The following is a 94714-nucleotide window of genomic DNA, read 5'->3' as shown; positions in this document are numbered from 1 at the left end:
CAAAGTGGCAAAGTGGCAAAGGAGCAAAGTGGCAAAGAAAATATATACTTTTTTCTCTGCTCCTTTGTCCCTTTGCTCCTGTGTTCCTTTTTCTTTTTTCTCTGTTCCTTTTTCTTTTTTCTCTGCTCCTTTGTCCCTCTGCACCTTTGTCCCTCTGCACCTTTGTCCCTCTGCACCTTTGTCCCTCTGCACCTTTGTCCCTCTGCTCCTTTGTCCCTTTTTCTCTACTTCTTTGAGATATAAAAATAGTTTTTGGGTAGGAATAACCGAATTTTCGACTAACTTGTATAAAAATTAATCAGGCATTTTAAATTATAAACTTATGCTTAGTAGAGTCGCAAATTCTATTTATTGGATGAATCGGTACATTGAACGTGCCGATAATTATGCCCGTTTTATCTCGGTAAACTTCAATCTTGCTTTAGATTTACCCCCCAATGTTCCAGAACAATGGAAGCCGCTGATTATCGCAACTGCCGATAACTATATCTTTGAACAGTATTATGATGCCCCCACTCGTGAAAATGTTTTGTACTTCATGGCTTTTGACGTTCGGAATCCGAACTCAATTTTGTCTTGTTTATTAGAGGCTCGTGAAAATGCAAGAACCATTCGTGAAAGTATTTCTCGTGAAATGTGGGAATACGTCAATCAGATTTATTGGACTGTCAAAGATGCAGCAGCAGAAAGTAAATCGTGGGAATTGGCTCGTTATCAAGGATTTTTAGAGAATATCAAAACGGGAAGTCAGTTGTTCTACGGAATTGTTGATTCTACCATTACACGTGGAGAAGGCTGGCATTTTGGTCGTTTGGGAAGACTTTTAGAACGTGCTGATAAAACAACTCGTTTTTTAGATGTAAAATATTTTACGCTTCTTCCCGAAATTGATGCCGTAGGTTCACCACTTGATTTATTATTGTGGTCGGCGGTATTGAAATCGGTAAGTGCTTATAATATGTTCCGTCAGCAATATCAAATCGTCAATCCAACTGCCATTACAGATTTTTTATTGTTAGATAAAAAATTTCCTCGCTCAGTGATGCACTGTATTCGTCAGGCGGAACTTTCATTGTACGAAATTTCGGGAACAGCCATTACCAATTCTTATTCAAATCCTGCTGAAAAAGCCCTTAGTAAGTTACGTTCAGAAGTAGAATTTACCGAAGTAAAAGACATATTTAAAATAGGATTACACCAATATTTAGATGAGTTTCAACAAAAAAATAATGGCGTTGGGGCTGCTATTTTCAAAACTTATTTCGATTTAAAACCAGTTATTGAAGAAGAATCTATGAATCTTGTGGTGAATCAATAAGGAGTTTTTTACTTTTGTAAACTCATAGGTAATAAGTGAAAGGTATTGGAATTAAAATTAACTCATTATTTTTCTAATACTTAACACTTAATACCCAATCCAAAAACCACAAAATGACATATTGTTTAGGAATCAAAGTTAAAGGCGGTCTTGTTGCCATTGCTGATAACAGAATAACAGCGGGAACAGAAGTTTACTCAAACAAAAAAGTTTCAACTCATCAAATCGGGAATCATTCGTTGTTTATTATGACGGCAGGTTTACGGTCAATTAGAGATAAATCTATTATCTACTTCAATCAATTAACGAAAGAAAAAGGCTTTACATTTGACTATATGTTTGAAGCAGTAAACGCTTTTGCTGAGATGATTCGTAAGGTTGCCGAAGAAGATAAAGCAAGCCTAAAAGAAGAAGGTTACAAATTTAATTTGCACTCTATTATAGGTGGGCAAATGGAGAAAGACGATGAACACAAACTGTTTTTGGTGTTTCCAGAAGGTAACTGGATTGAAATTAATGAAGGTTTAAAGTTTCAAATCATTGGAAATTCTAATTATGGAAAACCTTTACTGAACCGAGCATTATCTTATGAAACTTCAATTGAAGAAGCTTTGAAATTGGGTTTCCTTTCTTTTGATGCTACGCAAGTAAGTGCCAGTGATGTTGATTATCCGATTGACGTAATTGTTTACCATAAAAACTCTTTTCATCTTATCGAACATCGCTTAGAAAAAGAACAAATGGAAGCAGTTACCAAACAATGGAATGCACTAATGAAGACTTCTGTTGACACTTTACAAACTGAATGGATAAACGATGTACTTGGTAATAAGTAAGCGATTTTGATAATACTTCAAATACAAAAGAATATACTTAATTGATTGAGGTTTGCAAAAAAAACTGCGTAAGTTGTTGACTTTTAGTGACTTACTTGTTTGATTTCTCGCAAATTGCTTTTCGCTTAAAATAATACGACAACTTTATGGCTAAACATAAGGTTGTCGTATTGATTTGTTGACTACCCAAACACTAAATATCAAAAACTGAATTATGCTTCTAAAAATCGAACACGAACTTGACTATCAATACTCAAATGCGGTTTTTTTAGAACCGCATTATCTTTATTTACATCCCAAACGAAGTTCTTTATTATCGCTACAATCATTTGATATTCAGATTAGTCCAGAACCTACTACCATTGCCAAAAATCTCGATACTTCTGATAATACACAGTACATTCTCTTTTTCAAGGATACTACTTCTGCTCTCAATATAAAAGTAACTTCCATCGTCGATACGACAGTTTTCAATCCACTTTCATTTATTTATCATCCTTTTGAAAATAGCTCTTTGCCCATTCAATATTCTGAGGAGGTTGCCCAAGCATTGAGCCCGTATTTGGTGAAAGATGGCATTACGACATTGATTGACCAAACTGCAAGACAAATTGCTGGAAGTGTAGATTGGAATACGACTTCCTTTTTAACAAGCCTAAATGCCTATATTCATGATTTCAGATACGAAGTAAGAGATGAAGGCGAACCACATTCTCCAGAAATAACGCTTTTGAGTCGATACGGTTCTTGTCGTGATTATTCGGTTTTATTTATGGCAATGTGCCGAGTGATGGGAATTGCGGCTCGTTTTGTGAGTGGCTATTATTCAGCCGTAGAACCCGAAGACCCATCGCAACCACAATATCTTCATGCTTGGGTGGAAGTATATTTACCGGGTGGAGGTTGGCGTGGTTTTGACCCTACCCAGAATTGCTTGGTATCGGGCAATCATATTCCTGTGGGAGCATCTGCCATTCCGCATTTAGTTACACCCATTAGAGGAACTTTCAGAGGCAGTGCATCGGGAACTTTTGAGGCAAAAGTGAAAATTGCAAAACTTGATGAATTACATTAATTTCTTCAAAGTTTCAAGGTTGATTTTTTCATCAAAAACGGATTGAATTGGGATTTGAAAACCTGTCATTACCAAACTTTTAATATTTCCTTCTGAAGATTTTAATAGTAATTCGTATTGCCCTTCTTCGTAATGATATTGTTCAATCGTTTGATGGTCTGGGTCAATAATCCAATATTCTTCAATTTGATGTGCTTGATAATCTTTGAATTTGACTCCTCGGCCACGGTCTTTTGTGCCTTTTGATAATATCTCAATTACAAAATCAGGAGTAGGGAATAAGGTTTGTTTTTCGGTAAAAGATTCAGATTTTTCTTTTCGGAAGAAACAAATATCTGGCTCGTAGTCATTGCGAGTAAGTGTAATCATGATTTTTTCGATACCAACAAAACCTAATTGATGTTTAATGTTATAAACATTCATCAATTGAGCCAATAAAAGCGATGCCGTATTATGGCGTTTCATCACAGGTGAATGCACAATGATTTCACCATTAATGAATTCTACCTTTTCTTGTTCGGTAATATCGTTGTAAAAAGCGATTCTACGTGCTTTTTCATCTTCGAGAATATTTTCTATTTCTTGGATTATCAAATAAGCATCAGGTTCTTTGAGGAGTTCGGAAATTAGTGGATTACTCATTTGTTTAAGATTTATAGTCAAATATACAAAAAGCCCTCATACGATGCGAGGGCTTTTATAAAAATCTATTTCATGAATTCAATCTTCAATTCTGTTGTTATCAATTTTGTCGGTATTGTTTCTTTTTTAGCCTCACGCATCCCCCAGATTTTACGAATATCATACCTCTTTTTATTGGCGATTATATAAGGTAATTCGAGAGATATTTGCTTGTTGGTGGTACTGTCCAAAAGAATTCTATTATTTTGAGAGTTTTCCTTATAATTAACTGAATACAGATATACAGGGAACTCATTTGTATCATTAATGTAATCTCTCAATGTTGCTTTCATATCTGGATCAACATAGTTATCAAGTTCTGTTTTATTAGAACAATCTAAAAAGAAAAAGCCCAAAATTAATAACGATATTGTTTTCATAATTGCTTATTAATATTACTTTGTTTGAGTGATAAATTGAAAATCTCCTAAGTTAATAGGTGCTCTTGCAAATCCAACATCTTGACCGTAATTCAAAACATAAATTCCCAATTGGTCTGAAGTATTTGTTGATGTAACAGTAAGAGTTCTTGAATTGGTACTACTTCCAGTAAAGCCTATATTCCAAACATCTTTTATACCAATACCAAAACTTGAACCCAATGCTGTGCTTGAAGCATAAGTATCTGTTTTTACAGCACCGTCATCCTTCTCATAAAAAACATATTGCATCTGCTCACCGTATAAAAAGGGAGACCATGTTACACCTTCTCCAAACCAATTAATCCAAATGCCCGCAACATTTTTATAAATGTCTGCTCCATTAGTTGTAAATTCAGTTAAATAACCTTGATTTATACCTGCATTTTTTGCTTGCTCTTGAGTATAATAAATATTAGGACCCACCAAATGAGCATTTGCAAAGTAAAGTGGAACAGATTTTGAAATTACAAATTGATTAAAGTCTTCGCCTGGTCGTACTCTTAACATTGCCACTACACATACTATTTCTAAATTTCCATCCGTCCAATTTTCGGATATATTTGAAAGTGATGCTGAATTTGTAAATCTACAATACATCATCCTTTCTTTAACATTTTGGTTTAAATCACCATTTTTATTGTAATAAATACTTTTTCGATGACTTCCTTTATTCATGGCTTGAACCCAAGGGATGTTATTATTTTGGTCTGAAGATACAGACCCACTTAATATGCCTTCTGGACATAGCTTCCAAATGTGAGCGATTAATACGGATCCAAAACTTCCATCATTGGGCGAATCAGTATAATCCCAAAAATTTATCCCATAGTATGGTAAAGAACCATTCATTCCAGTATCAGCTTTTCTTTGGTTACTTCTCTTAGTATTCTCATTTAAGAACCCTTCTCCTGCAATAAAAAATTCTGTATCTCCTTCCTTATAATAAGGTATCCATTCTTTTCCTATGGCAGAACGACCATTTTTTACTACATTTAACGTTTCAATACGCTCATTATTCTTAACAACTATTATAACTTTATTTGGGAATTTATGAGCATCAAGTTTCGTTTCATTCGCTTTTGAATCGTAAACTCTTACAAAATCAACTTTTTTGTATTCCAGTTCAGAATTAGAAACAGCAACCAATGGAATGTCTGTTTCTGTGTCCCAAGTTTTGGCAGATTGTACGAAAAAATCAGGAATTAAGATATTGAGTTTGGGCAGAATATTAACAATTTTATCCAGTTCTCCTTCTTTCAAATTATTGCTTTTAGCCAAAACCGAACTAAATGACTCTGTACCATTTACCAACTTATTTTTATTGGCATGATAAAGTACATCGTAGTCATTATCAAACATCTTCAGAGACTCGCTTTTAACGAACTCTCTAACTTCTTTATTTTCTAATGCCTTTGCCAAAATTTTAGCAAATTGTATTCTTGCCGCATCTTGCTGTTCAATGGGAACATTTTCAAGAGATGATGAACCTCTATTCAGAGGATTATCTAAATTACTAAGTTCATCTTTACAAGAGAAAATTGACAGGCTTAAACAAGCTGTTAAAATAGCAAGAGATTTCTTGCTGGTAAGAAGATTTTTCATACCTTTACATTGGTTTTAGTTAGACAATTGAGACCTCGCCCTGTCGTCGAACGCCAATTTGAGACAGGGCATTTTGTTTTTATGTGTTATTAACACTTAAAAACACTTCAAAGGTAACAAGCTAAACTAAACATTGTCAAGGGAAAGAATCGGTAAAAATAGAACATTTAATAACCATAAAATTTTTCTTTGATGTGTTTATAGGTTGCAGGACTGATTAACGATTTCCCATCTAAAATGATGTTATTTTTTTTAAACCAAACTCTTAGGGTTTTAGGTGTAATCCCAAATTCTGTAGCAATTTCTTGACGGGTTCTTATTTTTTCCATGAGTGTAAATTATTAAAAGGTTTATGAATTTAAACGAAAATTACTCAAAAAAAAAGCATTTTACTAATTCATCAGAGGAAATTGAGGGATAAAAAAAGAAATTTAAAGATAGTGTTTGTAGCTAAGTTGATGCTATACATATAAGCTATTTACTAATTATAAAAATCATGATTTATTTAAACGGAGAAATTCTCCCTTCTGAAAAAGCCCAAATTCATGTTTCTGACCTCGGATTATTGAGAGGTTACGGTATTTTTGATTTCTTCCGTGCCATTGACGGACAACCGATTTTTATTGAAGACCACCTCGACCGTTTTGAGAATTCTGCTCGTTTAATGAGACTTCCCATTCCTGAATCTCGTGAGCGTTTGCGTGAAATTATTTTGGAAATTATTCGTCTAAATCCACATCCTTTATTGGGAGTAAAAATGGTTATGACGGGTGGTTATTCTGAAGATGGTTATACGCCGTCGGAGCAGTCAAATTTGATTGTGATGGGCAAACCTTTTGAGTTTAAACCTGCGGATATTGGCATGAAATTGATGTCGATGGAATACCGCAGAGAAATTCCCGAAATTAAAACGCTTAATTATATCGTACCCATCAGAGCAATCCAACAAATGAAAGCCCAAGGTGCTGACGATTTGTTGTATTATCGAGACGGAAAGATTTCGGAATCATCGAGAAGTAATATTTTTATCATCAAAAATGAGAAAATCATCACGCCCGTTGATGGGGCATTATTTGGTGTTACGAGAAAACATATCCTAAATTTTGCAAAAAAACATTTTATTGTGGAAGAAAGAGATGTAACCGTTCAAGAGTTTTGGGAAGCCGATGAAGTTTTTACAACAGGAAGTACAAAACGCATTGTTGCAATTACCAAGACTGATAATCAAGTGTTTAGTGACGGAAAAGTTGGGCGTATTACAAAAAAACTTCAAGAATTATTTTTAGAAGAAGAAAAAGCTAACGAAAAAATTACGCTCTAAATTTTGAGGGAATCTTTAAAAAATCTACATTTGAGTAGATGTTTAGAGAATAATAGGTGACGGAAAAACAATTTATGCGTTTTAACCCTATAAGCTATTATTTTGCTATTATTTCTAATTTTAAACTTTAAACAATAAACTGTCTAACAATTATGGGCTTAATGTCATTTTTTAAAGGTGTCGGAGAAAAGGTTTTCGGTGGACACAAAGAAGTTGAACCTGCTAAAGCAGCAGAGGTAGAACCATTAAGAGCGAGTGCTTTATTAGCTCATATCAAAACATTGGGTTTACCATACAATTCTTTGACAGTTAAAACTGCTGGTGATACCGTAGTTTTAGAAGGAGAAGTTGCTAAACAAGAAGATGCAGAGAAAATTGCATTGGCAGTTGGTAACGTAGAAGGCGTAAAAGTGGTTGATAATCAATTGGACGTTGCAGAACCTGCTGAAGAAGCAAAATATCACGAGGTTGTTTCTGGTGATACTTTGTCTAAAATTGCTAAAGAATACTATGGCGATATGATGAAATACCCAGTGATTTTTGAAGCTAACAAGCCGATGTTATCACACCCTGATAAAATTTATCCAGGTCAAGTATTACGTATTCCACCATTGGCGTAATCTTTACGGAGAAATAGAATAAAAGAAAGAAGGGAGGATGAAAAATAGGAGAGGGACAAACAAGTCTAACTTCCATTTTTCTTCCTCCCTTTCTCTTATTCCTCTTTTCTCTTTTTCTCTCTCTTTGCTTCCACTTCTTTCTGTTTCTTTTCTCGGCTTGCTAAGGCTTTTAATTTCTTTTCCATCTCTATCGGATAACCCAATAAATCCCTCAGAACCACCGATGCACAACCGCCACCAAAAGCCGCTGGCATATATGAAATTGTGCCATAAGCTGATTTCTTAAAATTAGAACCATCAGTAAGCATCAGCGATTCTTCAATCATTTTTTCAATTGAATAAACGGCTTTAATTCCCGATGAAATACCCAATTTACGCAAACGCTTACGCATGAGTGATGCCAAATAACATTCACGAGTATCAAATAAATCTGCTGTTCTGATTTTGGTAGGGTCAACTTTTCCACCTGCTCCCATCGACGAGACAATACGTAAACCTTTTTTGTGAGCAGTCGTTAAAAGTGTCAATTTTGGTGTAATTGAATCAATGCAATCCATAACGTAATCAAATTTTTGACTACTTAATATTTCTTCGGCGGCTTCGGGTGAAAGAAATTCACGAATAGAAGTCAGTTTTAAATCAGGATTGATTGCCAATAACCTTTCAGCCATTAAATCAGCTTTAGGTTGTCCGTGCGTAGTAGCCAGTGCAGGTAACTGACGATTGCGGTTTGATGGGTCAACAACGTCACCATCAACGATAGTCATTGTTCCCACGCCTGAGCGAGCAATGAATTCGGCTGCAAAAGAGCCAACGCCACCCAGTCCCACGACTAAAACATGGGCATTCTGTAATTTTTGGAGTCCATCATCTCCAACTAATAATTTGGTTCTTCCAAGCCAAGCTAAATCACTCATTTAATTAGGTGTTAGGATTTAGGTGTTAGGGCTTAGGAGTACATTTATAATCCCTCAAACCCAACTTTCAACAGAAACGTCTGCCTTCCCTACTCACTAACTTTATAATCTTTAAAAATATCTGCAACACTTATTTCAAAATCCTCTAAAACGGGTTTAGCGGAACAAATATCGTCGTCAAAACAGATTTTGACATCTTTCCGAGAAGTGTAAACATAAACGACTTCTTGCTCAGGAATGATATGCCAAACTACTTTTACATCGGCTTTGAAATACTCAATTAATTTTGCTTCAACATCAATCAGATGGTCATTTGGCGAAATCACTTCGATAGCGAAGGTAGGAATAACATCAATTCCTTCTCGACCTTGATAAATTTGTTCTCTGCTAAAATAAGCAATATCGGGTCTTCTCATTTGGAATTGAGTAAGCATCACGTCAGGTTCAGTCATCAATGTTCCTTTTCTGTGATACCCTTTCTCAATAAATAATATATTAAGAATATCAAAGATGTAGTATTGTTTCTTTTTCATACCTTCAAATTGAACTAATTCATCGTTATACCATTCATACTTCACGCCATCGTTGGGTTGTTGCCAATCCAAAAATGCTTCCAACGTTTTGGGAAATTGTATGATGCTATCTTGTATCTTGACCATTGGAATATTATTTTATTAAGAAAATTAAGTGCTTCAACAAGATTAGTTTCGCTTATTTTATCTTAAAGTGTTTAACGTGTTGAAAGTTAATGTCTTATGCAAACCAATTAACCAATAACTAATTTCCAGTAACTACTTACCCTACCGTTTCTCGAATTTGATAATCGGTAGTTTTATCTGAGTTTCGAGTCATGAGTTCTCCGATAAATCCTGCAACAAATAGCTGAACGCCAATAATAATGGCAACTAATGCCAAAAAGAACAGCGGATTATCAGTTACATTTCTGAATTTCATTTGATTGGCAATGGCATAGATTTTATCACCAATTAAATACAAGGTAATCATGCTACCAATCAAAAATGATAAGATTCCCAACCCTCCGAAAAGGTGCATTGGTCGTTTGCCAAATTTTTGGACAAAAGTAATAGACAATAAGTCTAAAAATCCGTATAAAAAGCGTTCAATACCAAATTTGGTTGTACCATATTTACGAGCTTGATGTTGGACTACTTTCTCACCAATTTTATCAAAACCATTCCATTTTGCCATTACGGGAATATATCGGTGCATTTCTCCGTATAGCGTTATTGTTTTGATGACTTCATGTTTGTATGCTTTTAATCCGCAATTGAAATCATGTAAGTAAACGCCTGACATTGAGCGTGTTGCTGCATTGTATAGTTTGGTAGGAATGGTCTTGGTGATTGGGTCAAAACGTTTTTGTTTCCAGCCAGAAACTAAATCGAAATTATCTTCCGTAATCATTCTATACAATTCTGGAATTTCGTCTGGACTGTCTTGCAAATCGGCATCCATTGTAATAACTACTTTACCTTTTGCATCCTTAAAACCTACATGAAGTGCAGCAGATTTACCATAATTTCTACTGAATGAAATACCTTTAATATTTGTATTTTTCTCTGAAAGATTTTTGACAACATTCCAAGAATTATCACGACTACCATCATTGACAAAAATGATTTCGTAGCTAAATTTATTTTCATTCATCACACGTTCTATCCAAGCGGCAAGTTCGGGTAATGATTCATCTTCGTTATAAAGTGGTACTATGACTGAAATGTCTAACATATTTATATCTGTAAGGTTTTACTTTTTGCTGCCACGAAGGCACAAAGTTTCAAATAATATTCGGAACAATAAAGGGTTTGTCACAAGACAAACGATAGACCACAGATAGAACGGATTATACTGATTTTCGCTGATTTTTCTTTATTTTATCTGTAAAATCAGTTCAATCTGTGGTCTAAATTTATCTGCGACAAATAGTTTATTCTGTTAATATTTTGTGGCTTAGTGTCTTTGTGGCTAAAATCAAAATATCAAATAATATTCTTTCAAAAGGTTTTGAAAATCATGAGTATAATTTTCGTTTGCATCTTTGATGAATAGTTCTTGGTTTTCAAATGCTTGATTTGCTTGTCCAAAGGTCGTAATAATTCTTAATATTTTTGTGCCTTCACGATGTCTAATCGTAAGTTTTTTGTGAGGATAAAGCCCTTTTGAAATAGCCAAACTTTCTAAAACTGAACTTTCATACGCTGGTAATAAGACAACAAATGTGCCAGCGGAGGCAATTAGATGTAAAACCGATTGTATCAAATCTTCAAAAGAAAGTGTGTCGGTATGGATAGAATTATTACGAGCAGTTTCTTCTGCTTTTAAATGATTTTGAAAAAAAGGAGGATTACTAACAATTAAATCATATTTATTTTGATACACTGAAATCTCGGAAAAATCTTGGATAGAAGTATTAAAAACACTAATCTGCTCTTTGAAAACACTTTCTTGAATATTATTTTGTGCCTGATTATAGGCATTTGTATCAATTTCTACGGCATCAATTTCTGCTTCTGTTCGTTGAGCGAGCATCATCGCCACTAAGCCCGTTCCTGTACCAATATCCAAGATTTTGTTAGTCTTAGCTACGTTTGTGTAAGCCCCCAATATGCAGGCATCGGTGGTTACTTTCATCGCCGTTTGGTCTTGATGAATCGTGAATTTCTTGAACGAAAAATGAGTATTCGCAGGCATGGTTTTTATAAAATGCAAAATTACGGGCTTTCGTTTATAAAGCTTTATTTATTCGTTGATTATCTGTTTTTTCTTCACACGCCTTTTTGCGTGATTTTTATCTTTAATTATTTTACTTTCCCTTATTTCCTGATTTTGTCCTTTTATTAAGTAATATTTTACAAAACATTCATAACTTTTATGATTTAATAATAAATATTTAAAAAACATTTTAATTTTTTTATAAAAGTTTTCTATATTTGGCATATCATTACTATTTAAGTAAGTGGGATATTGAAAATTATAGAATTTGTAAGAGATAGAATTAGTAATTTGGTTTGATATTTAGCAGACTTGCTACTTACTGCTTTCAGTATATTTAACCAATACTCACATGATCACTAAAAAACTATCAAATAAGAACCGAATCATTAAGCAGTTATATTTTTCTGGTTCAATGTCGTGTGCAGACTTTAGTATGCAACTTAATAAGAGCCTTCCTTTTATTACCAAATTGGTTAATGATTTGGTTGAAGAAGAGGTAATTGTTGAGACAGGTTTTGCTCCTTCAACGGGTGGACGACGACCATTGATGTATTCTCTCAAACCTGAGACTTTGTACATCGTGGCAGTATCAATGGACCAATTCATTACAAGAATTGCTTTGATGGATACCAATAATGAAGTTGTGGGAGATGTTGCAAGAATTGTATTGACATTGAGTAATAATGATGATGCTTTAATGACACTTTATGGAGAGTTGGATAAGTTTGTTCAAAACCTGAAAGTGGATAAAAAGAAAATTATTGGTGTTGGTATTGGAATGCCAGGTTTTATTGATATTAAGCAAGGCATTAACCATAGTTTTTTACAAACTCCCTCAACGTATGGTAAGGAGAGTATAACGCAATTTATCTCTGAGAAACTGGACATTCCTGTATTCATTGATAATGATTCAAGTGTAATTGCTTTGGCAGAATTGCGTTTTGGAGCGGGTATCAACCGTAAAAATGTAATGGTTATTAATGTAAGTTGGGGTGTAGGTTTGGGCATGATATTAAGTGGAAATTTATATAGAGGTGCTAATGGCTTTGCTGGCGAATTTAGCCATATTCCGCTTTTTACTAATAATAAATTATGTAGTTGTGGCAAAAGTGGCTGTTTAGAAACGGAAACTTCTTTATCTGTTTTAATAGAGAAGTTCAAAGAAGCCCTTGCACAAGGCAGAGTTTCCAAATTGAGTGCAGTTCCAGACGGAAATATTGAAGAAGCAAGTGCATTAATTGTAAAATGTGCCATTGAAGGAGACAGACTTGCGGTAGAATTGCTCTCTGAAATTGGGTATAAAATTGGGCGTGGAGTAGCCATCCTCATTCACCTCCTCAATCCAGAATTAATCATTTTGAGTGGACGTGGTACGCAAGCAGGGCAGATTTGGCAAGCTCCTATTCAACAAGCACTTAACGAACATTGCATTCCAAAATTATCACAAAATACACTCATTAAAGTTTCAAAATTAGGCTTCGATGCTTCACTGATAGGTGCGGCAGCTTTAGTAATGGAAAATTATGACCATATTTATTCTTCTTAAATATCAGGATAATCAGTAGTGATTTTACGTATAAAATTACCGAAGATTAGAAACATGATTTCAAATATAAATTGGGATAAATGGTTGAATATCTCTACACCTGTTACATTTATTTTAAAAGGCATTGAAATATACTTCATCATAATTTATCAAACCTATTTACCATAAAAAAGCCGTTAAAAGTAAAGTGATTTACGATTAACGGCTTTAATTTTGAGAATATACTACGCTTCTTCTTTCGTTCTAACTTTAATATTGAGAACCTCAACCAATAAAGAGAAAGCAATGGCAAAATATAAATATCCCTTCGGTACAGCTCCCACGTGCGACCCCAAAATAGAAACATTAGCATCATGGGCAGCCTCAGCAATGAGCATAAAACCAATCATAATCAAGAAAGCCATACCCAACATTTGAATAGAAGGATGACGATTTACAAACTCGCCAACTGGCCCTGAAAAACCCATCATAATCAAAATAGAAATCACAACGGCAGCAATCATAATTGGTAAAACTTGCGTCAAACCAATAGCCGTAAGGATGGAATCAATCGAGAAAACAATATTAATTAAAGCAATCTGAATCACAACCGCAGTCAATTTATCCGAAGCAGAAGTTTTAGGTTTATCTTCATGATGTCCACCTTTTTCTAATTTCTCATGAATTTCAGAGGTTGCTTTGTATAAAAGAAACAAGCCACCAATAAATAAAATAAGGCTTTGTCCTGATATTCCTGCATGAAACCAACCCCAATTAATGTGCGTAAAAGGTTCTTGCAAAGAAATAATAAATGACAGACCAAATAATAAAATGATTCTGAAAACCATCGCCAAAAGCATACCGATATTTCGAGCTTTAGGTTGGTCTCTTTTTGCTAATTTGTTAGCTGCAATCGAGATAAATATAATATTATCGATTCCTAAAACAATTTCGAGGAAAGTCAGGGTGATTAAACTAACAATACTGTCTGCTGAAAGTAATTCTTGAAAATTCATTTATGTTTTGGTTTATTTAGTTTAAAAGGTGACGAGTTGTTGAGTTTTAGCACTAAACCCCGAAATCTTAATTATGAGAACCAATCTAAGAATAACCAATTCCCAATAACTACTTCCAACTCTTTCTACAAAAATATTGAGATTAGCGGATAATCAAAACTCATTTCGGTACAAATGGTCATATTCCGATATTTTTTCTTGTAAAAACTTTATGAACAGTTTTATAAAAAAACGATAGCTTCTAAACCCAATATGAGTAAAAGTCATGGTTAATTTGTAGTTTTGCATCAGATTTTATAATTTCAATGTTATAATAAAACTTATTAATTATCATTTAACGCCAATTCTTCTGCCTAAATGGTATAGATTTTGGAATTCTTAGTTATTTTTAAAATTATTCCCCTGACATTTTCCTAAAAATATATTTCAAATAATGAAATTCGTCGTATCTTCTTCAGTCTTACTAAAACAGCTCTCGGCAGTTAATGGCGTTATTGCCAACAACCCAATTGTTCCAATTTTGGAGAACTTTTTGTTCCAAATAGACCAATCTCAACTTACCGTAACAGCCTCTGATTTACAGACTGTTATGATTACGACTTTAGCCATAGAATCTACGGATTCTGGTGCAATTGCCGTTCCTGCTCGTTTATTGTTGGATACCCTTCGTGGTTTACCCGACCAACCAATTACGTTCAAAATTGATAGTGAAACCTTCGGAACAGAGATTATTACAGAAAATGGTCGCTATAAATTATCGGGCGAAAATCCAATTGATTTCCCGAAAGTACCACAAGTAACCAAAAGTCTTTCGGTTCAAATTCCTGCTGATGTATTAGGAGCAGCCATCGCCAATACCATTTTTGCGGTTTCAAATGATGATTTGCGTCCAGCCATGACAGGTGTTTACGTACAATTATCACCAGAATATACCAATTTCGTAGCCACTGACGGTCACCGTTTAATTCGTTACAGAAGAGCCGACGTAAAGTCAGAATATGATTCAACGATGATTATTCCACGTAAGGCATTAAACTTGTTGAAATCAACTTTACCGTCTGACGATACAACGGTTACGGCAGATTTCAGTTCAGCCAATGCGTTTTTCAGTTTCAATAATATCAGAATGATTTGTCGTTTAATCGACGAGCGTTTCCCTGATTATGAAAATGCAATTCCACAGAACAATCCAAACGTGATGATGATTAATCGTGCGGAGTTCTTGGGTTCGTTGAAACGTATTTCAATTTATTCAAACAAAACAACGCATCAAATTCGTTTGAAATTAGCGAAAAACGATTTAGTTATTTCGGCGGAAGATTTAGATTACTCAAACGAAGCCAACGAAAAATTGATGTGCGATTATGACGGAGAAGAAATGGAAATTGGATTCAATGCAAAATTCATGGTAGAAATGTTGGGTAACATTAGCTCAAACATGATTTCTTTGGAAATGTCACAACCAAATCGTGCAGGTTTAATCATTCCTTCTGATAAAAAAGAAAACGAAGATATTTTATTATTGGTAATGCCAGTAATGTTGAATACTTATGCGTAATTCAGTAAACAGTTATCAGTTAAAAATGAAAAATAACTCTCTTGAAGACCAATTAACTCCTTCACAGAAGAAGACTTGGGCAATAATTAAACGAGGTTTTGAAGAGTTGAAATTGATTGAGGTGGGGAAGATGAAAACAACTCCTGCAAAAGATTTCTTACTTGAATTAAAAAGAGAAGGATATTTATAAAAACAGGCTTGCGAATATGTTTCGCAAGCCTATTTTTTTTGTACAAATGATTATAGATTATCCATAAAGATAATTGGCAAGATTCTTGAAAGTGTGGTGATAGAAATAATATCTATCAAGTCTTTTCGTTAATCCATTAAGACACAGACACATGAAAAAAATAAAAGTATTCGTTTTTGCAACATTCGTTTCTTTAACGTGGCTTTCGGGCTGTAAAACGGCTCAGCAAGCACCCATAATTACCAAAACTGAAGAGGAAGTTATTGCAGAAATACCTCAAGAACAAGGAGTTACTTTTTTTGAAGGAACATTACAAGCAGGTTTAGAAAAAGCAAAAAACGAAAATAAACTCATTTTTGTAGATTGCTATACTACATGGTGTGGTCCTTGCAAAGTGCTGAAACAATATACTTTTAAAGATGCAAATTTAGGTGATTTCATGAAGCAGAATTATATCTGTTTAGCCATTGACATGGAAAAACCAGAAGGAATGACCATTGCAAAAAGATACGGAATTGAAGCTTATCCAACGCTTTTGTTTTTGGATAAATACGGAAGAGTTGTCAATCATCAAGTTGGAGGAATAGGAGCGGAGGCATTATTGGCAAAAGCAGAACAAACCGTCAGAAAATCAATGTAGTCTTAGTAAATAGTTGAATAATACGAAGCCTTCGCAATTTGTGAAGGCTTTTTTTGTGGAATAAATTTACATTCAATAATCAGGTTCGTATCAAAAGACGTAAATTTGTAGCACTGATAATTTAAAATATATGTCGAATCTCCTAAAAGCGTTAAAATTAATAATTGATAATCCAATAATACAGGTTAAGAACTATTATACAGGTCGAAATAGAGCAAATTCTGTTGGTGAAGCGTTAGAAAATTATGTAAAAGATATTTTTGCAAACTCTTTTGACTTGTCAGAAATAGAAAGAATAGAAAAGCTCAACAAAATATTTTCATACTTGGGAAACCAAAATAATCCGCCTGATATAATTCTTCGCAATGGCGATGCAATAGAAACTAAAAAAGTTCAAAGTGGGAATTCTGATTTAGCTTTAAATAGTTCTTTCCCAAAAGCACAACTGTTTGCTGACGACTTATTGCTAAAAGATGAAGCAAGAAATGGTGAAAAATGGAACGTAAAAGATATTATTTATATTATTGGTCATACCTCTGATACGGATATAAAACATCTCTGGTTTGTTTATGGAGATTGTTTTGCCGCTAAAAAAGAAGTTTATGAAAGAATCAAAACAACAATTGCTGATGGAATCAAAAGTATTCCTGATGTTGAATTTGCCAAAACCAATGAATTAGGAAGGGTTAATAGAGTTGACCCATTAGGCATAACAAATTTAAGAATTAGAGGTATGTGGACTTTACAAAATCCAAGTAAAGTGTTTTCATATCTTGATTGTATTGATGTAAATTCAAGATTTCAGGTCAATTGTATTTTGAAAAACCGAGAAGTTTGATTCTTTTCCAAAGGAAGATAGAGATAATTTAATTGATATGAAAAAAGAAAATTATTCCTTGAAAGATATAAAAATTAAAAATCCAAATAATCCTGCTCAACTGTTGGATTGCAAATTAATAACATTCAAAGTCAATTAATATGAAGTTAGCTACATTTTTTGCTGGTGCAGGCGGTTTAGATTTGGGTTTTTCTCAAGCTGGATTTGATGTTATTTGGGCAAATGAATATGATAAATCCATCTGGGAAACCTATGAAAAGAATCATGAAGGTGTTTATTTAGACAAACGAAGCATTACAGAGATTCCTACTAATGAAGTTCCTGATTGTGATGGAATTATTGGTGGACCTCCGTGTCAAAGTTGGTCGGAAGCAGGGGCTAAACGGGGAATTGGAGATAAAAGAGGGCAACTTTTTTATGATTTTATTAGAATTTTGGCTGACAAACAACCTAAGTTTTTCCTTGCTGAAAATGTTTCTGGAATGCTTTTAGCATCTCATGGAAGTGCTTTAGAAAATATTAAAAGTATGTTTCGTGAGTGTGGTTATAATCTGTCCTTTAAAATGTTAAATGTATCTGATTATGGAGTACCACAAGATAGGAAGCGTGTCTTTTTTGTTGGTTATCGTACTGATTTAGGGATTGAATTCAAATTTCCTACACCAACAACGTTAGAAAATAAAATTCCTTTAAGCAAAGCCATAGGTGATTTAAAAGATAATGTTCTTTCTGCCCAAAAAGGTAATATTACAAATGGGGAAGGCTGTTTAATTTCTAATCATGAATATATGACAGGTGGTTTTTCTACAATTTATATGTCAAGAAATCGTGTTCGTTCTTGGGATGAGGTATCATTTACTATTCAAGCTGGAGGCCGTCATGCCCCTTGTCATCCACAAGCTCCAAAATTTGAATTTGTCGAACAAAATGTAAGAGTTTTTGTACCTGGAAAAGAAGATTTATATCGTAGATTAAGTGTTAGGGAATGTGCAAGGGTTCAAACTTTTCCCGATAACTTTAAATTCTATTACAAAAATATCGCTGACGGTTATAAAATGATTGGCAATGCTGTTCCTGTGCGTATGGCTAATGTCTTGGCAAAAAAAATATTAGATGATTTGAAAAACTTAAATCATAGTGAGCAAATAAAAACTCAAAAATGGCATCTTGTTTCTAATATGATTGAATCAACATCCGTTATTGCAGTTTAAAAAATAACGATTCATTATCAGGCTTTTTCGGCCTAAAAAATAAATACATTAGATGAAAATATCTCTTAATTGGCTTAAACAATTTGTAGAAATAAATGAAAATGCTCAAGAATTAGATGAGCTTTTGACAGGTACAGGTTTAGAAGTAGAATCTATCGAACGCCACGAGGCTATCTTGGGAGGTTTACAGGGTTTTGTAGTGGGCGAAGTGCTTACTTGCGAACGCTTTGAAGTAAAAGATAAAAAATTAAGTTTAACTACGGTTGATATTGGTACAGGCACGCCTTCGCAGGTGGTATGTGGTGCGGCTAACGTAGATGCGGGTCAAAAAGTGATTGTGGCAACTGTTGGCACTACGCTATATGACCATGCCGCAGGTAAGCCAATTTTCCAGATTACAAGTAAAAAAACTTACGGACATCTTTCGGAAGGAATGATTTGTGCCGAAGACGAATTGGGCTTAGGAACATCGCACGATGGTATTTTGATACTTGATACTGACTTGCCAAACGGAACGCCAGCCGCTCAATATTTCAACTTAGAAGCAGATTTATTAATCGAAATTGGTTTGACACCAAACCGTGCTGATGCGGCTTCACATTGGGGCGTAGCTCGTGACGTAAAAGCAAAAACGGGTCGTGCCATTACTTTGCCTTCGGTTGAAAACTTTAAAGTTGCCAATAATAATTTCCCGATTGAATTAGTCGTAGAAAAACCAGAAGATTGTCCACGTTTTTGCGGAGTAACGATTGATGGCGTAAAAGTGCAAGATTCACCAGAATGGTTGCGTAAATATTTAGAAACCATTGGTTTACGTCCAATCAATAACATTGTTGACATTACCAATTATATCTGCCACGGACTTGGTCAGCCAATGCACGCTTACGATTGGCACGCTATCAAAGGGCAGAAAATTGTTGTAAAAACATTGGAAGCAGGTACAAAATTTACAACGTTAGATGAAGTTGAACGTACTTTGGGTGAAACCGACTTAATGATTTGTGATGCCGAAGAAGCGGTGGGAATTGCAGGCGTTTTTGGAGGAATGAAATCTGGAATTAAGCCAGAAACTACTCGTGTTTATTTAGAAGTTGCGTATTTTGACCCTGCATCAGTGCGTAAAACGGCTCAGCGTCATGGTTTGAAAACAGATGCTTCATTCCGTTTTGAACGTGGAACAGACCCAAATGCAAAATTATTTGCTTTAAAACACGCTGCTTTATTAATTCAAGAATTGGCGGGTGGTGAAATTGCATCAGAAGTTACAGATTTTTATCCAACGTCAATTGCCGATTTCAACATCAAGGTTTTATACAAAAATATTGACCGTTTGATTGGGAAAAAATTAGAAAGATCACTGATTAAAGATATTCTGACAGCTTTGGATATTCAAATTCAAGATGAAAATGAAGATGGATTTAATGCAATTGTACCGCCATTCCGAGTAGATGTTACTCGTGAAGCAGACGTAATTGAAGAAATTTTACGTATTTATGGTTTCAATAATATTGAACTTTCGGAGAATTTAGGAACGGATTATCTTTCAAGTTTCCCTGCAAAAGACCGTGATAATTTACAGTTGAAATTATCACAAATTTTAGCGGCGAACGGTTTTAACGAAATCATTACAAATTCTTTGACAAAACCTGCTTATGCAGAATTAATTAAGGCTGATTTACCTAACGAAAACGTTGAGATTTTAAATAAGCTTTCTGAAGACTTGGGCGTGATGCGTCAGACGATGTTATTCTCAGGTTTGGAAGTATTAGCTTATAATATTAACCGTCGTCAGAAGGATTTACGAGTATTTGATTTTGGAAAAACATATCATAAAATCAATGATAAATACGTTGAAAAACGCCATTTAGCCATTTTTATTACGGGTAATACTGAAAATGAAACTTGGCAAATGAAATCTCAAAAAGTAGCATTTCATACGCTTGCAAGTGCGGTAAATAAAGTTTTGGGAAGTCTTGGCGTGAAAAGTTTTGACAGTAAACCGATTGAAAATTCTGCGACATTTGAGTACGGTTTGAGCTATTTGGTAAACAAGAAAGAAGTTGTGAAATTGGGATTAGTAAAACCAAACGTAGCCAAAAAAGCAGAGGTGAAACAACACGTTTTCTTTGCGGATATTGATTGGGATTATTTATTCAAGCAATATAATGACAAGGCTGTTTTTGCTGAATTATCTAAATTCCCAGAAGTTCGTCGTGACCTTTCATTGGTAATTGACAAAACGGTAAGCTTCGACCAAATCCAGAAATTAGCTCGTAATTATGAGAAAAATTTGTTGAAGCAAATCAATGTTTTTGACGTATATCAAGGCGATAATTTAGGTGAAGGTAAGAAATCATATTCTGTAAGTTTCACATTACAAGACAATGAACAAACCTTAACGGATAAAGTTATCGACAAAACGATGGAGAAATTGATGGGAGCGTTTGAGAAAGAGATTGGGGCGGTGATTAGAAAATAAAATTTCAGAATAAGGGTTTGTAGATAAGTTTACAAACCCTTATTTTTAGTGTATGAATTAAGTTTTACCTACTTTAAAATAAAATAACAAACAGCTATGTCAATCATTAAGCAACCTTTACTTTTTGCAGGTTCATTAGGCGAAAAACATCTTTACACCCTTTATGATTCTGGGGCAAATCTTTCATGTATAAACCCTGAGTATTTAGAAAACTTAGAAAATCCAACGCAATTAGGGCGTATTCGTATGATGGGTACAGCTGCTGAGGGGCATTATATTGAAGTAACACAAAGAGTAAGCCTCGACTTTTATATGGACGATGTACTTTTATCAGATGAGTTTTTAGTGATTCCAGGATTGAGCGAAGAAGCTATTATTGGAGCAGCAACAATGCAGAAATGGAGAATTAAATTAGATTTTGAGCATGATACAGCTATTGTTGACCCAAAGGTTGCAAAAATGCAATTGGTGTAGCATAATATTTGTGTAAATTATTCGTATATAATTCAAATTTAAAAAAATAACAAAATGTTAAAATCAAATTTCTTAACCGCTTTACTTATCGTATTGTCAATCAGCGTGTTTGCTGGTAATACTCCTGCTAAAAAAGACGGAACAACAGGTATTCAATTCTTTAACGGAACGTTTAAAGAAGCCTTAGCTAAAGCTAAAAAAGAAAACAAAATGGTCATGATGGACTGTTATACTACTTGGTGTGGACCTTGCAAAGTGCTAAAAAAACAAGTATTTGTGGATAAGGCTTTAGGTGATTACATGAATGCAAAATACGTTTGCGTAGCAATGGATTACGAGAATGGTGAAGGTCCAGCAGTAGCTCAACAATATCCAGTGGATGGCTATCCAACACTTTATTTCTTAGATGCTTCTGGAAAAGTGAAAAAGACAATGAGTGGTGTTCCCCAGCCAACTTCTGGAGCAGCAGGTGCAATTTTGACTTTAGCTAAAAAATACGGAAAGTAGATTTAAGTTAAAATGAAATAGGGGAGATTTTAGATATTTTTAATCTAAAATCTCCCCTATTTTTGTTATTTGCCAAACTTAGTTTCTTCCTCCAAATTTACCCTTCATACGGTCTTTAGCTTCATCTTTAATATCCTCATATTTGGTGTACTGTTCAGCCGAAAGGATAGTTTTCATTTTTGCATCTTGTGCCGTTACTAAATCTCTCATTTCTCTCATTGCTGCACGTTTATCTGGAGCATCACGCATTGCATCTCTTTTCTGATTTAACTCCAATAACAAAGGTTTAATTTGATTAACTTGGTCAGAAGATAAGCTCAAAGCCTTTGTCCATCTTTGAATTTGATTATCTACTCTTTGAGCTGGAGTCAAATTTTGTTGTGGGCGTTCGCCTCTACCATCTTGAGCTTTCACAGATTCTGTACTTAGTGCAAATGTTGCTGCGAAAATGCTTAATGCCAATACTAATTTCTTTTTCATGCTTAATGTGGATTAATATTTATTAAAATTTCTGGTTAGATAACAGATAATATTAAAGGTTTAACGTAAAAATTAAAAACATATTTTGTAGAAGTGGTTTTAAAACCTTAATTTTGCACCACAAAGAAATCAAACGCTTTGTAGGGCCTATAGCTCATTCGGTTAGAGCAACTGACTCATAATCAGTAGGTGCTTGGTTCGATTCCAAGTGGGCCCACTTAAAGGACTTATAATCAATTGATTATAAGTCCTTTTTTATTATATCGATAAACCATGCTTCGTTTTATGACTGATTACTATAAAATATCGTTAGAAGTTTTATCCCAAATCCTTAAAGTTGAAGGTTACGACCATTGGGAAAAATGGATGCAGGAAGATATAAAATTGTGGGAAACTACAAAAAGTGTCGAACATCATTTACATGCTTATGGCGGAATGGGGTCATTTAATGATGTTGTGATTGGTTATAATGATACAGAAGGTCTTTGGAAAGGTAGAGTTTTCGGGGGCTTTCAATCAATTGCTTATGGACTTGCTTCGGGAGATTCTTTAGCAATTATTCTCGACCGAATGCAAAACAATTCTTGCATAATAAGCGGATGGAGATGTTTAGCGTGTGGGAATGCAAAAATTACTACAAAAGATGTTGAGGTTTTTATCGCTTCAAATCTTATTCCGAAGCTTTTTGTGGAGTATATCAATAAAAATCAATTGCCAGATTTGGGGGCTATTGATAAAATATTAGCATCTGAGATAATTATTAATCAGCGAAATACGCTAAAAGTCTTAATTAGCAATGCAGGAATTGATTTAAGTGAAGATACCAATTGGCAGTGGAATTGTCCAAAATGTGGAAGTGCTGATACGTGTTCGTATCGTTGGGAGGTCAAAGAAAGTGAAACTAAAATCGTTGACGCAAAGGATAATTTACCTTTTATAAAATAATACGGAAGTATGTTCTTCCAAAATAATAAGACAGTTATAAACCAAGAAAGCACCTCATTTGAGGTGCTTTCTTGGTTATGATTTATTCAAATCTTAATAAAACTTAGCTCTGTTATCAACAACTTTTGCATTTTCTTTGATTGCTTCGTTGATATAGAATGATGTTCTTTGTGCTGCCATCATTTTGGCTGAATTTTTATAGATTGTCAAATCTGCAATAGCTGGAGCTGGAGTAGATTTTGTTGTTTCCATTACAAATACACCTGCTTCTCCTTTGAAAGGCTTAGATTTTTGTCCTACTTTCAAACCGAATGCTTTTCCTAATGCAGTTGGGTCAGCACCTGCACTTGTCAATACTCCTTGTGCAAGCGTTAAATCGTTCACTGTTTCAACTAATGCACCTGCACCATACTTCTGTGCCATTTGCTCTAAAGTACCCGAAATACCGCCTAATTTCTTAGTGATTTGTTCTGCTTTTAAATCACCTCTAACACGAGCAGTCAATTCATCACGGAAGTCATCAACTTTCACAACGTCTTTGCTTGTTGCTCCAGTTTCAAGAGCAACAATATATTGATTGTCATTCTGGAAAACTTCTGAAACTGCACCTATTTTAGTATCGTTATTAAATGCCCAACGAACAATATCACGAGCATTTTGTAAGTTATTTACACCTGTTGCACCTTCTTGAATTCTGTCAGCACGTAACATCAACAATGATTTGTCTTTTTTCAAAGCTGCTTCAAATTTATCTTTTGTATCATTTGCTGAAGCGAAAGCATCTGCTTTACGTAAAACATCATCCATCGTAGATTGACTTGGAGCGATTGTACGGTTCACTGCTGCTAATTTATAACGAGTATTTGTTTTAGCTTCTGTAACTTTTACTACGTGATAACCGAAATCTGTTTCAACAAGACCTGGTAATAAACCTGTTCCTGAATAACCAAATACTGCATTTTCAAATGGCTTAACCATTCCTCCGTTATTTTTGAAATAACCTAAATCTCCACCTTGTTGAGCTGTACCATCTGAACCAAATTGTTGTGCCATTGCTTCAAAAGAAGCTCCGCCTTTAATTTGTGCTAAGATTCCTTCTGCACGTTTACGAGCTGCTGCTTTTACTGAATCTGGAGCATTTTTGTCTGCATTGATTAAGATATGGCTTGCACGAACTGTATATAAAGAATCCTTTTGAACACCACCATATTTATAGATAGAATATGATAAACCATTTTTGAATGGACCATAAATACCACCAACAACCATTGAGCTTAATTGACCTTTTACTGCTTCTGGAATTTCAGCTAAAGTTGCATAGTATGGCGTTTTTACGTCTGAATTCATCATCGCAAAAGCTGAATCGTTCTTTGTAACAGCTAATTCTTTTGCTAAACGCTTGATGTCGTTGTAGAAAGATGCTGTATCTGCTTTTGAAGGAATTACAGGGAAAGTAACATACTGTAAAGAACGAGTGTTTTGTCCTTTGAAAAGGTCTTTATGACTGTTCAAATATTCTTCTAATTGAGAATCCGAAACTTTAATAGTTGAATCTGCAACTGAATAGAATGGAACGTATAGGTAACGAACGTCAACTTTAGCAGTTTGAGCTGTATATTCTTTTTGAGCTTCTGCGTTAGTGGTATAAGTTGACATTCTTAATAAGTTCTCATACTTGCTTCTCAAACGGTCTTGGCTTAATGATTTTTCAAAATTAGCCCAAGCTTGTTGTTGTGCAACTGGCATTGTTTTGAAGTTTTTCAAGAACTGAATAACGTAGTTTTTGTCAAACTGACCTGTTTGTGGATTTGTAAATTGCTGACGAACTGAAGGGTGAATGTTTTCTCCTTGAACCATATCAACCAATTCTTTTGGAGTTACTGACAATCCCAAAGATTCATACTCTTTTCCATAAGCCAAATCCATAATGTACTGATTCCAAACTTGTTCACGCATTTGAGCTAATTCTTGCTCTCCTGGCCCACGACCAGCTTGTTGGGTGTAGTTTTGAGAAAGCTCTTCAACTTTCTTTTGGAAATCCTGAAATTTGATGTTTTCACCACCAATTTCTCCCACAACATCACTTGAGCCGCCAAAGAAGCTTGAACGACCTTGGAAAATATCTCCGCCGACGAGGAAGAGAATTAAACTGATAGCAATAGCTGCTGCTGCCACTCCCGACTTCTCTCTAATTTTGGTAATTAATGCCATTTTTAAATAGTTATTTATTTGTTATCTGCTGTTTGCCTCTCGTGAAGAAAGACAGATTGTAATACAAATTATTAATGAAAGTTTCTTTTAAATACGTTTAAAATAACGCAAAAGAAACGCAAAATAATCACATTCTGAGTTAATATCAAAATGTATGACGGTGTATTGCTGATACCTCTTTTACAAAACTCTTGCCAAAAATATTCTATACACTTGAAGGAACACTATTTTAATGGTTTGTAAATGCCTCATTGAGTCGATAAGTATTTGATAATCATGTATTTTATGATTTATTATAGATGAAAGTCTTAGAATCTAAACTTTCTACTTGCATCTGTCAGATTCGAGCGTTTTTTAAAGTTTTTTTATTCTATTTCTGTTACCTATTCACTAATTTTCAGTCTTCATTTATATAAACAGTAATTAATTTGTTAAATAAGCCGCCTGTTTTACAGCGTTTTTATTTTAAAAAATTTTAATTAGCCACATGTTGAAAATAGACTACATATTATTGGCAAGGCATTTTCGTGGGGAAACTTCCGAAGAGGAGAACACTATAATTGATTTATGGAGAGAGCAATCTGTGATGAATGGATTAACTTACAAAAGGTTACAAAAGGTTAGTAAGTCTGAAAATTCAGTAGAAGAGAAAGTTATTAGCAAAGAAGAAAGAATTGTATGGAAAAAAATAATTACTAAAATTTTAGCTGAGGAAGATTTATCTGTATAAATTATAGCCAATAAAAAAGCCCACAAATCATTTTGTTGGGCTTTTTTATTATTGAAAGTTTTACGCTTTAACTGTTTGTGCTAAAGCTTCTAAAAATCTATCACATTCTGCTTGTCCTAATGCCAAACTTGGTAAAAGACGAAGGGTATTTTTCCCTGCGTAACCACAGAAAATTTTATGCTCAAACAATAGCGTATCTCTGATGGTATCAACAGGTTTTTCAAATTCAATTCCTATCATTAAGCCACGCCCACGAAGTTCTTTGATGCCTTCTATCTGCTTTAAATTTTCAAATAAATATTCACCTTTTTTAATGGCATTTTCCATTAAATTTTCTTCTTTCATTACATCTAAAACCGCTACTGCTGCTGCACAAGCTAAATGATTTCCTCCGAAAGTTGTACCTAACATTCCGAATTTTGCTTTAAATTTTGGAGAAATCAACACGCCACCAATCGGGAAACCATTGCCCATTCCTTTGGCAGTAGTCATAATGTCTGGACGAATGCCTGAGAAATCATGCGAGAAAAATTTACCTGAACGCCCGTATCCGCACTGAACTGAATCCAAAATTAAAATTGCACCAGTTTTATCACACATTTCACGAGCCGTTTTCAAGAATTCGTCTGAACAAACATTAATTCCTCCAACACCTTGAATTCCTTCTACAATAACGGCACAAACTTCCTCTGTAATGTTTTCTTTTAATGCCTCAACATCATTGAATGGTAAGAAAGTAACGTGTTCGTCGTAATTGATAGGAGCAATAATTGCTTTATTATCTGTTACAGCTACTGCACCTGCTGTTCTTCCATGAAACGCTTTTGAAAAGGCAATTACTTTTTTACGACCATTGAAGAAAGAGGCTAATTTTAGAGCGTTTTCATTGGCTTCTGCTCCCGAATTACAAAGGAATAACTCATAATCGTCATAGCCCGAAAGCTCGCCCAATTTGGTAGCTAATTCTTGCTGAATAGGAATATTTACTGAGTTTGAATAAAACCCTAAATTGCTTAATTGTTCCGTTAATTTCTGAACATAATGTGGATGTGAATGTCCAATTGAAATTACAGCATGACCTCCGTAAAGGTCAAGATATTCTACGCCATTTTTGTCCCATAATTTGCTTCCTTGAGCTTTTACAGGGGTGATGTCGTAGAGTGGATATACATTAAAAAGATTCATTGTATCAGTTATTAGTTATCAGTTATCAGTTATCAGTAAAGCAAAAAAGTAATGTGCTTGTTTACCATTAACTGATAACCAATAACTATTTTATTTATTTCTATGTCTTCCAAATTTGTAACCCAATGCTCCATAGAACTGTCCGAACCAGATGCTTTGTTGTGCATAGTCTAAGTCGTCTCTACCAGTTGTATGAACATTGTTCAAACGAACGAATCCTCCCATTACGTCCGTTTGGAAGAAAAGCCTTCGGGATATATCAAAACGGAGACCAGTTTTGGCAGAAAAACCATAACCTGCAAAATTGAAATGGTTATTTTTCCCAACTTTGAAAAGATAAGAATCTGTACGTGGAATTAATGTTCCTGCCCCTATGCCCACAAGCCAATCAACACCTTGTATATTGTTTTGAGCTTTCCAAAGACGGTCATATCTGTCAAGTTCAAAATGAACATAATTGAAACCGTCGGTATGTTCGTAAGTCAAAAAATCCTTATTTATTTTAAAAGGTTGATTATTAAAATCGCCTACATAAGCAGGATTTATAGCTTGAACATCAATAGCAGGGGAAGAAACTTGTGCCGAAATATGTCCTGTAAGTGTTGACATTTGTTCATTTACCATTACATATTTCATGTGGTCTGAGCCAAATGAAACTGCCCAGTGGTCTTTGAAAAAATATCCTACTCTAAAATTGTATTGTGGAATTGAAAGGCGAGTAATATCCACATATTCATTTACCGAAAATGGAATTGGTAAATCATGTGCTTCTACGTCTTTTAGCGTAAAATCGTAACCTATTCCTTTAAATGTTATATCAGATTTTGCGTATTCAGAACGGTTGTATCCCCAAAAAAAGTAATATTCACCTTTGCGACTATATGGTCTTTTTTCTTGGGCAATACTATTAAAAATTATTGAATTAAGCAGTATGATTAATAATAATAGCTTTTGCATTTTATGGATTTATTAGTAGCACAGACTTTAGTCTGTTTAGTATTTAACAGACTAAAGTCTGTGTTACGATTACATTCCAACAGATTTCAAACCTAAACCAGTTTTTTCATCAAGACCAAACATCAAATTCATATTTTGAACTGCCTGTCCTGATGCTCCTTTTGTGAGGTTATCAATAATGCTGGTTATGAGTAAATTCCCGTCTTGAACTTCTAAAGAAATCAAACATTTATTGGTATTTACTACTTGTTTCACATCTACTGCCACATCACTTACGTGTGTGAATGGGTGCGACTGATAGTAGTTTTTGTAAAGTTCTTTGGCTTCGGCTAAAGTTCCTGAGAATTTAGTATAAACATTTGCCATAATTCCACGAGTAAAAGTACCACGATATGGAATGAAATTAACGGTTGGATTTGCTCCATTAAATGAAGAAATCACCATGCCAATTTCCGTCAAATGCTGATGCGTGAAGGCTTTATAAATGGAGATATTATTGCTTCTCCAAGAAAAATGCCCCGTTGGTGAAAGGCTTTGTCCTGCCCCCGTAGAACCCGTAACTGCCGAGACATGAACATCATCATGGATTAAACCCGCTTGTGCCAAAGGCAACAAAGCCAATTCAATGGAAGTCGCAAAACAACCTGGATTAGCAATATGATTTGCCTGACGGATTTTATCACGTTGCAATTCTGCCAAACCATACACAAAACCTTCCGATTGGTCACGATAATCTGTACTTAAATCAACGATTTTTACTGATTTAAATTCAGGATTTGCCGCTAAAAATTTCTTAGATTCTCCGTGTCCAGAGCAAAGAAAAATAACATCAACGTTGGTATGTAAGTCGTCTGAGAAGCGTAAATCAGTATCGCCTAATAAATCAGTGTGTGTATTATAAACAGGTTTTCCTGCTTGAGATTTTGAGTTTACGTAAACTATTTCTGCTTCGGGGTGATGGATTAAAATTCTGAGTAATTCGCCTCCTGTATATCCTGCACCGCCTATTATTCCTATTTTCATTTTTTTAGTTTATGAGTTCAGTAGTTTATGAGTTTATGAGTGCTAAAGATGACAATTTGTAAGAGATAGATATTTTCTTTTACTTACGTTTTATCTATTTTTACTTCATAAAAATACTTCATAAACTATTTATTCCGAACGGTTTTTATTAATGCAACCAACATAGCCTTAACTTCTCTAAATTGTTCCTCTAAGTTTTTGTACTCCTCTTCAGAGATATAAGCTAAATCTTTACTTAATAAATTGTAATATTCACTTTCATGGAGTGAACCAAGTGCAATCTGAAAGAAATTAGCAATATCATTTGATGAATATTTGCCACATCCTTCTACCAAATTTGCTGAAACAGAAACAGCACTTCGTCTATATTGACTTACCAAACCGTAAACTTCACTTTTAGGAAAGCCATTCGTGAGTTGATAAACTTTTAGAACAATAAGGTGTGATTTCTGCCAAACTTTAAGGTCTTTGTAGTTTTGCATAATATATTGATGTGGTTTGTAGAATTTTTTAATCAATGAAAAGATTGATTAAGTGTTTATGAGCAATGATTCTTAGCACCATAAACTCATAAACACTTAACTCATAAACGTTATTTACTTTCCTGCATAATCCGTAACCTTACGATGAATCATCGTCTGATTTGACACAATTTTCGAGAATCCTCTTACATCATCTCCAGTCCACGAATTATTCATCTCTCCATAAGTTCCAAAAATTGATGACATCAAATCGTATTTTGATTCAATACCAATCAATTGGTAACGATACGGTGCTAAATGAATATCAACCGTTCCTGTTACATTGTCTTGAGTATCAGCCAAGAAAGTCTCAAAGTTACGAACAACAGGCTCTAAGAATTGTCCTTCGTGGAGCATCGTTCCGTAAGTTTCACCCAAAGTCTGTTTCCAGTATAATTGTTGTTTGGTAAGCGTATGTTTTTCTAATAAATGGTGGGCTTTGATGATTAACAAAGGTGCTGCGGCTTCAAAACCAACACGTCCTTTGATACCAATAATGGTGTCGCCCACGTGAATATCACGACCAACGCCGTAAGGTGCTGCAATGTCAGTCAATTTACAAATTGCCTCAACAGGTGACATTGTTTCGCCATTGATTCCCACTAATTGACCTTTTTCAAAGTGTAATTTTACCGTTTCTTCGCCTGTTTTAGTTACTTGTGTAGGCCAAGCTGATTCTGGTAAATATCCATTGGAAGTCAAAGTTTCTTTTCCGCCAACCGACGTTCCCCAAAGTCCTTTGTTGATTGAATAAGTAGATTTTGTCCAGTCACGAACAACGCCTTTTCCTTTCAAATATTCAATTTCTGCTTCACGAGATAATTTTAAATCACGAATTGGCGTAATTACTTCCACATCAGGAACCATAATCTGGAAAACCACATCAAAACGAACTTGGTCGTTTCCTGCTCCTGTACTTCCGTGTGCAATGGCTTTTGCACCTAATTTGTTGGCATATTCCGCAACGGCAGTTGCTTGAAAAACACGCTCTGCTGATACTGAAAGCGGATAAGTATTGTTTTTCAAAACATTACCATACACCATGTAGCGAATACAATCGTTGTAGTATTTTTCAACTACATCCAACGTTACGTGACTGGCAACGCCCAAACCGTAGGCTTTCTGCTCAATGTCTTTCAATTCCTCTTCGCTGAAACCACCTGTATTCACAAGGGCAGAATGTACTTCAAATCCACGGTCTTCGGATAGATATTTTACACAAAAGGAGGTATCAAGCCCTCCCGAAAATGCTAAGATTACTTTTGGTTTACTCATTTTTTGTTGTCAGCACCACGTAAATTGTGATGGCTGGTATTTTGAATTTATTTTAAAGTCGTTGTTATTTGCTTTTTTGTACTATCAAAGTATCAATTCTTATTTTAGATTTATCAGAAATGTATTTCATAACCTCTGATAAATTTTCCGTTCCTCTTATACCAGAACTTCCTGTGTCCCACTCTTCACTATTGTTGAAAATTACTTTATATTCATCCTCAACCAGAATAGCAATATCAGGGTTAGGATTTGGATAGAATTGTATTTTTTTGACTTGATTAAGAGAGTATTTCTTCTTTACAGTTGTTCCGTAATCTCCTAATTCAATAGAGTCTTTGGTAATTTTACCATCAATATTCCAAAAGTAGAAAATTAAAAATACAGTAATACAGCCAAAAAATAACTTCCAATATTTTGCAAAAACTTCTGCTCCATTGGAGGAAAGTCCATACTCTAATTCATATTTGGTATTAAATTTCTCATAATCCTCTTTCGACATCATAGAAAGCATTGATTTTTCCATGATTGATATTGAAAATGTAAATATGACACCTATTGTCACAATCAAAGGCATAGTTTCAAAGCGTAGATAAAAAATAGCATCTTTTGGCTTAGTTTGTAGTAAAATATTTATATTTCTAAGTGAATAATAAAGTACAACTCCTACAAATAATACTATCAAAATCGCAATTGATGGCGACCATTGATATTTTTTGTATGTTTTTTCAATATCTTCTAATTCGTATTTTTTGTAATCTTTTTCTTTTTTATTTGTTGGAAATATTTTTGCCAAAATAAATAGAACAAGTAGTACAAGTAAGTGGTGAGAATGTTGTAAAATATCTTGCAAATTCATGTGTATGACAATGTTTTTTGCCTTTATGGGTGTTTCAAACTTCATCAATCGCTCGCATCTTGCGAGTGATTAGTATTAATAGGCTTCCAGCCTTACTGCCGTTGTCTGTGTCTCCACAGACAACCATTCCAAATTGAATTAATGTAATCGTCTGTGAAGACACAGACATCGGCGAGAACTTCCCGAAAGTTCTAAAACTTTCGGGAAGTTTATAGTGTCCTTACACCGCCTGTCTCTCTGCTCTTTTAGCTTGCATTTTCAAGAACATCTTTTCTTTGATAGATTTCAAACGTTCTAAAACTTTTACGTCTTTCAAGAAATTCCACGGCTCGTGTTCTTCTTGTTGTTTATCTTTATTAGCATTTGCTTCTTGTTCTCTTTTGGCTTTGTTTTTCTCCCACTCTGGGTCAAAAATCATACCTGTGCATAGACAATGCTTGCGGTCGGTGCGAGTCAACACGTCATAATTCACGCACGACTGACAACCTTTCCAGAAAGCATCATTTACGGGCAATTCCGAGAAAGTTGTTGGCTCATAACCCAATTCAGAGTTAATTTTCATTACTGCCAACGACGTAGTTATACCAATGATTTTTGCATCGGGGTATTTAGTGCGTGATAATTCAAAGGCTTTTGCTTTCACCGCCTTTGCAATACCATATTTACGCCATTCGGGTTTTACAATTAAGCCAGAATTTGCCACAAATTTGCCATGTTCCCAAGTTTCTACATAACAGAAACCAATAAATTCGCCTGCATCATTGGTGGCAATGATAGCTTTCCCTTCCTTGATTTTATCTTTTAAATATTCTGGAGAACGTTTAGCAATACCAGTTCCACGAGCTTTGGCAGACTCTTCCATTTCGTGACAAATGGCTTCAGCAAGATGTAAATGTTCAGTTGTAGCAACTTGAACTGTATAATTATTGGTTAAAACCTCAGAAGCTGATTCTTTTTCCACTTTAAGTTTTAGCTAAAATTGTTTTTGATGTTAAAAAAACAAGATGATGAATAACTATGGCTTCAAACAAAGCCTTAGATTGTTAATGATTTACCCGAAAAAATTCGATAAAATATCTGTCACATAGACAGACAGAAAAGCATTAGGGTATCAGACCCTACGGAAGAATGTACACCTAAAAATAGGTGTGGGGAGATAAGAATATGATATGAATTTTACTTCGTATTCCATTTTTATTAAGTAAATTAACCGACCTTGAAATGCTTGAAATCGAATAATCATGCAAAGTTTACCAAAACAAAATGGAAGATGCAATGTTTTTTTGCGTTTTTATTTTTAGAACGCCTTTTACAAGGGTAAAAAACAGGTTTTAAAAGTGATTCAGCCTAATTTTTATTATTCTTTTACGAATATTTATTTTGATTTATCTTGGAAAACAATTGACTTATTTAACCGTTAATAATCAAAATATTAAAAGCTTTGTTCTTTGGTTCTCTTTTTGCTTTATATGGTAGATAGATGTTTTTAAGTTATTGAAAATCAATAAATTATTGAATTTTAGATAGAGTGTTGTTTGGAATTTAAAGATATTTTTCATAAAATTGATAGATGCTTTATAATGAAATTTTGCATTGATAAACCTAAAAATGAAATGTTGTGCCTAATATTAAGATTTAAGTGAAATTAGATTTGAAGTTTGCGAAGTTTACTTAATATCAATTAGTACAAAATACTTAACAATAAAGGATGTCCGTTTCTCCGAAAATAAATACGAATAAACTTACTGCCGACGACCTTATTTATGGCTACATGAATGGGATTTTTCCAATGGCTGATACCGATGGAACGCTTTACTGGTATTCGCCTGACCCAAGGGCAATTATTCCGATTGATACTTATAAACCGCCCAAATCGTTACGTCCTGTTCTTAACAAAAAAACTTTTGAAGTAAGAATTAATACCGATTTTGAAGGCGTGATGAGAAATTGTGCAGCCGCCCGAAAAGGAGATGATGAAACTTGGATTTCGGAAGAAATTATAGAAGCTTATTGTGAATTACATCACATGGGCTTGGCATATTCTGTTGAGACGTATATTGAAAACCGTTTAGTTGGAGGGCTTTATGGAGTATCAATCGGAGCGGCATTTTTTGGCGAGTCGATGTTTTATAAAGTTCCTGATGGCTCAAAGGTTGCGTTTCATTATTTAATGGAAATATTAAAGAATCAAGGTTTTGAATTGCTTGATACTCAATTTATTAACGATAATGTTAGGCGTTTTGGAGCTATTGAAATTCCTCGTGGTGAATATGTAAAAGCGCTCAAAAAATCACTTGAACGAAGATGTTTATTTACAGAGAATGCTTTGGAACATCTCTTTAAAGTTTAGTGAGAAAAAACAGAATTAGTGATTAGTTGAAAACGATTTAATGAGTTAAACGCAATTTGAGAAAAGCGAATTTACAAAGTGTCGATTTTATTGAGGATACCAATACCCTTTCGTAAATCTAAATGTTTTCAGTATAATTCGTATTTTTGCAAGGTTAAAAATTAATCACTCATTCCATTATTCTCCAATCATATATTTAGAAATGTCTAAACCAATTATCGTTATCAAATTTGGAACTGCTTCAATTACGCATAAAACAGGCGAGTTAAATGAAGATATTTTGCAAGAAATAGCTCGTCAGATTTCGATTCTTCATGCTGATTATCAAATTGTTATGGTATCGTCGGGGGCGGTAGGAGCAGGGAGAGGATTTATTCAAAATTATAAAGGAACAATTTCTGAAAGAAAAGCGGCGGCAGCCATTGGTAATCCACTTTTATTAGCAAAATACACACAATATTTCTCTAAATACGGAATTACCGTTGCTCAAAGTCTTTGTGAAAGACATCATTTTGCCAATAGAAATCAATTTTTACAGTTGAAAGAAACTTATCAAGAACTTTGGAAAAATGGGATTATTCCAATTGCCAATGAAAATGACGTGGTGAGTAATTTAGAGTTGAAATTCTCTGATAATGACGAATTAGCAACGTTAATTGCAACGGGTTTCGGAGCAGATACTTTGCTTTTATGTACTTCCGTTGGTGGACTTTTAGATGCTGATAAAAATATTATTCCTTTTATTCCAAAGGTAGATTCTTCGGTTATTGGCTTGGCAAATGATGATAAATCGTCATTGGGTTTGGGCGGTATGATTTCTAAATTAACTTATACTCGTATGGCAACCCGCATGGGTACAAGAGTGGTTATTTTTGGCATGAAACCCGAAGATGGAATGTTGAAAGCGATTGATAATCAGAATGGTACAAGCTTTGCTCCAGAGAAAGTAGCTTTGAATGCACGTCAGAAATGGTTAGCATCGGGTAGTCTCATTGCTGGAAAAGTGCAAGTTGATGCAGGGGCAAGTGTAGCTTTAGAGAACAGAAAAAGTTTGTTGGCAGTAGGTATCAAAAAGGTGATGGGTTCTTTTGAAAAAGGAGAAGTTTTTGAGATTTTAGACGAAAAGAAAAACGTCATTGCTATTGCTCGTGCAAGAGAATCTTCTGAAGTAATCGCTGATAATTTGAAAACTCAAAACTTTGAGGTAGCCAATGCTGATGAAATTGTAGTTTTGTAATTGGCTCGGTCTGAGCGACCCTATCTGAACTATGATTTTTATGCTTATAGGATTTTAGGATAATGGGAAAATCTTAAAATTAAATCATCTTTTAAATCATAGTTCAGACAGAATGCTGAATCTAACTCCTATGATTCTCTAATTTTCCCCAAGTTTCGCCCGAAAGAATATTTTTGACATTTTCCGAAGCTAAAAAATCGTGCGGAAATCCTAAATCAAATTTGCTTACTTCGTCTAATTGTGTAATTTGTTCGGGTGATAATTTGAAGTTTACACAGCCCAAAGAATCTTCAATTTGGGTTAAAGACCTTGCTCCAACAATTGGAATAACTACCTGATTTTTCTGACGACACCAGTTTAATGCTACTTGTGAGGGCGTTACGCCAATTTCGTCAGCTATATTCACAACAACTTGTGTAATCTTCTGAGAACGTTCATTTATTCGTAAACTATTGTCTGGCACACGCCCTTTTTCGCCTCTTAGATATTTTCCAGATAATGCACCGCCTGCCAATGACGCCCACGGAGCTACTGCCAAATCAAGAGCTTTCGCCATCGGTAATAAATCACGTTCTGGGGTACGTTGAATCAATGAATATTCTACTTGTAAACCCACAAAACGACTCCAGCCACGTAAATCAGCCATTGTGTTGGCTTGGGCAACTACCCACGCAGGTGTGTCTGAGATTCCGATATATTGTATTTTCCCAGAGGTGACTAAATCATCCAAAGCTCGCATCATTTCGTCAACGGGCGTTGTACCATCCCAAGCATGAACCCACAAGAGGTCAATAAAATCAGTTTTAAGTCGCTTTAAAGATTCATTAACTGAACGAACCATATTTTTACGATGATTTCCTGCAAAATTTGGGTCACCTTTGCGGTCAAAAAGAGAATATTTTGTAGCTAAAACAAAATGGTCACGGTCTGCATTGATGAACTCTCCAACCATTTTTTCAGAAGTTCCTTCTGTATAACGATTGGCAGTATCAATGAAATTTCCCTCAGCATTGGCATAAGCCTCAAAAACCTTTTTCGAGGTATCATAATCTGCTCCCCAGCCCCATTCTGTTCCGAAAGTCATTGTTCCCAAAGCGATTTCGGAAACTCTTAATCCTGATTTTCCTAAAAGTTTATAGTTCATGAATTCATTAAAATTATGTGGAAGTAAATATCGCAAAAAGAGACTTTTAAAACTAACCTCGAATCATTTATTACTCGAACATCCTTTTGGCTTTCAAAGGTAGTGTAAAATTATGTTGATATTTTCTAATATTTTGTCGTTTTGTCATTCACTTTTTTTTGTTCCTTTGTATCAAAATAAAAAACAATCATCTAATGTTAGATAAAAATCAAATAGCTCAACGAATTGCTCGTGAAGTAAAAGACGGATATTATGTCAATTTAGGAATCGGGATACCAACGCTTGTGGCTAATTATATTCCCGAAAATATAAATGTTGTTTTGCAATCTGAAAATGGATTGCTTGGAATTGGTCCTTTTCCAACGGAAGAAAATGTTGACCCAGATTTGATTAATGCAGGAAAACAAACCGTTACGATGGTAGATGGTTCGTCCTTGTTTAGTTCAGCGGAAAGTTTTGCGATGATTCGTGGGGGACACGTTGATTTGACGATTTTGGGAGCAATGGAAGTTTCTGAAAATGGTGATATTGCCAACTGGAAAATTCCGGGAAAGATGGTAAAAGGAATGGGTGGAGCAATGGATTTGGTAGCTTCTGCCGAAAATATCATTGTGGCAATGCAACACGTTAATAAAGCAGGGGAGTCTAAGTTGTTGAAATCGTGTTCGTTACCGTTGACAGGTTTACGTTGTGTAAAGAAAATTGTTACAGAATTAGCCGTTTTGGAAGTTCTGCCTGAGGGTGGTTTTAAACTTTTAGAAACAGCTCCGGGAGTAACGATTGATGATATTCAAAAAGCAACAGAAGGTAAATTAATTGTGGGTGATGATGTGATAGAAATGAGCTTTGCTTAATATTTAGGTTAAACCAATAGCGTTCAGATTTTGAGAGAAATTCCCTAAAATCTGAACGCTATTGGTTTATTCGTCTTTTAAAACAATGGTACGATTGGTTGTCATGACTTCTTTTCCGTTGACTTTTGTAGTAGTTAAATCTCCAGATTGAAGGCTAATGTGTTTGATGAAAAAATTATTTTCTGTTTTTACAACAAAAGTATAATCTTCGTCTTCCAGAGGAGAAAGCTCAAGAAGCATTGAAGCCTTATTTTCCTTTCCCAATAATTTTTCAAATAAGAAAGTATAGTCATTACGTTTGCGTAAATATACTTTTATAGTTTCTTTTGAAGGGTTGCTAATATTTACCTTTAAGTTTAACGGATTTTTCTCATCTTCTGAAAGGGTGACTTTAAAAGCATTTTCTGCATTTTTTGATACTTTTTTCTTTGGTTCATTTGAAGGACTTTGAGCTTCAATATGGCAAGTAGTCAATAATAAAAATGCTGAAATTACTGCACCTTTCAAAATCATATTGGTCGATTCTGTCATGGTAAGTGTGTTGGTTAGGAATTGTTTTAGATTTATGGGTTAATATTTTAAAAATTATTGGGCGTCTAAAATTTCTACTTTTCTATCTAAAAACATTTGCCCATTTCGTGTTCCCAATTCTTCTGTGGTAATAACAAAATTTTTAGTAAATGATTCATAGTTGGTAGTAATTGAGAGCGTGTAGATTCCATCTTCTAACCTTTCAAGACCAAGAAGCATGGAGTATATAGGTCGGCGATGAAAAATATCATCTTGAAAAAGCTGACCGTTTTGGTTTTTAAGGTTAACATTTAATAATTCTTGTGCAGGATTGTTAACGACAATTCTAAAATTGAGGTTACTGGTTGATTCCTGATTAACGGAGACTTGAAATAAATTTTTTAAATTTTTGTCTATTTTGGGACGCTCTTCACGCATGGATAAATACTGAGCAGAAATGGATACGCTTATAATTGAAAATCCAGTAAGGAAAATAGACTTGATAATGCTGTTTCTCATTTTTAATGCTGTTTGAGGAGTTATAAAAACTCATTGGCGGAAACTCAAAAAACAGTGGTTATAAGTTTGTAATAAAAACGTAAAAGTACCTCTTCTCGTGTGGAGAAAATATTTTTAGACTTTAAAATTAGTAAACGGTAGTTTTCGTAAATGACGAATTTAAGAGAATAGAGGTGAAGAAGGGACTTTTTTTGAAATTTATAGAGAATAAAGTTTAGGGTTTATACTTGGCTAAACTCTATTCTCTATAAATTATTACTCTATTTAATTTATCTTTTCATTAAGTTTTTCATGTTTGGCATTTTCATTTTGCCATCTTGAACATTGTTCATCATACGCATCATTTTACGCATTCCGTCAAATTGTTTCAGAAGATTATTCAATTCTGTTACACTTGTTCCAGAGCCTGTGGCAATACGTTTTTTACGAGACATATCTAAGATTTCTGGTTTCTGACGTTCCTTCGGAGTCATTGACTGAATGATGGCTTCAATAGATTTGAAGGCATCATCTGGTACGTCAACGTCTTTTACTGCTTGTGACATTCCCGGAACCATACCCATCAAATCTTTCAAATTACCCATTTTCTTGATTTGTTGTAATTGAGCATAGAAGTCTTCAAATGTAAACTGATTTTGACGAATTTTCTTGTTGATACGCTCAGATTCTTCTTCGTCAAATGCCATTTGAGCTCTTTCTACCAAACTCAAAACGTCACCCATACCCAAAATACGGCTTGCCATACGGTCTGGATAGAATTGGTCAAGAGCATCCATTTTCTCACCTGTTGAGATAAACTTAATGGGTTTATCTACAATATGACGAATTGAAAGTGCCGCACCACCACGAGCATCACCATCTAATTTTGTTAGAACAACTCCATCAAAATTCAAGCGGTCGTTGAATGTTTTTGCAGTATTTACCGCATCTTGTCCCGTCATTGAATCCACAACAAATAGGATTTCAGAAGGTTTGATAGCGTCTTTTACTGCGGCAATTTCATTCATCATTGCTTCGTCAACTGCTAAACGTCCAGCAGTATCCACAATAATTACACGCTTGCCCATTTTACGCCCATACGCCATAGCGTTTTGTGCGATTTCGATGGCATTTTTGTTTTCTGGCTCAGCATAAACATCCACACCAACTTGTTCTCCAAGAACTTTAAGCTGGTCAATTGCCGCAGGACGGTAAATATCACAAGCTACCAAAAGTACATTACGACCACTTTTTTTAAGATATTGAGCTAATTTTCCAGAAAAAGTTGTCTTTCCTGAACCTTGTAAACCAGCAATTAAAACAACGGCAGGGTCTGGTTTCAAGTTAATAGCTTGTACCGACGAACCCATTAATTTAACGAGTTCTTCGTGAACAATTTTTACCAACATTTGCCCCGGGTCAACGGCAATCAAGATTTGCTGCCCCATGGCTTCATCCTTGATACGGTCGGTGATTTCTTTGGCAACTTTATAGTTTACGTCAGCATCCATCAAAGCCTTACGGATTTCTTTGACAGTACTGGCTACGTTTACATCTGTGATACGTCCCTTACCTTTAAGGGTACGCATTGCGGTGGTAATTTTACTGCTTAAATTTTCAAACATTACGTAATGTATTTATTTCAATAATTCTGTTAAAACCTTATTTGTCAATCGTTTATCAAAAACAGATTTTACTGGTATTTTAAAGTTTTTGATAGCTACACTTTCTATATTTCCGTCTTTACCTTTAAAAAGTAGTTCATATTTTTTATGGCTTAAAACGTATTGTTCAATAGTTTGTTTTGTTGGGTCAATTATCCAATACTCCTTTACACCATGAGCTTCATAATCGTCATATTTTATTGTTCGGTCAATATTGGCAGTTGATTTTGACAGAACCTCAACTATTAAATCTGGAGCAGGAAACTGCATTTGGTCTTCTGTAAAGTCCTTTGCTTTCGATTGTTTCCAAAAACATACATCTGGTTCATAGTCGTTACGAGTTAATGAAACCAATGTTTTTTCGATACCCACCCAACCCAAATCGTGTTCATCTACAAATGTTGAAATTAACCGATATATTCTTCCGTTGGCATCGTTGTGCTTCTGTTTTACGGGCGAATGAAAAATGATTTCGCCATTGATAAATTCCATTTTACGGTTTTCTTCAATAATTTCGTAAAAATGCTTACGCAGTTCTTTTTCCTTCTCCAATGCTTCTTGAAGACGTTGTAATACGACAAAAGCATGAGGCATAGCTAAGATGCCTTTCTGAATTTCGGCAATACTCATGGTTTATGGGAAAATTTTATAAATATCCTTTCGATGGACTACCCGAGCAAATTCAACTGTCTGATTTTCAAAGAAAAAACCAATTCTGTATTTTCCTATTTTAATTCGATAAGCGTTTTTAAAACCAACTAATTTTTTTATATTTTTCAGTTCTGTAATATTTTCAGCGAGTTCAACCGTTTCGATTACATCAGCAATATCTTCTAAAATAGATTTATCAAGAATATTATCTACATCTTTATCAAACTTTGCTAAAAAGTCAACCTTCATGCTTTCTAAGTTTTGCCATAATGCTTTCCCTCGAAACTTTTTCACTACGGTCTGCTTCTTTCATCATCATTGCTAAACCCAAATCTTCTTGAATTTCATCAGAAACTAATTGCGTTTGAATTTGCATTTTTTTGAATAAATCTGATAATAATTTCATCTCAGATTTATTTCGAGGAGTAATTACCATTGATGTCATATTCACGAACAATTTTATGTTTACAACAAAGGTACAAAATAAAGTCTAAATGGAATTGACTAAATGAGCTTGTCTAAACTGGTTTTTGCTTATGGTCTAAATTTGACTTAATTTCAAACATGAAATCACTCAGAACACTTAAAATAGTTAGTATTTTATATTTACTGATTCCGTCAATTTTGTTTCTACTTACTTGGGTTCACCTCTGGATTAGCATTCCTTGTGTGCTTTTTATTAGTTTTTATACTTGGAAAACTGTTTTTCAACAAGGTATTCAAGCTCCAATTAATACTTTAACACTTCAAAATATTGTTTTAAGTATCTTTTTGTCAATCGTGCTTAATTTCGTTTTAGGAATTGGTGAATTTCGACCGCAAACGTATGATTTTCAGGCAAATAATTTTAAATATTATGATTTAATAACCAACGACTTACCCGTTTATTACGCCAAACAACAAACTTATCTTTGTTATTATACAGGTTATTATTTGCCTTCTGCTTTATTGGCAAAGGTTTTTGGCTTGGCAACTTGTAGATACATTTCTTTCATTTGGAGTGTTCTTGGTTTGAGTCTTGTCTTTACTTGGATTACAACCTTTACACCTAAAAACGCATTTTCAATTTTATTGGTAGTAGTCGTATTTTCCAATACTTGGATAGCGGTAAAGCTATTAATGAATGTTGAATTTTTCCAAGAATATTTACAACCTTATTATTTTCAATTAAATCAGTTTAAACTCATTACACAATCATTTGTGAAGAACTACGCATGGGCTACGCAACATACGTTACCTGCCTGTTTGGGGGCGTGTATGATTATTGAAGAATTTAGAAAAAAGCAATCTGAAAGTGATTTGAAATATTTGTTATTGATGTTACTTTCAACCATGTTTTGGAGTCCATTAACAACGATTGGTTTGTTTCCGTTTGTAGCGATTAGTTTTTTGATAAACTTTAAAAATGTCTTTTCTGCTACAAAAAGAAAGGATTTGGGATTAATGTTTTTACTTACTATTTCATTTATTCCGTTGATACTCTATTTTATTAGTACCGAAGGTGTTCATGCGAACAATACTGAATTTATTTGGCAAACGGGTGTTTCTTGGTGGTTATTCTTCTATTTACTTTATGCTTTTTCAAACTTTATTGGTTGGGGAATACTTTTACGATTGTATGAAAATACGCCTAAATTACTTTGGATAATTGCGGTGTTTTTTCCTTGTTTAATTGCCATTTATAGAATTGGAATTTATAACGATTTTAATATCAGAGTTTCTTTTCCATCTTTTTTTATGCTTTCTATTTTAGTTGGAATTTCGGTGATTGAAAGGTTAAATTGGAAGTCGGTATCGGGTGGGATAATTTTATTCGTTCTGTTTTTCAATTCTCTTTCTAATATAAATCAACTTGAAAAAGGGATTTTTCCTGCAAAAATTCTTACAACAATTGAAAAACCATTTATTTTTAAAGCTACCAATATGCTTGAATTTCAGCGAGTTGCTTATGGAGATGAATCGGCGGTCTTGGAATATTCTTTGAAGAAAGATTCTGTTTTTGAGCGGTATTTTTTGAAAAAATGATATTTATGTTTTGCCACGAAGGCTCTAAAGTATTGTTATTTCTGTTTGTATTTGTTTTGCCACGAAGACACGAAGGCTCTAAAGTTTTTCTAATAATAACTTAGAGCCTTTGTGTCTTCGTGGCAATATTTGTATTTGCCACAAAGGCTCAAAGTTTTTCTAATAATAACTTAGAGTCTTCGTGCTTTCGTGGCAATATTTGTATTTGCCACAAAGGCTCAAAGTTTTTCTAATAATAACTTAGAGTCTTCGTGGCAAAATATATAAACCTTACTTCAAAACCTTCTTCAAAAACTCATCAATATACTTAATAGTCGGCTCGAACCACGGATTGAATAGGCAAAATGAATGTGGTGAATCTGGAAAAGAATGTACTTCTGAATAAATATTATTCTGGTCTAAAACCTTTCTAAAATCTTCTCGTCCAGCGTGCATTCTATCAACAGAACTGTTTAGAAATAACATAGGAGGGGTGTTTTTGCCCACGTGAGTGAGCGGAGAGGCTTCTTCCCAAAGTTTTAAATTATCCGCTTTCGAGTAGCCAAACCAATAAGTTGCGGCAGATGTATTTTTTCGGTCATCACCTTCCCCTGATTCTGCGTGAACAAACGAAAGTGTACCATCAATATCCACCACCGCTTGCACTTTACTCGAATGGTTTAAATTAGCATTATTTCCTTCAAAATACGGGTTTTGAGCAGTTACACCCATGAATGCAGAAAGTTGTCCGCCTGCCGAAAATCCTAAAGTTGCAATCCGATTGGTATCAATATTATAAGTTTGAGCATTGGCTTTCATCCAACGCAAAGCCGTTTTTAAATCATAAACTGCGGCAGGATAAAGTGCTTCGGTAGAAAGTCGATATTCGGGCGTAAAACATACATACCCTAAGTCTGCCAAACGCCTTGCCAATTGATGATGTTGCGTTCTATTTCCTGTTCTCCAACCACCTCCGTGAATGATTATAATGGCTGGTAATGCTTTTTTAGCTACTTTTTTAGGAGAAAAAACGTCTAATAACAAAGCTCTTTCTCCAATTTTTCCATAGCTAATTGCTTTTTGTTCGTTAACAGAACTTAACGATTTTTCGGGAACAATTTCGGTAATTGGGTGCGACTTTTTGGTATTGAGATAGGCACTATTGTTTGAATAAGAAGAATCAATTTTACCCGTAATTCCTATGAACGAAGGCTGTGACCAAAAGGTATTTAAGGATGGTTTTAAACTTCCCGCAAATATTTTTTCAGTTGTAAAAGCAGCCGCTTCTTCATCACTTAGTTGGTGCGACCATTTTGCTCTTGCATTCAAATTTGCACCTTCTCCCGAATTTTTGTATTCGGCGTAAAATGTGGTAGTTTCATTGGCTACATTCGACCAATTATCCCAACCTGTGGCTACAATGTGTTTGCCCAATTCACAATTAATGAAAGCCGTTTTTGCAAAACTTCTCCACGGACGACCCAAGAAAACTTTGTCAACACCCGCATCGGCGGTTAATTTACAATTCTTGAAAACGTAGCCATAATTTACCCAATTTGGCGTTGAAGCAGCAGAAACGTAGCCATTTACTTTACTGTGAATCGTACAATTTTCAAACAAAGCAGTTGATGAACCGAAAATAAAATCAACTGTTCCTTCGATGTAACAATTGATAAAATGCTGTCGAGAATTTTCTCCCGAAGCAAAAATCGTATCCTGATTTCCTAAGAATTTACACTTCCGCATTACGCAACGGTCGCCCTCAATGTGTAAGGCAACGGCTTGCCCAACTCTTCCTGCGGTGTTTTCAATAACGAGATTTTCTAATGTAATATCATTTCCCATCACTTTTAGCGTGTAGGAATCGAAGGTTTCCATTTTTCCTTTGCCCGAAAAATCATCGTAGCTAATCACAGTTCCTTCTTCTCCTACAAAAGTTATGTTGGAAAGTGTACTTGGAATAACAATTTTCTCTTTGTAAATCCCTTTTTTGATACGAACAGTAATTCGTTTTGGAAGATAAACTCGGATGGCATCAACGGCGTCTTGGATGTATCTGAAATCCCCAGAACCATCTTTAGCCACCACTAAATCATGCTGAATTTTGAGGGCTTGGGAATTTGAATTCCAAATCGTTATGAACGATAGAAAAATAGATACGTAAATTCTGAATAGAGGAAATTTCGATAGTTTTTTCATGAGATTATTAATCAATTATATAAAACATTAAATGATTAATAATCAATAATCTACTCTAAATTATGAGGCTATTTATTTTGTTGCGGTCAAAAAAAGAGAACTTCCGAAAAAACCTCTTTTCAGAATTTTCTCCTCCGTTTTTACGATTTTATAGAAGAACTCATTTAACCAATGTGGTGGTACACTTACATCTGAAACCAATTTTTGAGTATCTATCAATCCTAATTTCAATTGTAGTTGTTGAGAAAGCCTAATCGCTAAAACCAATGGTGAAAGTAGCCACGTCCAGTAAGAATGATAATGAATTTTTAGAGGAGATTTTGACAGAAAATCTTGAAAATCAGTTAAGGTAAAACGCCATTTTCCTCCAACGGCAATGTCGTGTGTTCCATAGAAGATAGGAAACGCATTATTATTAGACAGAAAAATGCCGTTTGGTTTTATAAGGTTTGCAATATTCTGTAAGGCGTTGGTAATCTGTGTTTTATCTAAGCAATAAAATACATCATTGCAAATAATAACGTCAAATTGTTGATTTTGAAAATGAGTATTCAAATCATCAATACTCATTTTTTGTACATTCAAATTACGAGATTTTGAAAAATGAATCGAATAGTCAGAATAATCAATTCCTTGGATATTAGCGTATTGATTTGTCCGTAAAAAAGTTAATAAACCGCCTGTTCCACAGCCAATATCCAAAATAGTAATGTCTTTATTTTGCCCGAATTTGGATTGAATTTCAGCCGATATTTTTTCGTGAAGAATTCTATACCACCAAAGTTTTTCTTCGGCTTCAAACATCATTCTAAATTCTTCTTCACTACTATTCAGCATTGTTTATACGTTTGATTTTGAGTGTATATTGAGGCGTATTTCCTTGTGTCAAAAAGGTTTTGCCAATATATTCTCCGACGATTCCTATTGAGATTAATTGTATGCCACCAAAAAATAAAACCACTAATCTAATGGGATAATCAATTACAGAGAAAAGCTGCAAGACTGATAAAATAAGTGCTGTAAAGGTAGATAACATTCCTAAAAACAATGATAACCTAACAGGTAAAAGTGAATAGCCAAATATGATATTTAGAAATAGACTGGCTAATTTTTTGGCTGTATAATTAGATTCACCGTGGTGGCGGTCATTATGTATAACCGTAACTTTTCCTACATTATCGGTAATGTTAAAAATTAAACCGTCGAGATAAGGATAAGGCCCTTTGTATTTACAAATTTCTTCTACAACCTCTCTTTTGATAATTTTAAAGCTGGATAAGTATAAGTCTTGAGGTTTTTTGAATAAAGTTGTTGTGACTTGATTGACTAACCAACTACCAAAATTTCTTATAGCATGATGTTTTTTTTCATCATATTGACTGTAAACTACATCGAAATTTCCATTTTGGGCAGTATTCAACAGTTTGATAATTTCAGATGGAGGATTCTGAAAATCATCATCAATAATGACTGTATATTCCCCTTTGGCATAATAAAGACCACACATTACGGCATTAAATTCTCCAAAGTTTTTTCGTAGAGAAAGAAATGAAATATTTTTATATTGTTCAGAAAGATTGATACATACCTGTTCCGAATTGTCTTTACTGCCATCATTTATTAAAATGATTTCAAAGGCATACGCTTTTAACTGCTCTTGTACTGTTTCTACAAGTTTAGTTATAGTGACTGCTCCGTGATAGACAGGAATAACGACAGATAATAACATTCTAAAGTGTTTGGAAAAAGTGGTAAATTATGATTAATACGTATTAATGTAATGAATGATGTAGGATATTTCTTCGTCTGTAAGAGATGTATTGAGGGGTAAACTTACCACTTGCTGATGTATTTTTTCAGTAATTGGAAGCGTTAAATGATTCCATGACTTGTATGCCAATTGTTGATGTGGAGCAAGTGGATAATGCACATCCGTTCCAATACCATTTTCACTGAGCAATTGTCGGAATGAATCTCTATTTTCAACTCTAATAACAAACAAATGCCAAGCATCATTGTTGATAGAGTCTGCAATAGGAAGGGTAATTTTAGGGTTATTTATTTCGGTTAAATATCTGTTCGCAATTTTTTTACGATAATTATTTTCTGTATCGAGATACGGTAATTTTATGTTTAAAATGGCGGCTTGTATTTCACTTAATCTACTATTATATCCTTGATAATCAAATATATATTTTTGAGAAGAACCGTAATTTCTCAGTGCAAAAATGCGTTCTGCAAAAGCGTCATCATTTGTTGTGATTGCCCCAGCATCGCCCATTGCTCCTAAATTTTTGGAAGGGTAAAAACTAAAGCCTGCTCCATCAGATAAGTTTCCTGCTTTTTTATTATTGTAAATAGCACCATGTGCTTGAGCAGCATCTTCAAAAACTTTTAAACCATATTTTGTTGCAATAGCGTTAATTTCATCCATTTTACAACATCTTCCATACAGGTGTGTTACTAAAATGGCTTTTGTTTTGGCTGTAATTGCCTGTTCAATTGCATGAGGATTAATTAAGTAATCGTCTAAGATTGGCTCAACTGGTACGGGTACAAGGTTGGCGTTTGATACCGCTAAAATAGTAGCAATATAAGAATTAGCAGGAACAATAACTTCTGAATCCTTAGGAAATTCAGAGGCTTTAAGCATGATTGTTAGGGCATCTAAGCCGTTGGCTACTCCAATACAATATTTTACGCCACAATAGTTGGCAAAACTGGTTTCAAATTGTTTTAATCTTTCTCCTAAAATATACCACCCAGAACAAACTGCTTTGGAAATTTCTTCTGTGATTTGGGCTTCATAAATCTGATTTGTAGATTTAAGATTGAGAAAAGGTATTTGCATTTAATTCAAAATCAAGTATTAACAATTGGAGCTGCCTGTGTATATGGCTCAAATATATAGTCAGCTTGAGAGTACTGTGTATTTGCTAAGACTAAAAGAATAGATGTATCTGTAAATTCATCCATAACGTGCCAATCCTCAGGTGCTAATAAAAGACATTTGTTAGGAGAATCTAATTGAAAATATTCTTGTGTTTCATTATTATCTACCCAAACTCTGCAATTTCCTGATATACAAATTAATGCTTGCCAAGTATTCACATGGCGGTGTCCACCTCTTTCATGTCCCTCTTTCCCTCTAATGTAAAATACTCTTTTAATATCTCCGGGTAATATTTTTTCAAAAACGGTTAGGTCGCCTGCATCAGATTCAAATGTACTTAATTGTAAAATTTTTGCCATAAACTATTTGGAGTTTGTTAACTAATAGTGTAAAGATACAGATTTTTGTAATTAAAGAGATTACCGTTTTATAATTCTACTCATTTTTGATTCTCTTACACAGAAAAGTCGTCCTAAAATTGGATTTAGGACGACTTTAATAGAAATGTAATAATATTTAAGTTATTAAGCTATTATCACTGCTGTGCCTTTTTCAACATCCTGTTCAACGGTTTTGTACTTGACATTTTCTTTAATTGAACCGTCTCTGTACTGTACCGTTACTCTTTGGTTACGGTCTGCAATTTTAATGGCTTGACGTGGTACAATTTTCTCGGCAGTCTGACCAGCACTTGGGTCGTGATAGTCTTGCTCGTCACCTCTGCCACCTGCCAAACCGCCAATTAATGCTGAAAGTGCATCATCTTTTTGCGTTTGTAATTTGGGTTGAGGAGCTTGCTTTGGCTGTGCTTTTGGAGCTTCTGCTTCTTGGATTTCTGGCATATCCGCTTTCATCAAGAAACTAACGGTATCAATGTTAATTCTGCTCAAGAAACGTTCAAATAATTTAACCGCTTCAAATTTGTAAATTAACAATGGGTCTTTTTGTTCGTAAGAAGCATTCTGAACAGATTGTTTCAAATCGTCCATGTCTCTTAAATGCTCTTTCCACTCTTGGTCAATTAAACTCAATGCAATAGATTTCTCCATTTCTTGAATCAATTTACGACCGTTCGTATCAATCGTTTCCTGAGCATCAGCAAACATTTGTGACATCATGTTTCCACTCACAATTGGTACTTGCATACCTGTATATCCGTGAGAAAGGGCTTCTTTGGCAAAGTTTACAACTTTTTCCATCAAGCCTTTATTTTTAGCATGATAATGTTGTTCGGCTGCTTCGTATAAACGAGTGGTACGTTGTTGAGTATTGAATTTACCAATTTCATCACGTGAGAATGGCGGAACAATTCCTAAAATCTCAATACAACGCAATTCTAATTCGTCAAAATTTGGATTGTTTTGAATAATTTCAGAACAAACATCATACGTATTATTGGCAATATCTAAAGCTAAACGTTCTCCGAAAAGGGCATTCTGACGACGTTTGTAGATGGCATTTCTTTGGTAGTTCATTACGTCATCATATTCTAATAAACGCTTACGAATACCAAAGTTATTTTCTTCTACTTTTTTCTGAGCTCTTTCTACCGACGACGTAATCATTGAGTGCTGAATCACTTCGCCTTCTTCCATACCCATTCTGTCCATCACTTTAGCGATACGGTCTGAACCGAATTTACGCATCAAATCATCTTCTAATGAAAGGAAGAATTGTGAAGAACCAACGTCTCCTTGACGACCCGCACGACCACGTAACTGTCTGTCAACACGGCGAGATTCGTGTCTTTCTGTACCTACAATGGCTAAACCTCCTGATTTTTTTGCATCAGCAGATAATTTAATATCCGTACCACGACCAGCCATGTTGGTTGCGATGGTTACTTTTCCAGAATGACCAGCCTCCGCAACGATGTCTGCTTCACGAGCGTGTTGCTTGGCGTTCAATACATTGTGTTGAATTTTACGGATTGAAAGCATACGGCTCAACAATTCAGAGTTATCAACCGAAGTTGTACCCACTAAAACAGGGCGACCACCATCAACTAATTCTTGAATTTCGTCAGCAACGGCACTATATTTTTCACGAACAGTTTTGTAAACTTTGTCTTCGTGGTCAAATCTTGAAATTTGACGGTTAGTTGGAATCGTTACTACGTCCAATTTGTAAATCGTCCAGAATTCACCTGCTTCTGTTTCAGCTGTACCCGTCATACCACAAAGTTTGTGATACATTCTGAAATAGTTTTGAAGCGTAATCGTGGCATACGTTTGCGTAGCATCTTCGATGTTTACGCTTTCTTTTGCTTCAATGGCTTGGTGCAATCCGTCTGAATAACGGCGACCTTCCATAATACGACCCGTTGATTCATCTACGATTTTTACTTTTCCGTCTGTTTCATCAACGATGTATTCAACGTTTTTCTCGAATAAAGTATAAGCTTTCAATAATTGGCTTACGGTGTGAATACGTTGTGTTTTTGCTGAATAATCACGAATAAGAGCTTCTTTTTCAAGTAATCTTTCTTGTTCAGTAATCTCTGCTTTTTTCTCAATAGTTGTTAAATCAACCGAAAGGTCAGGAATCACAAAGAAATCAGGGTTTTCTACCATGCGAGTCATGAAAGTCAAACCTTTTTCCGTCATTTCCACCTGATTGTTTTTCTCTTCAATCGTAAACATCAACGGAGCATCTGCTTCTGGCATCAATTTCTGATTTTCTGCCAAATAGATATTTTCCGTTTCCTGCATGATTTGCTTAATACCTGTTTCAGAAAGATATTTAATTACAGGACGAGCTTTTGGTAAACCTCTGTAAGCACGGAAAAGAGCCAAACCACCTTCTTTTTTATTACCAGCAGCGATTAATTTCTTGGCTTCTACCAATAAATCTTGAACCAATTTCTTTTGTTGCTCAACCATACGAGCTACCAAAGGATTGAAGGCATCAAATTCTTGTTCGTCGCCACGAGCCATTGGGCCAGAAATAATCAATGGAGTACGAGCGTCATCAATCAAAACTGAATCGACCTCATCGACCATTGCGTAATGGTGTTTGCGTTGAACTTGCTCTTCTGGCGTGCGAGCCATGTTATCACGGAGATAATCGAAACCGAATTCGTTATTTGTTCCGTAAGTAATATCGGCTAAATATGCCTGACGACGTTCGTCTGTATTTGGTTCGTGTTTATCGATACAATCAACCGTCAAACCATGAAATTCAAATAAAGGAGCATTCCATTCAGAGTCACGTTTGGCAAGATAATCATTGACTGTAACCAAGTGAACACCACGACCAGCCAAAGCATTTAAGAAAGCAGGAAGTGTAGAAACCAACGTTTTACCTTCACCCGTAGCCATTTCCGAAATTTTACCTTGATGTAATACAACTCCACCAATCAACTGAACATCGTAGTGAACCATGTTCCACTCAATTTCATTTCCTGCGGCGTTCCATTTGTTGTGCCAAATGGCATTATCGCCAACAATTTCAACGTTTTTCTTCTTGGCTGCAATAAATTTATCATGAACCGTTGCAGGAACTTCTAATTTTTTATGCTCGGTAAAACGCCTTGCGGTTTCTTTCACGATGGCAAAAGCCCGAGGAAGAATGTCCAAAAGAACAACTTCTAATTGTTTATTACGGTCAAGACCAAGCGTATCAATTTGGTTGAAAATAGTTTCTTTAGCATCAACTGACATTTCAGGATTTGCTTCGACCTCCATTTTTAAATCAGAAATATCAGCATCAATCTTAGCAAGATTTTTCTGGATAATTTCTTTTAATTCGGCCGTTTGCTGACGTAATTGTTCGTCAGATAGGTTACGCAGTTTTGAAAATTCGGCATTTGTTTTTTCAACGTAAGGCATTAATTCCTTAATGTCACGTTCAGACTTAGTTCCGAAAAGCTTAGTTACTGCTTTGGTGATGTAATTTATCATTATACTGTTTTTATGTTCTGTGTTTAGTTCTCGTATTCAGATTAATAAGCAACGAAACGCTAAAGTTGCCTGTCTCTAAAATGAAAATACTTACAAATTTAGTTCATTCGACTTGATTTTTTTTAAACCAACGATATTTTAACGTGTTAAAGACGACAGTTGTTATGATAATTGATGATAAACTGGTCATAAACGATTAACACAGGATAAATTAGTAAGTGTTTGATAGTGAATTTGAGGTTTAATGTATTATTTTGTAGAATTATTTTGCCCATACTATAGTATCATGAAATTATATATATACGTTTGTTCTCTCCAAAAGAGGGATTACTCCACTATTGCTTGTCGTAAGTTTTTCGTACTCTTCTTTATCTTTTTTGCCTCTTATTGGAGTTTTGGACAAGGAACTGGAATTCAAGATGAGTTGAAGATTAAAGGAAGTTATGGGAATGGACTTTTTGGTTTAGTGGGTTTAAATTTTGACCAATCGGGAAGAATGTACGCCTACGAAATTAATGGTAAAGTCTGGGCTATTCGTTATGATACTAACCATGTTGAGCAACGTCATTTAATGCTTGATATTTCAAATGAAGTATTAAATACGGGTGACTTGGGGTTGGTATCTATGGTTTTAGACCCCAATTTTGTCACAAATGGACATATATATCTAATGTATTCTGTGAATAGATTATTCTTATTGACAGGTGTTGATGGAGGAGATGATGCAAGTCAATCAGGAACGATTGTTAGGGTGGCACGATACACTGCAGATATTAATACTGATTTTACCACTCTTATTCCCAATAGTCGTCTCGTTTTAATAGGAGATGTGCCATCAGATGGTATTCCAATTTTAGGTCCCAATCATGGTGGAGGATGTATGGTTTTTGGAACAGACGGAACATTATTAATATCAACTGGTGATGGTTCTGTTGTTGGGAATGACACTGGTAATAATGGAAATGTATATGAAGCCATCGAGGCAGGAGTAATTACTGCTGGACAAAATGTAGGAAGTTATCGTTGCCAAATGGATAGTAGTTTGAATGGGAAAGTGTTAAGAATCAATCCGATGACTGGAGAAGGATATGCTTCTAATCCTCATTATGATAGCTTAAAACCACGTGCCGCACAGTCAAGAATGTGGGCTAAAGGATTTAGAAATCCATATAGAATGACTTTGATGCCCAATACGGGTGGACATCACTCTGAGGAGGGAAACCCCGGTATTTTAGTTGTAGGAGATGTTGGAGGCTATCAAAGAGAAGAAATCAATACGGTAACAGCAAGCGACCAAAATTTCGGATGGCCTCATTATGAAGGGATAGATTCAAGCAATGAAGCTTTTGATGATTCTACCTACATACCTAATAATCACAGAAAGCCTATTTTTGAGTATCGAGAACATTCTTTTCATGCTAATGTTTTATTCAATCAAACGACAATTAAGCAATTAGGAATTCAGGAAGGACAGTTTTATTATAATGGTTTAGATGTTTTTAAGGGAAGTACCATTGTCGTAGGAGACTTTTATCAGGGAACGAGTTTTCCAGCTAAATATCATAATGCTTTATTTTTTGCTGATTTTGGAGCAAAATGGATTAGAGCGATGACTTTTGATGCAAATCATGAACCCGCTACTATTGAGGACTTTATGCAGCTACCAGACCAAATTGTTGGCGTAACATTTAATCCTTCGGAAGATGCCATTTATTATGTTAGCGGCAATACTGCTCCTTGCGACGAAGCTCATAAAGTGACATACTCAACCGCTGACTTTCCCCCAATTGCAAAAATAGAGATGGATTCTAATCATGGAATGGCATCGTTACCTATTGCTTTTAGTGCCATTAAATCTTACGACCCAGACAATTCAACACTTACCTACGAATGGTCGGTTGATAATGTTGTTTTTAGTACAGGATTAGCTCCTCACTATCTATTCAAACCTACTGGAAATACACAACAAACATATAAAGTAAAATTGAAAGTTACTGATAATAATGGGACAGGTATGACGGCTTTCGATTCAGTTTATGTTTATGCTAATAATACTCCACCTGCTATTATGAGTACAAGTTTGGATGAGGTTGCTTCAATTCCTCCTAATCAAAACTATAGTGTTAATTTGTCTGCCGTAGTGACAGATAAACAAGCGAATGCTAATGATTTAACCTTGAGTTGGACAATTGCTTTTGCTCATAACGGACATGAACATAAAGATGCCCCTCTGATTGGTAACAATCTTTCAGCAACTTTCCCTGCCTCTGGATGTGAAGCTGGTGATGCTACTTATTGGTATAAGGTTTATCTTCAAGTAACTGACCCCCAAGGATTATCAGAAACCCAAGTGAAAAATATTGAAATAAATTGCGGAGGAACTCCGCAAACATTGTCTTTTAATGCTATTCCTAATCAAGAAATTGATATTAATTCCTTGCATAGTATAACAGCTTCTGCTGTATCGTCTGTCGGGGTATCTCCCTTGTATTATTTTACAATGTCTGGCCCTGCTTATACTGTTGATAACCAAATTAAATTGACGGGAAAGCCGGGGAAAGTGACTATTCGAGCAGTTCAACACGGAAATGCTACTTATAGACCCGCTTTGCCAGTTGACCAAAGCTTTGAAGTTGACCGTGCAATAATACATTATTCAATGAGTTTTGACTCAATTCCCAATAAGTTGCCAACAGATGCTTCTTTTTCTATTAATGCCACTACTTCTCCAACACAAGAGCCATTTTCCTATATGCTGATATCAGGCCCTGCTACAATTTCTGGAAATGTTATTAGCCTCACAGGTGATACAGGAACAGTAAAAGTAAGAGCTTTTTTTGAAGGAGATTATTTTAAGAAAGGAGTATATGTTGATAGATTTTTTAAGGTCTATATACCAACTCCGCCCGTTGCTTTGGTTGCCCAAGATGAAACAATTTATGGAGATGCTTTAAATACTAATTGGCTAAATTTTTCTTCGATTTCTGCTTTGGATATGGCTAATGCGAGTTTACCTTTTATCAATACAAAATCCATTAAAATAACAAATCCAACGAGTGCCGAAACCTTAGATTTTAGAAAATCTTCTTCGCTTAGTGTTGCGGATTTTCCACATGGAATTGAATTTTGGGTTTATAATGATGGAAATACGGCGTATCCACTTCAAATACAAACATTTGAGACGAGTAGTGGCGGAGGTAGCCCTATCTTAAGTGTAATGGCTGACCCTAAAAAATGGGTTCATTATATATTGGAATGGACTTTGTTTGGGAATCCTTCGCAAGTTGGAAAAGTTGTCATAAAACTTAATCAAACACAAACCGAAAGTCTTTATTTTGATGAAGTGAAATTGCTTTATTGTGCTGATATGCAATCTGTTAAAACAGGTAGCTGGGATGATACAAGCGTTTGGTCATGTAAAAGATTACCCATCACTACCGACATCATAACCATCAACGCTGGACACATTGTGACTATACCAACAGGGGTAAGTGCAACCTTAAATATTTTACAACTTTTAGGAACGCTAAACAAAGAATCAGGTAGCACTTTGAATATTAATAATTATTGATTTGCTTTGAGTATAAGGAAAACCAAATACACTCAAAAACAACAAATGAACGCAAATCAAATTTTTAGTCTTGAAGGAAAAGTTGCCCTCATTACAGGAGCATCAAAAGGAATTGGCGAAGCCATCGCACGGTTTTATGCTGCTTGTGGAGCGAAAGTTGTTATCAATTCTCGCAAACAAGAAGAATTAGACAAAGTAGCGGAAGATATTCGCTCGCAAGGTGGAGAATGTACGGGTATTGCCGCCAATGCAGGGGATATTTCGAGCTGTAAATTGTTGATACAACAAACCGTTGATTTATACGGAGGCATTGATATTTTAGTTAATAATGCCGCAACTAATCCTGTTTATGGTCCAGTTTTAAATGCAGAAGAATGGGCTTTTGACAAGATTATGAATATTAATGTAAAAGCCCCATTTGAAATTAGTAAAATGGTTCATCCCATTATGAAACAACGTGGTGGAGGTTCAGTAATAAATATTAGTTCTATTGCAGGCATTACGCCAGACCCAGGTTTAGGGTTATATTCTGTCTCGAAAGCTGCCTTGAATATGCTCACAAAAGTTACTGCCAAAGAATGGGGAGCGGACGGCATTAGAGTCAATTCAATTTGTCCGGGATTAATCAAAACAAAATTTTCAGAAGCCCTTTGGCAGAATGAACAAATATTAAATCGTTTTGTTAAAAACCTACCCATTGCTCGTATGGGAACCGTTGAGGAAATTGCAGGTTTAGCTCTTTTCTTAGCCTCTGATGCTTCGGGTTATTGCACAGGAGGAATTTATACTGCCGACGGCGGAACGACGATTTAGCAGTTATCAGTGAACAGTTATTAGTGAATGGTTAATAGTTATTAGTGAATGGTTAATAGTTATCAGTGAATGGTTAATAGTTATCAGTGAATGGTTAATAGTGAACAGTTATCAGTAAACAGTTAATAGTTAATAGTTATCAGTTAATAGTTAATAGTTATCAGTAAAAATAAACTTAACGCTAAGATAATATGGGTAACTTTGCCATTAATAGCGTTTACTTTCTATCGTGACCTGTTTACTGATAACTGATAACTGATAATTGTTTACTGATAACTGAAAATACATTGGCAACATTTAAAGAATTAGGCGTTTCAGAGCATTTCATTCAAGCATTGACTGAAATGAATATTAACAAGCCTTCTGAAATACAGGAAAAATCTATTCCATTTTTACTCAAAAATCAAAACGATTTTATTGGTCAAGCACAAACGGGAACAGGCAAAACCGCCGCTTTCGGTTTACCGCTTTTAATGAAAATTAACCCAAAATCTACGGAAGTTCAAGGCTTGATTTTAGCACCAACTCGTGAATTATGCCAACAAATTGCCAAGCATTTATTCAAGTTGACCAAATATGCTCCAGAAAAAATCTTCGTCGGGGCTGTTTATGGCGGTGAGAAAATTGAAATACAATTAAGAAATCTATCAAGACCAACTCAAATAATTGTAGCAACACCGGGACGATTAATTGATTTGTTAAATCGTAAGGCGATTAGTCTGAAAACCGTAAAAACGCTCATTTTAGACGAAGCCGACGAAATGTTGAGCATGGGTTTTAAAGAAGAATTGAATACTGTTTTACGTCAAATTCCGACGGATGGGAAAAAATGGTTGTTTTCAGCAACGTTGCCGACGGCTCTTCAAAAATTGATAGATACTTACATGGCTAAAAATACCAAAATGGTGCAAGTCAGTAAGCATGAAGTAGTAAATAATTTGATTGAACACCAATATTTTGTCTGTGAAGAGAAGGATAAATTTGATTATGTTGTTCAGTTTATAAAAACGATGAATGCTGCTTCGGGAATAATTTTTTGTAGAACCAAAGCCGCTGTACAAACGCTAACGAAGCAACTAATTAGTAAAAATTATCCTGTTGACGCCATTCACGGAGATTTACAACAAAAAGAACGTGATAAAGTAATGCGGGCTTTCAAGAGTCATAAACTCAAAATTTTGATAGCTACTGATATTTCTGCTCGTGGAATTGACGTTGACGATTTGGCTTATGTTATTCATTATCAATTGCCCGACCAACCAGAATATTATACCCACCGAAGTGGCAGAACGGCTCGTGCAGGGAAAAGAGGAATATCTATCTGTTTTGTAACGCAATCTGAAGTGAAAAGACTTAATGAATACACTAAGTTGTTGAATATTTCTTTCAAGAAAATTTAATAAAATAAGAAACGGCAAGGAGTTCTGATGTAATCATTGAACCTCTTGCCGTTTTATTTGAATAACTTTATCTACTAAATATAGCATTACTGCTACTTACTTTTTTCAGTATTTGCTTTTTTCTTATTCCACGGAGCAGTCGTATTCATTCCCATCTGAATTGCCAATATTGCCATCAAAACGGTGAAAATAATAAACACCCATCTAAATATTTTTTGATTTTGATTCATATTAATTCTTGCCTATTATCCGTTATTGGTATCGTTTAAAATATTTTTCGCAATAAAATTAACGAATTAACATTAACCAATGAAGATTATCTGAAGAATCTAATTATTTTGCAAATTATTTAACCGCTGATAAGATTTCATAAGCATTTATCAAGTGCATAATTTACCCCCATGAAAAATAAACTAAAATACTACTTATTTCTAATTCCAGCGAGTAGCCTTGTGCTAAGTTGCTCGGATGCAGGTAAAAAGTACGAAGACGTTGAAGAAGCAAAAACGTGTTCTATGATTTTTATTGACAAATCGGTAAGCGTGAATGTCAATAAAAAATTTGTTAACGAAAAATATACCAAAGTCATTAGTCAATTGATTGATGAAAATGTGAAAGGGAAAGGCGATAAAATTGAGGTATATTTTGTACATGAAAATACTGCCAAAGGCAAAGCCGTTGAAGTAACAAGCAGAACCGAAAAGGGAGAATTGCAAGGTGCAAGTTCAACTGATTCGGAGGCGATTTCGACAGAATACAATATGTCGATGGACAAAGAACGGAGTGTTTTTAAGAAAATCGTTTTTGCTCAATTAGCTTCTCAGAACACCTCTTCAAGTAAGAACAATACCGATATTTGGGCGGCGTTACCTTTAATTGACAAAGTTATTGGAAAAGGTTATAACGTGAAAGCCTACTTTTTGTCGGATATGGTTGAAAGCATGAAAGCAGAAGGTCGTCGAGATTTTCATACCAATCCTCCTGTTGATGATGCCGCAGCGGTAGGTTGGGCAAGAGAAGATGCCGATGGATTAAAAGCTACTTTGCCTAATATTGGATTAGCACAAATATTTATTGCAAAACCATTTGAACCAACGGCTTCAAGAAAGAAAAATAATCCAGCCATTTCAACTTATTGGCAACGTCTTTTCTTAGAATTGGGCGTAACTGCCGAAGTTGTAGAACTGTAAAGGAGGTAAGAGGAAAGAAGGTAGGAGGAAAGGGAGGCTTTTCCCTTAACTCTTTCCCTATTTCCCTTTCCCCCTTAACTCTTCCCTCTTTCCCTCTATCAATAAATATATGCTAATTGTCAAAATTCCTACAACTGCCCAAGAATGGGAGCAATATTATCATCTTCGTTTTACAGTTTTGCGTGAACCTTGGGGGCAACTTAAAGGTAGTGAAGTGCTAAAAGACGAAGACCAAGCCGACCACGCCATGATTGTTGATGCTGAAACCGACAAAATTGTGGGCGTAGCACGTATGCAAACAAATACGCCTACACAAGGGCAGGTTAGATGTGTGGCAGTAGCTCCAGAAGTACAAGGAAAAGGCGTTGGCAAGTTATTGATGAAATATTTGGAAGATGTAGCCAAAGCAAAAGGCATCAAAGAGATTATCCTTGATGCCAGAGAAAATGCCGTAAAGTTTTACCAATCAATTGGTTATGATATTGTAGAAGACTCTTATTTGCTCTTCGGAGAAATTCAACATTATAAAATGAGAAAAGAATTAAGTAAGTAGTGGTGATTTGTAATTCAAAAATAACCCCAAAATTAGCTTCCCAAACGGAACTAATTCCAACAAACGATGCTAATCTCTATTCTCTAATCTTCTCACCTCTGAATTTTCACATCAAAATTAACCAATCCTGAGGTTAAAGTATTCCCACTTGTTGATGTTGTATTGCTGATGGTATTTACTTTAATAAGTCCTTTGCGAGTAACATTTTTCCCGTCTCTGGTAGTTCTTGTATGCTGAAACATATAGATTTTACCTGCTTCAATAGCCAAATCTTGCGTAGTTGTAGAAATCGCTAAATTATTCAAAACAATATCGCTGACTGTTATCCAATCTATACTAATATTCGTTGGAGCGTAGTAAACCGTTGTTCCTCCGTTGGTTAATACACCAGAACAGTTTTTGTCCGTAACGGTATTGCCCAAACCTAAAGCACTTCTTCGTGGATTTGATAAAAATGTAGGTTTAATTGAAGGAGAGCCAATGGTTGCATAAGAAATATCAACGAAATTTAAGTTAGAATCTAAATCGCAGGCAGTATATAAATCGCCAGTGGTTGCTGAAAAACGGGTGGCGTTGTTGCTCGTTTGAACACCCAACGTAACATTACTAAATGAAGATATTTGGTCTATTGCAGAAGGAATGAGATTAATACCTTTGCGAGAAATATTGCCTTTGTCGTCGGTAATGTCCACATAAAAAACACGATAAACCGTCGTTCCCACAGATGGTAAAGTCAATTCCAAACTTCGAGTTTGTTCATCTGTATTTTTTAGACGAATGTTATCCAATAATAATGTGCCAATTTTTTCTGGATTATTAGTCACATAAGCCGCCATTTTAACGGGTTTTCCTCCATCACTTCCTTTTTTGATATTAAAAGAAATCGAAATTACATCATTATTCGAAAGTGTAATATCTGGCTTAGTTTCCAAACGACTATCGGTAAATTTAATAGTTAGCTTACCATTGGCAGCAGGCAAAGGAGCGTCTCCGGGTTCGGGGTCTGGTCCACTGCAAGACCAAAAAAATGAATAGATTAAAGTAAGGATAAAGATATTTTTCATGGGTTTTATCTGTATTACTAAATATTAAAAATAGGTTATTGTTTTGAAAATCAATGTGTTATTTGAAATCTTCCGATAATCATTTCAAATATAATTAAATCAAAATTAAAATCCTGACAATCAAACGACTATCAGGATTTTAAGTATGTGGTGATTGGTGATTTGAAAATTGGTAATTAAGTAGCGACGGTCGCTTCTGCTTAATTACATTCTTAATTTAACGAAACCCAATTTTCTCTCTTTGGAACTGACTTTGTATCATCTGAAAGGCTTCTATGGTTACTTGATGTTCAAATTTTTCTCGCCAATAATTGGTTTCGGCTCTGAGTTTCTCAGTTTCTTCTTTTAGTAACTCCAAATCTGTTTTTTGTGGATTGGGCAAAACTTCAGGCGTTTGAATTTCTTCGCCTAATAATTCTAAAATACTAATTTTGAGAATATCCGCTAACTTTTTAGCTCTGCTCAGGGTTAGTTCTGTTTTATTTCGTTCAATATCGCCATAAGCGGAGGTTGATATTCCTAAGAAATCAGCCATATTTTCCTGAGAATAGCCTTTTGAAAGGCGAGCATAACGTATTTTTTCTCCGATTTCCATAATTTTTCAAATGTTGATTTTAAAGAATATTTTATAATAAATGTTTGATTTATAGGTTTTTGGGAAACTTTTTTTCTTGCTTTATAAAGCAAAATCATTTTTTCTGATAAATTCTCTGTAAAACTGACAACAATTATTTCATAGTTTTTGCATCTTTGCTGTCGAAGTTTTTTCGATAACACAATTGTCGTTCAGATAAGTTTCAAGTTTTTACGCTCGAACTATTTGCGTATTCAGTAAGTTATTGATGAGAAGATAAATTTTAGACTTAAAAAATCACATTACATAAATCTAATTAAAAAATATGTTTCCAAAAGAATTAAGTTCAGAAGAATTCAGAAAATACGCCGTACATCATAGAGGTTTGAACGGCTTGGCAGTTGACCAATACATGAATCAGGCAAATAATATTGGTGGTACAAGTCGCCCATTTATTGAAGATATGACTCAATACATCATCGAAGAGCGTCCAATGCGTTTTGCTCAGATTGATGTATTCTCTCGTTTAATCATGGACAGAATTATCTTCATGGGTGTTCCTGTGGATGATTATATGGCAAATATCATTGTAGCTCAAATGTTATTTATGGAATCAACAGATGCCAAAAAAGACATTATGATGTACATTAACTCGCCAGGTGGTTCGGTTTATGCAGGTCTTGGAATTTATGACACCATGCACTATATCCGTCCTGACGTTTCTACAATTTGTACATCGTTGGCGGCATCAATGGGTGCGGTTTTATTGGCAGGTGGTACAGCAGGTAAGCGTTCAGCATTGCCACACGCACGTATCATGATTCACCAACCTTCGGGCGGAGCTCAAGGACAATCTCGTGATATTGAAATTACGGCTCGTGAAATCGTGAAAATTCGTAAAGAATTGTACGAAATCTTGGCTCATCACTCAGGAAAAACTTTTGAAGAAATCGAAAGAGATTCAGACCGTGACTACTGGATGCGTGCAGAAGAAGCGAAAGAATATGGTTTGATTGATGAGGTTTTGACAAGAGCGTAGGTTAGTTCTTGATAACTGGTTATTAGTTATTGGTCAAGTGAAAATGCTTACTTCTTTCCAGCAAAGAGGTAAGCATTTTTCGTTTAAAATTCAGTAATTTTGTGTCTTCAAAAAAACTCATAGCTTAAAGCTCATAGCTCAAAGCTAAACAATATGAAACAACAACAACCTTATTGCGTCCTGTGCGGGCGTTCTCAACGTGAAGTGCCTTTGTTGATGGAAGGTATGGACGGACATATTTGTAGCGACTGTGTGTCGCAGGCGTATCAGGTCGTGCAGACGGAACTTCATTCTGAAAAACAAAAACAAAAGAAAACGCCTAAATTTCAATTGATTAAGCCAATTGAAATGAAAAATTATATCGACAAATACGTAATTGGTCAAGACGAAGCCAAACGCCATCTTTGTGTTGCAGTGTATAATCATTACAAAAGATTGATGCAACCCAAAGTAAAAGAAGATGATATTTACATTGAAAAATCAAATATTATCATGGTGGGTGAAACGGGAACAGGCAAAACCTACATGGCTCGTACTATCGCCAAAATGTTGCAAGTGCCTTTCTGTATTGCCGATGCAACGGTTGTGACTGAGGCTGGTTATGTGGGCGAAGACGTAGAAAGTATCCTGACACGTTTGCTTCAATCGGCTGATTATGACGTAGCCAAAGCAGAAATGGGTATCGTATTTATTGATGAAATTGATAAAATTGCTCGTAAATCTGATAATCCATCAATCACTCGTGACGTATCGGGCGAAGGGGTACAACAGGCACTTTTGAAACTGTTGGAAGGTGCGGTCGTAAACTGTCCACCACAAGGCGGACGTAAGCACCCCGACCAAAAAATGATTCCGATTAATACCGAAAATATCCTTTTCATTTGTGGAGGTGCATTTGATGGTATTCAAAGACATATTTCAAAGAGATTAAATACGCAACCGATTGGATTTAGTTCAGATGATAATTTCTTTGAAGAATTTGATGATAATCATTTAATGCGTTATATCACGTCGCAAGATTTAAAATCGTTTGGTTTAATTCCAGAATTATTAGGGCGTTTGCCAGTGGTTACATTCTTGAATCCTCTAACGAAAGATACCTTATTAACGATTTTGACTGACCCTAAAAATGCACTTACCAAGCAATATCATAAACTTTTCAAGATGGAAGGTATTGATTTGGAATTTGAAAAAGCAGCTTTAGAATATATCGTTGACCAAGCGATGGAATATAAATTAGGGGCAAGAGGTTTGCGTTCAATCTGTGAAGCAATTATTACAGATGCCATGTTTGAATTGCCGTCTCAAACAGATATTAAACATTTGACCATTACGCTTCCGTATGCTCGTGAGAAATTTGAACGCACGGTATTTCATAAAATGAAGAAAGCGGCGTAAAAGTTATCAAAAGATTTTATCAGAAATGCCTGCAAATGTAGTTTGTGGGCATTTTTTGTCTCAACGAAGAGCATTATGATTTATTGATTTTAGAATGATGAAAATCTGATAATCCTGATTTCCAGATTATATTGTAAGAAGAACCTTAACATCAATTCATCAAATAAATCATAGTTCTGAAATAATCTTTTAAGCCATTTATCGTTGAAAAAAATAAACATACAAACCTTAATTCATCATGCGTTCATCTAAACTAATCTTAGCCATAATTTCAATTTTAGCAATTGCTCAATCTTGTACACATCAAAAAGGATATTTTACGGTTGTTTCTCAAACTCATGCTGTAAAATCGACAATTCAGCCAGAAGTAAAACCCAATGTAGTGCCAACTGTTGCTACTGTTTCAGAAACTCCCTCAATTGAAAGCGTAAAGCCAACTTTAGTAGCTTCAAATTCAGAAGTTGTTGCTTTGGAAAATGCCGTAAAAAACACCAAATACGAGAAAGAAGTAAAGCAATTTTTAGCTAAAGTTGAGCAACCTTCCAACGAAGTAAAAGCCAATACCAAAGTCGTAAAAATGAATTTCGCTCAGAAAATTATTTTCAAAAAATTACAGAAAAAAATGGCAAATACAGCCAAACCATCTGGCTTTAGGGATTTAAGTCCATTCTTGAAAATCGGTTTAATTTTGTTAGGAATCGGTATTGTATTAGCCATTTTTGGTTTAGGAGTTGTAGGCGGACTTGCTGCCTTTATTGGCTTAGCGTTTACCATTTTAGGGCTAATTGGCTCTGTTTAGTTCCTTAAAATAGCCATTCTTCATATTTTCGTTGGCTAATCGGAGATTTTTCTTCAATTTTAAGCTCCACGTCCAAATATTCAAACTGTCAATGTCCGTTTTAGATAAAATTAAGTCCATATTTAAGTTGCCTTTGGCAGATAAAAATAAGAACGTCGTAGAGCCGTCGGTAGAACTATTGCCTGCTACTGAAGTTGTCCGTGAAGATACGGAAGTGGTAGAATTTGTAAATTTACCTACTTCGCAAGTACAAACCGCAGATTTTCGTGAACCAGATTGGCTCATCAATCAAGATATTTTACGAGATGAAGGCGTTATTTTTGGACTTTCAGGCTCAAATCCCGACGAAAAAATCTCTATCATTAAGCATTATTTTGCTCAACAAACGGCTGAAACTGACCGTGTTATTGAACAAAAAGAAGAGAAAATAGGTGAGCTAAATTATTGGATAAACGAAAAGGAAAGTTTGGTTAAAGAGTTAGAACAAAAGATTCAAGACCTTAAAAGTCAGGAATTTACCGAACAACATCATTTACCAAGAACAACCGTTGGTTTATTGTTAGCGTGTGGAATTGCAGTGGGAAATTACTTTTTGATTGAAGAATCTTTACGTGGACAATTTCAGCAAAGCCAATTAATTGCCGCAGGGGTTTTTATGGCAGGAATGTTTAACCTTTTCGGCAGAATTTCTTTTCTGCATGATGACGTAAAAGAAAGTAATTGGAAACGCCTTTTAGAAGAAATTGGAATGCCTTTAGCTTCTGCATTTTTTGTTTTTGCACAGATTTATGCAACGCAATCACCCATGAAATCATTTGCTTTGTTTGGGTTTATTTTCTTTTTATTCATGTTTTCGGGTAAATTATTGTTGGGAAATTTAACGGTTTTGAAAGATGATTTAACCATTTTCCAAAAGAGAAATCAATTACAAAAAGATAAAATAAAAAAGGTAGCTGATTGGGAAACAGAAATAGAAAAACATAAAACAGAAATAGAAAAACATCGTCAAGAAAAGCAAGATGTTTTACCAGAATTAACCAAATTAAGCACCCAAAATTCCAAGATAAAAGCTCAAAGAGATATGCTCATTAAGGTATTTGAAAGTGAATATCTTTTAGCAACACAATATCGTAATCGTTTGAGTGGTAGGCAGATGAAAGAGATTTTGGGTGGGGAGGAAATGTAGCACAGGTTTTAACCTGTAAGTGAGTTTAAGCAAGGCAAGTTTCATTTAGGTTGCTTGCCTCTGGCGAATGACCAGTATTATTAGGCTTCCAGCCATTTTGACTTATACTACGGCTTGAAGCCGAAGAATAGTCGTCACTCGCCAGAGGCAAGCGACTAATTTTAACTACAATCATAAAATTATTATACACCATGAAAAAATACACAGTTGTCATTTTTGGCATATTAGGAACATTGGCATTGATTTATGTTATTGTAGGTGCTGTAAATTATTTTACGCTCATCAATACAATAGAAAAACCATTAGCAACACAAATACATATTCCCGAAGGTGGAAAGCAAACTGAAGTACCTGAAAAATATGTAATTAAAATCAAACTTATGGAAAATCATGAGTTTACTTACAAAACGATAAAATCAAAATTGTCTAATCCATTACCTATTGATTATCAGGCATTTGTTAAAGAAGTCACCCCATTAATAAAACAGATAGGGAAGGATAATGTTGTAATATCGTTGTATTTAAGTGAGGATGAAAAATATAAAGACATCGTGGATATGCTTGATATATTTACGAAAAACGACATAAAAAAATACGCAATTTTGAAAGACAATGAACGAAAATAAAGAGCAATCACATACAGAAAACTACGATTTTCAACATGGCTATCAAAGCGGTTTAGAATCAGTTGAAAAGGAAACTTACGAAGGCTATTTGTCGTCGCAGGTGAATTTTGAATGGCTGACCCGACAATTAACGGAAAAACGTCAAGAACTTTCGGACTTAGGTAAGGTTATTGACCATTGTAAATTGCGTTTCAAAGAGGCTTACGATGCGCTTCAAGACCGTATTTTGAAAGTTAATTTAGCGGGCAAAAATAAAGACCGAACTGAAACTTTATTGGCTGAAAATCAGGAATCTATTCGTCAGTATTCGGAGAAAAGAACGTCTGTTTCTCATAAATATTCGCTTTTTGCAGGGATAATTTATTTGTTGGCAGGTATTTCTTTTGTGGCAGGCGATTTAATTATTTCGCACGAAATTGTGGCGTATGCCCTCAATATTCGTAATAATTTTGAAGCTTGGGCTTTTGCTATTGGCTTGGCAATGGTTTCTGTATTGCTAAAACCTGCTTACGAGCGTTTGATTGAATCTCCTTATACCGATAATAATTCGGTAAAAAGTAAGCGTATTTATGCTTGGTTTAAAGGTATTACGGTTGCTTTTGCAGTAGCTACTTTGTTTATTTTGGGTTGGTTTAGATACGAGGCTTTCAAGACTGACAAAATGAAAGAAGGCGTAAATAAATCTATCAAACAACTTCAAAATCAGGCTTTTGACCCCTTGAATCCTTCTGCTGCACCATCTCCTGAGTTGACTCAGCAAATTGATGCAAAAATGAAGACTTTTGATATTTTAAACGAAAAATTGGTAAACAGTCCTTGGGCGTTGGCATCGTTTGTTTTATCAGGAATTTTATTTGCTTTGGCAGGAGCAATTTGTTTGGGAATTGCCTTTCCAGTTTTGCAATGTTATTGGCAAAGATGGTTGCAAATTGACCCCAAATTGAAGCGTTTACGAAAAGAACAAAAACGTTTAACGACAGAATTACAAGGTTTTGAAGTAGAATTGTCGGAGCAAATTGTTCAGAAAAATATTTTAGAAAACGACTTAAAATTACTGCCTAATTTAGAGACTTTAGAAAGCCAAAAACAGAGCTTGCAAGAAGAAATAAAAAGCATTGAAAACGAAACTCGTTTGGCAGAAACCGATGCCAGAATTGGAGCTTACAACGATGGTTTTGGTAAAGGCTCAATGGTAAGAGACGTTATCAACGACGACGAAGTGAATCAATTTGTAAGAGAAAACTACTTCGATACCAGCACTTTAGCCAACAGAGCAAAGAACAATGTTGGCGATAAAGCCCTTTTCTCAAAACGCCCAAATCTGCGACCACATCAACAATTGAGGAAATTGATTTCGGAGGATTTTTCGGATGGAGAATAAATAAAAAACGGAGATTTAGGTCTCCTTTTTTTATACCATTTCATATTCAAAAACGTGAATATTTAACACATTTTCGATTTTGCAGATAGTTTCAATCGTTAAATTTTCTGAGCCTTTTACGATTTTGTTTACTTGTTGCGGGCTTATTTTTAGTAATGTTGCTAACTCCTTTTGAGAGCTTGGAAACTGGTCTTTACTTTTATTATCACGCAATTTACGCAGTATTTTCAACGCAATTTTTCCTGAGCGTTCTCGCCATGCTTCATTGGCTTGTCTCCATTGAATTTTTTCTAATAAACCAGACTTCTCATCACTTACCAAGCCTAAGAATTTTTCTAAATTTTTGCTCTTTTCCATTGTTAAATATCTAATTCGTTGAATGAATCTAAATCAAAAATACCTTCTGATTGTAAGTATTGTCTGCATTTCTCTAATTTTAGTAATTCATTTTTAGTGTGTTCTCTTTCTTGCATCGTATGTGTCAACTTGATAGCACCTCCTGTAATAACGTAGTAATTAGGCTCAATTTTTATTGCATATAACCTCAACCATCTTCGTCTTGCCTTTTGCTTTGATAAAATGACAGCTCTAAATTCTAAATTATTCAATGGTTTAAAAATAGCATCAAGTGTTTGAAAATTACTTTCGGCAATATCCAGTAAAAGCTTGTCTAAAAGGTTTGCTTCGTTAATCGTTTCTTCAATGGCAGATTCAACGGTCAATCCAAAATATTTTAAATCATTTTTATGATTATCGAAAAATTCTTCTAAAAATTCAAAATCGTTCCAGTCATCAAACAAACGCTCTAATTCATTTGTTTCCTGCTCGTCGTATTTAAAGGAGTATAAACCTGTAATAAAAGTATGAACTATTTTCATAATAATCAACCTATGGGTTTATTATTTGTGTAATTAAAAGTCGTCCTGATTTATATTCAATTAGGACGACTTTAGTATTTACCACGCCCGCCCCGATTTATTTCAATCGGGGCGGACATGGTTTTGCGATTGTATCGCCATTCTCTTAATAAGCCTTAGCAAAAATCACTCTACGGCTTGAAGGATTTCCTGTCAATACGCATTTGCCTTCTTCTTCTTCTGCATCCAATGTAATACAACGGATTGTGGCTTTGGTTAATTCTTTGATTTTCTCCTCTGTTTCTGGCGAACCGTCCCAGTGAGCAGAAATAAAGCCTAATTCGTCGCTTTCGATAATTTTCAAAAACTCGTCCCAAGTATCCACTTTGAAAAGGTGATTTGCTCTGAAATCCAACGCTCTTTGATAAATATTCGCTTGAATATCTTCTAATAAATTAGTCACCGTTTCTACTACCGAATCAATCGCATAAGTTGCTTTTACTTTAGTATCTCTACGAGCAATTTCTACTGTTCCGTTTGCCAAATCTCTTGCTCCGATTGCCAAACGAACAGGTACGCCTTTCAATTCGTATTCTGCAAATTTAAACCCTGGAGATTGTTTATCTGAATTATCAAATTTCACAGAAACTCCTCTTTGTTTTAATGCTTTCACGATAGGAGCAACCGCTTCGGAAATTTGGGCTAATTGTTCTTCACCTTTGAAAATAGGCACAATTACCACTTGAATTGGCGCTAACTTTGGCGGTAAAACTAAACCTTCATCGTCTGAGTGAGCCATGATTAATGCACCCATCAAGCGAGTAGAAACGCCCCAAGATGTTCCCCAAACGTGTTCTTGTTTGTTTTCTTTCGATACAAATTTTACATCAAATGCTTTGGCAAAATTTTGTCCCAAAAAGTGAGAAGTTCCCGCTTGTAAAGCACGCCCATCTTGCATCATTGCCTCAATACAATAAGTTTCGTCAGCTCCTGCAAAACGTTCATTTGCTGTTTTCTTCCCTCTCAAAACAGGTACAGCCATAAATTGTTCTGCAAAAGTGGCATAAACTTCCAACATTTGTTCTGTTTCAAAAATGGCTTCTTCACGAGTGGCGTGTGCGGTGTGTCCTTCTTGCCAAAGGAATTCAGCGGTACGCAAGAATAAACGAGTACGCATTTCCCAACGTACAACGTTTGCCCATTGGTTGATTAGTAAAGGTAAATCACGGTATGATTGAATCCAGTTTCTGTAAGTATTCCAAATGATAGCTTCAGACGTTGGACGAACTACCAATTCTTCTTCCAATTTTGCTTCTGGGTCAACAATTAATTTACCCGGTTTATTTGGGTCATTTTTAAGGCGATAGTGTGTTACTACGGCACATTCTTTGGCGAAACCTTCAGCGTTTTTCTCCTCTGCTTCAAATAAACTTTTAGGTACAAAAAGGGGAAAATAAGCATTTGTATGCCCAGTTTCTTTAAACATATCGTCTAAAGCACGTTGCATTTTTTCCCAGATAGAATAACCATAAGGCTTAATAACCATGCAACCACGCACGGCGGAATTTTCTGCTAAATCAGCACGTTTCACGAGTTCGTTATACCACTCAGAATAATTTTCGCTACGTTTTGGTAGGCTTTTGCTCATTTTTGTTTTTTGTTAATTGTAAATGAGGGAGAAATGGCACGCAGATGCTTCGCAACGCAGATTTACACAGATATTCCACCTACTATTGCTTTCTCCCTTGGCTGGTATTTAGTGTATTGCAAGAGTAAAAAGGTACCTGCGAAAATCTGCGTTATCGCAGGTATCTGTGTAATCTGCGTTCCATTTGTACCACTTTAATCAAATTCTAATCCCTTTCTTGGTAATAATATATTTTTGTTTGATACTTTCGTTAAGTAAAATAGGGGTAAATAATGATTTGATTGTCTTTAATGTATAGTTTCAAAAACATTAAAACGTTCAAGTTTTTAGACTAAAATAATTGCCATTTCTATCCTTATTTTTGAGGGTAAATATTTGACTATCAAATTACTAATTCCCAAAAACTAACACCTAAAAACTAAAAAGTAAATAATTTTGTTAATGCTGTGTTAAATATCTTGCAAAGATAAGTTTTTGTAGTAAGTTTGACACGAAATTATCCATTTGAAAGTGTGTTAATTTGAAAATTTATCAATTAACCGTTCTTTCAAATTATTAAATTGAATAATTTCCCAAAATAAAATACCTAAAATCATGAACATTGCACAATCCATCAAACTCTTTTCAGTCGCAGCATTGATGAGTGTTGTTTGGGGATGTAGTTCCTCAAAGCAAGTAGCAAAGTCTTCGACCTCTGAGGTGTACGATGATATGTATGCTTCTGCCAATGAAACACGTCCTGCTACCTTAACCAGTCGTGAACGTTATTATCAAGCTCAGGAGGAGGAATATCTTAACCGTAATCCAGAATATAGAGAGCAAAATAATACGAATCAGAATGCTCAAGGTACAGATGAATATTATTCTCAGAATTGGATAAATTCTCGTGGATACTATCAAAATCAAGTACCTTATGCTAATGGTTATGGTAATTATAATAATGGGTATAATTCCCCTTTCAATAATTACGGTTTTAATAATTGGTATGGAAACCCCGGTATTTCATTCGGTATGGGCTTTGGAGGATATTATAATAATCCTTGGAATTCATACGGTGCTTATAATCCTTACAATCCTTTCGGAAGTGGAATGTACGATACTTGGGGATATTCGGGATATAGACCGTGGGGATATAGCAGTGGCTTCTCATTATGGGGTTCTTATGCTTACAATCCTTTTGGCTACGGATACAGTCCTTATGGATATAGCAGCTATTATGACCCTTGGGGATATGGTTACAGAGGTTATGGAAATACGTATGTGTACAACTATGGCTCAAATGTAACGGGTGCTAATGGAAATTATAGTAACCCTGTTCCACGTACTCCACGTCAGAGAGATACTTATTCGTCATCGGCTTATAATGGTGACTATAGTGGTAATCGTGGTGGAAATACTTCTCCACGTGGCAACAGAAATGACGCAGGTTATACTACTGGCAATACAAGTAGTAATGGTAACAATGACTATTATTCTCGTCCAAGACGTGACAATGGTTATTCAAGCAGTACTACTTCTGGTGGTAATTCATCGAATGCAAACACTCGTTCTAATAGCTCTTGGAACTGGTCTAATAATAATTCAAATACCTCAAATAGTAACTCTTCTTGGGGGGCAAATCGTAGTACAACTACTACGCCAAGTTCATCATGGGGAGGTTCATCAAGTAGTGGTAGTTCAAGCGGAGGCTCATCGGGTTCGTCTGGTGGCGGAGGCGGTGGTTCAAGAGGTCCACGTTAATATTAACAAAACATTAACATAAAATATACCCCTCAAAATAGCAAATTGAGGGGTATATTTCGTTTAAAGGTAGGGGAATATAAATATTTAGGTGTCATCTTTGTATAAAACTCTTATCCTTCCACAAATTCATAATCCGTTAAATACATGAAAATTTCATTTGGCTTTTTTGCATTTATACTAACATTTGCTTCGCTTCAGGTTGTTGCACAAGATAATAGTTATGAAGCCTTAGCAAAAATGTTTTCGCAAACAGCTCCTACGGGAACAGCTCGTTTTCAAGCAATTGGAGGTAGTCATTCTGCTTTAGGGGCAGATGTAAGTTCGGCAGCGGGTAATCCCGCAGGATTGGGTTTTTATACACGTTCAGAATTTAGTTTTACACCAGGGTATCAAAGTGCAAGCAATAGTTCTATTTATGCTGTTGAACCGGGGCGAACTACAAACTCGAATGTAAATAATTTTAATATTGCCAATATTGGAGTTGTTTTTGGAGGAGCAGAACCTCAATTTCGTGAAGGCTGGAGAGGAGCTTTTTCTATTTCTTTCTCACGTCAAAGTACCTTGTATAATAATGTAAGTTTTGCAGGAAATGGAGCTTCAAGTTCTATTACAGATAGTTATGCAGAGTCTTTGAATAGACAAATTACGTATGACCAAGTTTATAACCCCAATCCACTTACGCAATCAGATTTGTTATATGCTTTGAATAACAATGCCCCCAATAATTTTGGAGGAACATCAAGCATGAATTATTGGGGATATTTGGTAACGGCTACTAACAATACTACAAATCCATTTATTGGTGCAGAACCCAACGCAAAAGTAAATCAGAGTTTTAATTTCCAATCTACTGGACGTGTAAGCCAATGGACGCTTGCTTATGGAGGTACTGCCAATGAGAAATTTTATATTGGAGGTAGCTTAGGGATTCCAAGTTATCATTATGAAACAGTAAAGAATTTTACCGAAAATTTCCAATCATATCAAGAAATCAAAGGTTTTACAGATTCTCGTTTACTTACATCAAGCGGAACAGGAATTAATTTGACCGTTGGAACTATCTACAAACCTAATGATATGATTCGCTTTGGATTGTCTGTGGTTACGCCAACTTGGTACGATGTCGATGAAACAAGTTCTTCGGCAAAAGTTATTAATGTAGATGAAACAAAAGGAATTGATTTAGGAACAAATCCTGACCGTAATATTTTGAACAGATTGATAGGCATTGGATATAAAGTTGCTCAAAGAAATAACGTTTATTATATCACGAGTATTCCGAGACTTTCAACGGTAACTTATGAAGATAATTACCAACTCCGTACTCCATTTAAAGCCAACGGGGGTGTTGCTTTATTTTTCAAGAAAAAAGGCTTTGTTTCGGCTGATATTGAATATGTAGCTTATAAAGGAATGAACGTTAGCACAACAAATCCAGACTCAGAGATTATTGGAGATTTAGAAAATTCGGCAGCTAATATAAAACTGTTTTATAATAACGTTTTGAATGTAAAAATAGGAGGGGAATATCGTGTAGGAAATGTTAGCTTGAGAGGTGGTTTCAATTATATGCCAACACCGTACAGTACCAACTTTGACAGTGGAAATACTATTGACCGTTCTCAGAAAATCTATTCAGCAGGACTTGGTTATAGAACAAATGAGTTTTATATCGACGTTACGGGTATGTACGGAACAACTCAGCAATCATTTACGCCTTATTCTTTGTCAAGTTCTGGAGATTATGCTTCTGCCAAAATTGATAATAGCTACGTAAAAGGTTTAGTAAGTTTCGGAATATTCTTTTAAGATAATTATAACCTTGCCCATTTCTACGACCTCCAAATTTTTGGAGGTCGTTTTGTTTGTATCAACTCGAAAAAAAGGTAAATTCGTTGAAACACGAAATTCATGTTCGTAAAATAACGAATCAACTATGAACAAACGCTTACTTTCACTTGATGTCTTTCGGGGCATGACGGTCGCTTTGATGATTTTGGTAAACAATGCAGGAGATTGGGGACATATTTATCTTCCGCTCGAACACGCAGAATGGAATGGTTGTACACCTACCGACTTAGTTTTTCCTTTCTTTCTCTTCATCGTTGGCGTTTCTATTTCTTATGCTTTTCAAGGAAAAACTGCCGATAAAGAGACTGTCTCCAAACTTATTATTCGCTCTTTAAAACTATTTGGATTGGGTTTATTCCTTTCTCTTTTCCCCAAATTTGACTTTTCCGTAGTACGTATTCCGGGAGTGCTTCAACGCATTGCAATCGTATTTTTTATTTGTTCATTAATCTATTTAACGACTAAAAATAAAACGCAACAAATTACCTTCGTTGTTATTCTGATTGTCTATTGGATATTGATGACTTTCGTCCCTGTTCCTGATTATGGCGTTGCTAATCTACAACCAGAATATAATTTGGGAGCATATTTAGATAGATTAATTATGGGAATCCCTCACCTTTATAAAAATGGAAAAACTTGGGACCCAGAAGGTTTATTAAGCACCTTACCAGCCGTTGCAACAGGACTTTCGGGCGTATTGACAGGTACTTGGTTACAGAGAAAAGACAAAGAAGTTGGAGAAAAATTGACGAATTTATATTTGTTCGGTTGTGTGTTTATGCTTTTAGGTTGGATTTGGGACGCTGCGGGTTTTCCAATAAACAAAGCTTTATGGACAAGTTCGTATGTTCTTTGGACTTCTGGCTTAGCTCTTTGTTTCTTAGCCAGTTTTTATTGGCTTATTGACGTAAAAGGCTATCAAAAATGGACAAAACCTTTTGTGGTGTATGGGGTAAATGCCATTACGGTTTTCTTTCTCTCGGGATTAATTCCAAGAATTATGAGAATGATAAATATTACAACAGTCAATGGCGAAGAAATTAATTCGGAGAGATGGATGTATAAAACCTTAATTGCTCCCATATTTGAAAATCCTTATAATGCTTCTGCCGCAGGTGCTTTGACGGTCGTTATTATTTGGCTCGGAATTTTGTGGGCAATGTACGAGAAGAAAGTAATTGTGAAAGTGTGATGTGGGGAAGGAGGTAAAAGAAAATGGAGAAAGGTGTTAATACAACCTTTCTCCATTTTTTTTCGTCTTAAAGAACAACTACTGAATTTTCGTCAGCAGAAACGCCACTTGGAACGTATTTATCAGCTGCTTCGTCATTAATCCAGTTATCGTTATCAACCAAATAACGGAAAGCAAATTCTCTACCTTTTTCTAATTCTACTGATGCTTTAAAAGTACCATCTTTTTGTTTTTTCAAAGCCGTTGGATTCCATTCGTTAAAATCTCCTACTAAGCTTACTGATTTTGCTCCATTTACTGTATCTGCCGAAACTGCAAAAGTAACTTTACATACAGGTTTGCTTTTTGAATAAGTTTTGCTGATTGCCATAATTGTAATGAGTTTTAAGATTAATATTTTGTTATTAAATTAATTCGATTTTATTACATTATAATGCAAATATTCAAAAAATATTTTCATACTAACTTAATTATCAAGTAATTAATTTTTAATAATATTGAAATAATTATATATTATAGAAAATAAAGTAAAAAACCTTTGACGTTAAATCTAAATTTTAAAAACTATATAAAATCACACAATTCAAAACAATAGACAATTGAAACAAAAACGAACGAATATCAATAAAACAAAAATTATAATACGGCAATCATTTTTTATCCATAAACCTTACCTTTGCGTATTGACTCTATTGTTCTCGACAACAAATAACATGAAAAAAATCCTCTTTATCATACTTGCTTTTTTCTCCTTTTCGGCCTATACCCAGCAAAAGCATTTAACCGTTTACACAGAAGATTCTGATATTAGGCATCAAATTTATGTTGGTTCATCGTTTCCATTGAGGGTTCAGGCAGGATACGAGTTTCAATATAAAAGGTTGCAAATTGGTGTATTTGCGGGTTTTACACCCAAAAAATACCAGAATTTTGTTATTGAATTTTTGAGAAGTATTCAAAGCTCATACAGAGATGAATTAAGTTATATAAAAGTTATGGCTGAGCCTAAATTTCAATACGGGGGAGAATTAAAGTTTAATCTTGGCAGAAATATCTCAGTAGGAGCAACCGCCCAAACTTTTAACGGAACAATAACTGATACTCCTAAGAAGATGGTAGAAGGCATTTTGCCCGAAGAAGCCGTGAATATTGCTTTATTGGCTGACTATTCTACTGAAGCGAAAAATGCCTATGAAAATAAGCAAATTGAAGCTGTAATGAATACCATTTTGGCTGGTCCAACCATTGAAAAAACGTTTTGGTTGAACAATAATGAAACGATTTTTATCAAGGCTAAAGTGGCATATTGGTTTTTGGTAAAACGTGAATACGATTTAGCTCCAACAGATTTTTCGTCTCTTGAACAATTGGGAATACAAACATTAAAACCACGATTTGTCAATAAATTAGAGAAAATCTCGACGCAATTACAAGCTCCAAGTTTTGGCTTAGAATTGGGTTTTGCTTTTTAGAAGTGGAACGGATTGGAAAATCCGTTCTGCTTTTTATAAATCTCCTAATTGCGGACGAATTAAAATTTCTTCTAAAACGGTTGTATTGGGTAAACAGTGAGCCGTCCAAACAACCTGAGCAATATCATCAGAAGCAATAAAACGTTCTGCTGGTAACTCAACGCCCGCCCACGAATCTGTCAATGTTGCCCCCGGTAAAATACTCGTAACTCGTACATGATGCGGTTTTAATTCTTCACGCAAAACCTTGCTCATGCCCAATAACGCAAATTTTGAAATACAATAAGAACCTCCGTTGGTATAAGCCGTAATACTCGCCGTTGAACAAATGTTAAAAATATGTCCTTCTTTTTTAGCAATCATGTCACCAACTAAGGCTCTTGTGAGATAATAAGCACTGTACAAATTTGTCTCAATCATGGCTTCGAGCGTGCCTTCAGCTTCATTGTTAATTTCACCGGGTAAGAAAAAACCTGTATTGTTGACTAATATATCTACTTGATTAACAGTCTGTTTGACAAAATCAGCAAAAGCTAAAACTTCATTTTTCTTCGATAAATCTGCTTTGAAAAAATGTACATTTTCTGGGAAATTATCATCTTCACTTCTTGCACAAGTTAATACTGTAAAACCTTCTTTGGCAAATTTTTCTACAATGGCTCTGCCAATACCTTTTGTACCACCTGTTACAACTATCGTTTTGTTCATTATCTTTGCTTTTATTGAACTGTAAAGTTAAAGATAAAAAGTAACACAGACTTTAGTCTGTCATTGTAAACAGACTAAAGTCTGTGTTACAGTATCAACTTCTAAAACTAAAAAGATGTCAAGATTAGGTAAATATTTAATTTTTCTGGGAAAACTCTTCACCAATAGAGAAAAGTTTAGAGTTTATTTTGCGTTAGTATTCGATGAAGCCGTACAGATAGGTATTGGTTCATTATTGATTGTGGCAATCGTTTCGTTTTTCTTGGGAGCCGTTACGTGCGTGCAAACCGCTGCAAACTTAGATAACCCATTTGTACCCCATTATATCATCAGTCTTATCGTTAGAGATTCTACTATTTTAGAATTTGCTCCGACCATTACAGGTATTGTTTTGGCAGGAAAAGTAGGGTCAAATATTGCGGGAGAATTAGGAACGATGCGAATTACGGAACAAATAGATGCTTTGGAAGTGATGGGAATTAATTCGACTTCGTATTTAGTTTTACCCAAAATAGTAGCGGCAATTTTAGTATTTCCGATGTTGGTAACTTTAGCCGCATTTCTTTCTATTTGGGGGGGATATTTAGCAGGTTGGATGACAGGAGCAATTTCTCCACAAGAATATATACAAGGGATTCAGTTTGAATTTAAAGCTTTTAACGTGCCTTTTGCTCTGATTAAAGCGGTTGTTTTTGCCTTCTTGATTGTGTCAATTTCAGCCTATCAAGGATATTTTACGAGCGGAGGAGCTTTAGAAGTTGGAAAAGCAAGTACAGCAGCCGTAACTAATAGTTGCATTGCCGTTTTGATTGCAGATTATTTATTGGCTCAGTTACTGATAACGACGTAAGGTAAATGGTTCAACTTCCCGAAAGTTTTTTAACTTTCGGGAAGTTCCAAAGTGGAATATTTTACCCCAAAAACGAAATTAATTTAATCGCTTCCATTGCCTCTTTCACATCGTGAACCCGCAAAATATTTGCTCCTTTCATCAAAGCAACGGTATTCAAAACGGTTGAGCCGTTCAAAGAATCATTCGGTGAAATATTTAATTTTCGCCAAATCATAGATTTTCTGGAAACACCTACCAACATTGGGCAATCCAATAATCTAAAATCTTCTAAATGTTTCAATAAAACATAATTTTGGTCGGCTGTTTTGGCAAAACCAAAGCCCAAATCAATGATAATATCTTTTTGTCCTAATTGGCGTAATTGGTAAACTTTCTTTTGTAAGTCGTCCAAAACATCATTTACCAAATCGTCATAATCAGTCATTTGTGTCATCGTTTCAATCGTTCCTCTCATGTGCATCAACACGTAAGGAACGCCCAAACGAGCCACTGTTTCAAACATTTTATCATCTAAAATTCCACCCGAAACATCATTAATTATCACCGCACCCGCTTCTACGCATTTTTGAGCGACATTTGAACGAAAAGTATCAATTGAAATCAATGCTTCTGGGAATTTCTGCATAATTGCCTCAATAACAGGCAATACTCGGTTTAACTCCTCTTCTTCACTCACAGGACTTGCTCCGGGGCGAGTAGAATGTCCACCAATATCCAAGAAAGTAGCTCCTTCCGAAAGCATTTTTTCGGCTCTGTCCAATACCTTCGACAAATCAGTAAAGCGATTGCCTTCAAAAAAAGAATCGGGGGTAATATTTAAAATCCCCATGATGTGGGGTTGTGAGAGGTCGAGGAGGTTTTGTTTTAGGTTGATTAGCATTATTTGAGAGGAAACGATAAATTTTTATTTCAAAGGATTATCCATCCATATTTGATTTATATGTGGATTGGATGTTGTATCAGCATTTTTTACAATACTGAATAAATAAAGAAAATTGTCTTTTTGGACAATACGAAAACTTTGGATTCGAGGTTGTCTATTTTCAAGGTCAGAGTCATAGATTTGTCTGACGAATAAACCTTTATCTTTTACCGAAAATGAGTCAAGGTCATACCATTGATTTGTAAAATCTCCGTTCATGTAGAGAATGGAATTTGAAATAATCAAAAATATAAAAATAGATATTTTAAATAATGTTTGTTTTTTATTGGAGATACTGTAAATCAAAACTAATGAACAGGTAATGAATGGCAAGTATGAAACTTTATCATAAATTTTCAATAATGAATTGTTACTCAATGTGATTGGAAAAGTAGTTCCAGTCCACCAACAGTACATTTTAAGTAATATTAGTACAAAATAGAGAACTACGAATATATAAATTACACCTTTAAATGGGGATATATTTTTCATGAATGAAAGTTATATTTTCTATAATTTACTTTTGTCTTCTGAGGGTGCCGTTTCAAGGCAGAAGTATCCATCTCACAAAGCTAATCATTTCAAGAAAATAAAAAGTGTTTTATCCTGTTTTTGAATTAACTATTAAAAACACCTAAACGACTTGCTTCTAAGGACATTTTCGAGTAATTTTCATAAAAAATCAGCATTATGACAACATTAGAAATTAATATTCTTGATGACGAAAGTCTAATTTTGGATGTTCTGAGAGCATTTGAACAAAGACATTTACTGATTTTTACCAATAAAAAATCATATTCATTCTCTGGTAAAAAAATGGAAGAAATGGAATATGAAGATATGCTCAATGAAGCACGAAAAACACCCGCTTACTCACTTGAACAAGCCAAAAAGTATTTGAATCTATGACCCGTGAATTAATCTTACGTGAAAGATTTTTAGATAGTTTATTAGAAATTGAAGCCTATTTGAGTCAGTACATTGGTTCAAAAAAAGCTCGAAAATTTCCCAGTGACGTTATTGGTTTTATCTCTGATATAATCGTTAATAATCCATTCGCTTTTATGAAATATGAAAGCCGTTTTCCTGAAAATTCAAATATAAGAAGAGCTGTTTTTAAAATGATTATTGTATTGTTTATGAAGTAACAGATGAAAAAATTGACATTCTGAATATTTATCATACCAGTAGAGACCCAAACGAAGTATTACTTTAGACGTCCTACTATATCTCCAAATTTAATTCTTACAAAATTTATCAAATAACCTCATGGGACTTTTAAACGCATTAATGGGAAATTCTTCGGAAGTTTCGCCAGATAAAATTTTACATGAATTTGAGCCAATCTTGATTGAAGGCGAAACAATCGTAAAGTCTTTCAAACTTATCCGTGATATGTTTGTGTTTACGAATAAACGCTTGATATTGGTTGATAAACAAGGAGTTACGGGTTCAAAAACTGACTTTATGACAATTCCTTATAAGTCAGTTAATTATTTCTCAAAACGCTCGGCAAGCCTGCTCGACCTCGATGCCGAAATCTTGATTTGGGTAAAAGGCTCAGAAACTCCTATTCAAAAAGACTTCCGCAAGGGTGAAAATATCAATGATGTTTATAAAACCTTGAGTAGCTTTGTACTTGCTTAATTAGGTATGAGGTATGAGGTATAAGGTATGGGGTAGCTGTTTCAGTTCATTTTCATCACCTCATACCTCATACCTCATATCTACTACCTAAAATCATGACCCAAACAGAAACAGAATACAGACAAATTATTTCTATTTGTAAAGCATTATTTCAAAAGAAAAACAAAGATTATGGTACTTCTTGGCGGATTTTACGCTTACCAAGTCTTACCGACCAAATATTTATTAAGGCTCAACGCATTCGTTCAATTCAAGAAAAAGGTGTTCAAAAAATTGAAGATGGTATTGAAGGCGAGTTTATCGGCATTATCAATTATTGTGTAATTGCTTTGATTCAGAAAAAGTTAGAAGGTTCTAATAAAATGGAGTTTTCGGAACAAGAATTGAGTGATTTATACGATGAACAAGTAGAGGAAACGCTTGATTTGCAAAAAAATAAAAATCACGATTATGACGAAGCTTGGCGTGATATGCGAATCAGTTCAATGACGGATTTAATCTTGATGAAGATTTTTAGAACAAAACAAATTGAAGATAATCAGGGAGTTACCATTGTTTCGGAAGGCATTGAAGCGAATTATCAAGATATGATGAATTATGCCGTTTTTTGTATGATTAAGATGAAATTGTAACACAGACTTTAGTCTGTATGAAGAAGTTAAAGTAACACAGATTTTAGGCTGTCCTTTATTATTTATACAGACTAAAGTCTGTGTTACTTTAACTTTTCATTAACAGCAAGCTCAACTTTTTAGCACTAATTTAGTAGAATTTATAAAACTATCCCCTCCGATGCGGAATCATCGGGTTTAACAAACATGAAATTTATTGCTCATTTTTCCAGAATTTTCGTTGGTGTAATTTTTATTTTTTCGGGACTTATCAAGCTCAATGACCCCGTCGGAACAGAAATTAAATTAGAAGAATACTTTGATGTATTTGCCACTGATTTCCCTGCTATGGCTGGTTTTTGGCATTTTTGGGTGCCTTACGCTTTGTATGTTTCTATCTTTTTATGTGCTTTAGAATTGGTTTTGGGCGTTTGTCTTTTGGTACAATATAAACTCAAATCGGCTTCTTGGATATTATTAGCTACCGTTATTTTCTTCGGTTTCTTGACGTTCTATTCAGCCTATTTCAATAAAGTTACAGACTGTGGGTGTTTCGGTGAAACGATTAAATTAAAGCCTTGGACTTCGTTTTGGAAAGATATGGTTTTGATGTTTTTTATCTTAATTATTCTTTGGCAACGCAATATTTTTGCTGATAAAAAAACAGGAATGTGGGTCGGAATGTCAATCATTTTCTGCCTTTTCTTAGGAATTTACGCCGTAAAATTCCTTCCGCCTTATGATGGACTTCCTTACGCTGTTGGGCAAGATATTCCTAAAAACATGAAGCCGTCTGAACCTTTGAGATTTAAGTATATCTACGAAAAAGATGGTAAAACATTAGAATTGAATGAAATGCCAACGGATACAACTTACAAATTTAAGGAAATGATTACCTTGAATCAGGATGAAGCGAAGGCAAAAATTACGGATTATAATATTTGGAAAGATGGCGATTCGACGGATTATAAAGCAGAAAGTTTTGTTGGTAAAAAATTAATGGTTGTTATTCCTGTGGTTGCCAAAGCAAGTACAGATGATATGGATAAAATTAAATCGTTGGCGAAAAGTTTAGAAGGAACAGACGTAAAAGTTTGGATTTTGACAGGTTCACCAGAGGAAGAAATCAATAATTTCCGCCATGAACATCAATTGGCAATTCCTGCTTTTAGTTCAGATACAAAGGTTTTGAAAACTATCGGTAGAGCCAATCCAACGATTTGGTTATTAAAAGACGGTATCGTAAAAGGCAAATGGGCTCACGCCGAAACGCCTGATAAAGAGGAGGTACTTAGTAGGTTTTAGAAGTTAGGTATTGGGTGTTAGAATAAGCATTGAAATGTCTTAGTGAAATAGCTTATCCTAACATACAAGGACTGAACCATAGTGCCAGTTTTCTACGTATTTATAAAATTTCAGTTCTATATGAAAATTCAAAAATTTGAAGACTTAATTGCATGGCAAAAGGCTCAAACTTTAGCTTTGCAAATATATAAAACCTATGCTCCGCTTAGGGATTGGGGTTTTAAAGACCAAATTCAGCGAGCATCGGTATCAGTTTCTAATAATATCGCAGAAGGGTTCGGTAGGAATAGTTTGTTGGAGTACATTAGATTTCTTTACATTGCCCATGCTTCTTGTAACGAAGTTAAATCAATGATTTATTTATCATTTGGACTAAATTATATTTCAGAAGAAACACAAAATGAATTAATTGAAATGTGTAATGAGGAGGGAAGAATCATTAATGGTTTAATCGGTTCTCTGCAAAAACTAAAACCTAATTCCTGATACCCAAAACCTCTTGGTATGAAAAATATTTTCCTAATTGGAATGCCCTCATCGGGCAAAAGTACGCTGGGGCGACAGCTTGCCAAACGCCTTAATTTTCAGTTTATTGACATGGATGATTTAATTACTAATCAAGAATTATCATCTGTTTTTGACATTTTCAAATTTAAAGGTGAAGATTATTTTCGTCAGGTAGAAAGCAAAGTCTTGAAGGGAATTGCTCCTAATCAAAAATTCGTAATTGCTACGGGTGGTGGTGTTCCGTGTTTTTTTGACAATATGGAATACATCAAAACTAACGGAACGAGTATCTTTTTGAATGTTCCTCCTGAAGATTTATTGAAGAGAATCCATAAAACAGATGCCAATAATCGCCCATTGATTGATAAAAGAAAAACGGATGATGAACTTTTAAAGGAATTGACGGCAAGATTTGAATATCGCCTTCAATTTTATGAAAGAGCTGATTTACAGATAGATGGCAATATTGACGTTGACCAACTTCTCTGGCTTTTAGAAGAAATTGAAAGTGAGTGATTTAGTTATGAGGTTTTAGGGATTAGTTGTTAGGTTTTAGTTTATATGTCTAACTATTTTCCTAAAACCTAATTCCCAACCCCTAAAACCTACAATCAAGCATATTTCTTTTTACGAAGAAAACTCTTCAGTAATCCTGCTAAAACCAACACTACGATTGGTAAAATAAGGTTGATTGCTTGCCAATATTCACGGTCGTCTTGCAATGCTACTTTGTCTAAGGGACGAAGTGTAATTTCCTTATTCCGAGCCGTAATAACACCATTATCATCTAAAAGATAATCAACGGCATTCAGCACAAAATCTTTATTGGCAAAGGTATTTCCCGAATATTTATCAAAACCTAAAGGCAAAGGCGTATTTTGCTTACGGTCAAAATCATTTACAGGAATATCGCCATCTGAACACACAATAATTTTTGACGCTTTCCCACTTGGTTTAAATGTCGCTGAACGTGGGTCATTCGGTAAAATTCTGTTCTTAAATAACGACTCAAAATTTCCTTCTAACAATAATCCCACCGTTTGCACACCCGCTTTGTATTGACTTGCATCGAGGGCTTTATTGGCAAAATTATAACTCATGATGGCTGGAGCTTTCAATAATTGCGTGTATTGAGACGTCATCAATAAAGGCGTTTTCGTAATTCCGTTTGCCCTAACAGTATCTAAAGACCCAACATTTTTTGTGTAAACGGCATCTAAATTCTTGACAATTGGTGATTTTCCGAAGGTATTTATTAAAGGAAAATATTGCCAAGGAACAAGCTGAATATTGGCTTTATTGCCAAAATTACCCACATCTAATGGAATAGCGGCACACATTTGAGCATCTTTAATAAGATTCGGATTGAGACGAACTCCGTATTTAAACAACAAATCTTCCAAGCCAACACTTTGCACCTGAGCTACACTTCCTTCTCTGGCTACTGAATCAACTTTTACGGCATCCATGAAGAAAAGAGCCTTACCTCCGTTGATAATAAATTGGTCAATTTTATATTTATCATCATCGTTGAAAGGCTGGTCGGGCTTCATGACCAAAATGCCGTCTAAACCATCAAGTGTAGGAGATTGACGTAAATCAACGGGATATAATTGATAGTTTTTCTTCAATGCTCCAATCAAATCTAACTGATTAACGGCTGGTAATTTTGAGTAATTGACAAAAATACCAATCTTCTTTTTTTGACTTGCCGTAAGTGTTTTGATTGCCGAAGCTAATTGATATTCTACGCCTTCATACGACTGATTGAGAACTTCTTGTGGAGATGCCATTTTGTTCCCTTTCAGTAAAAGTGTAGCAATTTCTTTATCTTGATACGTAATTACAGCTCCCGGAACGACCAAACTTTGCGTTTTTTTGCCATCTTCATTTGCCATAACGTTGGTAGGAGGAATACCTTTTTGAGCTAATTCTACGATTTTTTCATTACGAGTTTTTTCGTTCTTGTATTCAGAATTCAAGTCGATGAAGGCATATTTGATGTTTGTGCCACCATAAATCTGAAATTCGTCCAAAGTTTCACGAACGGCATTTTCTAAGCGTTTAAAACCCGACGGAATACTTTTTCCTGTTAAATAAACTTTCACATAAACTTCATCGTCGAGGTTTTGTAGGAGATTTTTAGTGGCTTCATTAATAGTAAAACGCTTTTCTTCCGTGAGGTCAACTCTAAAGAAAAACTGATTTGCCAACACATTCAAGCCAATTATTGCACCGACTACGAGAAGAATTTGAATGATTTTGTTTTTCATGAAAAAATATAAATAATTGTGTAATAACGAGTTTCAATACTACTAAAACCTAACCCCTAATTAATAACGCTTCAAAATTAGCCAGTATTTGCTTTTTGAGGAAATAAATTTAATTCATCTCCGTATAAATTATAATGTCAGGTGGTTATAGAAACTATTTCCCGATTTCCAATAACCAGTTTCCAATAACCAATCCCTACTTCCTAAACTTTCTCCAAAGATTTTGCCACAACCAAAGCCATTGCTTCCGCAGATTCACTGGCGAATAGATGTTGTGTCATTTGAAGCAAATGAGAATTGTAAATATGTTCTTTATATACTTGATTATCAAGTTTGTAGGCAGTGTCGCAAATAACTAAATGATATTGCTGACTGAATATGTCATAAACAATAATCGGATTAGAAATGCTTGTGCCAACGTCAAAACAGAAAAGAAAAACGGGGAAATCGAATAATTGTAAGCCCTTTAAAGTCGGGACAATTTCTGCATCAAAGTATTCATAATGAAGCAGTTGATGTTCAAAACGCCGTCTTTTCAAACAGTCTGATAATTCTCTTAATTTACGATTCATCACTGCCAATGGCGTTTCAAAAAAATCAAATTGGTTGATAGGTTTCCAGAGGTTACTCCCCAATTCAAGATATTCCATAGCATCATTCGATAAATCTAATTTGTAGTTGAACATCGGATAATGCGGGGCAAAATAGCCTGGATAAAAGAATTTCATGCCTTGCTTTTGGCAAAATTCCATTTTCAAAAGCATCAAATATTTGCCCAAACTATGCTTTTTATAATCAGGGTCATAGAAACAAACAATACCTTCTGAACTATCTTTCCCCAAGTCGATAATACCACAAGCAATAAGTTTTTCGGTATCAAAAACACAAATTTCGTAGGAATTATATACATTTTTAAAGCCATTATCATATAAAAGATGGCTCAATGATGGGGCGGTATCAAAAGGAACGGAGTTTTTATATTTCTCAAATAATGTGAGCCGATTGGTAGCTAAATCTGGTGATGTTGGGTAAATTCTGACTGTGAATTTACTGTTCATCTTCCTGATTTTTTCCTGTGTTTTTGAAGGAATAAATGTTCGTAAATCAACCCGTAACCAAATTGCACTATAAAATAATCCCTTAAATTTCAGAAAGTTAGTAGTGAAAATAGATTGTCCCATTCTAAACCAACCTCTTTCTAAATAATCATCTAATTGTTCGGGTTGGATTGGTTCAGTTGGAAAATGTAATTCTGCAAGCATTTATTTTTATAGAGCGAAAAGCGATTAGCGAAAATGAGTAATTGTTTTATTGGGCAGTCAGTTATCAAATGTTAAATTGTGATTGCTGACTGCCGATAGCTAATTATATCGAAATTCTATTTTTTTGCACGATAATACATCGTTGAGCAATTGTCTTTTGTTAAGGTTTTTGTAGCATATTGGGCAATTTCATCAGTTGTAACTGCTTGAATTCTGCTTGATTCTTGATTGGCGTATTCAACATTTCCCGCATTGGCAGCAAAAGCCAAATTCATGGCACGATTCAATAATTCTACCTCCGAGAAAACTAAGGTTGATTCTGCCTGATTTTTCACTTTGGTTAATTCTTCTTCTGAAACTGGATTTTTTAAGAAATCATCTAAAACATCTTGAATGGCTGCATCGCCTTCCTCAATACTTACGCCTTGGTTCAAATTGCCTTGAATTACCATTAATCCGGGGTCAAGCGAAGCCGTCACATAAGCGTTTACAGAGTTGAAAATTTGGTTTTCCATCACCAATTTATAAAGTCTTGAAGACTTACTTCGTCCCAAAATATCACTAACCAAATCTGTTGCATTGAAGCCCTTATCATGGCGTCCTTGTGTGTGATAAACCTTGTAAATGGCATCTAAAGGCACTTCTGCTTCCGTTTCCAAAAATCTTGAAGCCGTTTGTATTCCTTCGATTGGCAAGTTTTTTTTCACCACATTTCCCGCAGGAATTGGCTCAAACCATTTTTTACAAAGTTGTTTTACTTGTTCAACGGTTACATTTCCTGCCACTACTAAATTGGCATTATTCGGTAAATAATGGTTGTAGAAAAATCCACGCACATCATCCATTACGGCATTTTCAATATGCGAAATTTCTTTACCAATGGTCGCCCATTTGTAAGGGTGTGTTTTATAAGCAAGCGGACGAAGTTTCAACCAAACGTCTCCATAAGGCTGATTTAAGTACCGTTGCTTGAACTCTTCAATCACCACTTTTTGTTGTACATCTAAAACCTTTTGGTCGAAAGAAAGAGCCATCATTCGGTCAGATTCTAACCAAAAAGCGGTTTCAAGATTTACCGCTGGCAAAGTAATATAGTAATTTGTAATATCCGGAGAAGTAAAAGCGTTATTCTCACCGCCTACTTTTTGTAATGGCGTATCGTAAGACGGAATATTTTTTGAACCCCCAAACATTAAGTGTTCAAATAAATGAGCAAAGCCCGTTTTGTGTTCCTCTTCGTCCCTCGACCCCACATTATAAACAATATTGACTGCCGCAAATGGCGTAGAATTATCTTGGTGAACGTAAACCTTTAATCCGTTATCTAATATAAAATGTTCGTAACTTATCATTTCTTAGCGTTTTGTTTGAAATTGCTTGCAATTCTCAAGTAACAATTACTACTTTTAAGAATTCTACTCAAATCCGATTAACAAAGATACTTTATCATTAAAACATTCTCTCTTTTAAACTCGAATTAAAATCCAATATGAAAAAAATATATTCGTTTCCAGAATCGATACTTAGCATAATTAAACAATTTGCATTTTACATTTTTGTGCTTAGTGCCTACTGCCTACTGCCAACTACTTCTAAGGCTCAAATTTTGAATGACGCCGTAACTCGTCAACAAATTTCACAAGGATTAGATAAAATGTACTCTTATGATTTCAAAGAATCGGCTGAGATTTTTGCCAGAATTAAAGCGAAATATCCGCAACATCCTGTGTTTTATACTTTAATGGCAATTCAAACTGAACTACAATATTTCCCTTTGAAAGATTATCCTGCTCAGCAAAAAGTGTATTTGGCGTATTTGAATCAAAGTAGAAATCTTGCAGAAACCATGTTGGATAAAAATGAAGATGACATTGAAGCGAGTTTTTTTGAATTGGCAACTTTAGGATATTTAGCCGCTTTTGATGCTGATAATCAAGAATTTATGAAAGCCGTTGGCGTAGCTAAAAAAGCCTATTCTCATTTGAAAAGAGGTTTAGCTTTAACAGATAAACAACCCGAATTTTTGTATTCGTCGGGCATTTATAATTATTACCGAATTGAATATCCAGAAACGCATCCTGTCATAAAATCTGTGATTTGGATGTTTGCCGATGGAAATAAAAAATTGGGTTTACAACAATTAGATTTAGCCACTAAAAAGACCATTTTCGTAAAAAATGAAGCTACTTTTTATGCTGGATATGTTCATACAAAATACGAGTCAAATTTTGCTAAAGCATTGACTTACAACAATATTTTGATTGATAAATATCCTGATAATTTGTTGTATCAGATGCAAAGAGCAGAGTTTCTGTATGCCGTTGGTCGTTATGAAGATTCGGAAGATTTTGCGGATAAAATTCTGAAACAAAAAGGAGCAATGTTTCAATGTGCGGGTACAATTTTTAAAGGATTAGTAGCCGAAAAACATAAAAAGGACGATAAAACCGCCGAAACTTTATTATTAAGAGGTGTTAAATTGCCATTTGATGAACGTTTCACCAAAGATTATCACGCCCTTGCTTATATGGGACTCGCACGTATTGCGAAACGTGAAGGAGAACTTGATAAAATGAAAGAATACGCAAAAAAGGCAAGTAAATTAGCTGAATATAAATCAACTTTGGCAGAAGCGAAGGCGATTTTGAAGTAGTGATGTATGGCACGCAGATGACGCTGATGTTCCGCAACGCAGATTTAAAAGGATTTTTATTCAATGTATAGAAAATATAATATGAAAATATTTTTTAATCTATTGAAATCTGCGTTGCGAAGCATCAGCGTCATCTGCGTGCTAATCAGTTACCCACGCATTTCCTGCAATAATTTATTCGCAAAAATAAATTCGTTGAGTTCTGGAACGGTTGACGTTCTGATATTATTGCTGTCGCCTTCCCAAAGTTTTTTGCCTTTGTAGAGAAACATAATTTTCTCTCCAATACCGATTACCGAATTCATATCATGGGTAATGACAATGGTGGTGATATTAAATTCATCGGTGATTTCTTTGATTAAATCATCAATTTTTACGGAAGTCAGCGGGTCAAGTCCAGAGTTTGGTTCATCGCAAAATAAGTATTTCGGATTCATCACGATGGCTCTGGCAATCCCAACTCTTTTCTTCATTCCACCCGAAATTTCTGAAGGCATTCTTCCTCCTGCATTATCCAATTCAACTCTTTTTAAACAAAATTCGGCACGGTCAATTTTCTCCTTTTCCGACATATCCGTAAGCATATCCAAAGGAAATTTTACGTTTTCCAATACTGTCTTCGAGTCAAATAATGCTCCTCCTTGAAACAAAACGCCCATTTCACGACGAATCGTTTTACGAGTTTCTTCATCAGAATTATGAAAATCCCGACCATCGTAGAGAATTTGTCCTTTTTCGGGTTTTACAATCCCAATCATACTCTTTAGCAACACACTTTTTCCCGTGCCACTTCCTCCAATAATCAAAGATGTATCCCCAGGTTTAAAAGTGCCATTAATTCCCATGAGTATGTCTCGTCCGTTAAAGGCTTTGTGAATGTCTTTTATTTCAATCATTTGTTGTATGTGTGATTAGGATTTAGAAGTTAGAAAATTAGTTGGCAGGACTTGATTGGTATTTTTTATAAATCGTTCATGGTCAGTTGGTAGATGAACTAAAACTTAATCTCTAAAACCTAAAACCTTCTTATCATACAAATTTAAAGAAACTTACAGATTTTCAATATCATTCAAATATATTTCCGCTTGCTTCAGTATTTCTGCTTTTTGCGAAGATTGCATTTTATTCCAAGTTACGTAAGCCATGCCAATTCTTGGATTTTTGGAAAGTTTGTCTGCATGACGGTCGTAAAAATCCCAGTAAAGGCTATTAAAAGGACAGGCTTTAAATCCAGTTTTCTTAGATTTATCATAAAAACAAGTTCCGCAATAATGGCTCATTTTGTCGATATAATTTGCCGAAGCCACGTAAGGTTTAGAGCCAACAATTCCACCATCAGCATACTGACTCATGCCTCTTGTATTGGTAATTTCAACCCACTGAATGGCATCAATGTAAACGCCTAAATACCACTCGTCCACTTCGTTGGGATTAACACCTGCTAAGAGTGAAAAATTCCCAATCACCATCAATCTTTGAATATGATGAGCATACGCAAAGTCTAAACTTTGTCCGACAGAATGTTTCAGACAGTTCATTTTTGTTTGTCCATTCCAAAACCAATTGGGAAGTTTTCTATCGTGATTGAAATAATTAAGGGTTTCATAATCAGGCATTTTTCCCCAATAAATGCCCCGCATATATTCACGCCAACCAATAATTTGTCTAACAAAACCTTCAATTTGCGAAATACTGATTTTATCCTGATTTTCCTCCCAAAACTTTATGGCTTTTTCTATTACTTCCAAAGGAGAAATCAATTTTACATTCATTGAAAATGATAATCGAGAATGATAGATTGACCAATAGGAGGGGTGCATAGCATCTTCGTAAGTTCCGAAGTTTTCAAGGCAATTCTCCACAAAAAAATCTAAAAGTGCTAAAGATTCTGCTCGTGTCGTTGCCCAAATAAACGCTTTAGGGTTTACTCTACCAATGGTTTTAATTTCTTGTTTTTGTACTAATTCATACATTTTAGAAACGTCTTTGTCGAATGTTAATGGCTCAACAGGACGGTGATTATTTGGTAGTTTTTTGCGGTTATCAGCATCATAATTCCATTGTCCCGTCAAAGGTTCTGAACCATCCATCAAAATACCGTATTTCTTCCGCATCATTCGGTAGAAATTTTCCATCAAAAATGTCTTTTTACCTTTGAAAAACTCCGAAAACTCAGACGGTGAAATCATAAAATGCTCCGTATCGCAACCTGATTTTTTAGCAAAATCTTTCAACTGCTCACTCAACCGATATTCATCAGGTTGCTGATATTCAAAGGCTTCAATATTAAGTTCTTGAATAAGATTATCAAGATTTTGAGTGAGTGATTGCGTATTCTTTTCATCGTCTAATGTCAAATAAATTACTTGATGACCTTGCGTTCGTAAGTCTTCTGCAAAGGCACGCATAGCCGTAAAAAAAGCAATGATTTTTTGAATATGGTGATTTACATAATCCGTCTCTTGCCGAATTTCCATCATCACATAAATGATATTTTGGTCTTTTTGCTGATACCAAGAATGTTGGTGATTGAGTTGGTCGCCGAGGATAAGGCGTAGGATTTGTTTTTGCATACTCAATAAACCAATTTCATAAAATGTTGTTTGAATAAAATAGTAAGTTTAATTGTATTCAACTTTAAAGTTTTAATTTTTATTTTAAATTGATATATTCAAACTTTAAAGTGTATATTTGTGTTTGCAATATAACTCTTACACTTAGATGACAAAAGACATAGTTCAAAGCTTTTTAGATGACTTTAAAGTCAAAATGATGATTCTGGATATTGTTTTTTTGAATAACAGAGTCAAAAATGCTCAGACATTAGCACTCCTTGAAATACCTGTATCGAAACAAAAACAAATTATTGAAGAATTAGCCATTGAAAATTACTCAGAAGGTCCAATTGAAGATACAAATTTTGTGGGTAGTCCTCTTTGGGTATTTGGTAAATCCATTAAAGGCCATGAATTATACATCAAAATTTCGATGGGTTTGCCCAACCGTAGTACCATTTGTATCTCCTTTCATATTGCAGAATTTCCCATTAACTATCCATTAAAATAAACAATAAGATGAAACCAATATTGAGTCCTTTTAGTGAAAAAACGCTAAACGTGCAGTCGAGGAAAGAGAAAATAACTTTTCGTAAAGAAGAGTTTGAAGTGGTTTATCATTTTTATGAAGATTTAGGACAAGAATTCACCACGCCCGAAACTGACGAATTAACCTTATTACAGGTGTATAATCAGTATCGTGAAAAATATAAATTGCCTTTTCCTGAGCAAATAAAAGCCATTAGAGAAAAATATGAGCTTTCGGCTTCCAAGATGTCGGAAGTTTTAGGGTTAGGGATTAATGTTTATCGTCAGTACGAAAGTGGCGAAATGCCCAATCAATCCAATGCTCGATTGATTCAATTAGCCAACGACCCAGAAGAATTTAGAAAGTTGATATTATTGAGTGATGCTTTTCAAGAAAAGGAATTGGATAGAGTTTTGAAGCGAGTAGATGGACTGATTCAAGCCGAAAAACAGATTTCTTTTGATGATTTATTGAGTGAATACGTGCTTGGAAATATTGAAAAACTATCCTCGACAAATGGTTATAAACAACCTACCATTCAGAAAACCATGCAGGTAATTTGTTATTTGGTAGATAAGCTAAAACCTTGGAAAACGGGTTTAAATAAATTGCTTTTTTACACCGACTTTCTGCATTACCACAACAATGGCGTAGCATTGATGGGTTTAGAATATCGAGCAATCCAACACGGAACAGTACCCACCAATTATGAAATGTTATTAGCCTATACTTCCCAAAAGGGATTTATCGAAGCCAAACAAAAAGAATCTGCCAACGGATTTATAGGAGAACAGTATTTTTTGGGAGAAGAAAGCCAAACCACAGAAAGCACCTTTACACCGCTTGAACTCCAAACTCTCGAAAAAGTGGTTGAGCTATTTAAAGGAAAAACCACCAAACAAATAGTAGAAATTAATCATTTAGAATCCGCTTGGATTGATAATCAGGAATTGAAACGGGTGGTGGATTATGAGTTTGCGTTTGGGTTGAGGGGTGAGGGGATAAGTTTCTATAATTAATCTTAACTTTCATACAAGTTTTCTTTACATTATATTTGTTGACAATGTTAAAATCTATCAAAAGAAAAGATAAAATAATGATGCAGTATAATATAGTAGATCTTTTTTCGGGTTGTGGAGGATTTTCATACGGCTTTGAAAGTGCGGGCTTTAATGTTCTTTTAGGAGTTGATAATGATGAAAAATCCTTAAAAACCTTTGAAAAGAATCATAAGAATTCGAAAGGATTAAAATTAGATTTACATGAAGATGAAGCTATTGATACAATTATAGAGAAATTAGGTGATAAGGTTGTAGATGTAATTATTGCTGGTCCTCCATGTCAAGGATTCTCTCTAACAGGAAGAAGAGATGAGAATGATAAAAGAAATAAACTCTTTTATTCTGTTTTTAAATTAGCAGAAAAAGTAAACCCTAAAGCAATAATCATAGAAAATGTTCCTGGGTTAGCAACACTTTATGAAGGACAAGCCAAGAAAACAATTTTAGAAGAATTCTATAAATTGGGCTTTACATCAAATTTTAAAGTATTATTTGCTCCAGATTATGAAGTACCTCAGATTAGAAAAAGGATTTTTTTTGTAGGGCTATCTCCAGAGTTTGGGGAGTTTGAATTTCCAATACCTATCTTAAAAGAAGAGGAGTATAACACTTGTGAAGATGCAATTAGTGATTTACCTACTCGGGAATTTGAGTTAGGTGAAGAAATTGACGAATATGATAAAGAGCCTAAATCAGAGTATCAGAAAAGATTACGAAAAGGTTCAACTGCACTTTATAATCATGTATCCTCTAAACACACTGAGCATGTAATTAATGTAATTTCACAAGTGCCAGAAGGAGGTAATCATAAAAATTTGCCTCCTGGAGTAGGAGATAGTAGAAAGTTTAATGAAGCATGGACAAGATACCACAGTAAAAAACCTTCTAAAACAATTGATACAGGGCATAGAAATCATTTTCATTATAAATTTAACCGTATTCCAACGGTGAGAGAAAATGCACGGTTACAATCTTTTCCTGATTGTTTTGTTTTTGAAGGAAATAAAACTCAACAAAATAGACAAGTAGGTAATGCTGTTCCTCCTTTATTGGGTTTTCATATTGCAAAACAATTATTAAAATTTTTAAACAAAAATGGAGAATAATAGAAAATATAATGTCATTGATTTATTTGCAGGTTGTGGAGGATTAACGGATGGATTTGAACAGACTGGTAAATACAATACATTGGCGTGTTTAGAATGGGAAAAGAAACCCTGTGAAACTCTAAGTAAAAGATTGACCAACAAATGGGGAATAGATGGAGAAAAAATAGTTTTAAGATTTGACATACAAAGGACATACGAGTTATTTTATGGTTGGAATGATACTGACTATGGGCAAAATAATGGATTATGTAGTCTAATTGGTGATAAGTCTATCGATTTGATTATTGGCGGTCCTCCATGTCAA

General features: G+C 34.9%; 96 protein-coding genes and 1 tRNA gene (1 of these 97 cut by a window edge). 49 read left to right on the top strand and 48 right to left on the bottom strand.

The features are described from left to right. Window positions 1-322 precede the first annotated feature (322 nt). From LV89_RS05685 to LV89_RS05675, 3 genes are all read left to right on the top strand, one after another. Entirely contained in the window at window positions 323-1318 is a 996-nt protein-coding gene (locus LV89_RS05685; protein ID WP_109741906.1) for an alpha-E domain-containing protein, read from the top strand. A 113-nt stretch (window positions 1319-1431) separates the two neighbouring features. Continuing rightward, on the top strand, window positions 1432-2154 hold the full coding sequence (locus LV89_RS05680; protein WP_109741905.1) for a proteasome-type protease: 723 nt from the start codon (window positions 1432-1434) through the stop codon (window positions 2152-2154). A 214-nt stretch (window positions 2155-2368) separates the two neighbouring features. Next, complete coding sequence (locus LV89_RS05675) at window positions 2369-3229, top strand: transglutaminase family protein (RefSeq protein WP_109741904.1); 861 nt, start codon at window positions 2369-2371, stop codon at window positions 3227-3229. Here the strand turns inward: LV89_RS05675 and LV89_RS05670 are convergent. From LV89_RS05670 to LV89_RS25055, 4 genes are all read right to left on the bottom strand, one after another. Beyond that, window positions 3221-3871 (bottom strand): Uma2 family endonuclease, encoded by a 651-nt coding sequence (locus tag LV89_RS05670; protein WP_109741903.1) that lies wholly within the window; start codon window positions 3869-3871, stop codon window positions 3221-3223. The genes LV89_RS05675 and LV89_RS05670 overlap by 9 nt on opposite strands. Window positions 3872-3936: 65 nt before the next feature. Next, window positions 3937-4290 carry a hypothetical protein gene (locus LV89_RS05665; protein ID WP_109741902.1) on the bottom strand — a complete coding sequence of 118 codons (354 nt, stop codon included), beginning with the start codon at window positions 4288-4290 and terminating at the stop codon, window positions 3937-3939. 15 nt (window positions 4291-4305) lie between these two features. Next, complete coding sequence (locus LV89_RS05660) at window positions 4306-5934, bottom strand: hypothetical protein (RefSeq protein ID WP_109741901.1); 1629 nt, start codon at window positions 5932-5934, stop codon at window positions 4306-4308. A 167-nt stretch (window positions 5935-6101) separates the two neighbouring features. Then, window positions 6102-6263 carry a helix-turn-helix domain-containing protein gene (locus LV89_RS25055; RefSeq protein ID WP_158279520.1) on the bottom strand — a complete coding sequence of 54 codons (162 nt, stop codon included), beginning with the start codon at window positions 6261-6263 and terminating at the stop codon, window positions 6102-6104. Between the two features lie 167 nt (window positions 6264-6430). On the opposite strand from LV89_RS25055, the gene LV89_RS05655 reads away from it, so the two are divergent. After that, a complete protein-coding gene (locus LV89_RS05655; protein ID WP_109741900.1) occupies window positions 6431-7255 on the top strand; it encodes an aminotransferase class IV in 825 nt (274 codons plus the stop codon). Window positions 7256-7407: 152 nt separating this feature from the next. Then, entirely contained in the window at window positions 7408-7875 is a 468-nt protein-coding gene (lysM, locus tag LV89_RS05650) for a peptidoglycan-binding protein LysM (protein ID WP_109741899.1), read from the top strand. Between the two features lie 95 nt (window positions 7876-7970). On the opposite strand, the gene LV89_RS05645 is transcribed toward lysM, so the two are convergent. The 5 genes from LV89_RS05645 to LV89_RS25540 form a co-directional block, all read right to left on the bottom strand. Next, window positions 7971-8792: a tRNA threonylcarbamoyladenosine dehydratase gene (locus LV89_RS05645; RefSeq protein WP_109741898.1), complete on the bottom strand. Its 822-nt coding sequence runs from the start codon at window positions 8790-8792 to the stop codon at window positions 7971-7973. An 89-nt stretch (window positions 8793-8881) separates the two neighbouring features. Further along, window positions 8882-9451, bottom strand: a complete 570-nt coding sequence (locus tag LV89_RS05640) for a Uma2 family endonuclease (RefSeq protein ID WP_109741897.1) — start codon at window positions 9449-9451, stop codon at window positions 8882-8884. A 136-nt stretch (window positions 9452-9587) separates the two neighbouring features. Continuing rightward, window positions 9588-10541: a glycosyltransferase family 2 protein gene (locus tag LV89_RS05635; RefSeq protein ID WP_109741896.1), complete on the bottom strand. Its 954-nt coding sequence runs from the start codon at window positions 10539-10541 to the stop codon at window positions 9588-9590. Between the two features lie 243 nt (window positions 10542-10784). Then, window positions 10785-11504 (bottom strand): tRNA1(Val) (adenine(37)-N6)-methyltransferase, encoded by a 720-nt coding sequence (locus LV89_RS05630; RefSeq protein ID WP_109741895.1) that lies wholly within the window; start codon window positions 11502-11504, stop codon window positions 10785-10787. A 48-nt stretch (window positions 11505-11552) separates the two neighbouring features. After that, window positions 11553-11750 carry a hypothetical protein gene (locus LV89_RS25540; protein WP_109741894.1) on the bottom strand — a complete coding sequence of 66 codons (198 nt, stop codon included), beginning with the start codon at window positions 11748-11750 and terminating at the stop codon, window positions 11553-11555. Window positions 11751-11961: 211 nt separating this feature from the next. On the opposite strand from LV89_RS25540, the gene LV89_RS05620 reads away from it, so the two are divergent. After that, window positions 11962-13074: an ROK family protein gene (locus LV89_RS05620; protein WP_211321154.1), complete on the top strand. Its 1113-nt coding sequence runs from the start codon at window positions 11962-11964 to the stop codon at window positions 13072-13074. Between the two features lie 224 nt (window positions 13075-13298). Here LV89_RS05620 and LV89_RS05615 read toward each other — a convergent pair whose 3' ends face one another. Beyond that, entirely contained in the window at window positions 13299-14069 is a 771-nt protein-coding gene (locus LV89_RS05615; protein WP_109741892.1) for a TerC family protein, read from the bottom strand. A gap of 433 nt (window positions 14070-14502) precedes the next feature. On the opposite strand from LV89_RS05615, the gene dnaN reads away from it, so the two are divergent. The 8 genes from dnaN (at window position 14503) to LV89_RS05575 (ending at window position 21966) form a co-directional block, all read left to right on the top strand. Continuing rightward, window positions 14503-15627, top strand: coding sequence for a DNA polymerase III subunit beta (gene dnaN / locus LV89_RS05610; RefSeq protein ID WP_109741891.1), 1125 nt, complete (start codon window positions 14503-14505; stop codon window positions 15625-15627). Window positions 15628-15652: 25 nt separating this feature from the next. Further along, entirely contained in the window at window positions 15653-15817 is a 165-nt protein-coding gene (locus LV89_RS25050; protein ID WP_158279519.1) for a hypothetical protein, read from the top strand. A gap of 151 nt (window positions 15818-15968) precedes the next feature. Continuing rightward, window positions 15969-16457: a thioredoxin family protein gene (locus LV89_RS05600; protein WP_109741889.1), complete on the top strand. Its 489-nt coding sequence runs from the start codon at window positions 15969-15971 to the stop codon at window positions 16455-16457. Window positions 16458-16587: 130 nt separating this feature from the next. Beyond that, window positions 16588-17295, top strand: a complete 708-nt coding sequence (locus LV89_RS05595) for an NgoPII family restriction endonuclease (RefSeq protein WP_211321153.1) — start codon at window positions 16588-16590, stop codon at window positions 17293-17295. Window positions 17296-17435: 140 nt separating this feature from the next. Then, entirely contained in the window at window positions 17436-18506 is a 1071-nt protein-coding gene (locus LV89_RS05590; RefSeq protein ID WP_109741888.1) for a DNA cytosine methyltransferase, read from the top strand. A 52-nt stretch (window positions 18507-18558) separates the two neighbouring features. Then, window positions 18559-20985 (top strand): phenylalanine--tRNA ligase subunit beta, encoded by a 2427-nt coding sequence (gene pheT, locus LV89_RS05585; protein ID WP_109741887.1) that lies wholly within the window; start codon window positions 18559-18561, stop codon window positions 20983-20985. Window positions 20986-21081: 96 nt separating this feature from the next. Next, complete coding sequence (locus LV89_RS05580) at window positions 21082-21459, top strand: pepsin/retropepsin-like aspartic protease family protein (protein WP_109741886.1); 378 nt, start codon at window positions 21082-21084, stop codon at window positions 21457-21459. Between the two features lie 54 nt (window positions 21460-21513). Continuing rightward, window positions 21514-21966, top strand: coding sequence for a thioredoxin family protein (locus tag LV89_RS05575; protein ID WP_109741885.1), 453 nt, complete (start codon window positions 21514-21516; stop codon window positions 21964-21966). Between the two features lie 78 nt (window positions 21967-22044). Here LV89_RS05575 and LV89_RS05570 read toward each other — a convergent pair whose 3' ends face one another. Beyond that, complete coding sequence (locus LV89_RS05570) at window positions 22045-22446, bottom strand: DUF4890 domain-containing protein (RefSeq protein ID WP_109741884.1); 402 nt, start codon at window positions 22444-22446, stop codon at window positions 22045-22047. Window positions 22447-22589: 143 nt separating this feature from the next. Here LV89_RS05570 and LV89_RS05565 point away from each other — a divergent pair. Beyond that, window positions 22590-22663, top strand: a tRNA-Ile gene (locus LV89_RS05565). Window positions 22664-22731: 68 nt separating this feature from the next. Continuing rightward, window positions 22732-23391: a DUF6966 domain-containing protein gene (locus LV89_RS05560; RefSeq protein WP_211321152.1), complete on the top strand. Its 660-nt coding sequence runs from the start codon at window positions 22732-22734 to the stop codon at window positions 23389-23391. A 93-nt stretch (window positions 23392-23484) separates the two neighbouring features. Here LV89_RS05560 and LV89_RS05555 read toward each other — a convergent pair whose 3' ends face one another. Next, entirely contained in the window at window positions 23485-25602 is a 2118-nt protein-coding gene (locus LV89_RS05555; protein ID WP_109741882.1) for a peptidylprolyl isomerase, read from the bottom strand. A 487-nt stretch (window positions 25603-26089) separates the two neighbouring features. Between LV89_RS05555 and LV89_RS05550 the strand changes: the two genes are divergently transcribed. Continuing rightward, window positions 26090-26332 (top strand): hypothetical protein, encoded by a 243-nt coding sequence (locus tag LV89_RS05550; protein WP_109741881.1) that lies wholly within the window; start codon window positions 26090-26092, stop codon window positions 26330-26332. 60 nt (window positions 26333-26392) lie between these two features. Here LV89_RS05550 and LV89_RS05545 read toward each other — a convergent pair whose 3' ends face one another. From LV89_RS05545 to LV89_RS05515, 7 genes are all read right to left on the bottom strand, one after another. Continuing rightward, window positions 26393-27517, bottom strand: coding sequence for an aspartate aminotransferase family protein (locus LV89_RS05545; protein ID WP_109741880.1), 1125 nt, complete (start codon window positions 27515-27517; stop codon window positions 26393-26395). Window positions 27518-27607: 90 nt separating this feature from the next. Then, complete coding sequence (locus LV89_RS05540) at window positions 27608-28474, bottom strand: hypothetical protein (protein WP_109741879.1); 867 nt, start codon at window positions 28472-28474, stop codon at window positions 27608-27610. A 69-nt stretch (window positions 28475-28543) separates the two neighbouring features. Continuing rightward, window positions 28544-29497, bottom strand: a complete 954-nt coding sequence (argC, locus tag LV89_RS05535; protein ID WP_109741878.1) for an N-acetyl-gamma-glutamyl-phosphate reductase — start codon at window positions 29495-29497, stop codon at window positions 28544-28546. A 125-nt stretch (window positions 29498-29622) separates the two neighbouring features. Next, window positions 29623-29979, bottom strand: coding sequence for a four helix bundle protein (locus tag LV89_RS05530; RefSeq protein WP_109741877.1), 357 nt, complete (start codon window positions 29977-29979; stop codon window positions 29623-29625). Between the two features lie 114 nt (window positions 29980-30093). Further along, window positions 30094-31293 (bottom strand): argininosuccinate synthase, encoded by a 1200-nt coding sequence (gene argG / locus LV89_RS05525; protein WP_109741876.1) that lies wholly within the window; start codon window positions 31291-31293, stop codon window positions 30094-30096. Window positions 31294-31357: 64 nt separating this feature from the next. Next, on the bottom strand, window positions 31358-32149 hold the full coding sequence (locus LV89_RS05520) for a hypothetical protein (protein WP_109741875.1): 792 nt from the start codon (window positions 32147-32149) through the stop codon (window positions 31358-31360). Between the two features lie 220 nt (window positions 32150-32369). Next, window positions 32370-33110 carry a GNAT family N-acetyltransferase gene (locus tag LV89_RS05515; RefSeq protein WP_109741874.1) on the bottom strand — a complete coding sequence of 247 codons (741 nt, stop codon included), beginning with the start codon at window positions 33108-33110 and terminating at the stop codon, window positions 32370-32372. A 747-nt stretch (window positions 33111-33857) separates the two neighbouring features. Here LV89_RS05515 and aat point away from each other — a divergent pair. Continuing rightward, window positions 33858-34499, top strand: coding sequence for a leucyl/phenylalanyl-tRNA--protein transferase (aat, locus tag LV89_RS05510; protein WP_109741873.1), 642 nt, complete (start codon window positions 33858-33860; stop codon window positions 34497-34499). Window positions 34500-34701: 202 nt separating this feature from the next. Further along, window positions 34702-35736: a glutamate 5-kinase gene (proB, locus tag LV89_RS05505; RefSeq protein ID WP_109741872.1), complete on the top strand. Its 1035-nt coding sequence runs from the start codon at window positions 34702-34704 to the stop codon at window positions 35734-35736. A gap of 121 nt (window positions 35737-35857) precedes the next feature. Here the strand turns inward: proB and LV89_RS05500 are convergent, their stop codons facing one another. Beyond that, window positions 35858-36880 carry an aldo/keto reductase gene (locus tag LV89_RS05500; RefSeq protein ID WP_109741871.1) on the bottom strand — a complete coding sequence of 341 codons (1023 nt, stop codon included), beginning with the start codon at window positions 36878-36880 and terminating at the stop codon, window positions 35858-35860. A gap of 194 nt (window positions 36881-37074) precedes the next feature. Between LV89_RS05500 and LV89_RS05495 the strand changes: the two genes are divergently transcribed. Beyond that, entirely contained in the window at window positions 37075-37734 is a 660-nt protein-coding gene (locus LV89_RS05495; protein ID WP_109741870.1) for a CoA transferase subunit B, read from the top strand. A 66-nt stretch (window positions 37735-37800) separates the two neighbouring features. Here LV89_RS05495 and LV89_RS05490 read toward each other — a convergent pair whose 3' ends face one another. From LV89_RS05490 to LV89_RS25045, 6 genes are all read right to left on the bottom strand, one after another. Beyond that, on the bottom strand, window positions 37801-38265 hold the full coding sequence (locus tag LV89_RS05490) for a hypothetical protein (RefSeq protein ID WP_109741869.1): 465 nt from the start codon (window positions 38263-38265) through the stop codon (window positions 37801-37803). A gap of 54 nt (window positions 38266-38319) precedes the next feature. Next, window positions 38320-38763, bottom strand: a complete 444-nt coding sequence (locus tag LV89_RS05485; RefSeq protein ID WP_146199086.1) for a hypothetical protein — start codon at window positions 38761-38763, stop codon at window positions 38320-38322. A 269-nt stretch (window positions 38764-39032) separates the two neighbouring features. Beyond that, window positions 39033-40367, bottom strand: coding sequence for a signal recognition particle protein (gene ffh, locus LV89_RS05480; protein ID WP_109741867.1), 1335 nt, complete (start codon window positions 40365-40367; stop codon window positions 39033-39035). Between the two features lie 12 nt (window positions 40368-40379). Then, a complete protein-coding gene (locus LV89_RS05475; RefSeq protein WP_109741866.1) occupies window positions 40380-41036 on the bottom strand; it encodes a Uma2 family endonuclease in 657 nt (218 codons plus the stop codon). Between the two features lie 3 nt (window positions 41037-41039). After that, window positions 41040-41306 carry a type II toxin-antitoxin system RelE family toxin gene (locus tag LV89_RS05470; RefSeq protein ID WP_109741865.1) on the bottom strand — a complete coding sequence of 89 codons (267 nt, stop codon included), beginning with the start codon at window positions 41304-41306 and terminating at the stop codon, window positions 41040-41042. Further along, window positions 41296-41502, bottom strand: a complete 207-nt coding sequence (locus tag LV89_RS25045; protein ID WP_109741864.1) for a hypothetical protein — start codon at window positions 41500-41502, stop codon at window positions 41296-41298. Before LV89_RS25045 ends, LV89_RS05470 begins: the two co-directional genes overlap by 11 nt. A gap of 119 nt (window positions 41503-41621) precedes the next feature. Here LV89_RS25045 and LV89_RS05460 point away from each other — a divergent pair, with 119 nt between their 5' ends. Continuing rightward, the gene (locus LV89_RS05460) at window positions 41622-43082 is read left to right on the top strand and encodes a hypothetical protein (RefSeq protein ID WP_109741863.1); all 1461 of its coding nucleotides are present in this window, start codon (window positions 41622-41624) and stop codon (window positions 43080-43082) included. A 270-nt stretch (window positions 43083-43352) separates the two neighbouring features. Here LV89_RS05460 and LV89_RS05455 read toward each other — a convergent pair whose 3' ends face one another. The 6 genes from LV89_RS05455 to secA all read right to left on the bottom strand — a co-directional run bounded on the left by LV89_RS05455 (window position 43353) and on the right by secA (window position 52055). After that, on the bottom strand, window positions 43353-45260 hold the full coding sequence (locus tag LV89_RS05455; protein ID WP_109741862.1) for a pectinesterase family protein: 1908 nt from the start codon (window positions 45258-45260) through the stop codon (window positions 43353-43355). A 72-nt stretch (window positions 45261-45332) separates the two neighbouring features. Then, on the bottom strand, window positions 45333-46097 hold the full coding sequence (locus LV89_RS05450; protein WP_109741861.1) for a class I SAM-dependent methyltransferase: 765 nt from the start codon (window positions 46095-46097) through the stop codon (window positions 45333-45335). Then, window positions 46087-46989, bottom strand: coding sequence for a glycosyltransferase family 2 protein (locus tag LV89_RS05445; RefSeq protein WP_109741860.1), 903 nt, complete (start codon window positions 46987-46989; stop codon window positions 46087-46089). The genes LV89_RS05450 and LV89_RS05445 overlap by 11 nt, the downstream gene beginning before the upstream one ends. 33 nt (window positions 46990-47022) lie before the next feature. Further along, on the bottom strand, window positions 47023-48111 hold the full coding sequence (locus tag LV89_RS05440; RefSeq protein WP_109741859.1) for a DegT/DnrJ/EryC1/StrS family aminotransferase: 1089 nt from the start codon (window positions 48109-48111) through the stop codon (window positions 47023-47025). Window positions 48112-48122: 11 nt separating this feature from the next. After that, window positions 48123-48512, bottom strand: a complete 390-nt coding sequence (locus LV89_RS05435; protein ID WP_109741858.1) for a sugar 3,4-ketoisomerase — start codon at window positions 48510-48512, stop codon at window positions 48123-48125. Between the two features lie 165 nt (window positions 48513-48677). Beyond that, window positions 48678-52055, bottom strand: a complete 3378-nt coding sequence (gene secA, locus LV89_RS05430; RefSeq protein ID WP_109741857.1) for a preprotein translocase subunit SecA — start codon at window positions 52053-52055, stop codon at window positions 48678-48680. 286 nt (window positions 52056-52341) lie between these two features. Between secA and LV89_RS05425 the strand changes: the two genes are divergently transcribed. From LV89_RS05425 to LV89_RS05415, 3 genes are all read left to right on the top strand, one after another. Continuing rightward, window positions 52342-55626 carry a PQQ-dependent sugar dehydrogenase gene (locus LV89_RS05425; RefSeq protein ID WP_158279518.1) on the top strand — a complete coding sequence of 1095 codons (3285 nt, stop codon included), beginning with the start codon at window positions 52342-52344 and terminating at the stop codon, window positions 55624-55626. Window positions 55627-55671: 45 nt separating this feature from the next. Then, a complete protein-coding gene (locus LV89_RS05420; RefSeq protein ID WP_109741855.1) occupies window positions 55672-56439 on the top strand; it encodes an SDR family NAD(P)-dependent oxidoreductase in 768 nt (255 codons plus the stop codon). 287 nt (window positions 56440-56726) lie between these two features. Further along, window positions 56727-57839, top strand: a complete 1113-nt coding sequence (locus LV89_RS05415; protein ID WP_211321151.1) for a DEAD/DEAH box helicase — start codon at window positions 56727-56729, stop codon at window positions 57837-57839. Window positions 57840-57931: 92 nt separating this feature from the next. Here LV89_RS05415 and LV89_RS25040 read toward each other — a convergent pair whose 3' ends face one another. Further along, complete coding sequence (locus LV89_RS25040) at window positions 57932-58069, bottom strand: hypothetical protein (protein WP_158279517.1); 138 nt, start codon at window positions 58067-58069, stop codon at window positions 57932-57934. 171 nt (window positions 58070-58240) lie between these two features. Between LV89_RS25040 and LV89_RS05410 the strand changes: the two genes are divergently transcribed. Beyond that, window positions 58241-59029, top strand: a complete 789-nt coding sequence (locus LV89_RS05410) for a hypothetical protein (protein ID WP_146199085.1) — start codon at window positions 58241-58243, stop codon at window positions 59027-59029. A 109-nt stretch (window positions 59030-59138) separates the two neighbouring features. Continuing rightward, complete coding sequence (locus tag LV89_RS05405) at window positions 59139-59582, top strand: GNAT family N-acetyltransferase (RefSeq protein ID WP_109741853.1); 444 nt, start codon at window positions 59139-59141, stop codon at window positions 59580-59582. 92 nt (window positions 59583-59674) lie between these two features. On the opposite strand, the gene LV89_RS05400 is transcribed toward LV89_RS05405, so the two are convergent. Both LV89_RS05400 and LV89_RS05395 read right to left on the bottom strand, forming a co-directional pair. Continuing rightward, window positions 59675-60646 carry a hypothetical protein gene (locus LV89_RS05400; protein WP_109741852.1) on the bottom strand — a complete coding sequence of 324 codons (972 nt, stop codon included), beginning with the start codon at window positions 60644-60646 and terminating at the stop codon, window positions 59675-59677. Window positions 60647-60863: 217 nt separating this feature from the next. Beyond that, window positions 60864-61241, bottom strand: coding sequence for a helix-turn-helix domain-containing protein (locus tag LV89_RS05395; protein ID WP_109741851.1), 378 nt, complete (start codon window positions 61239-61241; stop codon window positions 60864-60866). A 304-nt stretch (window positions 61242-61545) separates the two neighbouring features. Here LV89_RS05395 and LV89_RS05390 point away from each other — a divergent pair, with 304 nt between their 5' ends. The 4 genes from LV89_RS05390 (at window position 61546) to LV89_RS05375 (ending at window position 65642) form a co-directional block, all read left to right on the top strand. Next, window positions 61546-62259: an ATP-dependent Clp protease proteolytic subunit gene (locus tag LV89_RS05390; RefSeq protein ID WP_109741850.1), complete on the top strand. Its 714-nt coding sequence runs from the start codon at window positions 61546-61548 to the stop codon at window positions 62257-62259. Window positions 62260-62412: 153 nt separating this feature from the next. Next, a complete protein-coding gene (gene clpX / locus LV89_RS05385) occupies window positions 62413-63657 on the top strand; it encodes an ATP-dependent Clp protease ATP-binding subunit ClpX (RefSeq protein ID WP_109741849.1) in 1245 nt (414 codons plus the stop codon). Window positions 63658-63895: 238 nt separating this feature from the next. Further along, a complete protein-coding gene (locus LV89_RS05380) occupies window positions 63896-64456 on the top strand; it encodes a hypothetical protein (RefSeq protein WP_109741848.1) in 561 nt (186 codons plus the stop codon). A 91-nt stretch (window positions 64457-64547) separates the two neighbouring features. Continuing rightward, on the top strand, window positions 64548-65642 hold the full coding sequence (locus LV89_RS05375; RefSeq protein ID WP_109741847.1) for a hypothetical protein: 1095 nt from the start codon (window positions 64548-64550) through the stop codon (window positions 65640-65642). A gap of 25 nt (window positions 65643-65667) precedes the next feature. Here LV89_RS05375 and LV89_RS25035 read toward each other — a convergent pair whose 3' ends face one another. Then, window positions 65668-65817 carry a hypothetical protein gene (locus LV89_RS25035; RefSeq protein WP_158279516.1) on the bottom strand — a complete coding sequence of 50 codons (150 nt, stop codon included), beginning with the start codon at window positions 65815-65817 and terminating at the stop codon, window positions 65668-65670. A 16-nt stretch (window positions 65818-65833) separates the two neighbouring features. Here LV89_RS25035 and LV89_RS05370 point away from each other — a divergent pair, with 16 nt between their 5' ends. Together LV89_RS05370 and LV89_RS05365 are read left to right on the top strand one after the other, a co-directional pair. After that, window positions 65834-66268, top strand: coding sequence for a hypothetical protein (locus LV89_RS05370; RefSeq protein ID WP_109741846.1), 435 nt, complete (start codon window positions 65834-65836; stop codon window positions 66266-66268). Then, entirely contained in the window at window positions 66255-67649 is a 1395-nt protein-coding gene (locus tag LV89_RS05365; RefSeq protein ID WP_109741845.1) for a hypothetical protein, read from the top strand. Before LV89_RS05370 ends, LV89_RS05365 begins: the two co-directional genes overlap by 14 nt. A 30-nt stretch (window positions 67650-67679) precedes the next feature. On the opposite strand, the gene LV89_RS05360 is transcribed toward LV89_RS05365, so the two are convergent. The 3 genes from LV89_RS05360 to proS form a co-directional block, all read right to left on the bottom strand. Continuing rightward, window positions 67680-68006: a helix-turn-helix domain-containing protein gene (locus LV89_RS05360; protein WP_109741844.1), complete on the bottom strand. Its 327-nt coding sequence runs from the start codon at window positions 68004-68006 to the stop codon at window positions 67680-67682. A gap of 2 nt (window positions 68007-68008) precedes the next feature. Further along, complete coding sequence (locus LV89_RS05355; protein ID WP_109741843.1) at window positions 68009-68527, bottom strand: hypothetical protein; 519 nt, start codon at window positions 68525-68527, stop codon at window positions 68009-68011. Window positions 68528-68672: 145 nt separating this feature from the next. Then, window positions 68673-70154 (bottom strand): proline--tRNA ligase, encoded by a 1482-nt coding sequence (proS, locus tag LV89_RS05350; RefSeq protein WP_109741842.1) that lies wholly within the window; start codon window positions 70152-70154, stop codon window positions 68673-68675. A 594-nt stretch (window positions 70155-70748) separates the two neighbouring features. Between proS and LV89_RS05345 the strand changes: the two genes are divergently transcribed. The 3 genes from LV89_RS05345 to LV89_RS05335 all read left to right on the top strand — a co-directional run bounded on the left by LV89_RS05345 (window position 70749) and on the right by LV89_RS05335 (window position 74943). Further along, window positions 70749-71894 (top strand): hypothetical protein, encoded by a 1146-nt coding sequence (locus tag LV89_RS05345; protein WP_109741841.1) that lies wholly within the window; start codon window positions 70749-70751, stop codon window positions 71892-71894. A gap of 147 nt (window positions 71895-72041) precedes the next feature. Further along, on the top strand, window positions 72042-73706 hold the full coding sequence (locus tag LV89_RS05340; protein WP_109741840.1) for an OmpP1/FadL family transporter: 1665 nt from the start codon (window positions 72042-72044) through the stop codon (window positions 73704-73706). Window positions 73707-73833: 127 nt separating this feature from the next. After that, entirely contained in the window at window positions 73834-74943 is a 1110-nt protein-coding gene (locus LV89_RS05335; protein WP_109741839.1) for an acyltransferase family protein, read from the top strand. A 67-nt stretch (window positions 74944-75010) separates the two neighbouring features. Here the strand turns inward: LV89_RS05335 and LV89_RS05330 are convergent, their stop codons facing one another. Then, the gene (locus LV89_RS05330) at window positions 75011-75313 is read right to left on the bottom strand and encodes an isoamylase early set domain-containing protein (RefSeq protein WP_109741838.1); all 303 of its coding nucleotides are present in this window, start codon (window positions 75311-75313) and stop codon (window positions 75011-75013) included. 343 nt (window positions 75314-75656) lie between these two features. Here LV89_RS05330 and LV89_RS05325 point away from each other — a divergent pair, with 343 nt between their 5' ends. Further along, the gene (locus LV89_RS05325) at window positions 75657-76415 is read left to right on the top strand and encodes a hypothetical protein (protein WP_109741837.1); all 759 of its coding nucleotides are present in this window, start codon (window positions 75657-75659) and stop codon (window positions 76413-76415) included. 33 nt (window positions 76416-76448) lie between these two features. Here the strand turns inward: LV89_RS05325 and LV89_RS05320 are convergent, their stop codons facing one another. Next, the gene (locus tag LV89_RS05320) at window positions 76449-77123 is read right to left on the bottom strand and encodes an SDR family oxidoreductase (protein WP_109741836.1); all 675 of its coding nucleotides are present in this window, start codon (window positions 77121-77123) and stop codon (window positions 76449-76451) included. Between the two features lie 115 nt (window positions 77124-77238). On the opposite strand from LV89_RS05320, the gene LV89_RS05315 reads away from it, so the two are divergent. Beyond that, window positions 77239-77973: an MlaE family ABC transporter permease gene (locus LV89_RS05315; RefSeq protein ID WP_109741835.1), complete on the top strand. Its 735-nt coding sequence runs from the start codon at window positions 77239-77241 to the stop codon at window positions 77971-77973. Between the two features lie 61 nt (window positions 77974-78034). Here LV89_RS05315 and folP read toward each other — a convergent pair whose 3' ends face one another. Together folP and LV89_RS05305 are read right to left on the bottom strand one after the other, a co-directional pair. Further along, window positions 78035-78856 carry a dihydropteroate synthase gene (gene folP / locus LV89_RS05310; protein WP_109741834.1) on the bottom strand — a complete coding sequence of 274 codons (822 nt, stop codon included), beginning with the start codon at window positions 78854-78856 and terminating at the stop codon, window positions 78035-78037. Between the two features lie 24 nt (window positions 78857-78880). After that, on the bottom strand, window positions 78881-79390 hold the full coding sequence (locus tag LV89_RS05305) for a hypothetical protein (RefSeq protein WP_146199084.1): 510 nt from the start codon (window positions 79388-79390) through the stop codon (window positions 78881-78883). A gap of 198 nt (window positions 79391-79588) precedes the next feature. Here LV89_RS05305 and LV89_RS05300 point away from each other — a divergent pair, with 198 nt between their 5' ends. The 7 genes from LV89_RS05300 to LV89_RS05270 all read left to right on the top strand — a co-directional run bounded on the left by LV89_RS05300 (window position 79589) and on the right by LV89_RS05270 (window position 83484). Further along, entirely contained in the window at window positions 79589-79807 is a 219-nt protein-coding gene (locus tag LV89_RS05300; RefSeq protein WP_109741832.1) for a hypothetical protein, read from the top strand. After that, entirely contained in the window at window positions 79804-80046 is a 243-nt protein-coding gene (locus tag LV89_RS05295; protein ID WP_109741831.1) for a hypothetical protein, read from the top strand. Before LV89_RS05300 ends, LV89_RS05295 begins: the two co-directional genes overlap by 4 nt. 121 nt (window positions 80047-80167) lie before the next feature. Then, a complete protein-coding gene (locus LV89_RS05290; RefSeq protein WP_109741830.1) occupies window positions 80168-80545 on the top strand; it encodes a PH domain-containing protein in 378 nt (125 codons plus the stop codon). A 92-nt stretch (window positions 80546-80637) separates the two neighbouring features. After that, window positions 80638-81177, top strand: a complete 540-nt coding sequence (locus LV89_RS05285; protein ID WP_109741829.1) for a DUF1599 domain-containing protein — start codon at window positions 80638-80640, stop codon at window positions 81175-81177. Between the two features lie 186 nt (window positions 81178-81363). Next, window positions 81364-82461 carry a BT_3928 family protein gene (locus LV89_RS05280; RefSeq protein WP_109741828.1) on the top strand — a complete coding sequence of 366 codons (1098 nt, stop codon included), beginning with the start codon at window positions 81364-81366 and terminating at the stop codon, window positions 82459-82461. A 120-nt stretch (window positions 82462-82581) separates the two neighbouring features. Beyond that, entirely contained in the window at window positions 82582-82947 is a 366-nt protein-coding gene (locus LV89_RS05275) for a four helix bundle protein (RefSeq protein WP_109741827.1), read from the top strand. 18 nt (window positions 82948-82965) lie between these two features. Beyond that, complete coding sequence (locus LV89_RS05270; RefSeq protein ID WP_109741826.1) at window positions 82966-83484, top strand: shikimate kinase; 519 nt, start codon at window positions 82966-82968, stop codon at window positions 83482-83484. A 95-nt stretch (window positions 83485-83579) separates the two neighbouring features. Here the strand turns inward: LV89_RS05270 and gldG are convergent, their stop codons facing one another. From gldG to LV89_RS05255, 3 genes are all read right to left on the bottom strand, one after another. Further along, complete coding sequence (gldG, locus tag LV89_RS05265; RefSeq protein WP_109741825.1) at window positions 83580-85241, bottom strand: gliding motility-associated ABC transporter substrate-binding protein GldG; 1662 nt, start codon at window positions 85239-85241, stop codon at window positions 83580-83582. Window positions 85242-85444: 203 nt separating this feature from the next. After that, complete coding sequence (locus LV89_RS05260) at window positions 85445-86503, bottom strand: arginyl-tRNA--protein arginylyltransferase (protein ID WP_109741824.1); 1059 nt, start codon at window positions 86501-86503, stop codon at window positions 85445-85447. A gap of 116 nt (window positions 86504-86619) precedes the next feature. Next, on the bottom strand, window positions 86620-87855 hold the full coding sequence (locus tag LV89_RS05255) for a M16 family metallopeptidase (protein WP_109741823.1): 1236 nt from the start codon (window positions 87853-87855) through the stop codon (window positions 86620-86622). Window positions 87856-87992: 137 nt separating this feature from the next. Here LV89_RS05255 and LV89_RS05250 point away from each other — a divergent pair, with 137 nt between their 5' ends. Continuing rightward, window positions 87993-89156, top strand: coding sequence for a hypothetical protein (locus LV89_RS05250; protein WP_109741822.1), 1164 nt, complete (start codon window positions 87993-87995; stop codon window positions 89154-89156). A 149-nt stretch (window positions 89157-89305) separates the two neighbouring features. Here LV89_RS05250 and LV89_RS05245 read toward each other — a convergent pair whose 3' ends face one another. Together LV89_RS05245 and LV89_RS05240 are read right to left on the bottom strand one after the other, a co-directional pair. Further along, window positions 89306-90052 carry an ABC transporter ATP-binding protein gene (locus LV89_RS05245; RefSeq protein ID WP_109741821.1) on the bottom strand — a complete coding sequence of 249 codons (747 nt, stop codon included), beginning with the start codon at window positions 90050-90052 and terminating at the stop codon, window positions 89306-89308. 153 nt (window positions 90053-90205) lie between these two features. Then, window positions 90206-91729: a cryptochrome/photolyase family protein gene (locus LV89_RS05240; RefSeq protein ID WP_109741820.1), complete on the bottom strand. Its 1524-nt coding sequence runs from the start codon at window positions 91727-91729 to the stop codon at window positions 90206-90208. A 148-nt stretch (window positions 91730-91877) separates the two neighbouring features. On the opposite strand from LV89_RS05240, the gene LV89_RS05235 reads away from it, so the two are divergent. The 4 genes in view from LV89_RS05235 to LV89_RS05220 are tightly spaced (at most 44 nt apart) and all read left to right on the top strand, a layout consistent with a single transcriptional unit that may run on beyond the window. Next, entirely contained in the window at window positions 91878-92222 is a 345-nt protein-coding gene (locus tag LV89_RS05235; RefSeq protein ID WP_109741819.1) for a toxin, read from the top strand. An 8-nt stretch (window positions 92223-92230) separates the two neighbouring features. Next, a complete protein-coding gene (locus tag LV89_RS05230; protein WP_109741818.1) occupies window positions 92231-93259 on the top strand; it encodes a type II toxin-antitoxin system antitoxin SocA domain-containing protein in 1029 nt (342 codons plus the stop codon). Between the two features lie 44 nt (window positions 93260-93303). Then, window positions 93304-94407: a DNA cytosine methyltransferase gene (locus LV89_RS05225; protein WP_211321150.1), complete on the top strand. Its 1104-nt coding sequence runs from the start codon at window positions 93304-93306 to the stop codon at window positions 94405-94407. Further along, window positions 94397-94714, top strand: the beginning of a protein-coding gene (locus tag LV89_RS05220; RefSeq protein ID WP_109741817.1) for a DNA cytosine methyltransferase. Its footprint extends 966 nt past the window's final position; the window shows 318 of its 1284 coding nt (coding positions 1-318); the start codon lies at window positions 94397-94399; the stop codon falls past the right edge of the window. The genes LV89_RS05225 and LV89_RS05220 overlap by 11 nt, the downstream gene beginning before the upstream one ends.

This window comes from Arcicella aurantiaca (genome assembly GCF_003148625.1).
Classification (GTDB): Bacteria; Bacteroidota; Bacteroidia; order Cytophagales; family Spirosomataceae; genus Arcicella; species Arcicella aurantiaca.
Note: the sequence above shows the minus strand (reverse complement) of the source record. Positions and strands in the feature narration are given on the sequence as shown.

Excerpts from the sequence above, each read along its gene's own strand:
- LV89_RS05555 (WP_109741882.1), bottom strand. The coding sequence starts at position 25,602 with ATGGCATTAATTACCAAAATTAGAGAGAAGTCGGGAGTGGCAGCAGCA.
- LV89_RS05440 (WP_109741859.1), bottom strand. The coding sequence starts at position 48,111 with ATGCAAATACCTTTTCTCAATCTTAAATCTACAAATCAGATTTATGAA.
- LV89_RS05540 (WP_109741879.1), bottom strand. The coding sequence starts at position 28,474 with ATGCAAAAGCTATTATTATTAATCATACTGCTTAATTCAATAATTTTT.
- LV89_RS05225 (WP_211321150.1), top strand. The coding sequence starts at position 93,304 with ATGTTAAAATCTATCAAAAGAAAAGATAAAATAATGATGCAGTATAAT.
- LV89_RS05445 (WP_109741860.1), bottom strand. The coding sequence starts at position 46,989 with ATGTTATTATCTGTCGTTATTCCTGTCTATCACGGAGCAGTCACTATA.
- LV89_RS05360 (WP_109741844.1), bottom strand. The coding sequence starts at position 68,006 with ATGGAAAAGAGCAAAAATTTAGAAAAATTCTTAGGCTTGGTAAGTGAT.
- LV89_RS05315 (WP_109741835.1), top strand. The coding sequence starts at position 77,239 with ATGTCAAGATTAGGTAAATATTTAATTTTTCTGGGAAAACTCTTCACC.
- LV89_RS05475 (WP_109741866.1), bottom strand. The coding sequence starts at position 41,036 with ATGAGTATTGCCGAAATTCAGAAAGGCATCTTAGCTATGCCTCATGCT.
- LV89_RS05420 (WP_109741855.1), top strand. The coding sequence starts at position 55,672 with ATGAACGCAAATCAAATTTTTAGTCTTGAAGGAAAAGTTGCCCTCATT.
- LV89_RS05390 (WP_109741850.1), top strand. The coding sequence starts at position 61,546 with ATGTTTCCAAAAGAATTAAGTTCAGAAGAATTCAGAAAATACGCCGTA.
- proB (WP_109741872.1), top strand. The coding sequence starts at position 34,702 with ATGTCTAAACCAATTATCGTTATCAAATTTGGAACTGCTTCAATTACG.
- LV89_RS05275 (WP_109741827.1), top strand. The coding sequence starts at position 82,582 with ATGAAAATTCAAAAATTTGAAGACTTAATTGCATGGCAAAAGGCTCAA.
- LV89_RS05270 (WP_109741826.1), top strand. The coding sequence starts at position 82,966 with ATGAAAAATATTTTCCTAATTGGAATGCCCTCATCGGGCAAAAGTACG.
- LV89_RS05255 (WP_109741823.1), bottom strand. The coding sequence starts at position 87,855 with ATGATAAGTTACGAACATTTTATATTAGATAACGGATTAAAGGTTTAC.
- LV89_RS05295 (WP_109741831.1), top strand. The coding sequence starts at position 79,804 with ATGACCCGTGAATTAATCTTACGTGAAAGATTTTTAGATAGTTTATTA.
- LV89_RS05580 (WP_109741886.1), top strand. The coding sequence starts at position 21,082 with ATGTCAATCATTAAGCAACCTTTACTTTTTGCAGGTTCATTAGGCGAA.
- LV89_RS05365 (WP_109741845.1), top strand. The coding sequence starts at position 66,255 with ATGAACGAAAATAAAGAGCAATCACATACAGAAAACTACGATTTTCAA.
- LV89_RS05490 (WP_109741869.1), bottom strand. The coding sequence starts at position 38,265 with ATGACAGAATCGACCAATATGATTTTGAAAGGTGCAGTAATTTCAGCA.
- LV89_RS25040 (WP_158279517.1), bottom strand. The coding sequence starts at position 58,069 with ATGAATCAAAATCAAAAAATATTTAGATGGGTGTTTATTATTTTCACC.
- LV89_RS05405 (WP_109741853.1), top strand. The coding sequence starts at position 59,139 with ATGCTAATTGTCAAAATTCCTACAACTGCCCAAGAATGGGAGCAATAT.
- aat (WP_109741873.1), top strand. The coding sequence starts at position 33,858 with ATGTCCGTTTCTCCGAAAATAAATACGAATAAACTTACTGCCGACGAC.
- LV89_RS05635 (WP_109741896.1), bottom strand. The coding sequence starts at position 10,541 with ATGTTAGACATTTCAGTCATAGTACCACTTTATAACGAAGATGAATCA.
- LV89_RS25035 (WP_158279516.1), bottom strand. The coding sequence starts at position 65,817 with ATGATTGTAGTTAAAATTAGTCGCTTGCCTCTGGCGAGTGACGACTAT.
- LV89_RS05500 (WP_109741871.1), bottom strand. The coding sequence starts at position 36,880 with ATGAACTATAAACTTTTAGGAAAATCAGGATTAAGAGTTTCCGAAATC.
- LV89_RS05260 (WP_109741824.1), bottom strand. The coding sequence starts at position 86,503 with ATGCTTGCAGAATTACATTTTCCAACTGAACCAATCCAACCCGAACAA.
- dnaN (WP_109741891.1), top strand. The coding sequence starts at position 14,503 with ATGAAATTCGTCGTATCTTCTTCAGTCTTACTAAAACAGCTCTCGGCA.
- clpX (WP_109741849.1), top strand. The coding sequence starts at position 62,413 with ATGAAACAACAACAACCTTATTGCGTCCTGTGCGGGCGTTCTCAACGT.
- LV89_RS05400 (WP_109741852.1), bottom strand. The coding sequence starts at position 60,646 with ATGAAAAATATCTTTATCCTTACTTTAATCTATTCATTTTTTTGGTCT.
- LV89_RS05410 (WP_146199085.1), top strand. The coding sequence starts at position 58,241 with ATGAAAAATAAACTAAAATACTACTTATTTCTAATTCCAGCGAGTAGC.
- LV89_RS05305 (WP_146199084.1), bottom strand. The coding sequence starts at position 79,390 with ATGAAAAATATATCCCCATTTAAAGGTGTAATTTATATATTCGTAGTT.
- LV89_RS05375 (WP_109741847.1), top strand. The coding sequence starts at position 64,548 with ATGTCCGTTTTAGATAAAATTAAGTCCATATTTAAGTTGCCTTTGGCA.
- lysM (WP_109741899.1), top strand. The coding sequence starts at position 7,408 with ATGGGCTTAATGTCATTTTTTAAAGGTGTCGGAGAAAAGGTTTTCGGT.
- LV89_RS05460 (WP_109741863.1), top strand. The coding sequence starts at position 41,622 with ATGAAATCACTCAGAACACTTAAAATAGTTAGTATTTTATATTTACTG.
- proS (WP_109741842.1), bottom strand. The coding sequence starts at position 70,154 with ATGAGCAAAAGCCTACCAAAACGTAGCGAAAATTATTCTGAGTGGTAT.
- LV89_RS05590 (WP_109741888.1), top strand. The coding sequence starts at position 17,436 with ATGAAGTTAGCTACATTTTTTGCTGGTGCAGGCGGTTTAGATTTGGGT.
- LV89_RS05645 (WP_109741898.1), bottom strand. The coding sequence starts at position 8,792 with ATGAGTGATTTAGCTTGGCTTGGAAGAACCAAATTATTAGTTGGAGAT.
- LV89_RS05335 (WP_109741839.1), top strand. The coding sequence starts at position 73,834 with ATGAACAAACGCTTACTTTCACTTGATGTCTTTCGGGGCATGACGGTC.
- pheT (WP_109741887.1), top strand. The coding sequence starts at position 18,559 with ATGAAAATATCTCTTAATTGGCTTAAACAATTTGTAGAAATAAATGAA.
- LV89_RS05680 (WP_109741905.1), top strand. The coding sequence starts at position 1,432 with ATGACATATTGTTTAGGAATCAAAGTTAAAGGCGGTCTTGTTGCCATT.
- LV89_RS05685 (WP_109741906.1), top strand. The coding sequence starts at position 323 with ATGCTTAGTAGAGTCGCAAATTCTATTTATTGGATGAATCGGTACATT.
- LV89_RS05370 (WP_109741846.1), top strand. The coding sequence starts at position 65,834 with ATGAAAAAATACACAGTTGTCATTTTTGGCATATTAGGAACATTGGCA.
- LV89_RS05300 (WP_109741832.1), top strand. The coding sequence starts at position 79,589 with ATGACAACATTAGAAATTAATATTCTTGATGACGAAAGTCTAATTTTG.
- secA (WP_109741857.1), bottom strand. The coding sequence starts at position 52,055 with ATGATAAATTACATCACCAAAGCAGTAACTAAGCTTTTCGGAACTAAG.
- LV89_RS05620 (WP_211321154.1), top strand. The coding sequence starts at position 11,962 with ATGCAACTTAATAAGAGCCTTCCTTTTATTACCAAATTGGTTAATGAT.
- LV89_RS05575 (WP_109741885.1), top strand. The coding sequence starts at position 21,514 with ATGTTAAAATCAAATTTCTTAACCGCTTTACTTATCGTATTGTCAATC.
- LV89_RS05425 (WP_158279518.1), top strand. The coding sequence starts at position 52,342 with ATGAAATTATATATATACGTTTGTTCTCTCCAAAAGAGGGATTACTCC.
- LV89_RS05570 (WP_109741884.1), bottom strand. The coding sequence starts at position 22,446 with ATGAAAAAGAAATTAGTATTGGCATTAAGCATTTTCGCAGCAACATTT.
- LV89_RS05485 (WP_146199086.1), bottom strand. The coding sequence starts at position 38,763 with ATGAGAAACAGCATTATCAAGTCTATTTTCCTTACTGGATTTTCAATT.
- LV89_RS05235 (WP_109741819.1), top strand. The coding sequence starts at position 91,878 with ATGACAAAAGACATAGTTCAAAGCTTTTTAGATGACTTTAAAGTCAAA.
- LV89_RS05250 (WP_109741822.1), top strand. The coding sequence starts at position 87,993 with ATGAAAAAAATATATTCGTTTCCAGAATCGATACTTAGCATAATTAAA.
- LV89_RS25055 (WP_158279520.1), bottom strand. The coding sequence starts at position 6,263 with ATGGAAAAAATAAGAACCCGTCAAGAAATTGCTACAGAATTTGGGATT.
- LV89_RS05630 (WP_109741895.1), bottom strand. The coding sequence starts at position 11,504 with ATGCCTGCGAATACTCATTTTTCGTTCAAGAAATTCACGATTCATCAA.
- LV89_RS05640 (WP_109741897.1), bottom strand. The coding sequence starts at position 9,451 with ATGGTCAAGATACAAGATAGCATCATACAATTTCCCAAAACGTTGGAA.
- LV89_RS05325 (WP_109741837.1), top strand. The coding sequence starts at position 75,657 with ATGAAAAAAATCCTCTTTATCATACTTGCTTTTTTCTCCTTTTCGGCC.
- LV89_RS05655 (WP_109741900.1), top strand. The coding sequence starts at position 6,431 with ATGATTTATTTAAACGGAGAAATTCTCCCTTCTGAAAAAGCCCAAATT.
- LV89_RS05470 (WP_109741865.1), bottom strand. The coding sequence starts at position 41,306 with ATGAAGGTTGACTTTTTAGCAAAGTTTGATAAAGATGTAGATAATATT.
- LV89_RS05595 (WP_211321153.1), top strand. The coding sequence starts at position 16,588 with ATGTCGAATCTCCTAAAAGCGTTAAAATTAATAATTGATAATCCAATA.
- LV89_RS05245 (WP_109741821.1), bottom strand. The coding sequence starts at position 90,052 with ATGATTGAAATAAAAGACATTCACAAAGCCTTTAACGGACGAGACATA.
- LV89_RS05600 (WP_109741889.1), top strand. The coding sequence starts at position 15,969 with ATGAAAAAAATAAAAGTATTCGTTTTTGCAACATTCGTTTCTTTAACG.
- LV89_RS05545 (WP_109741880.1), bottom strand. The coding sequence starts at position 27,517 with ATGAATCTTTTTAATGTATATCCACTCTACGACATCACCCCTGTAAAA.
- LV89_RS05450 (WP_109741861.1), bottom strand. The coding sequence starts at position 46,097 with ATGCTGAATAGTAGTGAAGAAGAATTTAGAATGATGTTTGAAGCCGAA.
- LV89_RS05550 (WP_109741881.1), top strand. The coding sequence starts at position 26,090 with ATGTTGAAAATAGACTACATATTATTGGCAAGGCATTTTCGTGGGGAA.
- LV89_RS05340 (WP_109741840.1), top strand. The coding sequence starts at position 72,042 with ATGAAAATTTCATTTGGCTTTTTTGCATTTATACTAACATTTGCTTCG.
- argC (WP_109741878.1), bottom strand. The coding sequence starts at position 29,497 with ATGAAAATAGGAATAATAGGCGGTGCAGGATATACAGGAGGCGAATTA.
- LV89_RS05660 (WP_109741901.1), bottom strand. The coding sequence starts at position 5,934 with ATGAAAAATCTTCTTACCAGCAAGAAATCTCTTGCTATTTTAACAGCT.
- LV89_RS05665 (WP_109741902.1), bottom strand. The coding sequence starts at position 4,290 with ATGAAAACAATATCGTTATTAATTTTGGGCTTTTTCTTTTTAGATTGT.
- LV89_RS05355 (WP_109741843.1), bottom strand. The coding sequence starts at position 68,527 with ATGAAAATAGTTCATACTTTTATTACAGGTTTATACTCCTTTAAATAC.
- LV89_RS05345 (WP_109741841.1), top strand. The coding sequence starts at position 70,749 with ATGAACATTGCACAATCCATCAAACTCTTTTCAGTCGCAGCATTGATG.
- LV89_RS25540 (WP_109741894.1), bottom strand. The coding sequence starts at position 11,750 with ATGCCAAATATAGAAAACTTTTATAAAAAAATTAAAATGTTTTTTAAA.
- LV89_RS05520 (WP_109741875.1), bottom strand. The coding sequence starts at position 32,149 with ATGAATTTGCAAGATATTTTACAACATTCTCACCACTTACTTGTACTA.
- LV89_RS05320 (WP_109741836.1), bottom strand. The coding sequence starts at position 77,123 with ATGAACAAAACGATAGTTGTAACAGGTGGTACAAAAGGTATTGGCAGA.
- LV89_RS05675 (WP_109741904.1), top strand. The coding sequence starts at position 2,369 with ATGCTTCTAAAAATCGAACACGAACTTGACTATCAATACTCAAATGCG.
- LV89_RS05560 (WP_211321152.1), top strand. The coding sequence starts at position 22,732 with ATGACTGATTACTATAAAATATCGTTAGAAGTTTTATCCCAAATCCTT.
- LV89_RS05435 (WP_109741858.1), bottom strand. The coding sequence starts at position 48,512 with ATGGCAAAAATTTTACAATTAAGTACATTTGAATCTGATGCAGGCGAC.
- LV89_RS05395 (WP_109741851.1), bottom strand. The coding sequence starts at position 61,241 with ATGGAAATCGGAGAAAAAATACGTTATGCTCGCCTTTCAAAAGGCTAT.
- LV89_RS05495 (WP_109741870.1), top strand. The coding sequence starts at position 37,075 with ATGTTAGATAAAAATCAAATAGCTCAACGAATTGCTCGTGAAGTAAAA.
- LV89_RS05380 (WP_109741848.1), top strand. The coding sequence starts at position 63,896 with ATGCGTTCATCTAAACTAATCTTAGCCATAATTTCAATTTTAGCAATT.
- LV89_RS25045 (WP_109741864.1), bottom strand. The coding sequence starts at position 41,502 with ATGACATCAATGGTAATTACTCCTCGAAATAAATCTGAGATGAAATTA.
- argG (WP_109741876.1), bottom strand. The coding sequence starts at position 31,293 with ATGAGTAAACCAAAAGTAATCTTAGCATTTTCGGGAGGGCTTGATACC.
- ffh (WP_109741867.1), bottom strand. The coding sequence starts at position 40,367 with ATGTTTGAAAATTTAAGCAGTAAAATTACCACCGCAATGCGTACCCTT.
- LV89_RS05455 (WP_109741862.1), bottom strand. The coding sequence starts at position 45,260 with ATGAAAAAACTATCGAAATTTCCTCTATTCAGAATTTACGTATCTATT.
- LV89_RS05615 (WP_109741892.1), bottom strand. The coding sequence starts at position 14,069 with ATGAATTTTCAAGAATTACTTTCAGCAGACAGTATTGTTAGTTTAATC.
- LV89_RS05230 (WP_109741818.1), top strand. The coding sequence starts at position 92,231 with ATGAAACCAATATTGAGTCCTTTTAGTGAAAAAACGCTAAACGTGCAG.
- folP (WP_109741834.1), bottom strand. The coding sequence starts at position 78,856 with ATGCTAATCAACCTAAAACAAAACCTCCTCGACCTCTCACAACCCCAC.
- LV89_RS25050 (WP_158279519.1), top strand. The coding sequence starts at position 15,653 with ATGAAAAATAACTCTCTTGAAGACCAATTAACTCCTTCACAGAAGAAG.
- LV89_RS05280 (WP_109741828.1), top strand. The coding sequence starts at position 81,364 with ATGAAATTTATTGCTCATTTTTCCAGAATTTTCGTTGGTGTAATTTTT.
- LV89_RS05240 (WP_109741820.1), bottom strand. The coding sequence starts at position 91,729 with ATGCAAAAACAAATCCTACGCCTTATCCTCGGCGACCAACTCAATCAC.
- LV89_RS05530 (WP_109741877.1), bottom strand. The coding sequence starts at position 29,979 with ATGCAAAACTACAAAGACCTTAAAGTTTGGCAGAAATCACACCTTATT.
- LV89_RS05290 (WP_109741830.1), top strand. The coding sequence starts at position 80,168 with ATGGGACTTTTAAACGCATTAATGGGAAATTCTTCGGAAGTTTCGCCA.
- LV89_RS05670 (WP_109741903.1), bottom strand. The coding sequence starts at position 3,871 with ATGAGTAATCCACTAATTTCCGAACTCCTCAAAGAACCTGATGCTTAT.
- gldG (WP_109741825.1), bottom strand. The coding sequence starts at position 85,241 with ATGAAAAACAAAATCATTCAAATTCTTCTCGTAGTCGGTGCAATAATT.
- LV89_RS05330 (WP_109741838.1), bottom strand. The coding sequence starts at position 75,313 with ATGGCAATCAGCAAAACTTATTCAAAAAGCAAACCTGTATGTAAAGTT.